At 66.9% G+C, this 111,614-nt stretch carries 121 protein-coding genes and 1 pseudogene (2 of these 122 only partly in view); 51 read left to right on the top strand and 71 right to left on the bottom strand.

The genetic code is table 11. The annotated features are described in order from the left end of the window. Positions 1-1,856: the 5' portion of an ATP-dependent helicase gene (locus K0O64_RS07790; RefSeq protein WP_220046263.1), read on the bottom strand. Its footprint begins 1,267 nt before the window's first position; only the first 1,856 of its 3,123 coding nucleotides appear in the window; the start codon lies at positions 1,854-1,856; the stop codon falls past the left edge of the window. A 55-nt stretch (positions 1,857-1,911) separates the two neighbouring features. On the opposite strand from K0O64_RS07790, the gene K0O64_RS07785 reads away from it, so the two are divergent. Continuing rightward, positions 1,912-2,697, top strand: a complete 786-nt coding sequence (locus K0O64_RS07785; protein WP_220046262.1) for an alpha/beta fold hydrolase — start codon at positions 1,912-1,914, stop codon at positions 2,695-2,697. Between the two features lie 2 nt (positions 2,698-2,699). Further along, complete coding sequence (locus K0O64_RS07780) at positions 2,700-2,996, top strand: MGMT family protein (RefSeq protein WP_071947008.1); 297 nt, start codon at positions 2,700-2,702, stop codon at positions 2,994-2,996. On the opposite strand, the gene K0O64_RS07775 is transcribed toward K0O64_RS07780, so the two are convergent. Genes K0O64_RS07775 through K0O64_RS07765 form a run of 3 tightly spaced genes read right to left on the bottom strand, consistent with a single transcriptional unit; the run spans position 2,993 to position 6,211 of the window. Further along, on the bottom strand, positions 2,993-3,859 hold the full coding sequence (locus K0O64_RS07775; RefSeq protein WP_220046261.1) for a TIGR02569 family protein: 867 nt from the start codon (positions 3,857-3,859) through the stop codon (positions 2,993-2,995). The genes K0O64_RS07780 and K0O64_RS07775 overlap by 4 nt on opposite strands. A 36-nt stretch (positions 3,860-3,895) precedes the next feature. Further along, positions 3,896-5,119 carry an adenylyltransferase/sulfurtransferase MoeZ gene (moeZ, locus tag K0O64_RS07770; RefSeq protein WP_220046260.1) on the bottom strand — a complete coding sequence of 408 codons (1,224 nt, stop codon included), beginning with the start codon at positions 5,117-5,119 and terminating at the stop codon, positions 3,896-3,898. 54 nt (positions 5,120-5,173) lie between these two features. Next, positions 5,174-6,211 (bottom strand): DUF3152 domain-containing protein, encoded by a 1,038-nt coding sequence (locus K0O64_RS07765; RefSeq protein ID WP_071947011.1) that lies wholly within the window; start codon positions 6,209-6,211, stop codon positions 5,174-5,176. Between the two features lie 160 nt (positions 6,212-6,371). Here K0O64_RS07765 and fasR point away from each other — a divergent pair, with 160 nt between their 5' ends. Further along, complete coding sequence (gene fasR / locus K0O64_RS07760) at positions 6,372-7,049, top strand: HTH-type transcriptional activator FasR (RefSeq protein WP_071947012.1); 678 nt, start codon at positions 6,372-6,374, stop codon at positions 7,047-7,049. A gap of 3 nt (positions 7,050-7,052) precedes the next feature. Here the strand turns inward: fasR and K0O64_RS07755 are convergent, their stop codons facing one another. Continuing rightward, entirely contained in the window at positions 7,053-7,304 is a 252-nt protein-coding gene (locus tag K0O64_RS07755) for a DUF3107 domain-containing protein (RefSeq protein ID WP_071947013.1), read from the bottom strand. Between the two features lie 176 nt (positions 7,305-7,480). Between K0O64_RS07755 and K0O64_RS07750 the strand changes: the two genes are divergently transcribed. Further along, positions 7,481-8,047 carry an MmpS family transport accessory protein gene (locus tag K0O64_RS07750; RefSeq protein ID WP_220046259.1) on the top strand — a complete coding sequence of 189 codons (567 nt, stop codon included), beginning with the start codon at positions 7,481-7,483 and terminating at the stop codon, positions 8,045-8,047. Here K0O64_RS07750 and K0O64_RS07745 read toward each other — a convergent pair. Then, a complete protein-coding gene (locus K0O64_RS07745; RefSeq protein WP_071947015.1) occupies positions 8,044-8,727 on the bottom strand; it encodes a ferritin-like fold-containing protein in 684 nt (227 codons plus the stop codon). The two genes, K0O64_RS07750 and K0O64_RS07745, sit on opposite strands and share 4 nt — an antisense overlap. Before the next feature lie 251 nt (positions 8,728-8,978). Here K0O64_RS07745 and K0O64_RS07740 point away from each other — a divergent pair, with 251 nt between their 5' ends. Next, positions 8,979-10,490, top strand: a complete 1,512-nt coding sequence (locus tag K0O64_RS07740) for a DEAD/DEAH box helicase (protein WP_220046258.1) — start codon at positions 8,979-8,981, stop codon at positions 10,488-10,490. A 20-nt stretch (positions 10,491-10,510) separates the two neighbouring features. Further along, on the top strand, positions 10,511-11,740 hold the full coding sequence (locus K0O64_RS07735; protein WP_220046257.1) for an Rv3212 family protein: 1,230 nt from the start codon (positions 10,511-10,513) through the stop codon (positions 11,738-11,740). Here the strand turns inward: K0O64_RS07735 and K0O64_RS07730 are convergent. Next, on the bottom strand, positions 11,737-12,537 hold the full coding sequence (locus K0O64_RS07730) for a ParA family protein (protein ID WP_071947018.1): 801 nt from the start codon (positions 12,535-12,537) through the stop codon (positions 11,737-11,739). The two genes, K0O64_RS07735 and K0O64_RS07730, sit on opposite strands and share 4 nt — an antisense overlap. A gap of 70 nt (positions 12,538-12,607) precedes the next feature. Between K0O64_RS07730 and K0O64_RS07725 the strand changes: the two genes are divergently transcribed. Genes K0O64_RS07725 through K0O64_RS07715 form a run of 3 tightly spaced genes read left to right on the top strand, consistent with a single transcriptional unit; the run spans position 12,608 to position 14,786 of the window. Further along, positions 12,608-13,219, top strand: coding sequence for an acid phosphatase (locus K0O64_RS07725; RefSeq protein ID WP_220046256.1), 612 nt, complete (start codon positions 12,608-12,610; stop codon positions 13,217-13,219). Further along, entirely contained in the window at positions 13,219-14,313 is a 1,095-nt protein-coding gene (locus tag K0O64_RS07720) for an isochorismate synthase (protein ID WP_425574760.1), read from the top strand. Before K0O64_RS07725 ends, K0O64_RS07720 begins: the two co-directional genes overlap by 1 nt. Beyond that, a complete protein-coding gene (locus tag K0O64_RS07715) occupies positions 14,310-14,786 on the top strand; it encodes a GNAT family N-acetyltransferase (RefSeq protein WP_220046254.1) in 477 nt (158 codons plus the stop codon). Before K0O64_RS07720 ends, K0O64_RS07715 begins: the two co-directional genes overlap by 4 nt. Here K0O64_RS07715 and K0O64_RS07710 read toward each other — a convergent pair. Next, the gene (locus K0O64_RS07710) at positions 14,783-15,172 is read right to left on the bottom strand and encodes a hypothetical protein (RefSeq protein ID WP_071947022.1); all 390 of its coding nucleotides are present in this window, start codon (positions 15,170-15,172) and stop codon (positions 14,783-14,785) included. The genes K0O64_RS07715 and K0O64_RS07710 overlap by 4 nt on opposite strands. Positions 15,173-15,192: 20 nt before the next feature. After that, positions 15,193-16,050: a lysophospholipid acyltransferase family protein gene (locus K0O64_RS07705; protein WP_220046253.1), complete on the bottom strand. Its 858-nt coding sequence runs from the start codon at positions 16,048-16,050 to the stop codon at positions 15,193-15,195. A 49-nt stretch (positions 16,051-16,099) separates the two neighbouring features. On the opposite strand from K0O64_RS07705, the gene K0O64_RS07700 reads away from it, so the two are divergent. After that, a complete protein-coding gene (locus K0O64_RS07700) occupies positions 16,100-16,678 on the top strand; it encodes a TetR/AcrR family transcriptional regulator (RefSeq protein ID WP_096310609.1) in 579 nt (192 codons plus the stop codon). A 16-nt stretch (positions 16,679-16,694) separates the two neighbouring features. On the opposite strand, the gene K0O64_RS07695 is transcribed toward K0O64_RS07700, so the two are convergent. Continuing rightward, on the bottom strand, positions 16,695-17,168 hold the full coding sequence (locus tag K0O64_RS07695) for a GtrA family protein (RefSeq protein WP_096310607.1): 474 nt from the start codon (positions 17,166-17,168) through the stop codon (positions 16,695-16,697). 91 nt (positions 17,169-17,259) lie between these two features. Between K0O64_RS07695 and K0O64_RS07690 the strand changes: the two genes are divergently transcribed. Continuing rightward, entirely contained in the window at positions 17,260-18,234 is a 975-nt protein-coding gene (locus tag K0O64_RS07690) for a diacylglycerol/lipid kinase family protein (protein ID WP_096310605.1), read from the top strand. A 246-nt stretch (positions 18,235-18,480) separates the two neighbouring features. Next, entirely contained in the window at positions 18,481-18,735 is a 255-nt protein-coding gene (locus K0O64_RS07685) for a WhiB family transcriptional regulator (protein WP_047329519.1), read from the top strand. An 88-nt stretch (positions 18,736-18,823) separates the two neighbouring features. Here K0O64_RS07685 and K0O64_RS07680 read toward each other — a convergent pair whose 3' ends face one another. Together K0O64_RS07680 and K0O64_RS07675 are read right to left on the bottom strand one after the other, a co-directional pair. After that, complete coding sequence (locus tag K0O64_RS07680; RefSeq protein ID WP_096310603.1) at positions 18,824-20,320, bottom strand: two-component system sensor histidine kinase PdtaS; 1,497 nt, start codon at positions 20,318-20,320, stop codon at positions 18,824-18,826. Between the two features lie 5 nt (positions 20,321-20,325). Further along, entirely contained in the window at positions 20,326-20,541 is a 216-nt protein-coding gene (locus K0O64_RS07675) for a biotin/lipoyl-binding carrier protein (RefSeq protein WP_047333209.1), read from the bottom strand. 139 nt (positions 20,542-20,680) lie between these two features. Here K0O64_RS07675 and K0O64_RS30360 point away from each other — a divergent pair, with 139 nt between their 5' ends. Continuing rightward, a complete protein-coding gene (locus K0O64_RS30360) occupies positions 20,681-20,755 on the top strand; it encodes a 50S ribosomal protein bL37 (RefSeq protein WP_085976515.1) in 75 nt (24 codons plus the stop codon). Between the two features lie 45 nt (positions 20,756-20,800). Here K0O64_RS30360 and rsrA read toward each other — a convergent pair whose 3' ends face one another. Then, positions 20,801-21,115, bottom strand: a complete 315-nt coding sequence (gene rsrA / locus K0O64_RS07670) for a mycothiol system anti-sigma-R factor (RefSeq protein WP_096310601.1) — start codon at positions 21,113-21,115, stop codon at positions 20,801-20,803. Next, positions 21,112-21,747 carry a sigma-70 family RNA polymerase sigma factor gene (locus K0O64_RS07665; protein WP_164520187.1) on the bottom strand — a complete coding sequence of 212 codons (636 nt, stop codon included), beginning with the start codon at positions 21,745-21,747 and terminating at the stop codon, positions 21,112-21,114. The genes rsrA and K0O64_RS07665 overlap by 4 nt, the downstream gene beginning before the upstream one ends. A 257-nt stretch (positions 21,748-22,004) precedes the next feature. Here K0O64_RS07665 and K0O64_RS07660 point away from each other — a divergent pair, with 257 nt between their 5' ends. Further along, positions 22,005-22,493 carry a YbaK/EbsC family protein gene (locus K0O64_RS07660; protein ID WP_096310599.1) on the top strand — a complete coding sequence of 163 codons (489 nt, stop codon included), beginning with the start codon at positions 22,005-22,007 and terminating at the stop codon, positions 22,491-22,493. A 9-nt stretch (positions 22,494-22,502) separates the two neighbouring features. Beyond that, positions 22,503-23,351, top strand: coding sequence for an SDR family oxidoreductase (locus K0O64_RS07655; protein ID WP_096310597.1), 849 nt, complete (start codon positions 22,503-22,505; stop codon positions 23,349-23,351). On the opposite strand, the gene K0O64_RS07650 is transcribed toward K0O64_RS07655, so the two are convergent. The 4 genes from K0O64_RS07650 to K0O64_RS07635 all read right to left on the bottom strand — a co-directional run bounded on the left by K0O64_RS07650 (position 23,348) and on the right by K0O64_RS07635 (position 29,175). Continuing rightward, positions 23,348-25,831 (bottom strand): cadherin-like domain-containing protein, encoded by a 2,484-nt coding sequence (locus K0O64_RS07650; RefSeq protein ID WP_225933652.1) that lies wholly within the window; start codon positions 25,829-25,831, stop codon positions 23,348-23,350. The genes K0O64_RS07655 and K0O64_RS07650 overlap by 4 nt on opposite strands. Before the next feature lie 295 nt (positions 25,832-26,126). Further along, on the bottom strand, positions 26,127-26,759 hold the full coding sequence (locus tag K0O64_RS07645) for a TetR/AcrR family transcriptional regulator (RefSeq protein WP_071947031.1): 633 nt from the start codon (positions 26,757-26,759) through the stop codon (positions 26,127-26,129). 56 nt (positions 26,760-26,815) lie between these two features. Next, positions 26,816-28,354, bottom strand: a complete 1,539-nt coding sequence (locus tag K0O64_RS07640) for an aldehyde dehydrogenase family protein (RefSeq protein ID WP_096310595.1) — start codon at positions 28,352-28,354, stop codon at positions 26,816-26,818. Positions 28,355-28,410: 56 nt separating this feature from the next. After that, on the bottom strand, positions 28,411-29,175 hold the full coding sequence (locus tag K0O64_RS07635) for an SOS response-associated peptidase (protein WP_096310594.1): 765 nt from the start codon (positions 29,173-29,175) through the stop codon (positions 28,411-28,413). Between the two features lie 44 nt (positions 29,176-29,219). Between K0O64_RS07635 and aroA the strand changes: the two genes are divergently transcribed. From aroA to K0O64_RS07620, 3 genes are read left to right on the top strand one after another with little or no spacing between them, the layout of a single operon-like run. Then, positions 29,220-30,506, top strand: coding sequence for a 3-phosphoshikimate 1-carboxyvinyltransferase (aroA, locus tag K0O64_RS07630; protein WP_225933651.1), 1,287 nt, complete (start codon positions 29,220-29,222; stop codon positions 30,504-30,506). Continuing rightward, positions 30,503-31,492 carry a ribosome small subunit-dependent GTPase A gene (gene rsgA, locus K0O64_RS07625; RefSeq protein WP_096312745.1) on the top strand — a complete coding sequence of 330 codons (990 nt, stop codon included), beginning with the start codon at positions 30,503-30,505 and terminating at the stop codon, positions 31,490-31,492. The genes aroA and rsgA overlap by 4 nt, the downstream gene beginning before the upstream one ends. 40 nt (positions 31,493-31,532) lie before the next feature. After that, entirely contained in the window at positions 31,533-32,381 is an 849-nt protein-coding gene (locus K0O64_RS07620; protein WP_071947036.1) for an aldo/keto reductase, read from the top strand. A gap of 4 nt (positions 32,382-32,385) precedes the next feature. Here the strand turns inward: K0O64_RS07620 and K0O64_RS29845 are convergent. The 6 genes and pseudogenes from K0O64_RS29845 to K0O64_RS07585 all read right to left on the bottom strand — a co-directional run bounded on the left by K0O64_RS29845 (position 32,386) and on the right by K0O64_RS07585 (position 38,268). Continuing rightward, positions 32,386-32,801, bottom strand: a pseudogene (locus K0O64_RS29845) (GNAT family N-acetyltransferase). 129 nt (positions 32,802-32,930) lie between these two features. Beyond that, positions 32,931-34,193, bottom strand: a complete 1,263-nt coding sequence (locus tag K0O64_RS07605) for a fatty acid desaturase family protein (RefSeq protein WP_096310588.1) — start codon at positions 34,191-34,193, stop codon at positions 32,931-32,933. 70 nt (positions 34,194-34,263) lie between these two features. Beyond that, positions 34,264-35,412 carry a ferredoxin reductase gene (locus tag K0O64_RS07600; protein WP_096310586.1) on the bottom strand — a complete coding sequence of 383 codons (1,149 nt, stop codon included), beginning with the start codon at positions 35,410-35,412 and terminating at the stop codon, positions 34,264-34,266. A gap of 60 nt (positions 35,413-35,472) precedes the next feature. Beyond that, on the bottom strand, positions 35,473-35,976 hold the full coding sequence (locus K0O64_RS07595; protein WP_071947040.1) for a DUF6912 family protein: 504 nt from the start codon (positions 35,974-35,976) through the stop codon (positions 35,473-35,475). Between the two features lie 9 nt (positions 35,977-35,985). After that, the gene (gene ppk2, locus K0O64_RS07590; protein WP_071947061.1) at positions 35,986-36,843 is read right to left on the bottom strand and encodes a polyphosphate kinase 2; all 858 of its coding nucleotides are present in this window, start codon (positions 36,841-36,843) and stop codon (positions 35,986-35,988) included. Positions 36,844-36,858: 15 nt separating this feature from the next. Then, positions 36,859-38,268: a WS/DGAT/MGAT family O-acyltransferase gene (locus tag K0O64_RS07585; RefSeq protein WP_071947062.1), complete on the bottom strand. Its 1,410-nt coding sequence runs from the start codon at positions 38,266-38,268 to the stop codon at positions 36,859-36,861. 174 nt (positions 38,269-38,442) lie between these two features. On the opposite strand from K0O64_RS07585, the gene K0O64_RS07580 reads away from it, so the two are divergent. After that, a complete protein-coding gene (locus K0O64_RS07580; protein ID WP_071947063.1) occupies positions 38,443-38,904 on the top strand; it encodes an Rv3235 family protein in 462 nt (153 codons plus the stop codon). Between the two features lie 18 nt (positions 38,905-38,922). Here the strand turns inward: K0O64_RS07580 and secA are convergent, their stop codons facing one another. From secA to K0O64_RS07565, 3 genes are all read right to left on the bottom strand, one after another. Further along, positions 38,923-41,700: a preprotein translocase subunit SecA gene (secA, locus tag K0O64_RS07575; RefSeq protein ID WP_071947064.1), complete on the bottom strand. Its 2,778-nt coding sequence runs from the start codon at positions 41,698-41,700 to the stop codon at positions 38,923-38,925. Positions 41,701-41,800: 100 nt separating this feature from the next. After that, positions 41,801-42,478 (bottom strand): ribosome hibernation-promoting factor, HPF/YfiA family, encoded by a 678-nt coding sequence (hpf, locus tag K0O64_RS07570; RefSeq protein ID WP_220046249.1) that lies wholly within the window; start codon positions 42,476-42,478, stop codon positions 41,801-41,803. A gap of 295 nt (positions 42,479-42,773) precedes the next feature. Beyond that, on the bottom strand, positions 42,774-43,403 hold the full coding sequence (locus K0O64_RS07565) for a ComF family protein (protein ID WP_071947065.1): 630 nt from the start codon (positions 43,401-43,403) through the stop codon (positions 42,774-42,776). A gap of 50 nt (positions 43,404-43,453) precedes the next feature. Here K0O64_RS07565 and K0O64_RS07560 point away from each other — a divergent pair, with 50 nt between their 5' ends. After that, a complete protein-coding gene (locus K0O64_RS07560; protein ID WP_071947066.1) occupies positions 43,454-44,275 on the top strand; it encodes an alpha/beta fold hydrolase in 822 nt (273 codons plus the stop codon). Positions 44,276-44,314: 39 nt separating this feature from the next. After that, positions 44,315-45,544 carry an HNH endonuclease signature motif containing protein gene (locus K0O64_RS07555; RefSeq protein WP_071947067.1) on the top strand — a complete coding sequence of 410 codons (1,230 nt, stop codon included), beginning with the start codon at positions 44,315-44,317 and terminating at the stop codon, positions 45,542-45,544. 305 nt (positions 45,545-45,849) lie between these two features. Here K0O64_RS07555 and K0O64_RS07550 read toward each other — a convergent pair whose 3' ends face one another. The 17 genes from K0O64_RS07550 to K0O64_RS07470 all read right to left on the bottom strand — a co-directional run bounded on the left by K0O64_RS07550 (position 45,850) and on the right by K0O64_RS07470 (position 61,454). After that, positions 45,850-46,122 (bottom strand): hypothetical protein, encoded by a 273-nt coding sequence (locus K0O64_RS07550; RefSeq protein ID WP_071950024.1) that lies wholly within the window; start codon positions 46,120-46,122, stop codon positions 45,850-45,852. 15 nt (positions 46,123-46,137) lie between these two features. Continuing rightward, positions 46,138-46,677 carry an Imm61 family immunity protein gene (locus K0O64_RS07545; protein ID WP_071947068.1) on the bottom strand — a complete coding sequence of 180 codons (540 nt, stop codon included), beginning with the start codon at positions 46,675-46,677 and terminating at the stop codon, positions 46,138-46,140. Positions 46,678-46,789: 112 nt separating this feature from the next. Further along, entirely contained in the window at positions 46,790-47,305 is a 516-nt protein-coding gene (locus K0O64_RS07540; protein WP_071947069.1) for an Imm61 family immunity protein, read from the bottom strand. After that, a complete protein-coding gene (locus tag K0O64_RS07535) occupies positions 47,302-50,004 on the bottom strand; it encodes a glycohydrolase toxin TNT-related protein (protein ID WP_125477404.1) in 2,703 nt (900 codons plus the stop codon). The genes K0O64_RS07540 and K0O64_RS07535 overlap by 4 nt, the downstream gene beginning before the upstream one ends. Before the next feature lie 24 nt (positions 50,005-50,028). Further along, a complete protein-coding gene (locus K0O64_RS07530; protein ID WP_071947071.1) occupies positions 50,029-50,319 on the bottom strand; it encodes a WXG100 family type VII secretion target in 291 nt (96 codons plus the stop codon). Continuing rightward, positions 50,312-50,617: a WXG100 family type VII secretion target gene (locus K0O64_RS07525; protein ID WP_071947072.1), complete on the bottom strand. Its 306-nt coding sequence runs from the start codon at positions 50,615-50,617 to the stop codon at positions 50,312-50,314. Before K0O64_RS07525 ends, K0O64_RS07530 begins: the two co-directional genes overlap by 8 nt. A gap of 81 nt (positions 50,618-50,698) precedes the next feature. Next, positions 50,699-51,229: a VOC family protein gene (locus tag K0O64_RS07520; protein ID WP_083542698.1), complete on the bottom strand. Its 531-nt coding sequence runs from the start codon at positions 51,227-51,229 to the stop codon at positions 50,699-50,701. Positions 51,230-51,240: 11 nt separating this feature from the next. Then, entirely contained in the window at positions 51,241-52,980 is a 1,740-nt protein-coding gene (lpqB, locus tag K0O64_RS07515) for an MtrAB system accessory lipoprotein LpqB (protein WP_125477520.1), read from the bottom strand. Positions 52,981-53,003: 23 nt separating this feature from the next. After that, positions 53,004-54,674, bottom strand: coding sequence for an MtrAB system histidine kinase MtrB (gene mtrB / locus K0O64_RS07510; protein WP_071947074.1), 1,671 nt, complete (start codon positions 54,672-54,674; stop codon positions 53,004-53,006). Between the two features lie 22 nt (positions 54,675-54,696). After that, positions 54,697-55,383, bottom strand: a complete 687-nt coding sequence (mtrA, locus tag K0O64_RS07505) for a two-component system response regulator MtrA (protein WP_071947075.1) — start codon at positions 55,381-55,383, stop codon at positions 54,697-54,699. A 72-nt stretch (positions 55,384-55,455) separates the two neighbouring features. Next, complete coding sequence (locus K0O64_RS07500) at positions 55,456-56,085, bottom strand: dTMP kinase (protein WP_071947076.1); 630 nt, start codon at positions 56,083-56,085, stop codon at positions 55,456-55,458. Positions 56,086-56,101: 16 nt separating this feature from the next. Next, positions 56,102-57,562: an adenosylhomocysteinase gene (gene ahcY, locus K0O64_RS07495; RefSeq protein ID WP_220046248.1), complete on the bottom strand. Its 1,461-nt coding sequence runs from the start codon at positions 57,560-57,562 to the stop codon at positions 56,102-56,104. A gap of 109 nt (positions 57,563-57,671) precedes the next feature. Continuing rightward, a complete protein-coding gene (locus tag K0O64_RS07490; protein WP_321189732.1) occupies positions 57,672-58,214 on the bottom strand; it encodes a TetR family transcriptional regulator in 543 nt (180 codons plus the stop codon). Positions 58,215-58,300: 86 nt separating this feature from the next. Then, on the bottom strand, positions 58,301-58,483 hold the full coding sequence (locus K0O64_RS07485) for a rubredoxin (protein WP_071947078.1): 183 nt from the start codon (positions 58,481-58,483) through the stop codon (positions 58,301-58,303). After that, entirely contained in the window at positions 58,480-58,653 is a 174-nt protein-coding gene (locus tag K0O64_RS07480; RefSeq protein WP_071947079.1) for a rubredoxin, read from the bottom strand. Before K0O64_RS07480 ends, K0O64_RS07485 begins: the two co-directional genes overlap by 4 nt. Beyond that, complete coding sequence (locus K0O64_RS07475) at positions 58,650-59,885, bottom strand: alkane 1-monooxygenase (protein ID WP_220046247.1); 1,236 nt, start codon at positions 59,883-59,885, stop codon at positions 58,650-58,652. Before K0O64_RS07475 ends, K0O64_RS07480 begins: the two co-directional genes overlap by 4 nt. Before the next feature lie 87 nt (positions 59,886-59,972). Continuing rightward, positions 59,973-61,454 carry an amino acid permease gene (locus K0O64_RS07470; RefSeq protein WP_220046246.1) on the bottom strand — a complete coding sequence of 494 codons (1,482 nt, stop codon included), beginning with the start codon at positions 61,452-61,454 and terminating at the stop codon, positions 59,973-59,975. 58 nt (positions 61,455-61,512) lie between these two features. Between K0O64_RS07470 and K0O64_RS07465 the strand changes: the two genes are divergently transcribed. Next, positions 61,513-62,904 (top strand): FAD-dependent oxidoreductase, encoded by a 1,392-nt coding sequence (locus tag K0O64_RS07465; RefSeq protein ID WP_220046245.1) that lies wholly within the window; start codon positions 61,513-61,515, stop codon positions 62,902-62,904. Here the strand turns inward: K0O64_RS07465 and K0O64_RS07460 are convergent. From K0O64_RS07460 to K0O64_RS07440, 5 genes are all read right to left on the bottom strand, one after another. Beyond that, positions 62,861-63,781 (bottom strand): cation diffusion facilitator family transporter, encoded by a 921-nt coding sequence (locus K0O64_RS07460; protein ID WP_071947083.1) that lies wholly within the window; start codon positions 63,779-63,781, stop codon positions 62,861-62,863. The two genes, K0O64_RS07465 and K0O64_RS07460, sit on opposite strands and share 44 nt — an antisense overlap. Before the next feature lie 28 nt (positions 63,782-63,809). Beyond that, positions 63,810-65,036, bottom strand: a complete 1,227-nt coding sequence (gene manA / locus K0O64_RS07455) for a mannose-6-phosphate isomerase, class I (RefSeq protein ID WP_220046244.1) — start codon at positions 65,034-65,036, stop codon at positions 63,810-63,812. A 7-nt stretch (positions 65,037-65,043) separates the two neighbouring features. Beyond that, positions 65,044-66,120: a TobH protein gene (locus tag K0O64_RS07450; RefSeq protein WP_220046243.1), complete on the bottom strand. Its 1,077-nt coding sequence runs from the start codon at positions 66,118-66,120 to the stop codon at positions 65,044-65,046. Continuing rightward, positions 66,117-67,508 carry a phosphomannomutase/phosphoglucomutase gene (locus K0O64_RS07445; protein WP_071947086.1) on the bottom strand — a complete coding sequence of 464 codons (1,392 nt, stop codon included), beginning with the start codon at positions 67,506-67,508 and terminating at the stop codon, positions 66,117-66,119. Before K0O64_RS07445 ends, K0O64_RS07450 begins: the two co-directional genes overlap by 4 nt. A 77-nt stretch (positions 67,509-67,585) precedes the next feature. Continuing rightward, the gene (locus tag K0O64_RS07440) at positions 67,586-68,011 is read right to left on the bottom strand and encodes a DUF3499 domain-containing protein (protein ID WP_198044398.1); all 426 of its coding nucleotides are present in this window, start codon (positions 68,009-68,011) and stop codon (positions 67,586-67,588) included. Between the two features lie 162 nt (positions 68,012-68,173). Here K0O64_RS07440 and K0O64_RS07435 point away from each other — a divergent pair, with 162 nt between their 5' ends. After that, on the top strand, positions 68,174-68,596 hold the full coding sequence (locus K0O64_RS07435; protein WP_071947088.1) for a metallopeptidase family protein: 423 nt from the start codon (positions 68,174-68,176) through the stop codon (positions 68,594-68,596). A gap of 44 nt (positions 68,597-68,640) precedes the next feature. Here the strand turns inward: K0O64_RS07435 and K0O64_RS07430 are convergent, their stop codons facing one another. Then, positions 68,641-69,000, bottom strand: coding sequence for a WhiB family transcriptional regulator (locus K0O64_RS07430; protein WP_071947089.1), 360 nt, complete (start codon positions 68,998-69,000; stop codon positions 68,641-68,643). Positions 69,001-69,299: 299 nt separating this feature from the next. Between K0O64_RS07430 and cofD the strand changes: the two genes are divergently transcribed. Genes cofD through K0O64_RS07415 form a run of 3 tightly spaced genes read left to right on the top strand, consistent with a single transcriptional unit; the run spans position 69,300 to position 72,225 of the window. Further along, positions 69,300-70,301 (top strand): 2-phospho-L-lactate transferase, encoded by a 1,002-nt coding sequence (gene cofD / locus K0O64_RS07425; protein WP_071950027.1) that lies wholly within the window; start codon positions 69,300-69,302, stop codon positions 70,299-70,301. 2 nt (positions 70,302-70,303) lie between these two features. Beyond that, the gene (locus K0O64_RS07420; RefSeq protein WP_071950028.1) at positions 70,304-71,671 is read left to right on the top strand and encodes a coenzyme F420-0:L-glutamate ligase; all 1,368 of its coding nucleotides are present in this window, start codon (positions 70,304-70,306) and stop codon (positions 71,669-71,671) included. Further along, positions 71,668-72,225 carry an NUDIX hydrolase gene (locus tag K0O64_RS07415; protein WP_071947090.1) on the top strand — a complete coding sequence of 186 codons (558 nt, stop codon included), beginning with the start codon at positions 71,668-71,670 and terminating at the stop codon, positions 72,223-72,225. Before K0O64_RS07420 ends, K0O64_RS07415 begins: the two co-directional genes overlap by 4 nt. Here the strand turns inward: K0O64_RS07415 and K0O64_RS07410 are convergent. The 4 genes from K0O64_RS07410 to rfbD all read right to left on the bottom strand — a co-directional run bounded on the left by K0O64_RS07410 (position 72,220) and on the right by rfbD (position 76,079). Next, positions 72,220-73,128 (bottom strand): DUF559 domain-containing protein, encoded by a 909-nt coding sequence (locus K0O64_RS07410; RefSeq protein ID WP_096310580.1) that lies wholly within the window; start codon positions 73,126-73,128, stop codon positions 72,220-72,222. The two genes, K0O64_RS07415 and K0O64_RS07410, sit on opposite strands and share 6 nt — an antisense overlap. Positions 73,129-73,233: 105 nt before the next feature. Next, the gene (gene manB, locus K0O64_RS07405) at positions 73,234-74,310 is read right to left on the bottom strand and encodes a mannose-1-phosphate guanylyltransferase ManB (RefSeq protein ID WP_071950029.1); all 1,077 of its coding nucleotides are present in this window, start codon (positions 74,308-74,310) and stop codon (positions 73,234-73,236) included. 18 nt (positions 74,311-74,328) lie between these two features. Continuing rightward, positions 74,329-75,204: a glycosyltransferase family 2 protein gene (locus K0O64_RS07400; protein WP_225933650.1), complete on the bottom strand. Its 876-nt coding sequence runs from the start codon at positions 75,202-75,204 to the stop codon at positions 74,329-74,331. After that, a complete protein-coding gene (gene rfbD / locus K0O64_RS07395) occupies positions 75,201-76,079 on the bottom strand; it encodes a dTDP-4-dehydrorhamnose reductase (protein ID WP_071947093.1) in 879 nt (292 codons plus the stop codon). Before rfbD ends, K0O64_RS07400 begins: the two co-directional genes overlap by 4 nt. 67 nt (positions 76,080-76,146) lie before the next feature. Here rfbD and K0O64_RS07390 point away from each other — a divergent pair, with 67 nt between their 5' ends. From K0O64_RS07390 to K0O64_RS07380, 3 genes are read left to right on the top strand one after another with little or no spacing between them, the layout of a single operon-like run. Next, positions 76,147-77,643 (top strand): LCP family protein, encoded by a 1,497-nt coding sequence (locus K0O64_RS07390; RefSeq protein WP_071947094.1) that lies wholly within the window; start codon positions 76,147-76,149, stop codon positions 77,641-77,643. Then, entirely contained in the window at positions 77,643-78,353 is a 711-nt protein-coding gene (locus K0O64_RS07385; protein WP_071947095.1) for a TIGR03089 family protein, read from the top strand. Before K0O64_RS07390 ends, K0O64_RS07385 begins: the two co-directional genes overlap by 1 nt. A 14-nt stretch (positions 78,354-78,367) precedes the next feature. Then, positions 78,368-79,153: a biotin--[acetyl-CoA-carboxylase] ligase gene (locus K0O64_RS07380; protein WP_083542699.1), complete on the top strand. Its 786-nt coding sequence runs from the start codon at positions 78,368-78,370 to the stop codon at positions 79,151-79,153. Here K0O64_RS07380 and K0O64_RS07375 read toward each other — a convergent pair. Genes K0O64_RS07375 through K0O64_RS07365 form a run of 3 tightly spaced genes read right to left on the bottom strand, consistent with a single transcriptional unit; the run spans position 79,150 to position 82,065 of the window. Further along, on the bottom strand, positions 79,150-80,307 hold the full coding sequence (locus tag K0O64_RS07375) for an acyl-CoA dehydrogenase (RefSeq protein WP_071947096.1): 1,158 nt from the start codon (positions 80,305-80,307) through the stop codon (positions 79,150-79,152). The genes K0O64_RS07380 and K0O64_RS07375 overlap by 4 nt on opposite strands. A gap of 41 nt (positions 80,308-80,348) precedes the next feature. Further along, a complete protein-coding gene (purE, locus tag K0O64_RS07370; protein ID WP_071947097.1) occupies positions 80,349-80,855 on the bottom strand; it encodes a 5-(carboxyamino)imidazole ribonucleotide mutase in 507 nt (168 codons plus the stop codon). Next, positions 80,848-82,065 (bottom strand): 5-(carboxyamino)imidazole ribonucleotide synthase, encoded by a 1,218-nt coding sequence (locus K0O64_RS07365; protein ID WP_071947098.1) that lies wholly within the window; start codon positions 82,063-82,065, stop codon positions 80,848-80,850. Before K0O64_RS07365 ends, purE begins: the two co-directional genes overlap by 8 nt. A 57-nt stretch (positions 82,066-82,122) precedes the next feature. On the opposite strand from K0O64_RS07365, the gene K0O64_RS07360 reads away from it, so the two are divergent. Beyond that, positions 82,123-82,773: a GtrA family protein gene (locus K0O64_RS07360; RefSeq protein WP_071947099.1), complete on the top strand. Its 651-nt coding sequence runs from the start codon at positions 82,123-82,125 to the stop codon at positions 82,771-82,773. On the opposite strand, the gene K0O64_RS07355 is transcribed toward K0O64_RS07360, so the two are convergent. After that, positions 82,728-83,246 carry a PH domain-containing protein gene (locus tag K0O64_RS07355; RefSeq protein ID WP_071950032.1) on the bottom strand — a complete coding sequence of 173 codons (519 nt, stop codon included), beginning with the start codon at positions 83,244-83,246 and terminating at the stop codon, positions 82,728-82,730. The genes K0O64_RS07360 and K0O64_RS07355 overlap by 46 nt on opposite strands. Positions 83,247-83,334: 88 nt before the next feature. Here K0O64_RS07355 and K0O64_RS07350 point away from each other — a divergent pair, with 88 nt between their 5' ends. The 8 genes from K0O64_RS07350 (at position 83,335) to K0O64_RS07315 (ending at position 90,103) form a co-directional block, all read left to right on the top strand. After that, the gene (locus K0O64_RS07350; RefSeq protein WP_071947100.1) at positions 83,335-84,963 is read left to right on the top strand and encodes an acyl-CoA carboxylase subunit beta; all 1,629 of its coding nucleotides are present in this window, start codon (positions 83,335-83,337) and stop codon (positions 84,961-84,963) included. Next, positions 84,960-85,238: an acyl-CoA carboxylase epsilon subunit gene (locus K0O64_RS07345; RefSeq protein ID WP_071947101.1), complete on the top strand. Its 279-nt coding sequence runs from the start codon at positions 84,960-84,962 to the stop codon at positions 85,236-85,238. Before K0O64_RS07350 ends, K0O64_RS07345 begins: the two co-directional genes overlap by 4 nt. Continuing rightward, positions 85,235-85,879, top strand: a complete 645-nt coding sequence (locus tag K0O64_RS07340) for a Maf family protein (protein ID WP_071947102.1) — start codon at positions 85,235-85,237, stop codon at positions 85,877-85,879. Before K0O64_RS07345 ends, K0O64_RS07340 begins: the two co-directional genes overlap by 4 nt. Positions 85,880-85,899: 20 nt before the next feature. After that, positions 85,900-86,796 (top strand): sulfurtransferase, encoded by an 897-nt coding sequence (locus K0O64_RS07335; protein WP_071947103.1) that lies wholly within the window; start codon positions 85,900-85,902, stop codon positions 86,794-86,796. A gap of 2 nt (positions 86,797-86,798) precedes the next feature. Beyond that, positions 86,799-87,218, top strand: a complete 420-nt coding sequence (locus tag K0O64_RS07330; protein ID WP_071947104.1) for a SufE family protein — start codon at positions 86,799-86,801, stop codon at positions 87,216-87,218. Positions 87,219-87,253: 35 nt separating this feature from the next. Next, positions 87,254-87,688: a hypothetical protein gene (locus K0O64_RS07325; RefSeq protein ID WP_096310568.1), complete on the top strand. Its 435-nt coding sequence runs from the start codon at positions 87,254-87,256 to the stop codon at positions 87,686-87,688. A 36-nt stretch (positions 87,689-87,724) separates the two neighbouring features. Further along, the gene (locus K0O64_RS07320; protein ID WP_096310567.1) at positions 87,725-88,201 is read left to right on the top strand and encodes a hypothetical protein; all 477 of its coding nucleotides are present in this window, start codon (positions 87,725-87,727) and stop codon (positions 88,199-88,201) included. Between the two features lie 114 nt (positions 88,202-88,315). Continuing rightward, positions 88,316-90,103, top strand: coding sequence for an acetyl/propionyl/methylcrotonyl-CoA carboxylase subunit alpha (locus K0O64_RS07315; protein WP_071947106.1), 1,788 nt, complete (start codon positions 88,316-88,318; stop codon positions 90,101-90,103). A 9-nt stretch (positions 90,104-90,112) separates the two neighbouring features. Here K0O64_RS07315 and K0O64_RS07310 read toward each other — a convergent pair whose 3' ends face one another. Next, positions 90,113-90,913 (bottom strand): phosphatase PAP2 family protein, encoded by an 801-nt coding sequence (locus K0O64_RS07310; protein ID WP_096310566.1) that lies wholly within the window; start codon positions 90,911-90,913, stop codon positions 90,113-90,115. A gap of 22 nt (positions 90,914-90,935) precedes the next feature. Beyond that, complete coding sequence (locus tag K0O64_RS07305; protein WP_164520034.1) at positions 90,936-91,664, bottom strand: SDR family oxidoreductase; 729 nt, start codon at positions 91,662-91,664, stop codon at positions 90,936-90,938. Between the two features lie 13 nt (positions 91,665-91,677). Here K0O64_RS07305 and K0O64_RS07300 point away from each other — a divergent pair, with 13 nt between their 5' ends. Both K0O64_RS07300 and K0O64_RS07295 read left to right on the top strand, forming a co-directional pair. Then, positions 91,678-92,037, top strand: a complete 360-nt coding sequence (locus K0O64_RS07300; RefSeq protein ID WP_225933649.1) for a DUF1707 SHOCT-like domain-containing protein — start codon at positions 91,678-91,680, stop codon at positions 92,035-92,037. A 1-nt stretch (position 92,038) separates the two neighbouring features. Beyond that, positions 92,039-92,365, top strand: coding sequence for a hypothetical protein (locus K0O64_RS07295; protein ID WP_071947108.1), 327 nt, complete (start codon positions 92,039-92,041; stop codon positions 92,363-92,365). On the opposite strand, the gene K0O64_RS07290 is transcribed toward K0O64_RS07295, so the two are convergent. Then, complete coding sequence (locus K0O64_RS07290; RefSeq protein ID WP_096310562.1) at positions 92,349-92,906, bottom strand: nucleotidyltransferase family protein; 558 nt, start codon at positions 92,904-92,906, stop codon at positions 92,349-92,351. The genes K0O64_RS07295 and K0O64_RS07290 overlap by 17 nt on opposite strands. Before the next feature lie 406 nt (positions 92,907-93,312). Between K0O64_RS07290 and K0O64_RS07285 the strand changes: the two genes are divergently transcribed. Then, positions 93,313-93,714, top strand: a complete 402-nt coding sequence (locus tag K0O64_RS07285) for an STAS domain-containing protein (protein ID WP_225933648.1) — start codon at positions 93,313-93,315, stop codon at positions 93,712-93,714. Here the strand turns inward: K0O64_RS07285 and K0O64_RS07280 are convergent. Together K0O64_RS07280 and K0O64_RS07275 are read right to left on the bottom strand one after the other, a co-directional pair. Further along, the gene (locus K0O64_RS07280) at positions 93,685-94,410 is read right to left on the bottom strand and encodes an RNA polymerase sigma factor SigF (RefSeq protein ID WP_230986029.1); all 726 of its coding nucleotides are present in this window, start codon (positions 94,408-94,410) and stop codon (positions 93,685-93,687) included. The genes K0O64_RS07285 and K0O64_RS07280 overlap by 30 nt on opposite strands. 62 nt (positions 94,411-94,472) lie before the next feature. After that, entirely contained in the window at positions 94,473-94,910 is a 438-nt protein-coding gene (locus K0O64_RS07275; RefSeq protein WP_071947112.1) for an ATP-binding protein, read from the bottom strand. Between the two features lie 212 nt (positions 94,911-95,122). Between K0O64_RS07275 and K0O64_RS07270 the strand changes: the two genes are divergently transcribed. Beyond that, the gene (locus K0O64_RS07270; RefSeq protein ID WP_071947113.1) at positions 95,123-96,142 is read left to right on the top strand and encodes a DNA topoisomerase IB; all 1,020 of its coding nucleotides are present in this window, start codon (positions 95,123-95,125) and stop codon (positions 96,140-96,142) included. 1 nt (position 96,143) lies between these two features. Here K0O64_RS07270 and K0O64_RS07265 read toward each other — a convergent pair whose 3' ends face one another. Together K0O64_RS07265 and K0O64_RS07260 are read right to left on the bottom strand one after the other, a co-directional pair. Further along, positions 96,144-97,385 carry a glycosyltransferase gene (locus tag K0O64_RS07265; RefSeq protein ID WP_071947114.1) on the bottom strand — a complete coding sequence of 414 codons (1,242 nt, stop codon included), beginning with the start codon at positions 97,383-97,385 and terminating at the stop codon, positions 96,144-96,146. A 390-nt stretch (positions 97,386-97,775) separates the two neighbouring features. Then, positions 97,776-99,281, bottom strand: a complete 1,506-nt coding sequence (locus K0O64_RS07260) for an FAD-dependent oxidoreductase (protein ID WP_071947116.1) — start codon at positions 99,279-99,281, stop codon at positions 97,776-97,778. Positions 99,282-99,347: 66 nt separating this feature from the next. On the opposite strand from K0O64_RS07260, the gene K0O64_RS07255 reads away from it, so the two are divergent. Both K0O64_RS07255 and mbp1 read left to right on the top strand, forming a co-directional pair. Then, positions 99,348-99,560, top strand: coding sequence for a hypothetical protein (locus K0O64_RS07255; protein ID WP_071947117.1), 213 nt, complete (start codon positions 99,348-99,350; stop codon positions 99,558-99,560). Positions 99,561-99,840: 280 nt separating this feature from the next. After that, on the top strand, positions 99,841-100,080 hold the full coding sequence (mbp1, locus tag K0O64_RS07250; protein WP_071947118.1) for a microaggregate-binding protein 1: 240 nt from the start codon (positions 99,841-99,843) through the stop codon (positions 100,078-100,080). Positions 100,081-100,135: 55 nt separating this feature from the next. Here mbp1 and K0O64_RS07245 read toward each other — a convergent pair whose 3' ends face one another. The 4 genes from K0O64_RS07245 to K0O64_RS07230 all read right to left on the bottom strand — a co-directional run bounded on the left by K0O64_RS07245 (position 100,136) and on the right by K0O64_RS07230 (position 103,071). Continuing rightward, the gene (locus K0O64_RS07245) at positions 100,136-100,381 is read right to left on the bottom strand and encodes a LapA family protein (protein ID WP_125477403.1); all 246 of its coding nucleotides are present in this window, start codon (positions 100,379-100,381) and stop codon (positions 100,136-100,138) included. Positions 100,382-100,528: 147 nt separating this feature from the next. Next, positions 100,529-101,203: a sensor domain-containing protein gene (locus K0O64_RS07240; RefSeq protein ID WP_071947120.1), complete on the bottom strand. Its 675-nt coding sequence runs from the start codon at positions 101,201-101,203 to the stop codon at positions 100,529-100,531. 11 nt (positions 101,204-101,214) lie between these two features. Continuing rightward, positions 101,215-102,549: an L-lysine 6-transaminase gene (lat, locus tag K0O64_RS07235; protein ID WP_071947121.1), complete on the bottom strand. Its 1,335-nt coding sequence runs from the start codon at positions 102,547-102,549 to the stop codon at positions 101,215-101,217. A gap of 51 nt (positions 102,550-102,600) precedes the next feature. Beyond that, positions 102,601-103,071: an Lrp/AsnC family transcriptional regulator gene (locus K0O64_RS07230; protein ID WP_071947122.1), complete on the bottom strand. Its 471-nt coding sequence runs from the start codon at positions 103,069-103,071 to the stop codon at positions 102,601-102,603. 30 nt (positions 103,072-103,101) lie between these two features. On the opposite strand from K0O64_RS07230, the gene hglS reads away from it, so the two are divergent. Together hglS and amaB are read left to right on the top strand one after the other, a co-directional pair. Continuing rightward, entirely contained in the window at positions 103,102-104,340 is a 1,239-nt protein-coding gene (gene hglS, locus K0O64_RS07225; protein ID WP_096310558.1) for a 2-oxoadipate dioxygenase/decarboxylase, read from the top strand. Next, positions 104,337-105,893 carry an L-piperidine-6-carboxylate dehydrogenase gene (gene amaB, locus K0O64_RS07220; RefSeq protein WP_096310556.1) on the top strand — a complete coding sequence of 519 codons (1,557 nt, stop codon included), beginning with the start codon at positions 104,337-104,339 and terminating at the stop codon, positions 105,891-105,893. Before hglS ends, amaB begins: the two co-directional genes overlap by 4 nt. Here amaB and K0O64_RS07215 read toward each other — a convergent pair. Next, the gene (locus K0O64_RS07215) at positions 105,890-106,336 is read right to left on the bottom strand and encodes an ester cyclase (protein WP_096310554.1); all 447 of its coding nucleotides are present in this window, start codon (positions 106,334-106,336) and stop codon (positions 105,890-105,892) included. The genes amaB and K0O64_RS07215 overlap by 4 nt on opposite strands. A 54-nt stretch (positions 106,337-106,390) precedes the next feature. On the opposite strand from K0O64_RS07215, the gene K0O64_RS07210 reads away from it, so the two are divergent. After that, positions 106,391-107,041 (top strand): TetR/AcrR family transcriptional regulator, encoded by a 651-nt coding sequence (locus K0O64_RS07210; protein ID WP_071947126.1) that lies wholly within the window; start codon positions 106,391-106,393, stop codon positions 107,039-107,041. Here K0O64_RS07210 and K0O64_RS07205 read toward each other — a convergent pair. Next, positions 107,038-108,129: an epoxide hydrolase family protein gene (locus K0O64_RS07205; protein ID WP_096310552.1), complete on the bottom strand. Its 1,092-nt coding sequence runs from the start codon at positions 108,127-108,129 to the stop codon at positions 107,038-107,040. The two genes, K0O64_RS07210 and K0O64_RS07205, sit on opposite strands and share 4 nt — an antisense overlap. Positions 108,130-108,209: 80 nt before the next feature. Between K0O64_RS07205 and K0O64_RS07200 the strand changes: the two genes are divergently transcribed. The 4 genes from K0O64_RS07200 to K0O64_RS07185 form a co-directional block, all read left to right on the top strand. After that, positions 108,210-108,425 carry a ferredoxin gene (locus K0O64_RS07200; RefSeq protein WP_071950036.1) on the top strand — a complete coding sequence of 72 codons (216 nt, stop codon included), beginning with the start codon at positions 108,210-108,212 and terminating at the stop codon, positions 108,423-108,425. Further along, positions 108,422-109,822 carry an NAD(P)/FAD-dependent oxidoreductase gene (locus tag K0O64_RS07195; protein ID WP_096310550.1) on the top strand — a complete coding sequence of 467 codons (1,401 nt, stop codon included), beginning with the start codon at positions 108,422-108,424 and terminating at the stop codon, positions 109,820-109,822. The genes K0O64_RS07200 and K0O64_RS07195 overlap by 4 nt, the downstream gene beginning before the upstream one ends. Before the next feature lie 9 nt (positions 109,823-109,831). Beyond that, positions 109,832-111,103: a cytochrome P450 gene (locus K0O64_RS07190; protein WP_096310548.1), complete on the top strand. Its 1,272-nt coding sequence runs from the start codon at positions 109,832-109,834 to the stop codon at positions 111,101-111,103. Between the two features lie 160 nt (positions 111,104-111,263). Further along, positions 111,264-111,614, top strand: partial view of an ATP-dependent helicase gene (locus K0O64_RS07185; RefSeq protein ID WP_220046492.1) — the 5' end (the start) only. Its footprint extends 4,161 nt past the window's final position; 351 of the gene's 4,512 nt are visible here — the first part of the coding sequence; the start codon lies at positions 111,264-111,266; its stop codon lies beyond the right edge, outside the window.

The raw sequence follows: 111,614 nt of genomic DNA, 5'->3' as shown, positions 1-111,614 counted from the left end.
CCGGCGATCACGACCAGATCCCAATCCCGGTCCAGTGCCGCGTGCGGGCTCAGCACGGCGACGGTCTCCGATGCCGGGCCGTCGGCGCTGACCGGCGGAAGTTGCAGGCCCGCAACATGATCCAGCAGTCCACGCAACGACGCACCGGTGGTGCGTGTGACGTAGTCGTCGGCGATGTCGAACAATGCGGTGACGGCTTGAAGGTCACGATCGGCCAGAGCACCCTCGGTCCCACCGCGCTCGGCCGCGTTCAGCCACCGCTTCTGCAGTCCGGTGCGCTCCCACGCCTGCCACAGGGCGTAGCGGGGGTCGCGATTCCGCGAGTGACCGCGGGCCGCCGCGGTCAGCACCGCGCGCACCCGATTCACCGGGCGGGCGAGCGTCGCCGGCAGGTCGACCGGACCAGTGGTGAGTGCGGCGACAAGCTGTTCCCCGAAGTCGCCGGAACCGCTCCGGCGCAGTGCCCGGCGCAGCTGGCGCAGGGTCACCGGATCCACCCGGCCGATCGGCCCGGTCAGCAGCGACACCGCCTGCTCGCTGTCGAGGCCGTCGACGGTGGCGGCCAGCACGCTCAACAAGGCTTGTGCCGCAGGCTGTTCGGCGACAGGACCGGCGAGGTGAGCCGCGTCGACCGGGACACCGGCGCCGGCCAGCGCACGTGGCAGCGCGGCAGCCGCCGACGGCGACCGGACGATAACGGCCAATTGCGACCACGGCACCCCATCGACGAGGTGCGCGCGGCGCAGCGTGTCGGCGATCAGCGCCGCCTCGGCGTGCGCCGAACCGGCCACCCGCACGGTCACCGAACCGTCCTCACCGTCGTTGCCGCCCAAGGCCCGCCACGCGGTGCTGCCCGGCAGACCCGCGGCGATCCCACTGATCGCGTGCGCCACCGCGGGCGCGCAGCGATAGGAGCGGCTCAGCTCGACCACCGGGGTGTCGGCGGTGGTCAGGATGGCCGGATCTGCGCCGCGGAAACCGAAGACCGCCTGATTGGGATCACCGGCCAGCAGGGTCAGCTCAGCGCCGGCGGCCAACACCCGAACCAGCCGCGCGGCCTGCGGATCGAGATGCTGGGCATCGTCGACGAGCAGCAGCCGGATCCGGGAGCGCTCGGCCGCCAGCAGCTCGGCATCGGAGGCCAGCGCCTCCAGTGCGGCACCGACCAGTTCGGCCGCGCCGAGTGCCGGCACGGTGGCCTGCGGCGCGGCTGTGCCGACGGCCGCGCGCAGCAGCATCACCTGCTCGTACTGCTGAGCGAATCGGCCGGCGGCCGCCCACTCGGGCCGCCCGGACAGCCGGCCGATGCGCTGCAGCTGCAGCGGGTCCACGCCGCGCTCGGCGCAGCGGGCCAGCAGGTCTCGCAGTTCGGTGGCGAATCCGCCGGTGGTCAGGGCCGGACGAAGGAGCTGCGGCCAGCGTGACGACGACGCGTCGCCGTCCTCGAGGTCACCGGCGAGCAGTTCGCGGATGATGCCGTCCTGCTCGGCGCCGGTGACCAGGCGCGGTGGTGGGTCACCGGCGCGGGCGGCGGCCTGCCGCAGCACCGCGAACGCGTAGCTGTGCAGAGAGCGGACCAGCGGTTCGCGCACCACCGCGCGGCACGGTTCGGCCGAGCGCGCCGCCAGCAGTTCGGCGGTGAGCTTGCTGCGGGTGGATGCGGCCAGCCGACCCGAACCCGTCAGCAGCAGAACCGATTCCGGGTCGGTGCCTGCGGTGATGTGTGCCGCGGCTGCCGCGACCAGCAGGCTGGTCTTACCGGTGCCCGGGCCGCCGACGATACGCACCGTGCCGCGCAGCTCCGGGCGGAGCACATCGGTAGGCTCGGCCGCCGGGGCCAGCAGTGCGGTGGTCATGCCGGTATGTCACCACGCCCCACCGACAGAAACGCGAACTGGCAGCATGAGAACCGTGACCCACGATCTTCACGTCCACCGCTTCGGCCCCGCCGGGCCGATCCAGGTGCTGGCCATCCACGGCCTGACCGGACACGGCCGCCGCTGGCGGGCACTCTCCGAGCAGCATCTGCCCGAATTCGCAGTGGCCGCACCCGATCTGATCGGGCACGGCAGATCGTCGTGGTCGGCACCGTGGACGATGGACGCCAACGTCGCCGCGCTGGCCACCCTGGTGGAGAACGACGCCGACGGGCCGGTGGTGGTGGTCGGCCATTCGTTCGGCGGCGCGATCGCACTGCATCTGGCGGCGACGTGCCCGGATCTGGTGTCGGGCGTGGCACTGCTGGATCCCGCGATCGGCCTCGACGGGCAGTGGATGCGCGAGATCGCCGACTCCATGCTGGCCTCCCCCGACTACCCCGACCGCGACGAGGCGCGCGCCGAAAAGTTCGGCGGCTCGTGGGCCGACGTGGACCCGGCCGAACTCGATGAGGATCTCGACGAACATCTCATCGCACTACCCAACGGCCGTTACGGCTGGCGGATCTGCGTACCGGCGATGATGTCGTATTGGAGTGAACTGGCCCGCGATATCGTGCTGCCGCACAACGGAACTCCGACGACGCTGGTGCGCGCGCTGTGGACCGATCCCCCGTATGTCAGCGCTGAGTTGATCGACGCCCTGTCCGGCCGGCTCGGCGCCGACTTCACCCTGGTCGACGTCGAATGCCAGCACATGGTGCCGCACGCCAAACCTGCGGAGACCGCGAAGGTCATCCGGGATCTGCTGGAGCGCTAGCGATGGCCCCGATCACCGACGAGCAGGTCGAGCGGGTGCGCGCATTGGTGGCGTCCATCCCGGCAGGCCGGGTGGCCACCTACGGTGACATCGCCTCGGCGGCAGAGCTTTCCAGCCCGCGCATCGTCGGCTGGATCATGCGCACCGACTCCTCGGACCTGCCGTGGCATCGGGTGATCACGGCGTCGGGTCGCCCGGCCGCTCACCTGGTCACCCGCCAGCTCGAGTTGCTGCGCGCCGAGGGTGTGTTGGCCGACGACGGCCGGGTGGATTTGGCGCACGCGCGCCACGAGTTCTAGAGCACCAACCGAATCAGCGCGGCGGTACGTGCCAGCCCGGGGAACGCGGCCGCCGTGGAACGCGGATGTAGCGCATGCACGGCGAGCCGGAAGATCAAGGCGCGCAACAACATCTGCGGCCACTCCGGCAGTGCGTCCCACCGCTCGATGAGACCGTCGTCGGCCTCGCCCCACGCCAGGGCGTCGACGACGACCACCCCGGCCGCCCACGACGCCGGCCGCCAGTACGGCGTGATGTCGGTGATGCCCGGCGCGGCCGTCCCGGCGAACAACACCGTGCCGTACAGGTCGCCGTGCACCAGCTGGTTCGGACTCTTGGTGGGTTTGCGCAGGCCGGCCAGCTGATTGATCAGCTCCACCGACCGCTCGCCGTCTGCCGAACCCGGCGCCACCAGCGCGCCGGGCGGCAGCGAGTGCAGCGGGCGTTCCTCCCACGCGGCGCGGTCGGCGGCGATGAACACGTCGACATCGCTCCACGGCGCGACCGGTGCCTGCGTCAGGAACCGGGGGCGCTCCAGTTTGGCGGTCGCCTCGTGCAGCCGTACCCCGGCCGAAACGACCTCGTCGTGGCGGGGTTCGGGGCTACCGGCGACGAATGTGTCTGCCCGCCAACCCGACACCACATAGCGTCCGTCGGTGGACCGGACCGGCCGCGCCAGCCGCACCCCGTCGACGAACAACGTTTCGCGAGCCTTTGCCGACCAGGCGGCCCTGGCGTGGTCGGCAATCACCGACAACACGACCTCGCCGCACTTGAAGCCGCCTTCCCAACCCGCGCCGAGCGGTTCAGGGTCGTGGCCCTTGAGACCAAACGCTGCCAGAACATGCTCAGGCGGGCGCTCGTCATTAACCCCGTCAGCCACCCCGACAGCCTAAATTGTCGCGACGCAAAGTAGCCGTCAGTAGACGACCATGTCGGGATCGATTTGCTTCGCCCAGGCCACGATGCCGCCCTGCAGATGCAGCGCATCGGTGAAACCAGCGTTCTTGACCACGGCCAACGCCTCCGCGGAGCGCACCCCGGTCTTGCAGTACAGCACCGGCGTGCGGTCGTGCGGCAACCTCGACAAGCCCTCGCCGGACTCGATCATCGACTTCGGGATCAGCTCGGCGCCGGTGATGTGGTTGATCTCCCACTCGACCGGCTCGCGGACGTCGATCAGCGCCAGCTTCCGGCCCGAATCGAGCAGCTCGCGCAGTTCACGCGGCGTGACCGTGGAATCCTGCGCGGCTTCGGCAGCGACGTCGGACACCACACCGCAGAACGACTCATAGTCGATGAGCTCGGTGATCTTCGGGGTCTGCGGATCCTTGCGGATCGTGATCGTGCGATACGACATCTCCAGCGCGTCGTACATCATCAGCCGGCCCAGCAGCGTCTCACCGATCCCGGTGATCAGCTTGATGGCCTCGGTGCCCATGATCGAGGCGATCGACGCGCACAGGATGCCCAGCACACCGCCCTCGGCGCACGACGGCACCATGCCGGGCGGCGGCGGCTCGGGATAGAGGTCGCGGTAGTTCAAGCCCAGACCGTCCGGCGCGTCCTCCCAGAACACCGAGGCCTGGCCTTCGAAGCGGTAGATCGAACCCCACACGTAGGGTTTGTGCGCCAACACCGCGGCGTCGTTGACCAGGTAGCGGGTGGCGAAGTTGTCGGTGCCGTCGAGGATCAGGTCGTACTGCTCGAACAGCTGCACCGCGTTGTCCGGTTCCAGCCGCTGCTCGTGCAGGCGCACCGTCACCAGCGGGTTGACCTCGAGGATGGAATCGCGGGCACTTTCGGCCTTCGAGCGGCCGATATCGGACTGGCCGTGGATGATCTGGCGCTGCAGGTTGGACTCGTCGACGACATCGAATTCGACGATCCCGATGGCGCCGACGCCGGCGGCCGCCAGATACAGCAGGGTGGGCGAACCCAGTCCGCCGGCTCCGATCACCAGCACCTTGGCGTTCTTCAACCGCTTCTGCCCATCGACACCCAGGTCCGGGATGATCAGGTGGCGGCTGTACCGCGCGACCTCCTCGCGGGTGAGTTCGGCGGCTGGCTCGACCAGCGGCGGCAGCGAGGGCACCGGCACTCCTTGGATCAGTTCGGCACTAGCCCGATGAACGTTCACCATCCATCTCAGCAGCTGGCCAGAGCAACGGCAAACAGCTGCGAGTGCTTCCCGGACCTACGCGATCGGATACGGCCAGGGGTTGAACCGGCAGGTCTTTCCGTCGGCCTTCACGTACTCCGGGTCGAAGCGCGACGCGTCGTTGTCGTCGGTGGAGAACGTCTGCTGCATCATGATCGGCGCCAGTCCGCCGCTGTCGGCGCACGGCTCGTGGTGCTGGTAGCCGATCGCGTGGCCAACCTCGTGGTTGACCAGGTACTGGCGATACGAACCGATGTCGCCCTGGAACGGCACCGCGCCTCGCACCCAGCGCGACTCGTTGATGAAGACCCGCGGTTGCGCGTCGGGCCCGTAGGCCGGGTTGTAGCAGGACGACTCGAGCGGGATCTCGTAGCCGCAGCCCTCGCGCACGGTCATCGGCGAGGTCAGCGACACCCGGAAGTCGGGCTTGACGTCGGCGGCATCGACCCGCTGAAAGGCGAACTGTGGATTGTGAATCCAGCTCTTGGGGTTGCCGAGGGTCTCGGTGACCATCCGGGCGAAACCCTCGTCGCCGCCGAACGACGCGGTGTCGACGCCGTCCTCGACCTCCACGGTGTAGGTGAACGTCTTCGCGGTGCCCTCACCGACCTTCGGCGTCGTGCCCGGCACGATGTGCCACGTCTTGGCGCCTGCCTCGGTGAACGCGCCACCCTCGGGCAGGATCCCGGTCGGCAGGTTGGCGTCGAACTCGGTGAGCCCGCGCGGCGGCGCGCCGATGATGGCTGTGCCGCTCGACCCGATCGTCGGGGGCCCCTGCACTGCGCGCTGGGCGGTGGGTTCAACAGCCGGAGCGGCGGTTCCGGTGATCGTTTGGTACAGGACGATTCCGGTGACGACCACCAGGACCGGCAGCGCGTAGGCGCGCCAGCCGTAGGTGGAGATGAACCGGCCCAACCAGCTCTGTTTACGCCATTGACGACGCTGCTCCCGGTTGGATCTGGCCCGGCCCGACTCCTCCGCCAACGGGTCGCGCAGCGCGCGCAGCGGCTCCCGCCACTCGTCTCGCAGCACCGGCACACGACCGCCGCCGCGGTGCCCCGGGTCGTAGGTCACCGCCCCAGGATGGCACAACAGCCGAACGCCGCACTTCCGGCGCGCCCGTGCGCCGGATGCTGCTACGGGCGAGTAACACCACCCGGGTAGTAACCTCGATCCGACGGGGCAGGGCGCGCGGGGGCATGGCGCCCGGCCACACCACCAGATTGAGGACTCGATGAGCGAACTCGCCGACACGGCCGAGCGGAAGTCCGCCCGAACGGCCAATGGCGACCGTCCCGCCGCCACCACCCCGCGGCGCGGGAGCCGCCTGCCGCGAGATGAGCGACGCGGTCAGCTGCTGATTGCGGCCAGTGAGGTCTTCGTCGACCGCGGCTATCACGCCGCCGGGATGGACGAGATCGCCGACCGGGCCGGCGTGAGCAAACCCGTTCTGTACCAACATTTTTCGAGCAAGCTCGAGCTTTATCTGGCCGTGCTGAACCGGCACGTCGAGAACCTGGTGTCCGGGGTCAGGCAGGCCCTGCGCACCACCACCGACAACCGGCAGCGGCTGCGTGCGGCGGTGCAGGCCTTCTTCGATTTCATCGAGCACGACAGCCAGGGTTACCGGCTGATCTTCGAGAACGACTACGTCACCGAACCGCAGGTCGCTTCGCAGGTGAAAGTGGCGACCGAATCCTGCACAGATGCGGTGTTCGACCTGATCAGCCGCGATTCAGGGCTGGATCCGCACCGCGCTCGCATGATCGCCGTCGGCCTGGTGGCCATCAGCGTCGACTGCGCGCGGTACTGGCTGGACGCCGACCGCCCGGTCTCCAAGGAGGTCGCGGTCGACGGGACGGTGCAATTCGCCTGGGGCGGACTGTCACACGTCCCGCTGACCCGCTCCTAGCGGCTACGCGCCGGCAGGTCCGCCGGCGGCGATCCCGAACCCGACCCGGCGCACGTCGGCGACACCGATCTCGACGTACGTGATCTTGCTGGTCTGGACCAGAAAACGGCGTCCCTTGTCGTCGGTCAGGCTCAGCACATCCGGGCCGTTGCCCGAGAACGCCGAGGTCACCAACTCTTCGACCTCAGCGGGCGTCTGGGAGCTGCTGAACACGAGCTCACGCGGACTGTCCGTGACACCGATCTTGACCTCCACGCTGGCCCCTTCTCTCTCGACTGCGACTACTCACCAGAAGGCTAGTGGACGCCGGTGCGCGCGGTCGCGGCCAGTCGTTCGCGGTTAGCGAATAGGGCGTCAAGCTGCGATAACAGCATGGCAACAGACAGGCGCGGCGCGCCGCACCGACGCACGAGCGTCCATAACCTTGCCGTGTGAGCGACAAGAAGCGCCGACAGCGGCTGGTCCAGTGGCCTCGCGTGGCGCTGACCACCGGCGGTGTCGTGCTCGCCGCCGCGGCGACGACGTTCGTCGTGCGCACCGGCGACGCCGCGAGCATCACCGCGGACTCCGGCGCCACCCCGACCCGGACGGTCGTGGCCATTCCCGGCCCGCGGACATCGACGCCACCGCCGGCGCCGGTCACCGTCACGGTCCCGGGTCTGCCGGTGGAGACCCCGGTCCGGGTCACCCCGCCCGGCGCGGCCGCCGCACCCTTGGCGCAGGTGCAGGTCAACTCCGCCGAGATCGTCTACACCGTCGCGGGCAACCAGCGCCCCGACGATCCGGTGACGATCACCTACGCCGACGAGGCCGGCGCCCTGCGCACCGTCGAGAACGTCTCACTGCCCTGGCGATTGACCGTCATCCCGACCGTTCCGGTGAACTACGTGACGGCCAGCAGCAACGGAAGTCAGCTGAACTGCTGGATCACCGATGCGCACGGCGCGACCGTGGCCGCCTCGACCGACAACACGATCTCAGCGACCTGCAACCGTTAAGCGAGCCCCAGCTCGCCCATCCGCTCGGCGTGTGTGCGCTGCAGACGGTCGAAGAAGTCGGCGACCTGCCCGAGTCCACCCGGACCGGCCAGCACCAGGTCGACCAGTTCATCGCGCTCGGCCAGCACGTACTGAGCCTGAGTGATCGCCTCGCCGAGCAACCGGCGCGACCACAGCGCCAATCGGCTGCGCTGCCGTCCACTGCTGGTCACGGCCTTGCGGACTTCGGCGACCACGAACTGCGAGTGACCGGTCTCCGACAGCACGCCGCGCACCACGCCGGCCACCTCGTCGGGCAACACGTCGGCGATTTCCAGGTAGAAGTCGGCCGCCAAAGCATCACCGACATAGGTCTTGACCAACGCCTCCAGCCAGGTGCTCGGCGTCGTCAGGCGGTGGTAGTTCTCCAGCGCCGAGGCGTAGCGCGTCATCGCCGGGACGACGTCCACACCGCGCGCCTCCAGCGCCTCGCGCAGCAGCTCATAGTGCGCCATTTCGGCAGCGGCCATGCTGGCCATATTGATCCGGCCCCGCAGGTCGGGAGCCATCCGCGCCTCGTCGGTCAGCCGGTAGAAGGCCGCCACCTCGCCGTAGGCCAGCAGCGCGAACAACTCGTTGACACCGGGATGGTCGGCGGTGATCCGCGCCGGTGAGTCCGCGGCGGGCTGAGGGGCGGTCATGGCCGTCACTGTAGTCCCGGCTGGAGCGCCGATCCGTCTCGGAGAGCGCGACCAGCTATGATGGGGGCTGACGAACGCCGTGAGGCGTGGTCAAGGAACTGTGCGTGCACGCAGTGGGCCCGCCTCCCTCAGTGCAGGGCCCGGCGATTCGGGGCATCGATAATTTGAGCCCGAGTCCATTCCGAAGTCAGAACTCGTGCGCGCGTGACAACGCATTCGAGGACCGACTACGGAAGGCACAACGCCACCACATGACACCATTGACAACTCACCCCCAGCTTTCATTCGCCCAGCTCGGAGTGCGTGACGAGATCGTCCGCGCGCTCGCTGAAGAAGGCAAGGAATACGCCTTCGCCATCCAGGAACAGACCCTGCCGATGGCCCTGGCCGGCGATGACCTCATCGGCCAGGCCCGCACCGGTATGGGCAAGACCCTCGCGTTCGGTGTGCCGCTGCTGCACCGCATCACCACCGACACCACGCGACCGCTGACCGGTACTCCGCGCGCGCTCGTCGTGGTCCCGACCCGCGAGCTCTGCCTGCAGGTCCACGGCGACCTCGTCGCCGCATCGAAGTACCTGCAGGCCGACGAGTCTCGCAAGCTGACCGTCACCGCCATCTACGGCGGCCGCCCGTACGAGCCGCAGATCGAGGCGCTGCAGAAGGGCGTCGACGTGGTTGTCGGCACCCCGGGCCGCCTCCTCGACCTCGCCCAGCAGGGCCATCTGCAGCTCGGCGGCCTTTCGGTGCTGGTGCTCGACGAGGCCGACGAAATGCTCGACCTGGGCTTCCTGCCCGACATCGAGCGGATCCTCAAGCAGATCCCGAGCGAGCGGCAGGCCATGCTGTTCTCGGCGACCATGCCGGATCCGATCATCACGCTGGCCCGCACCTTCATGAACCAGCCCACCCACATCCGCGCCGAAGGCGTGCAAGGGTCGGCCACCCACGACACCACCGAGCAGTTCGTCTACCGCGCGCACGCACTCGACAAGGTCGAGATGGTCAGCCGCATCCTGCAGGCCGAAGGCCGCGGCGCGACGATGATCTTCACCCGCACCAAGCGGACCGCGCAGAAGGTGTCCGACGAGCTGGCCGAGCGCGGCTTCAAGGTCGGCGCCGTGCACGGCGACCTTGGCCAGATCGCCCGTGAGAAAGCCCTCAAGGCGTTCCGCAACGGCGATATCGATGTGCTCGTGGCTACGGACGTGGCAGCTCGAGGCATTGATATCGACGACATCACGCACGTCATCAACTACCAGATTCCCGAGGACGAGCAGGCCTACGTGCACCGCATCGGGCGCACCGGCCGCGCCGGCAAGACCGGTATCGCGATCACCCTGGTCGACTGGGACGAGTTGGAGCGCTGGTCGATGATCGACAAGGCCCTCAAGCTCGAGTGCCCCGACCCGGCGGAGACCTACTCCAGCTCCCCGCACCTGTACACCGAACTGAACATCCCGACCGAGGCCGGCGGCTCGATCGGCGCCGCGCGCAAATCGCAGGGCGCCAAGTCGCCCAGCAAGACGCAGGACGGCACCCGGATCAGCTCCACCGACTCCAACCGCGATCGGCCCGCGCGCAATCGTTCGCGTCGGCGCACCCGCGGCGGCCAGGGCGCCACCGGGCACGTCGAGACGACGGACGCCCCGGCCGACGGTGCCACCGTCAAGACCGAGGGCGGCGACGACAGCCCGGCGCGCAAGCGGCGTCGCCGGCGTCGTCCGCGCAACACCGCCGAGGCCCCCGCAACCGCAGGCTGACGACCGCTATCGTCGCCTAGATGGTCAGACCCGAGCGCCGCACCACAGGCGATCTCGTCGCCGCTGCGACGATCGCGCTTGTCGTGGCCGTCATCGCCGCACTGTTCTGGTGGAACAGTTCCGCGCGGGCCACGATCAGCCGGCCCGCCACCTCGCCGACGCCCAATCCGGTCCCGGCGCGGGTGGTTCCCGACACGCTGGATCAGCTGTGGACCGCGACGAGCCCGCGCACGCTGAGTCCGATCGTGGTGGGCGGCACGGTGGTAACCGGCGACAGGCGGACCGTCGACGGCCATGATCCGCAGACCGGCCAGATCCGGTGGACGTATGCCCGCGACACCAATCTGTGCGGGGTGTCCTACGTCTACGACCTCGCCGTCGCGGTGTACCCCGACGCGCGCGGCTGCGGACAGGTCAGCAGCATCAGCGGAGGCACCGGTCGGCGCGGCCCGACCCGCACCGCCTACGCCGACAAGCACGTGGTGCTCAGCTCCAACGGCAGCGCCGTGCTGTCGGCCGGGCCGACCCGGTTGGAGTTGTGGCGCTCAGATCTGGTGCGGATGCTGTCCTACGGCGAGATCGACGCCCGGGTCAAGCCGGTCAACCAGGGCATCGGGGCCGGTTGCACGCTGATGTCGGCGGCGGCCAGCGACGAAGCGGTGTCGGTGATGGAAGCCTGCCGCGACCAGAAGGACCTGCGCCTGACGCTGCTCAAGCCGGCGAAGGAAGAAGACGAACCCGACACCAAGAACGTCCCGCTACCGGGTGTCGCCGCCGATTCCGAGGCGCGCGTGCTGGCGGTGGAGGGCACCACCACCGCGGTGTACCTGCCGTCGCCGCAACCGCAGATCGCCGTCTACGACGAGACCGGCAGCAAGATCGCCAGCACGCTGCTGAAAAAGCCTCCGGTGCTTGCCAATTCGGCTCAGGCCGTCACCCACGCGGGCGATCTCTACACCTGGTGGACCGGCGACAGCGTGGAGGTTTTCGACGCCCGGCTGTCCTACCGCTACACGATCGAGGCGTCCGCGGCGGTGGCTCCGCTGGGTCCCGGGGCAATGATGGCCGGCCGGCTGCTCATCCCGCTCACCAACGGCATCGGGGTCTACGAGCCGACCAGCGGCACCAGCGAACGCATCATTCCCGTCACCCACCCCGCCGGATCCGGTCCGGTGGTCCCGACCGTCACCGGCTCGATGGTGATCGAGCAGCACGGTGACGCGGTCGCGGCGTTCGGCCCGAAGACTTAGATCTCCGGCGTGAAGGTCGGCAGCGCCTTGCCGGACTTCCAATGCTTCAGCAGTGCGGCCGCCAGATCGCGATAAGCCATGCCGCCCTTGCTCTTTCGGCCCGCCAGCACCGACGACCCGGACGCGCTGGCCTCCGCGAAGCGCACCGTGCGCGGGATCGGCGGCGCCAGCACCGGCAGGTTGTAGCGGTCGGCGACGTCGAGCAGGACGTCGCGGCTGTGCGTGGTGCGCGAGTCGTACAGCGTCGGCAGCGCGCCCAGCAGCTTCAGGTTCGGGTTGGTGATCTGCTGCACGTCGTCGACCGTGCGCAGGAACTGCCCCACCCCGCGGTGCGCCAGCGTCTCGCACTGCAGCGGCACGATCACTTCGTCGGCAGCGGTCAGACCGTTGAGCGTGAGCACACCCAGCGACGGGGGACAGTCGATGATCACCACGTCGAACTGGTCGAGCTTGTCCAGCGCGCGTTTGAGCGCGTACTCGCGGCCGGCCCGCATCAGCAGCATGGCTTCCGCGCCGGCCAGGTCGATGTTGGCCGGCAGCAGCGTCATGCCCTCGGCCGTGTCGACCAAGGCCGCGTTCGGTTCGACGTCGCCGAGCAGCACCTCGTGCACCGACACCGGCAGCTTGTCCGGGTCGGTGCCCAGCGAGAACGTCAGACAGCCCTGTGGGTCCAGGTCGACGAGCAACACACGCTTGCCCGCGTCCGCGAAAGCCGCCCCCAAGGACGCGACCGTGGTTGTCTTGGCCACCCCACCCTTTTGGTTGGCCACCGCCAATACTCGGGTCACGCAGACCATCCTTGCAGGTTCTGCCGCGAACCGTCCCGGCTGCCACGGCGCGCCTGGTCATCGGGCAGAATCAGTGGGCGTGAGCGTCGGTACGCATCGGCTGGTCCTGCTTCGGCACGGCGAGACCGAATGGTCCAAGAGCGGTCAGCACACCAGCACCACCGACCTCGAACTCACTCAGCACGGGCGCGAGCAGGCCAAACTGGCCGCCCAGACCATCGACCACCTCGGTCTGGACAACCCACTGGTGATCACCAGCCCGCGCAAGCGCGCCCTGGTCACCGCCGAGCTGGCCGGCTTGACCGTCGACGTGGTGTCCCCGCTGCTGTCCGAGTGGAACTACGGCGACTACGAGGGCCTGACCACCCACCAGATCCGCACCGACACCCCCGGCTGGCTGCTGTGGACCTACGGCTGCCCGGGCGGCGAGAGCGTCGACCAGGTGAGCATGCGCGCCGACCAGGCGGTGTCGTACGCGCTGGAGCACATGGTCGACCGCGACGTGGTGTTCGTCGGCCACGGGCACTTCTCCCGCTCGGTGGTGACCCGCTGGATGGAGCAGCCGTTGCGGGAAGGCGCGCGATACGGCTTCGCCGCGGCCGCGGTCGCGGTGTGCGGTTTCGAATACGGGCTGCGACAGCTCTCGGCGCTGGGTTTGACCAGCCACCGCGAGCCGGTCACGGGGACGTGATCGCGGTTCCCTCGTTTGTGCTCAGCGGCCCCGCCGGGACAGTCGTCGCCGAAGGGGTCCAGACCGGATACGACGACGTCGCGGCCGCCTCGTCGGCGTTGGCCGACGGTTCGGCCGATGTGGTGGTCGGTGCGCTGCCGTTCGACATCCGCAGCAAGGCGGCGCTGCTGACGCCGACGACCGTGACGTTCGGCGACACCCTCCCGCAGTGGTCGACGACGGCGTTGCCCGCGGTGCGGATCGACGCGATGCTGCCGGCACCCGAGGAGCATCGCGCCCGCATCCGCGCCGCGCTGGACCGCCTCACCGCACGCGAAAGCGCTTTGCAGAAGGTCGTTTTGGCGCGCGCGTTGCGTCTGGTGGCCGACGGCCGGCTCGACGAGCGGACGATCCTGCACCGGCTGCTCGCCGCCGATGCCGAAGCTACCTCGTACCTGGCCGACCTCTCGGTCGCCGGCGGCGACTACACCGGCTGTGCGCTGGTGGGCGCCAGCCCCGAGCTGCTGGTCGCCCGCGCCGGTGACGTGGTGACCTGCCAGCCGTTCGCCGGCTCCGCGCCGCGGTCGCCCGATCCGCAGATCGACGCCGCCAACGGCGCCGCACTGGCCGAGTCGGCCAAGAACCGGCACGAACACCAGCTGGTCGTCGACACCATGCGCGCCGCACTGGAACCGCTGTGCGCCGACCTCGACGTCGCGGCGCAACCCCAGCTGAGCCGCACCGCCGCACTCTGGCATCTGTCCACGCCGATCCGCGGTCGGCTGCGCGATATCTCAACCACCGCAATCGATTTGGCGCTGGCACTGCATCCCACCCCGGCGGTGGGCGGCGTGCCCACTCGGGCGGCGGTCGATCTGATCGCACAGCTGGAAGGCGACCGCGGTTTCTACGCCGGCGCGGTGGGCTGGTGCGACGCCCGCGGCGACGGGCGCTGGGTGGTGGCGATCCGCGGGGCGCAACTGTCCGCCGACCGGCATACGGCGCTGGCTCAAGCCGGTGGCGGTATTGTTGCCGAATCCGATCCCGATGACGAAGTCGCCGAGACCACAACGAAATTCAAAACCATTCTGTCGGCCCTGGGGGTACCGCAATGATTATCCGGCTGGCCCGTCCCGGCGACGAGGCAGAGATCGTCGCGATGATTCGCGAGCTCGCCGAATTCGAGCATGCCGCCGATCAGTGCACGGTGACCGAAAGTCAGATCACCGCAGCTCTTTTCGGCGACAACCCGCCTGCGTCGTGCCACCTGGTCGAGATCGACGGCGAGGCCGCCGCGGTCGCGCTGTGGTTCCGCACCTTCTCCACCTGGGACGGCGTGGCCGGTATCTACCTCGAAGACCTGTTCGTGCGCGACAAGTTCCGTCGGCGCGGCCTGGCCCGCATACTGCTGGCAACACTGGCCAAAGAGTGCATCGACAACGGCTACACGCGGTTGGCGTGGGAAGTGTTGGACTGGAACGTCAATGCGATCGCGCTCTATGACGCCGTCGGCGGCAAGCAGATGTCGGAGTGGATCAACTACCGCGTCAGCGGCCCCGAGCTTCAAGCGCTCGCGGCCGAGGCTTAGTCGCCTGACCGCGACGCCCACCGCAGTGCCGGCGGGCTGAACAGCAGCGCCAGCACGGCGATCGCGACTCCACCCATCGCGACCGCGTAGACCGGTTGGTGAGCGGCCACGATGTACCAAGCCACCGGCAGCAACAGCAGGTTGGCGAAGATCGCAATACCCCGGCCCCAGCGTCGTCCGGTGATCAGGGCCCAGCCGGCGGCCAGCACCGCAGCGCCCATCACGGCGAACCAGCCCGCGGTACCGTACCCGTTGACGATGTGCTGGTCGGCGCCGGCCAGTCCGCGCACCACCAGCACCACGGCCACGATGATCGCCACTGCACCTTCGGCGGCCGCGACGAAACCGGCGTAGCGGACCACGGGTGGGAGAACGGTTTCGGTCACCTCCGTAAGGTACCGAGCGCTCAGGGACGCGCGGCCCGCGACCAGGCCAGCGGGCTGAGCCCCCGGTAGGGGTCGGTCTCCCGCAGGCTCAGCAGGTCGTCGAGGATCTGCTCGAGCGCGGTCTGCGTGCGCCGCTTCACCTCCTCGACCCAGTCCGTCGTGTCGATGCCCAGCGGTGTCGACGTGTCGATCGGAGTGCCGAACCGCAGATACATCCGTTCCGGCCTGGGGATCAGCGTCGGCCCGATGCCCCGCATCAGCGGAATCGCCATATCGTCGCGGCCGCCGAACCGGCTGCTCAGCGCCTGGCTGAACCGGCCCCACGCGCTGTCGCGCGGGGTGAGGCTGCGGTAGACGTCGTCCCCGCCGACCAGCCCGACCGGGATGATCGGATAGCCGGTTTCCACGGCGATCCGGGCGAAGCCGGACCGGCCCTGCCAGCGCAGCGTGTACTCCTCGCCCTTGAATTTCGGAATCTCGCGGCCACCGCCGGGAAACACCAGGACGGTCTCGTCATGGCGCATCAGCTCGCGCGCGGTCTCCGGCGCCCCGACCACTCCGCCGAATGCCGCCAGCAGGTCACCGGGCAGGCCACGCATCTGCCCGAACTGACGATCGGCCAGTGGCCGCACGCGGACCCCGATCTCGCGACGGACGGCATATGGGATCAGCAGGGCTTCGGCACCGCCCTGAGTGTGGTTGCCCACCAACAGGAATCGACCATCCGGCGGCAGGTTGTCCAGCCCGTCGAGATAGGGCCGCCACAGGTCGACCACCGGATCGATGTCGTCGTCGACGGCACCGAGCACGCGCTGCAGCGCCCGTACCCGGGGCGGGTGGTCCATGACGGCGACCAGGTCGACTTTTCGGCTACTCATGCCCCACTCCTTACCAAACGAACTAGTTCGTTCTTTATACTCCTTGTTGATGAGAAGCACCTCAGAGCTGCGGGACCACATCCTGACCGCCGCCCGTACCGAGTTCGCCCGGTACGGGTTCGCGGGGGCCCGGATCGACCGCATCGCGTCCGCAGCCAGCGCCAGCAAGGAACGGCTGTACGCCCACTTCGGCGACAAGGAGGCACTGTTCCGCGAGGTGCTCGCCGCCGACGTCGCCGAGTTCTTCCAGGCGGTCCAGCTGCGGCCCGATGCGGTACCCGAGTTCGTCGGCGGCCTGTTCGACCTCCAGGTGCGCCGGCCCGAGCACCATCGGATGGTGGCGTGGGCTCATCTCGAGGGGCTGACCCTCGAGGAGCCCACCGCCGATGGGCAGCCGCTGCCGGAATTGGCTGTCGCCGGGATCGTGGAGGCTCAGGAGAAGGGATACGTCGACCCGTCCTGGGATCCGCGCGATCTGCTCGTGCTCCTCTTCGGGATCGCGTTGGCCTGGGCGCACTGGCCCGATCCCGCCGCCCTCACCACCTCCTCGGCGGTCCTGGCGCACCGGCGGGCCGCCGCGGTGGAGGCGGCCGCCCGTGTCGTCTCCCCCGCGCGTCCCCAGACCTGAACGCCTGCAGCGGGATTCAGCGCCGGAACACCACCCAGCGCATCGCGCAATACATGTAGATGCCCTCGCAGGCTCCCGCTGCGATCCGGGCCAAGTGGTACTCGACGCCGAGAGCGCGCAACGCGCTGGAGACGCCGAGGATGAACGCCAGATAGTTGATCACCACCACGACGACGTAGACCGCCACCTGCGGCCCGACCGCGCCGTGCGACTGGAAGTTCACCACCCGGTTGAGCACATAACTGGCCGCGAAGGCGCAGACATAGGCCGCCGTCACCGCGACTCCGAACGGCACATGAAGCACGCCGTGCAGCACCGTGAGCACCAGCAAGTCCAGCGCGAACGTTCCGGAGTTGATCACCACGAAGCCCAGGAAGGTCGGTGGCACAAGCGAATTCAGCCCGAACGGCAAACGCGCGACCACCGCCTCGCACGCGCGATGGAACCAACCGACGGCGCTGGCCGCACCCGGCTCGGACCCCACGACCACGTCGCGAGCATGCCACCGGCAGCTGTCCCCTTCGTGATGAGCAGGCAAACACTTCGAACTGCGGCACCGCACCCGTCTAGGCTCATGGCTCGTGCGTGCCGTCCTGATCGTCAACCCGAACGCCACATCCACCACCGCAGCCGGCCGCGACCTGCTCGCTCACGCGCTGGAGAGCCGCGTGGACCTGTCCGTCGTCCACACCGACCACCGCGGCCACGCCATCGAGATCGCCGAAGCCGCCAAGCACGACGGCACCGACGTGATCATCGTCCACGGCGGCGACGGGACCGTGAACGAGGTGGTCAACGGCCTGCTGGGGCGGCCAGGCCGGCCCTTGCCCGAGACGTTGCCTGCGGTGGCGGTGGTGCCGGGCGGCTCGGCAAACGTCTTCGCCCGGGCGCTCGGCATCAGCCCGGACCCGATCGTGGCCACCAATCAACTGGTCGACCTGCTCAGCGCGCGCCGCAACGGCGCCCCGTGGCGCAAGATCGCGCTGATGGACTGCGGCGAACGCTGGGCGGTGTTCACCGCCGGGATGGGCGTGGACGGCGACGTGGTGGCCGCCGTCGAGGCGCAGCGGGCCAAGGGCCGGAAAGTCACCGCGGGCCGCTACATCCGGGTTGCGGTGCGCGAGATGCTGGCCAGCGCGCGCAACGAGCCGCTGCTGACACTCGAACTGCCCGGCCAGCCGCCCCGAACCGGCGTCTACTTCGCGTTCATCTCCAACTCCAGCCCGTGGACCTACGCCAACGCCAGGCCGGTGTGGACGAACCCGGACACCACGTTCGAGACCGGCCTCGGGGTCTTCGCGATCACCAGCATGAACGTCTGGAAAAACCTGATGCTGGTGCGCCGGATGGTGTCGAAGAAACCGGTGATCAAGGCCAAGCACCTGATCCGCGACGACGACGTGGCCTGGGTGCGGGTCATGGCGGACGAGCCGGTCGCCAGCCAGATCGACGGAGATTTTCTGGGGCTGCGCGCGGAAATGACGTTCCGGGCGGTTCCGGGGGCTCTCTGCGTCGTCGCACCGCCTGCAGAGCAGCGCTCTGACCAGGAAAAATGAGGGTGCGCCGAACGATTCAGGGCGCAGATGGGTTGAGTGTAGTACAAACGGGTAGAGGGATCGGTAACCCACCCCCAGCCAGAGCTTGTAGTGAGGTTGCCCACTTGTTAACTGAGTTCTATTGACATCCGTCGAGGCTGTGAAACGATCGGATGCAACAACACAGAAACATTTGTGTGCACTGCATTAACAGCCGAAGTAAAAGCGAGTGCGCTTCGCTGCGCACATAGTAAGGAGTAGCGACAAATGGATTGGCGCCACAAGGCGGTCTGCCGTGACGAGGATCCGGAACTGTTCTTCCCCGTGGGGAACAGCGGCCCGGCGCTCGCCCAGATCGCTGACGCGAAGCTCGTCTGTAACCGCTGCCCGGTGACGACTGAGTGTCTGACCTGGGCTTTGGATTCCGGCCAGGACGCCGGCGTCTGGGGTGGCATGAGCGAGGACGAGCGGCGTGCGCTCAAGCGCCGCAACGCTCGCACCCGCGCGCGCAGCAGCGTCTAGCCCGCCCTTTCGACAATTTAGACATCGCGGCCCCGGCAAATGCCAGGGCCGCGATTTTCATTTACAAATGTCGTGTCGGTCACATTTGCTACTGGGGAAGACGGGCGCTTGAACGCCGCCGGAGTGGGACCCGCAACACAACATCGGTCCCCCCGCCCGGAACGTCGTGCATTCCCAGCGAGCCGTCGAGCTCCGCGGTGACCAACGTCCGCACGATCTGAAGACCCAGCCGGTCCGACTTCTCCAGCGAGAATCCTTCGGGCAGCCCGCGTCCGTCGTCGTGCACCACGACGTCCAGCCACCGCGCCGAGCGCTCGGCCCGGATGGTCACACAGCCGCCTTTGGCCGTCGACTCGAAGGCGTGCTCGATGGCGTTCTGGACCAGCTCGGTCACCACCATCACCAAGGCGGTGGCCCGGTCGGCGTCGAGCACCCCCAAAGCGCCCTCGCGGTTGATTCGAATGGGCGAGTCGACCCGGGCGACGTCGTTCATGATCGGCAGGATCCGGTCGATCACCTCGTCGAGGTTGACCTCCTCGTCCACCGACATCGACAGCGCCTCGTGCACTTGGGCGATCGAGGCCACCCGGCGTACCGACTCCATCAGCGCCTCGCGCGCCTCCTCATTGCTGGTCCGGCGGGACTGAAGGCGCAGCAGCGCGGCGACCGTCTGCAGGTTGTTCTTCACCCGATGGTGTATCTCGCGGATCGTGGCGTCCTTGGACAGCAGAGCGCGGTCGCGGCGCTTCACCTCGGTGACGTCCCGGATGAGCACGGCCGCGCCCGCAGCGGCGCCGTGAACCACCAGCGGCAGTGTGCGCAACAGCACGGCCGCGCCGCCGGCGTCGACCTCGAGGCGCATGCTCGACCCGCCGGCCAGCGAGTCGCGCACGTGCTCGGCCAGTTCCTGGGCTTCGAACGGGTCGGAGATCAGCGGCCGGGTGATGGCCACCAAGTTGTGGCCTTCCAGCTCCGCGGCCAACCCCATGCGGTGGTAGGCCGACAGCGCGTTGGGGCTGGCGTAGGCGACGACGCCGTCGACGTCGAGGCGGATGAAACCGTCACCGACGCGTGGGCTCGACCGGGACAGCGCGAGATCGCCCACGTTGGGGAAGGTGCCCTCGGACAGCATGTGCAGCAGATTGCCCGCACAGTCCGTGTAGGCGCGTTCCAGGGGCGACGACGTGCGCCGCTCGGCGAGCGCGGTCTGATGGGTCAGCACGGCCACGACCTGGTTGTTGTAGCGGACCGGGACCGCTTCGACGTTCATTCCTGGTTCGCGCAGTTCGAGGTCGCTGCCGCCGCGCCCGATGGCACCCGAGGTGAACGCCGAGGTCACCAGCGGCAGGTCACCGTCGGCGACGACGGAGCCGACGGCGTCCCGGATCAGGACCGTCGGGGCGGTGTTGGGCCGGCATTGGGCCACACAGACCAGCGCGCCGTCATCGCGGCGCACCCACATCAGATAGTCGGCGAACGAAAGGTCCGCCAGCAGCTGCCATTCGCCGACCACCGCGTGCAGGTGGTCCACGGCGCCGCCCGGCAGCACCGTGTGCTCGGCGAGCAGGTCACCGAGGGTGGACACGAGAGCTAGTCGATCACGGCAATGAGGTCGCCCGCCTGGATGACGTCACCCACGGAGACGCTGACCTCGGTGACGGTGCCGCCGACTTCGGCCAGCACCGGAATCTCCATCTTCATCGACTCCAGAAGCACCAGGGTGTCGCCCGCACCGATCTGGTCACCCTTGCTGACCACTACCTCGAGCACACTGGCCACGATCTCGGCGCGCACATCCTCGGCCATCTTCACCTCACTCTTGGTACTGCTCGTCTCTTAGTGCGGCTCTATCGAACCACAACCCCGTGTGGTCAGACGTTCGACTGCGCCGTGAGACAATTTATTCAGGGCTTAACCAAGCAGCGCACAACAACGGAGGTACATCATGGCCAAGCGTGGCCGTAAGAAGCGTGACCGCAAGCACAGCAAAGCCAACCACGGCAAGCGGCCCAACAGCTGATACACAAAGTGCCCGGCGATCCGCCGGGCACTTTTGTTTGTGGCGCTAGCCGCGCCGGATGATCGTGGTCTGGCTGATCTGCAGCCGGACCTTCTCCAGCAGGTGTTTGGGCGCCTTGTCCCCGCTGCATCGCGAGGCGACCAGCTTCTTGATCCGCTCTTCCACCCCGTAGTACTGCAGGCATGTCGGGCACTCTTCGAGATGGTGGCGCAGACGGTCGCGGGTCTCGGTGGTGCATTCACCGTCGAGCAGCGTCCACACCTCGGCGATCACCGCAGCGCATTCGGGATGGTCGGGGTCGACCGGACCGATGGGCGGGCGCCACTCCCCTTCGCCGCCGGATACCTGATCGTCGGTCATGACGACACCTCCTCTGGCGCATCCTCGGCTTGGCCGCGGGCGAAACCACGCTCCTTGGCGACGTCGGCCAGCAGGCCGCGCAGCTGGCGCCTACCTCGGTGCAGTCGGGACATCACCGTCCCGATCGGGGTATCCATGATCTCGGCGATCTCCTTGTACGGGAAGCCCTCGACGTCTGCGTAGTACACCGCCATCCGAAACTCTTCCGGCAACGCCTGAAGAGCTTCCTTGATCTCGGTGTCGGGCAGCAGTTCGAGTGCCTCGACCTCGGCCGAACGCAGCCCCGTGGAGGTGTGCTCGGCGTTGGCCGCCAACTGCCAGTCGGTGATCTCCTCGGTCGGATACTCCGCCGGCTGGCGCTGCTTCTTGCGGTAACTGTTGATGTAGGTGTTGGTCAGAATCCGGTACAGCCAGGCTTTGAGGTTGGTGCCCTCGCGGAACGACCGGAAGCCGGCGTAGGCCTTGACCATGGTTTCCTGCAACAGGTCTTCAGCGTCGGCGGGATTGCGCGTCATGCGCAGCGCACCGCCGTACAGCTGGTCCAGCAGCGGAATCGCGTCACGCTCGAAGCGTGCCGTCAACTCCGCATCGGACTCTTCGCGCTGGGGAGCCTCGATGTCGATGTCGGTCATCGTGGGTGACACAGTCCCTTCTGCCGCGGCGCCCGTGAGAAGCTCCGGCAGCGGTATCGGACGGATGAGAAATGCGGGTGCCTGCTCATCGGCCATCATGCAGACTGCGGCTGACACCGGACTTCTCTCCTTCCAATCCTAAGGCTGTTACCAACACTTTTTTTCGTTGACTCCGTCGATCGCGGACTCGCTTGCTGCGACCACTGTCCACAACAGGATTTCTCACCGCGCTATTTCCCGTGGTTAGGCTGTGCCCCGTGAGTCGTGCCGCCACCCCGGCGATCGCTGCGCTGATCGCCGCCAAAGCCCCCCACGAGGTGCTGCGATACGACCACGACCCACGTTCGGAGTCCTACGGCGAGGAGGCGGTCGCCGCCCTGGCCGGTGATTCGCTGAAGCCCGAGCAGATCTTCAAGACGCTGGTGATCGCGTCGGGTTCGGTGTTGGCGGTGGCGGTTTTGCCGGTGCCCTGGAAGCTGTCGCTGAAGGCCGCCGCGGCGGCGCTGGGACTATCCAAGGTGGCGCTGGCCGATCGGGCGGCCGCCGAACGCGCCACCGGTTACGTGCTGGGCGGGATTTCGCCGCTGGGCCAGCGCAAGAGGTTGCCGACGGTGGTCGACACGTCGGCCTTGAGTTTCGACCGGGTGCTGTGCAGTGCGGGTAAGCGAGGCTGGGATGTGGCGGTGGAACCGCAGGATCTCGTTCGGCTGACCAACGCCGTCACCGCCGACATCCGCGCGGTCTAGGGTGACGAAATGTCCTTCTCCGGCAAGACCATGTTCATCTCGGGCGCCAGCCGCGGCATCGGCTTGGCCATCGCCAAGCGCGTCGCGGCAGACGGCGCCAACATCGCGCTGGTGGCCAAGACCACCGAGCCGCATCCCAAGCTGCCCGGCACCATCTACACCGCCGCCAAGGAGATCGAAGAGGTCGGCGGCCAGGCGCTGCCGATCGTCGGTGACGTCCGCGACGGCGACTCGGTGGCCTCCGCCGTCGCCAAGGCCGTCGAACAGTTCGGCGGCATCGATATCTGCGTCAACAACGCTTCGGCGATCAACCTCGGCTCCATCGAGGAGGTGCCGCTCAAGCGCTTCGACCTGATGAACGGCATCCAGGTACGCGGCACATATGCCGTCTCGCAGGCCTGCATCCCGCACATGAAGGGCCGCGAGAACCCGCACATCCTCACGCTGTCCCCGCCGATCCGGCTCGAGTCGGAGTGGCTCAAGCCCACCCCGTACATGATGGCGAAGTTCGGAATGACGTTGTGCGCGTTGGGCATTGCCGAGGAGATGCGCGAGGCGGGGATCGCGTCCAACACACTGTGGCCCCGCACCATGGTCGCCACGGCGGCGGTGCAGAATCTGCTGGGCGGTGACGAGGCGATGGCCCGCAGTCGCAAGCCGGAGGTCTACTCCGACGCCGCCTACGCGGTGCTGAGCAAGCCGGCCCGTGAGTACACGGGCCACACTCTGCTGTGCGAGGACGTGCTGGTGGAATCCGGCGTCAGCGACCTGTCGGTCTACGACTGCGTGCCGGGTTCCGAGTTGGGAGTGGACCTGTGGGTCGACACCCCCAATCCGCCCGGCTATCGCAATCCCTAGGCGCTCTGCTGCGCGTCGGTGGCCCTGGCCGGATCCGGCAGACCCTCGATGTCGCCGTCGACGTTGGACACGATGTAGCCCGTCAGCGTCTGCTGGAAGGCATTGATCGTCGCGTCGGCGTGCAGGTAGCCGGTGTGCGCACCGGTCACCGTGATGTTGGCCAGGTAGTGAACGGACGACTGGTTCGGCAGGTAGTCGGCAGACTCGGTGCCGTTGAGGATCATCCCGTCCTCATTCACGTAATTCGTATAGGTGACCGTGCGAATCGTCTTGGCCGCGTTGGTCGGATCCGGGACTTCGGTGACCACCGCGGTGCCGCCGTTCTTGCCGTTGTAGGTTCCGACCGGGTCCAGCGGTGTGGTGCTGGGATGGTAGGTGCTCAGCGCCGGCGCCCACGATGACGAGTCCGGGGTGGTCACATCGGCCGCGCGTTGGCCAACGCTGGTGGTGTACTTCAGGTTCGCGATCACCAGCCGGGACTGCGTCGGGTCGGTGACGCTGGACTCCCAGAACGTGACCGCCGTTCCGTCGGTGTTCCAGCTGGGCATGCTGCGAGCGGCCCATCCGTCGCCGGTGTCAAAGAGCGGAATTCCGTTCTCCCGGTTGAGTTCATCGCCGACCTGGACCGCCCACTCCTGATTGGAGACGTTGACCGGGGTTGCGTAATAGCCGTATACCGGCGCCGCCACATAGACCGGCAACAGGCTCTGCCGCACGATTCGAGTCATCGGCGTCAGCGCGTTCAGGCCGCGCGTACTGCCGATCGCAATCCACTGCTGGTTCGGTGAGTAGTCCATGTCCTCGTCGTAATCGAGGTTGGCGGTCACGCGCGTGACGTTGCCGGTCGCCAGATCGACCACGATGTCATCGGCGTTGCCCTGCTCATACGACCCGCCGAGGATGACCACGCCCTTACCGTCCGGCGTCCACTGCTTGCCTTCGCCGGTCGGGAACACCACCCGCGCGTCGGTGACGTCGTAGGTGTTGGTGGTGGCGTTGTAGCTCAGGCCGCCGACGACCGGAACGATCTGCAGCACACCCGTGGCGCCGTTGAGCATGATCCGGCTGAACAGCACGTGCTGACCGTCCGGCGAGATCCGCATCTCCCGTTGGGCATTGATCGAGATGACGCCCGGCGCTGACGCCGGTGTGACGATCGGAATCAGCTCGGCTCCGTTGTCACCCTGTTGCAGAACGGAATACGTCGGTCCCGACTGGGCGCCACTGTCGACGAGCACCACAACCCGGCCGGAGCCGTCGGTGAACGGCACCGGCTTGCCCAGATTCGCGGTCACGCTCGGCGAAACGCCACAGGTGAGGCAGGTGGCGTTCGTGCCGTCGATGTTGATCTGGTAGATCTCCTGCCGGGTCGCACCGGCCGGGATAGCTGCGAAGTAGATGGACTGCCCATCTTCGGAGTAGCGCGGGTTGACGGGTTTGGTCACGCCGGCGGGCATCGCCAGAATGGCCCGCTGCACAGTGGGATTGAGCACCGTGACACCCTCAGCGGCCTGGGCGCTGTGCAAGCTCAGCGGGGTCAGGATGTTGAACTTGCCGTCGGATACCGTCACGGTGAACGAATCCGTCTGCGCAGCAGTGTAATTGATGTCGTCAGGAGTGTAGGTGTAGTTACCGGTGGCCTGATCGATCGTCAGGGTGCCGTACTTCGGGCCCTGGGTGACGGTGTACTTCAACGCGTCACCTTCGATATCGGTGGCGTTGATGTTGCCGGTCACGGTCTGCCCGGTCTGCACCGTCGTGGTCGGATCCCCGATCGTCGGCGCCTGGTTGAACAGGTCACGCTGCACCGCGCCCAACACCGCCCATACCAGCGGCACCACCGGTCCCGGGGTGTGCGGCGGCGGGGTCAGAAACGGGTTGAGCAGTGAGGTGATGACATTGTTGAGAACGTCGATCGGCCCGGCGGGCGCCGCGGCGCCCGTTGTCACTGCCGAGTGGACGGCGGTGATCGTCGGACGACTGGCGATCGCCGCGTGTGCGGTGCCGGTCGTGGGCTCCGCCGCGCCGGTCGAGCCGGTGTCGGCGACTGCCGCGACCGGCTGGGCAGCGGCCTTCGGCTCGGTGACGGCCGCGAGGATCGCCGCCGGTGATTTCGGGGCTGCGGTCCGCGCCGCCGTCGGCGAGGTGGACTTCGACGCGTTGCTGTTGGTCACCTGACCAGTGGACGATTTCCCGGCTTTGGCGCGGGGCTTCGCGGTGCCCGTGGAAGTGCGTCCTGAATGTGCCGAAGCCGAGGCCGACGACGAGGTCGCGCCAGCGGAATCGGATCCGGTGTCGGCCGCCGCGACGCCGTAACCGCCGGCTACCGCGCCGAACATCCAGATGGCGACTGCCATCCCGCCGTATCCGCCGAACTTCACGGCAGCTCGCGCGTGGCCGCGCATTTGTCCGGGATCGCGCGGCTCCCCCGACGGGACCGAAACGAACAACGGGTTGACGCGGTTACCGGCGTCCGACATGGTGTGCCTCCGAGACGAAAGAATGCTGATCGACCGATCAAATTAAGATGTGATCGAATTCATAGCAGGGCGCGCGAGGGCGTGTCAAGGAAATCGGCGCAATCGCGTAATCCGACGCACTCCGATTCCTACGGCGTTGCGAAGACCGCTAGAACACGTTGCAGTAGAGGGCTTTACGGATCGGTCTGGTCACGTCACCGGCCACAACTAGCCCTACTGTTTATCGTGCGCTCGCGGAAGTCGTCCGCACGCGACGCGCGATGGGCAGCGTTGACCGACTAGTTCTGTCGATCGATCAGGACTGTTTTCCGGAGAGCATCGCGAAGTGGGCCTGGACGAATTTCTCGAGCTCGTCGTGCCCACGCGTCAAACCCACGGCATTCTCGTTGCCGACACTTCGGGCGATCTGCGCAACCAGCATCGAAATCACTACTGGCGGATAGGCTTCGAGGTCGACGCCATAGGACCGCAGCGACATGGTCACCGCCGCCGTCTCGATATCGCGCACCCGTTCGGCGAAGTTCCGCAGTTCGGCACCGATCACCTTGCGATGGTTCGCCAATGCCATGAGTTCGGTGCTCATCACGGTCTGCCGCGGATCACTGTTGATCCGCCACAGCGCACGCAACGGATCTTCCTCGGTGAGAACCTTGCGCAACTGCTCCAATGCGACCTCGGCACCCGACCGCAACACGGCCAGGAAGAGATCGTCCATGGTCGGGAAGTAGTAATAGACCAACGCCTGTTTCACGCCGGCCTTCGTCGCGACGCGCCGCGATGTGGCCGCGGCATACCCTTCGTCGTGCATGATCTGGGCCGTCGCCTCGACGAGCCGCTGCCGGGTCCCGCCGTCATCGACTTTCGGGCTTGCGGTGGCGCGCCGAGGACCCGGCTTGGTCTGCCGGTCTTTGCGCGCCGCGGTAGTCATACAGCACACTAGCATCCTGATCGATTGACCAGGACCGATGGCGACGGCCGAGGCGGCTACTTCTTGGGGCGAATGCCGAAGCGGCGCACGCCGTTACCGGCCATCGCACGCATCGCCGCCATCGCGAGCTGGCCCTGTCGCTTCGACGACGAGTACCACATCAACTCGGACTTCTGCGTCGGCACCTTCGGCGCGGTGATGGCCTGCTGGCGGCAGAACTTGATCAGACCGCTGGCACCGCCGGAGCGATAACCGACGCCCGAGTTCTTCCACCCGCCCATCGGCAGCGACGGGCAGAACACGTTGGCCAGCGCGTCGTTGATGTTGACCGCACCGCACTCCAGTCGTCGGGCCACCTGCTCGCCCCGCTCGACATCGCCGGTCCACACCGTCGCCGACAGCCCGTACTGCGAATCGTTGGCCAACCGGATGGCTTCCTCCTCGTCGGCGACCTTCACCACCGGAAGCGTCGGACCAAAGGTCTCCTCGGCGATGCAGGTCATGGTCGGGGTGACGTCCGCGAGCACCGTCGGCTCGAAGAATGTGCCGACACCCGTCGGCTTGCCACCGGTCAGCACCCGTGCGCCCGCGTCGACGGCCTCCTTGACGTGGCGTTCGACGATGTCGCGCTGCGCGGCCGTGGCCATGGCGCCGGTGTCGTACTTGAAGCCCGACTCTTCCTGTCCCTGCTTGATGTTCCGCACATTCGCAGTCAGCTTGGCGACGAATTCGTCGTAGACCGGCGCCTCGACGTAGACCCGCTCCACCGAGATGCACACCTGGCCGGAGTTGAACATGCCACCCCAGGCGATACCGTTGGCCGCGCGGTCGATGTCGGCGTCGGCCAGCACGATCGCCGGGTCCTTGCCGCCGAGTTCGAGACTGAACGGCTTGAGTTGCTCGGCACAGGCCACCGCGACCTTGCGGCCGGTGGCCGTCGATCCGGTGAAGTGGACGTAGTCGGCGTTGTTGATCACCGCTGCACCGGTCTCGCCGTATCCGGTGGCGAGTTTGAGTACCGGCGGAGCCCCGACCTCGTTCCAGCCGCGGGCGAACTCGACAGCCGAAAGTGGCGTCACCTCAGACGGTTTCAGCAACACCGCGGCGCCGGAGGCCAACGCGGGCACCACGTCGAGGGCCAGCATCGCCAACGGGAAGTTCCACGGTTCGATGATCCCCACCAACGGGTACGGCCGGTAGACCGTCGTCAGCTTCTTCACCTTGAACAGAAGGTTGTGCGCCTTGGGGTGCCGGTCGGCGAGGAACTCCTCGGCGTTGCCCGCCCAGTACTTGATCGAGTCCGCCAGGGCCACTGGCTCGAGCTTGGCGTCGCCGTGCGACTTTCCGGTCTCCGACATCAGCACCTCGGTGAGGTGGTCGGCGTTGTCGAGGATCCAGTCCTGCCACTTGTACATCCAGACCTTGCGTCCGCGCGGGCCGATTTCCTCCCACTCGGTCTGGAACAGCCGCAGCTCGTTCGCCTTGGCGGCGACGACCTCTGCACTGTCGACCGGCACGGTGCCGGCGACGCGGCCGTCGGCGGGGTTGTGCACCGTGATGGTGGCCTGATCGGCCTTGGGCTCGACCGCAGTCATGGCCGCTCCTCTCGCTGGTCGGGATCTTGGCTGTGAGCCTAACCGGCGCCGAGTCGCTAGAACAGGCCAACCGGTTGGTTGTGTGGATCGGCGGGCTCGATGAGCTCCGGACCGTTGTTGCGCACGCTGTTGACCAGGGTGGACACCTCGCGAAGGTCGATACCGGCGATGTCGGGCGGCGCGGCCAGCAGGTCGGCGTCGGCCGGCTGATCGGGATCGAGCCAGCGGTCCCAGTGCTCCTCGTCGACCACCAGCGGCATCCGGTCGTGGATCTCGGCGAGCTCCCCGACGGCATCGGTGGTGATGATCGTGCAGGTCAACAACGGCGATGCTTCATCGTTCGCCCTCCAGACCGACCAGAGTCCCGCCATGAACAGCGGCTCACCGTCGGCGCGGTGCATGAAGTACGGCGTCTTGCGGGCCTTCTTGCCGGCCGGGGTGTCCGGGTTGGGCTTCCATTCGTAGTAGCCGTCCATCGGGACCAGACAGCGCTTGCTCTTGGCTGACGCGCGGAAGGCCGGTGAGCTGGTCACCTTTTCCGCACGAGCGTTGATCAGCAGCGGACCCTTGCTCTCCGGGGTGCCGTCGGCGGTGGCCTTCACCCACGGCGGCACCAACCCCCAGCGCATCAACCGCACGCGCCGGGTCGGGGTGTCGTCAGGGTCGTCGTGCCGACTGACCACCGTGGCGATGGTGGCGGTCGGGGCGACGTTGTAATTTGGCCCGCGCGCTTCCTTGGCCGCCTCGGTGGCCTCATCGATGGCGTGGATCTTCTCGGCCAGCAGGGCCGGGTCGGTGGTCACCGCGAATCGTCCGCACATGACTCCATGGTGGCGCACGATCCCGACAGGGCAGGATGTATGCCGTGAGCACCGAGTTGTGGAACGCGCCGTCGACCTCTGGGCCGGTGCACGCGCGCGTCACAGTGCCGGGCTCGAAATCGCAGACCAATCGCACGCTGGTGCTCGCAGCGTTGGCCGCAGCACAAGGCCAGGGCGACTCGACAATCAGAGGCGCACTACGCAGCCGCGACACCGATCTGATGATCGGCGCCATTCAGGCGCTCGGCATCGACGTCGCCGGCTCCGGCTCCGAGCTGGTGGTGAGCGGGGCGTTGAATCCGGGCCCGCAGGCCCGCATCGACTGTGGCCTGGCCGGAACGGTGTTGCGGTTCGTGCCTCCGCTGGCGGCGCTGAGCACCGCGATCGTCGTATTCGACGGCGATGAGCAGGCCCGCACCCGGCCCATCGCTCCCCTGCTCGACGCAATGCGCGGACTCGGTGTCGACATCGACGGCACGGGACTGCCGTTTCAGGTCCACGGCCGCGGCGCGGTCGCAGGGGGCACGGTCCGCATCGACGCGTCGAGCTCCTCGCAGTTCGTCTCAGGTCTGCTGCTGTCGGGCGCCGCGTTCACCGAGGGGCTGACCGTCGTACACACCGGCACGTCGGTGCCGTCGGCGCCGCACATCGCGATGACCGTGTCGATGCTGCGCGAAGCCGGCGTCGACGTCGACGACACGGAAGCCAACCAGTGGCGGGTCGCGCCGGGGCCGATCGCCGCCCGGCACTGGGACGTCGAGCCGGACCTGTCCAACTCGGTGCCGTTCCTGGCCGCGGCGGTGGTGACCGGCGGCACGGTGGGCATCACCGGCTGGCCGTCGGCCAGCGTCCAGCCCGCCGATGTGATCCTGGGCATCCTGAAACTTCTGGGATCGGCTGTGCACCAAGGTTATTCACACTTGGAGGTGCGGGGCCCGCAGTCCTATGACGGTTTCGAGATCGACCTGCACGACGTCGGCGAACTGGCTCCGGCGGTGGCTGCCCTGGCCGCGCTGGCCGCACCGGGCTCGGTGTCCCGGCTGACCGGGATCGCGCATCTGCGCGGCCACGAAACCGACCGGCTGGCAGCGCTACGTGCCGAGATCTCCGAGCTCGGCGGCCAGTGCACCGAGACCGACGACGGCTTGGTGATCACCGCGACCCCGTTGCATGCCGGCACCTGGCACTCCTATGCCGATCACCGAATGGCGATGGCCGGAGCCATCATCGGGCTGCGCGTGCCCGGTGTCGCCGTCGAGGACATCGGGACCACCGCCAAGACGCTGCCGAACTTCGCGGCGTTGTGGACCGAGATGGTGGGGGTCGGTTGAGCCCACGCGAGTACGACGAGTCCGACGTCAAGATCCGGTCGGGCCGTGGCTCGCGTCCGCGCACCAAGACCCGTCCCGATCATGCGGACGCGGCCTCGGCGATGGTTGTCACCGTCGACCGCGGCCGGTGGGGCTGCGTCCTCGACGACGATCCGCACCGGCACGTCACCGCGATGCGTGCCCGTGAACTCGGCCGCACCCCCATCGTCGTCGGCGACCAGGTCGACGTCGTCGGCGATCTCACCGGGCGCCCCGACACGCTGGCGCGGATCGTGCGCCGAGGTGAACGGCGAACAGTATTGCGCCGCACCGCCGATGACACCGATCCGACCGAGCGGGTGGTGGTCGCCAACGCCGACCAGCTGCTGATGGTGGTGGCGCTGGCCGATCCCCCGCCCCGCACCGGGCTGGTGGACCGCGCGCTGATCGCGGCCTACGCCGGCGGTCTGCGACCGATCCTGTGCCTGACCAAAACCGATCTGGTGCCCCCCGAGGAGTTCGCCGGGCACTTCACCGATCTGGACCTCACGGTGCTCACCGCGGGGCGCGGCGATCCGATCGATGAAGTCGAGGACGTGCTGGCCGGGAAGGTCACCGTGCTGCTCGGACATTCCGGGGTTGGTAAGTCGACGTTGGTGAATCGGCTTGTGCCGCAGGCGGACCGGGCCACCGGCGAGGTGTCTGGGGTGGGCAAGGGCAAGCACACCTCGACGCAGTCGGTCGCACTGCCGCTACCTGGGGGCGGCTGGGTGGTCGACACCCCGGGCATCAGGTCGTTCGGCTTGGCGCACATCGAGCCCGATGACGTGTTGAAGGCGTTTTCGGATCTGGCTGATGCCATTGAGGACTGCCCGCGTGGGTGCGGCCACATGGGGCCACCGGCCGACCCGGAATGCGCGCTGGACGCGCTGACCGGAGCCCCGGCGCGTCGCGTCGCAGCGGCCCGGCGACTGCTCTCCGCGTTGTCAGAAGGCGCGGCGTACTGATAATTGTTTGCAACACCTATCGAGAGGGCACGCCGCACAAATGAGCACTGTTCCCAGCTTGACACTCAACGACGGCACCAAGATTCCCCAGCTTGGGTTCGGCGTCTTCCAGATCGCGCCCGACGAGACCGCGTCCGCGGTGCGCACCGCCCTGGAAATCGGCTACCGCCACATCGACACCGCTGAGATGTACCAGAACGAAAAGGGCGTCGGACAAGGCATCCGAGACTTCGGCATCGACCGCGGCGAGGTGTACGTCACCAGCAAGCTCAACAACGGCTTTCACAAACCCGATGACGCTCGCCGCGCCTTCGACAAGACCATCGAGGCGCTCGGCTCCGACTACGTCGACCTGTTCCTGATCCACTGGCCGCTGCCGACGCTGTACGACGGCGACTTCGTCTCCACGTGGAAGACGCTGGAGGAGTTCAAGAACGACGGTCGCGCCCGCAGCATCGGCGTGTCCAACTTCCAGATCCACCATCTCGAACAACTGGCCCGCGACAGCGAGACGGTGCCCGCCGTCAACCAGATCGAGGTGCACCCGTACTTCGCCAACGACGAGCTGCGCACCTACGGCACCGACCACACCATCCTCACCGAGGCGTGGTCGCCGATCGCGCAGGGCGCGGTGCTCGACGACCCGGTGATCGGCAAGGTCGCCGAGCGCCTCGGCAAGAGCCCGGCCCAGGTGGTGTTGCGCTGGCATATCGAACGTGGCGACATCGTCTTCCCGAAATCCGTTACCCCCGAACGGATCAAGGAGAACTTGGAGATCTTCGACTTCGAGCTGAGTGACGACGACATCGATGCCATCACCGCGCTCGACAAGGGTGAGGCAGGCCGTCGCGGCCCGAACCCGGACACCTTCGACTACATCCCCAAGTAGGCGCTCAGTCCCGGCCGGTGAACTTCGACAGGTACAGCCAGGTCGGCCGGTAACCGAGGCGCTCGTAGAGACGCAGGGCGTCTCGGTTGCCGGAGAGCACACCGAGAACCAGATCGTCGACGCCGGCCGCGCGCAGGTGCTCCTCGAGCTTCGTCAGCATTCGGTGCCCAGGCCCGATCCACGGAATTCCGGTAGCACCGAAAGGGATTCGATTTCGCCGACCCGCCGGCCGGTGGCCCAAGTATCGGCCACCCAGGTGTCCTCGGTTTCGAGCACATGCGCCAGCCCATAGCCGATCGGACGGTCGTCGACGCTCGCAACCAACAACACGGTGTCGGGTTTCGCGAAAAGTTCCACGTAGAGCGCGCGGCGCACCCGCCACGACTCAGCGTCGCTGACGTAGGGCTGCAGTTCCGGCATCGACTCGGCATGCCGGTGATGCACGGCCACCCACAACGGCTCGAGGATGTCGAGGTCGTCGGCACTTCCGGTCCGCAGCTGCCACGGCGCGCTCACGGGCTCATCATGCCCCGCGAGCGCGCCGACTGGCTAGGCGGCTTTGGCCGCGCGCTTGACCCGCCGCTTCTGGCGAGCCGTGGCGATCGCGGTCTTGAGTCCGCGCTTGCGGCCCGTCTTCGGGTCGACACCGGCATAACCGGATTCGAGCTCGGCGAACATCCGCTCGCTGCGGGTCTCCGGTGCATCGTCGACGGTGTCGCGCAGGTACTTGTCCGGCAGCGACAGCTTGGCGATCGTGCGCCAGGTCTTGGCGTACTGCACCAGGAACGGCCCGGTCGTGTAGGGCAGGTCGTACTTGTCGCAGACCTGGCGCACCCGCACCGAGATTTCGGCCAGCCGATTGCTCGGCAGGTCGGGGTACAGGTGGTGCTCGATCTGATACGACAGGTTGCCGGTCATGAAGTCCATGGCGCGGCTGCCCTCGATGTTGGCACTGCCCAGCATCTGGCGCAGGTACCACTGGCCCTGGCTTTCGCCCACCATGTCGGTCTTGGTGAATTTCTCTGCGCCATCAGGGAAGTGGCCGCAGAAGATCACCGCGTTGGCCCACACGTTGCGGATCACGTTGGCGATCGCATTCGCGGTGGCCGTCGACCGGTAGGTGGCGTACGGCGACAGCGACGTGATCGCCGGGTAAGCGACGTAGTCCTTGAACAGCTGCCGGCCGGCCTTCTCACCGAACTCGCCCATGCGGACCAGGGTGGCCTTGCGGTCGTCGCGGCCCTTGAAGATCTTGCCGAGCTCCAGGTGCTGCAGACCCACGCCCCACTCGAAGCCGATCGCCAGCAGGGTGTTGAACAGCAGGTTGCCGTAGAGGTTGAACGGCTTCCACTTCGTGTCGCGGGTGACCCGGATGACGCCGTAGCCGACGTCGTCGTCCATGCCGAGGATGTTGGTGTACTTGTGGTGCATGAAGTTGTGGGTGAACCGCCAGTGCTTGGACGCCCCGCTCATATCCCACTCCCACGACGAGGAGTGAATCTCGGGATCGTTCATCCAGTCCCACTGGCCGTGCATGACGTTGTGGCCGATCTCCATGTTCTCGATGATCTTGGCCACGCCCAGGGTCACGGTGCCCGCCCACCAGGCCGAACGTTTGGAGCTGGCTGCCAGCATCAGCCGCCCGGCGACCTCGAGACCGCGCTGGGCGGCGATGGTGCGGCGGATATAGCGCGCGTCCCGCGCGCCGAGGGAATCTTCGATGTCCTGGCGGATGGCGTCGAGCTCAACCGCCAGACTTTCGATGTCTGCGTCGGTCAGGTGCGAAAACGCGTCAACATCGGTAATAGCCATAAGTCACGCCTCCCTTCTTGTCCCTACGCTACCGTAACCTACGTACCCGTAGGTTACTAGCCAGTAAACCTTAGACATCGACCACACAGTCGCCCGAAGCGGCCGAAACGCACGTCTGTATCCGGGTACCCGGATCGTGCTCGGTACCCGTGCGCAGATCGCGAACGTGGCCGTCGACCAAGGCCACCACACAGGACTGGCAGATGCCCATCCGGCAGCCGAAGGGCATCCGCAATCCGGCCTGCTCACCGGCCTCCATCAACGACGTGGCCGCGTCGACGCTCACGGACTTGCCGCTGCGCCCGAACGTGACCGTGCCGCCCTGTCCGTGGGCGGCGGCCCGGGACGCGGCGAACCGCTCCAGGTGCAGCCGGTCGTCGATGCCGGCGGCGCGCCACACCTTCTCAGCCTCGGTAAGCATTCCCTCCGGACCGCAGGCCCAGGTCTGGCGCTCACGCCAGTCCGGGACGACGGTGTCAAGTTGCGCGAGATCCAGCCGCCCCTGCGTGCGGGTGGTGCGGACGGTCAGCCGGTAGCTGTCATGCTCGCGAGCCAGCTGCGCGAGCTCGCTGGCGAACATCACGTCGGATTCCGTTGGGGCGGAATGGATGTGGACAATGTCGCCGATCTGGTCGCGGCGCTCCAGGGTCCGCAGCATCGACATCACCGGGGTGATGCCGGACCCGCCGGTCAGGAACAACACCGACGCGGGCGCGGGATCGGGCATCACGAAGTTGCCCTGCGGAGCAGCCAACCGGACGATCGTGCCGGGCTTGACCCCGCCGACCAGATGGCTGGATAAGAATCCCTCGGGCATGGCCTTGACGGTGATCGTGATGGTCCGCGACCGACCCGTGCCGTCGGAGTGCGGGCTCGACGTCAGCGAGTAGGAACGCCACCGCCACCGGCCGTCGACCAGCAGGCCGATACCGATGTACTGGCCGGGCTGGTAGTCGAACGTGAAGCCCCAGCCGGGCTTGATCACCAGCGTCGCCGAGTCCTCGGTCTCCCGGCGGACGTCGAGCACCCGCCCGCGCAGCTCGCGCGCCGACCACAACGGGTTGGCCAGCTGCAGGTAGTCGTCCGGCAACAGCGGTGTGGTGATCCGCCCGAACAGGGCACGCACCGCGTCGATCGCGGGATTGCGACCCTCTCCGGCCACCTTCGGTCGCACGGTGTCGACCACGTTCGCACTGATCTTGACCTGGTTCTTCGCCATTGCGCACCTCCTTCGCCGTCAAACCTACGGTACCGTAACCTACGGTCCCGTATCCAGGCGTCAGAGCAAATCAAGCAGGAACGGCAGTTCCTGGGTGGCGTACCAGGCCAGCGCGTGGTCCTGAGCGTCACCGACGATGAATTCGGCGTCTTCATCGCCCAGATCGGCGTCATCGACGACGGCGATCGCCGCCTTCACCGCGGGCTCGGCGTCCGAGTTGTCGACATACGCGGCAACCACCTGATCCAGGTTCACCCGCCCGCTGACCCGCACGACCGCGTCGTCGAGGTCGGGCCGCGGCGTCGCATCCGCGTCAGCGATCAGGACGGCCCGGCGCAGCGGCAACTCCCCGTCGGACCGCTCCGATTCGGCGGCTAGCAGCCGCAGCGACGCCAGCGCCGCCTCACCGATCGCGACCTCGGCCAGCTCCTCGTCGTCGCCCTCGGCGTAGGACTCCCGCAAACTCGGCGTCACGGCGAACGCCGTCCCGCTCAGCGGCTGGAGCGAGCCGTCGGCGACCAGCTGTTGCAGCATGGCCAGAGTGGCCGGGATGTAGACCCGCATGAGGGCAGATTAGCTGTCCTTCTTGTCGTCCCCGAGCAGGGTGGAGACGTGATCGTCGACATACGTCGACAGCTCCCGCTCCGGTCGCTGGTAATTACCGATCACCGGACGCTCGGGCAATTCCACACTCGGCAGATCGACCTGCTGATAGTCGATGCTCGCCAGCAGGTGCGCCATCATGTTGAGCCGCGCGTGCTTCTTGTCGTCGGACTCGACCACGAACCAGGGACTGTTCGGGGTGTCGGTGTGCACCATCATCTGGTCCTTGGCGCGCGAGTAGTCCTCCCAGCGATAGATGGACTCGAGGTCCATCGTGCTGAGCTTCCAGCGCCGCAGCGGATCGTTGCGCCGCGAGCGGAACCTGCGCAGCTGCTCGTCGTCGGAGACCGAGAACCAGTACTTGCGCAGAATGATTCCGTCGTCGATGAGCATCTGCTCGAAGATCGGACACTGGCGCAGAAACAGGGTGTGCTCCTGCGGTGTGCAGAACCCCATCACCCGCTCGACGCCGGCGCGGTTGTACCAGGACCGGTCGAACAGAACGATTTCGCCGCGGGCCGGCAGGTGCTCGACGTAACGCTGGAAGTACCACTGGCCGCGCTCGCGTTCGGTGGGTGCGGGCAGCGCGGCGATGCGTGCGACCCGGGGGCTGAGGTACTCGGCGATCCGCTTGATCGTGCCGCCCTTACCGGCGGCATCCCGACCCTCGAAGACGACGACGACGCGTTCGCCGGTCGCTTTGACCCACTCCTGCAGTTTCACCAATTCGGCTTGCAGCCGAAACAATTCAGCTGCATAGATGTCTTTGGGAATCTTGCGGTTGCGCTTCTTGGTGGAAGCTTCACCGTTGGAGTTGGCCTTGCCCATCGACGAATCCTACGTCTACTGAGCAGCTTCGAGCAGTTCCTCAAGAGATTCGGCCAGCAACGTCGGCAACACATCGACATCACTCATCGCGTCACGGTCGGCGTTGATGCCGAAATACAGCATGCCGCAATACGATGTGACGCCAATGGCCAGCACCTGGTTGTGCAGCAGCGGGGGCACGGCGAAGATTTCCAGCAGCTTGGCCCCGGCCACGTACATCTGCGACTGCGGCCCCGGCACGTTGGTGATCAACAGGTTGAACTGGCGGGCCGAGAACTGCGTAGCGACCCGGGTGCCCATCGCATGCAGCGTCGGCGGCGCGAAGCCCGACAGCGTGACGATGGTGCGGGCATCCACCAGACTGGCTGCAGCCGAATGCGATTCGGTGGTGTGCGCGATCTGGGACAGTCGGACCACCGCGTTGCCCTCGCCCACCGGCAGGTCGACGAGGAAGGGCGCCACTTCGCTGATGGCCTGTCCGGGACCGGACGATTCCAGAACCGCCTCGGGGTACACCGACGTCGGCGCCATGGCCCGCACCGTCGAGCTCGTGGTGACCGGCTCGCCGCGGGAGAGCAGCCAGTTGCGCAGGGCGCCGGCGATCACGGCCAGCACGACGTCGTTGACGTCGCAGTCGTAGCGTGAGCGCACGGCCCGGTAGTCCGCCAGCGAACCGACAGCCACGGTGAATCGGCGGTTGCGCGAGACCTTGGTGTTCAGCGGGCTGCTCGGCGCGGTGCCGCGGGCCACGGTGCGGGCGACGTCGGTCAGCCGCCGTGCCAGGTCGACCACTTCGCCGCTGTTGCGGGCGAGCTCACCGATGGCCGAGCTGACCGCCTGCATCTGCATGCGGGGCCGGGCCAGCCACTCCCCGACCGCGCCGAGCAACAGCTGACCGTTGGTGGGTTCGCGGCTCGGGATCCAGATGTCCTCGCCGAACGTCGGCGGCTTCTGGCTGCGGTCGGCGACCACGTGGCCGATCTCCAGCGCCGTCATCCCGTTCACCAGCGCCTGATGCGACTTCGTGTAGATGGCGAGCCGGTTCTTTGCCAGGCCCTCGATGAGGTACATCTCCCACAGCGGGCGGGATCGGTCCAACGGGCGTGAACCCAGCCTGGCGATCAGTTCGTGGAGTTGGGCGTCGCTTCCCGGCGACGGCAGCGCCGAGCGCCGCACGTGATAGGTGATGTCGAAGTCGGGGTCGTCGACCCACACCGGGCGCGCCAAACCGAGGGTGACCTCGCGGATCTTCTGGCGATACCGCGGAATCTGCGGCAGGCGGCGTTCGACGGTTTCGAGCAGGGTTTCGTAGCTCAGGCCGGCGCGGGGCTTGCGCACGATCGCCAGCGAGCCGACGTACATCGGGGTGGAGGTGTCCTCGAGGTGGAAGAACGAGGCGTCCGATGCTGACAGTCGAGTCACCATCGTTGCGACATTCCCCTCATCGACATCCCCGCCCGTCCCGACACGGTAACCGCATACCCGGGGGTGCCGCATCGCGGGTGCACACACGACCGCCGCGGCTGTGCCATCATGTCGCCAACGGTTCGCCCCTCTCCGGCAGCCGGTCCCTGCATTGACCGATCCCGGAGAGTGCCCATGTCCTGCGTCGTTCCCGTCGTCGACTACGAGCCGCCGGTGCTGCACACCGCACCCGAGCGGATGCACCTGCTGCGTCCCCGCGCCCTCGAATCCGCGCCCCGTCCCGTGCCGCCCGCGGCCCCGTCCGCGCCGCTGCGTGCCGCAGGCGGATTCGCCGACGCGGCCCTGCGCCGTGTGCTCGAGGTGATCGACCGGCGGCGCTCGCTGGCGCAGCTGCGCCCCTTGCTCGCCTCCGGCCTGGTGGAGTCGCTGCTGCCTGCGGTCGCCCGCCACGAGGGCAACGGCGCCGCACGACTGCGCCGGCTACGAGTGCAGCCGGTCGGGACCGACGGATCAGCCGCCGAAGTGGCCGCGACCTACACCCGCGACGAGCGCATCCACGCCATCGCCTGTCGCGTCGAGCAGGTCATGACGCCGACCGGTCTGCGTTGGCAGGTGGTGGCGTTGCACATCGGCTAGCCGGGTGAATTACCGCGGTTAACCCCGGCGCAGCCTGCTGCTGCTCTTCGACTGCTTGCGCGCCGCCTCGCGGCGCTCCTTGCGGGTGGTGCCCGCCGTCGCGGCGTGCTTGCCGCCGCCGTTGCGCTGCACCTCGGCCGAGCCGTCTTCGGCGGGGCCGCTGTAGGTCAGCTGCCGGGAGTCGTCGTCGTCGATTCCCTTGGCGCGCAAGGCCGGTGCCGGCTCCTGCTGCTGGTTGCCCAGATCGGCCAACCCGGCCGGGGTGTCGACCGGCGCGACCGCGGGTGCCGGAGTGGCCTCCACCTGCACGTTGAACAGGAAGCCGACCGACTCCTCCTTGAGGCCGTCGAGCATGCCGACGAACATGTCGTAGCCCTCGCGCTGGTACTCGACCAGCGGATCGCGCTGCGCCATGGCCCGCAGGCCGATGCCCTCCTTGAGATAGTCCATCTCGTAGAGGTGCTCGCGCCACTTGCGGTCGATCACGTTGAGCAGCACGTTGCGTTCCAGCTGGCGCATGGCGCCTTCACCGGCAAGGGCCTCGATCTCGGCTTCGCGTGTGGCATAAGCCTTTTCGGCGTCCTCGACGAGAGCGTCGAGCAGCTCTTCACGGGTCAGCTCGCCGGGCTCACCGATGGCGTCGTTGTCGAGCAGGTCGTGATGGTCGATGCCCACCGGGTAGAGCTGCTTCAGCGCGGTCCACAGCTGCTCGAGGTCCCAGTCTTCGGCGTAGCCCTCGGCGGTGGCGCCGTTGACGTAGGCGGTAATGACGTCGACGAGCATGTCGTGCGCCTGCTGCTGCAGGTTCTCGCCTTCCAGGATCCGGCGGCGCTCCTCGTAGATGACCTTGCGCTGCTGGTTCATCACCTCGTCGTACTTGAGGACGTTCTTGCGGATCTCGAAGTTCTGCTGCTCGACCTGGGTCTGCGCGCTCTTGATCGCGCGGGTCACCATCTTGGCCTCGATCGGCACGTCGTCGGGCAGGTTGAGGCGGGTCAGCAGGCTTTCCAGCGTGGCGCCGTTGAAGCGCCGCATGAGTTCGTCACCCAGCGACAGGTAGAAGCGGGACTCGCCCGGATCGCCCTGGCGACCGGAACGACCACGCAGCTGGTTGTCGATACGACGGGACTCGTGGCGCTCGGTGCCCAGCACGTAGAGGCCACCGACCTCGATGACGTGCTCGGCTTCTTTGGCCGCCTGCTCCTTGACCTTCGGCAGTTCTTCCTGCCAGGCGGCCTCGTACTCGTCGGGGGTCTCGACGGGATCCAGGCCCCGCTCCCGCAGGCGCTGGTCGACCAGGAAGTCGACGTTGCCGCCGAGCACGACGTCGGTACCACGGCCGGCCATGTTGGTGGCCACCGTGATCGCACCGCGCCGGCCGGCCTCGGCGATGATGCCGGCCTCCTGCTCGTGGAACTTGGCGTTGAGCACGTTGTGCGGGACGCGCCGCTTCTGGAACTGCCGGGACAGGTACTCCGACCGCTCGACGCTGGTGGTGCCGATCAGGACCGGCTGGCCCTTCTCGTAGCGCTCGACGACGTCGTCGACGACGGCGATGTACTTGGCTTCCTCGGTCTTGTAGATCAGGTCGGTCTGGTCTTTACGGATCATCGGACGGTTCGTCGGGATCGGGACCACACCGAGCTTGTAGATCTCGTGTAGCTCGGCGGCCTCGGTCTCGGCGGTACCGGTCATGCCGGCGAGCTTGTCGTAGAGCCGGAAGTAGTTCTGCAGGGTGATCGTGGCCAGCGTCTGGTTTTCGGCCTTGATCTCGACGTTTTCCTTGGCCTCGATGGCCTGGTGCATGCCCTCGTTGTAGCGGCGGCCGATCAGCACGCGGCCGGTGAACTCGTCGACGATCAGAACCTCGCCGTTGCGGACGATGTATTCCTTGTCGCGCTCGAAGAGCTCCTTGGCCTTCAGCGCGTTGTTGAGGTAGCTGACCAGTGGCGAGTTGGCGGCCTCGTACAGGTTGTCGATGCCGAGTTGGTCCTCGACGAACTCGACACCCAGCTCGTGCACACCGACGGTGCGCTTCTTGATATCGACCTCGTAGTGGGTGTCCTTCTTCATCAGCGGGGCCAGCCGGGCGAACTCGGTGTACCAGTGCGAGGCGCCGTCGGCCGGGCCGGAGATGATCAGCGGGGTACGGGCCTCGTCGATGAGGATCGAGTCGACCTCGTCGACGATCGCGTAGTTGTGGCCGCGCTGCACCATCTCCTCGACCGAGTGGGCCATGTTGTCGCGCAGGTAGTCGAAGCCGAACTCGTTGTTGGTGCCGTAGGTGATGTCGGCGGCGTAGGCGGCGCGGCGCTCGTCCGGGGTCAGTCCGGACAGGATGACGCCGACGTCGAGGCCCAGGAAGCGGTGCACACGGCCCATCCACTCGCTGTCGCGTTTGGCCAGGTAGTCGTTCACGGTGACGACATGGACGCCGTCGCCGGACAGCGCGTTGAGGTAGGCGGGAAGCACACAGGTCAGGGTCTTGCCCTCACCGGTCTTCATCTCCGCGACGTTGCCGAAGTGCAGTGCGGCGCCGCCCATCACCTGGACGTCGAAGTGGCGCTGCTGCAACACCCGCCAGGCCGCCTCGCGGGCGACGGCGAAAGCCTCGGGGAGCAGGTCATCGAGGCTTTCGCCGTCAGCAACGCGCTTCTTGAACTCGTCGGTCTTGGCCCGCAGCTCGCCGTCCGACAACTTCTCTACGTCGTCGGACAAGGTGTTGACGTAGTCAGCCACCCCCTTGAGGCGCTTGACCATGCGACCTTCACCAAGGCGCAGCAACTTCGACAGCACGTTTTCCCCTGAACATATGTAGGAGGGGCCTCCCTGTGGATTGGAGGCTTAAGCGCCCCCCATCCTAGGTGACGCGCTGGTCGAGCCCGGGCAGCGGCGATCAGCCCAGCCGGATCAACCCATAGTCATAGGCGTGGCGGCGGTAGACCACCGACGGCCGATCGCTCTCCTTGTCATGGAACAGGAAGAAGTCGTGGCCGACGAGCTCCATCTCGTAGAGCGCGTCGTCGACGGTCATCGGCTTCGCGGGGTGCTCCTTGGTGCGCACGATGCGGCCCGGTTCGTGGTCGTCGACCGCCGGCTCCTGGACGGCGGGCTGCTCGGGCGTGAACGCCGCGGCCGCGTCGATGAGCGGAGTCACCGCGGTGGCCTCGTGAAGCGATACCGGTGTCTTGTCGCCGTAATGAACCTTGCGCCGATCCTTCGTGCGCCGCAGCCGGTTCTCGAGTTTGTGGACGGCAGCCTCGAAGGCGCCGTAGAAACTGTCCGCACAGGCCTCCCCACGGACCACCGGCCCGCGACCGCGCGCGGTGATCTCGACGTGCTGACAGTTCTTACGTTGGCGGCGGTTGCGTTCATGCTCGAGCTCGACATCGAAGCGGTAGATCGAGCGGTCGAACCGTTCGAGGCGAGCGAGCTTCTGCGCGACATAGACGCGGTAGTGATCGGGGATTTCGACGTTGCGCCCGCACACCTGCACTTCGGCATTGGCGTCGGGTTCGGCAAGGTCGTCATCGTCGGCGAGTAATTGACCGGTGTTCACGGAATCGATTGACATGCTTGACAACTCGTTTCTGTTACGGGTTGCACGCACCTTGGCGTGCCGGCCTGTCTTGGGAGTCTGCGCCGACAGGATTGGCACGAAATTCATCCGCCGGCGCCAGGGGTCGAGAAACCTCACCTCCTACCGTTGCTCGGCGAAGCGGCGGGCCTGTGACTAGACCGCCCCCGTGATTTATTCACGGTGTGTTGGCCCCGACGGTAGTCGTTATTCACACCGGTGTGCCACCTTTTCGGCGCACCTGTTTCCAGTTCTTTCAACCCCTGTTACAGGGACTGAAGTCCTCCCCTGGTCAGGCGTGCGCGAGGGTCAACACCGCCGTTACATTCACGCCGGTTTTGGTGAACGTCCGCACCGCTTCGCGGGCGGTGGCGCCGGTGGTGACAATGTCGTCGACGAGCAGGACGTCGCCTTCGACTTGTTTGGTGATCTTGATGCGGCCGGACAGGTTGCGCTCGCGGTCGGCGATCGTCAGGCCGACGGAGTCGCGGACCATCGCTCGCGTTTTCAGGGCCTGGGTGACTCGCGTCTGCGGGTGTTGCCGAGTGGCCCGGATGGCGATGCGGGTGACGGGGTCGCCGCCGCGGCGGCGGGCAGCCGAGGCACGGGTGGGCGCCGGGACGATGGTGAACGGGGTGTCGAGGATGCCCCAGGTTTCGAGTTGATGGATGCCGAGGGCCAGGGCGCGGGCCAGCGGGGCGACGAGGTCGCGACGGCCGTGCTCTTTGAGCGCGACGATGGCCTGCCGGCGGGGGCCGGCATAGCGGCCGAGAGCGAAGACGGGCACGCCGGGGTCTATGCGCGGGGTGACGAGGTGCGGTTCGTCGGTGTGGACCTTCAGCGACGCGGCGCAGGCGTCGCACCACCTGGTCGACGGCGCACCGCACCCTCCGCACTCGAGCGGGAGGATGAGGTCGAGCATGGCTCAGTGTGGCCGGTTCCGGCGATGTGGCGGGAGTACTGTCCACAGGAGTGGCTGAGACGACGGGATTCGTCGAGGCGAACGGACTGACGTTCGCCTACATCGAGGAGGGCGCAGGACCTCTGGTGCTGATGCTCCACGGGTTCCCGGATACCGCGCACACGTGGGATCACCTTCGTCCCCTGATTGCTGCACGCGGCTATCGGGCCGTCAGCCCGTTCATGCGGGGCTATCACCCGACTGCGGTGCCTGCCGCAGATCCCGGTCAGGAGACGCTGGCGCGTGACGTGCTGGCGTTGATATCTGCGCTGGGAGCTTCCGAGGCCGTGCTCATCGGCCACGACTGGGGTGCCTCGGCAGTCTACGGTGCGGCGGCGCTGAGGCCGGATTTGGTGTCCAAGCTGATCACTGTGGCGATTCCACATCCCGCGACGTTGAAGCCTTCACTTCGGAAGGTCTGGGGTGTCAGGCATTTCGCCGCGTACAAGCTGCCCGGGGCGGCGAAGCGGTTCGCACGCAACAATTTCGAGGCGTTACCCGCCATCTATCGGCGATGGTCGCCGACGTGGACTCCGCCCGCCGCGGAGTTCGATGCCGTCCGCGAGTGCTTCTCAAGCCCCGGAAGCCTCGACGCCGCGTTCGGTTACTACCGGAAACTGTCACCGCTGCCGTCGGCGTCATTGAAGAAGAAGATCACCGTGCCGACGGTCGTCATCGCCGGAACTGACGACCCCGTGGCCGAGCCATCGGATTACCGTCGCTCCGCCCGGATGTTCAAGGGCGAGTACATCGTTGAGGAAGTCCCCGGCGGACACTTCATGCATCGGGAACATCCGGCGCTGTTCGCGGCGCGGGTGCTGGGCCACCTCTAGGCGTTCCTTTTTGTCGGTGGGTGCTGCCATGATGTAGTCATGTCGTCGGCCGCCGTGCTCACCCCGAAGGAGCGCCTCGAGGTGGTGTTCGAGGAGTTGGCGGAGCTGGCCGGGCAGCGCAACGCGATCGACGGGCGCATCGTGGAACTCGTCGCCGAACTCGACCACGGCAACCTGTGCGGCATGACCGGGGCACGCTCCGTCGCCGCGGTGGTGGCCTGGAAACTGGGCACCTCGACAGCCAACGCCAACACCATTTCCACAGTCGCACAACGACTACCGGAATTCCCGCGATGTGTGGCGGCATTGCGCGAGGGCCAGCTCTCAGTCGATCAAGTCGGCGTCATCGCCGAACGCGCCGCCGACGGATCCGACGAGCACTACGCACAACTGGCCACCGTTGCCACCGTCAGCCAACTACGCAAAGCCATCAAACTCCAACCCCGACCACCCAAACCCGGCCCCCAACCCGACCCGCCACGCTCGCTCCGCAAAACCGTCGGCGACGAGGCGACCACCTGGAATATCACTCTTCCCAACATCGAAGCAGCCACCTTCGACGCCGCCCTGCAATCCCACCACGATGCGCTGATCGCCGACTGGAAACGCGACCACGACACCGACTCCACCAACAACGCACCACCCCTGCCCAACACCACCGACGCGTTCATGAGCCTCATCGAGGCCGGCTGGGACACCGACGTCGCCCGCCGCCCCCACGGACAACACACCACCGTCGTCGTGCACCTCGACGTCGACAAGCGCATCGGGGAACTCCATCTGGGTCCCCTGCTCACCCAGGCCGACCGCCAATACCTCACCTGCGACACCACCTGCGAAGTCTGGTTCGAACGCAACGGCCAACCCCTCGGCGCCGGGCGCAGCACCCGCACGATCAACCGGCGACTACGCCGCGCCCTCGAACACCGCGACACCACCTGCGCCGTCCCCGGCTGCGGCGCCACCCGCGGACTACACGCCCACCACATCCAGCACTGGGAAAACGGCGGCCCCACCGAACTCCACAACCTCGTCCTGCTCTGCCCCTACCACCACCGCGCACACCACCGCGGCGACATCACCATCACCGGACCCGCACACCACCTCACCGTCGTCGACAGCGACGGCGACCCCCTCACCCCACGATCACTAGCCCGCCCACCCAACCAACCGCCACCCGACGTCCCACCATGCCGCGGACCCATCGGCGAACGCGCCCAATGGAAGTGGTACCAACCATTCGAGCCAAAGGCTCCGCCGGAGAATTAGGTTGGTTTACTGCTGGGCCGGTTATCGGACCAGATGGTGTGGTAGTTGTCGAGCGCGCCAAGCGCTTCGGGTGCAAGGCTCGGGTGACGCTCGACCATGATTGCCTCGATGGCGGTCCACCGTCGGTGAGTGTCGGACCGCTCCACTCCAGATCGATTTCGACGGTCTCTGCGAGATTTCGTGGACGCGCACTAGGAGTTGTTCGGCTCGGTCGCCGAAAACTTCGTTGAACTGCTGGACATTTCGTCCTGGATAGTTCTTGAGGTAGACGCAGATGGCCGCATTGAATTCCGGTTGGCCGGTAGTCATGACGGCGTGCCGCGGTTCCAACCGGGCTTGTAGATGAGCAGATCGTCATGCTCACGGCGGCGGCACGACTCGATGAACTCAAGTGCAGCGTCGTGGTTTTCGCTGAAGTGCTTGTACTGCTCGGGAGTTAAACGGTAGTACTCGATGTAATCCACTACTTGGGCTGCCACCGGGAAAGACGCGTAGTGGCCGCCCTCCTTCAGATCAACACCCAGCCAGAATCGGTCCTCCCGAGAGAAGTAGGTATTGTCAAATCGCCTGACCGCCATCGTCACTCCTGTGTCCTAGTCATCCCGAACAGAGAACACTGGCTTGCCCTCCGGATCCAAGAACGACTGCTCGATCGCTTCCACAGTGTTTGACGCAAGCACTGACAGGTAAGCAACTTTCATCGTGCCGACCAACTCACCGCCGCCCACAACAGCCACCACTCGATTCTCGGGGTCGACAAGGGTGCACCGGTTTTTGCCCCAATAATGTTGCCTGCCGATCGAGTAGCCGGCAGCCACATCCTCGGCAGTGCGTGGGTGCGCGAGACGTCGGAGGGCGTTCAGGGATCTGATTGGTCGGGCGAAATCCGTTATGAACTTGCGCTCAACCAACGAGGGCAGGGTGGAGGCGAGCTCAAACTGCTCTTTTCCCATACGTTCTGAGCACGTGGCGACGATCCAGCCGTCCGCGTCAACGCCGAAGAAGTAGCGAATCTCTCCTCCGCCGTCCCACACGATCGCTCGCCCGTCCGTCGAGGACGACTCGGTAATTTGGAAACCTGCTCTGTGTGCCCAGCGTTCAAATGCTGAAGTCAAACCGATCTCAGGCCTCATTATCGCCCGAAGTCTTCCTCAACTGCGCCGGCAGTGAATCTGGCATCTCGTCCACGAGCAGGCCGTCTAACTCGTCATTTGACACTGTCATCGTCGTTCGAAACCATGCGGCCTAGTGCGCGAAGACCGGTCGGCCGTCAGCTGACTCATAGCTCTGTTTGATGTCACTGGAGCTCTGACCAATGAGGTGCGACAGGAGAACCAAGTCCATCATCCCGACATCGCCATCACGTACTTGAACGAGCCGCTCGCCTTTGGCATCGATTAGATAGGCGAACCCGTCATTACCTCGATCTATAGTGAACCCTCCCGCGAGCTGAGCCTCAGTCGTCGGTACCTCCAGCCATGGCAATCTGCGTTTTGAGCGGATGTCGGATCCGAAGAAGTCCCAAAGATAGTCCTCGATAATCTCGATCCGGGGGGAGGAGAGGACGAATACCTCATCTTCGCCGCGGTCGGCTGACGTGAGTGTGGCCATACCGGCCGAGCCACGAACGAAGAGTCGAGTCTCCCCGCCGGGATCGGTCCAAAACAACGCCGCACCTAACTGATCTGAATGCCCAAACGCGTAACCAGCTTGCCGGGCCCAGTCAACCAGGTCTGGATTGATTTGCGGCGAATTGGTCATCGAATGACCCCCATTCTCTTCAGTCGTTCTACTCGAACCTCAACATTCGCTTGGTCGAAGATACGCACCTGGAGTGACCCTCCCTCGCGTCCAAACGCTGGCGCGACTTCTGACACTTCGATGTGCCAACCCTCCGGCATGCGGCCGGTTAACGAATACGAGAAGTATGGGTCCAGAAGGGTCGATATAGGCAGGCCACGGGACTCAAATGACTCCGCAATCCCATCACGCATCACCGCGAGGTACTTCCCAGACTCAAGTCCAATGCGGTCTACTTCCCTGCCGTAGTCGCGGATGTAAGCATCAATGGAGTCGTACACAACTTTCGAGTGCGGAACGGCACCATCATTCGGCGGATAATTCTGGAATTCCCTACCCTCAGGACCAATTTCGTTGTAGCGGGCCTCGTAGTCCTCTTTGCTCATCGGCACGCCGCGGGCGTCGCGCCCATACGGTGCATCGTGATCGGTAATCAGGGATCGCACCTCGGGATCGATCTCATCGGGATGCGGATAGTGATCGCTAGACCAGTGTTCGTCGAGCGGTTCACCGTACGTCGGTTTGTCATTCGGCTTGTCGTCCACGCGCTCCCAGCCATCACCCTTTTCCTCGGGATAGGAATGCACAGGATCGTGTGATGGACCACTGGCAGTGGGCGTGTCTCCATGATGGTGCTGCGGATCGGGGCCATCAGACGAATTGCCGCGTGGATCCGGGTTGATGTCGTCGGGTCGCCCGCCACCTCCATGATCACCAGACCCGCCGTGCGAACCACCTCCGCCGTCGCCTGAACCCGGGTGAGGGCCATGCCCCGCCCCGTCTGCGGCTGCCTCCGCGCCGTGCGCTCCGACTGCCGCGGGTACTCGGTCGCCCGCGCCGCCTGCGGCAGAGGACATCACGTCGGCGGCGTGACCACTGCCGCTGCCCAGCGCTCCGGCGGAAGGAGCACTCGGCAAGGCCGATCCCGCGCCACCTGATCCAGCCGAAGGCGCGCTCGCCGGTGCTTCTGCAAGCTGGTTCGCCAGGGCCTGCCGCTCAGCCGCAGTAGCGGGCACGTCCACAACCGAAGGCCGAGGCTCCCCAGGCACTTTCGGCACTTCGGCGCGTCCAGACCCCGCATGCTCAGGCGCTGCTCCCGCAGGTGCCCGCTCCGTCGGCCCCCCGGCACCGTGACCTTCAACGGGCGCCGACCGCGGCTCAGCTGGCGCTGAAGGAGTCGGCTTCGGCGGCACAGCCTCGGGCGTCGCCGGCTTTGGCGCCGCATCAGGCAGCGGACGTGGCGCACCGCCCGCTGGCACTTCCGGCGGGCGAACAGGCGGCGGCACCGCGGCTTCGGCACCCTTCGCGACATCGCGCGCTACCTGCGGAGCCGCATCAGCGACGTGCGGTGCCGCCTTGGCCGCGGCTTCGGCCGCATCTGCTGCACCGTGGGTCACCTTGCCTGCCGCACCGAGCCCGCCGCCGGGAACGAGAAATGTGAGCGCGTCGAACAGGTTGGCGCCCAACCCTTCTGCCGGATCCTTCGACCAGAGATCCGAGTGCACGAAGCCCTTCCCCGCGTCCTTCCAGGACTCGCCGACGCCCGGCGCCCCGTCACCACCGAGGCCGACCAGCGGCGCCATCCCGGTGACGGTCTCCTTCCAGTCGTTGAACCACCGGTCGGGCTGTGTCATCGCCCGCAGCGGTCCGTACTTCCAGTTGTCCTTCACTAGATTCTCGGCCTGTCCGAAGAACCCCTTGGTGAGTCGTAGATCGCGGTCGATCAATCGCCCGACCTCGGTTCCATGCAGGAACTGGTTCCACTCCTTATCGGCATACTTGGTCATCGAGGACGCGATGTTCTCGGCCGCCGACATCGCCACCGTCATCTCTGATGCCAGCGCCGACGTTTCGGACTTGAAGTTGTCGATCACCGTTTTGATGTCATCGGCGATCTTCTTGATCTCGTCTTCGTCCTCTCCAGTGAGAACGTCCCAGACTTCTTTGAAGCCGGTCATCGGATCGCAGATCCTGCTCAGCAGGTCGATGATCGCCGCATGAACCGCATCGATCTTGGCCGCATACGCGTTCAACTGTGCCGCTATCGTGGTGGACTGATTCATGATCTGCACGGCACCGTTGATTGATTCGGTGAAGGCTTTACCGATCGCCTCGGCTTCCGGAATCTGCTGGGCGCCTACGATTCCCAGCGGTCCCGCTGCGGAGGTCTCGGTCACCAACAGTTGAGTGCCGGCCGCTGTCCAGGCGGCCGCGGCAGCACGCAATTGAGCAGAGTCTCCGTTGGGCCAGATCATCCCGATGTACTTGGCCACCCAACCGAACCCTGCCGGCGCCGCGTCGCCTGCGCCCACCGATGATGGCGGCGTCGAGGCCGTTATCTTTCCCGACGCCGGCGGGACCGGTAGCGGCTGGGTCCTGCCCGAGACGTCGGACTGGGCATCGGCCATCGAGTAGTTGTGGGCCGAAACCCGCACACCGTCACCAAGATTCACCAGACCGTTGCGGGCTGCAGCGATCGCTTGCAAGACGGCAGCAGCGGTCGAATCGTACTTCTGCCCCATCGCCGCACCGACCGGATCATTGCCGCACATGCTGCCGCAACCCGACAGCGCACCCTCGAGCGTCGACATCGTCCAACCGATGTCCTTGCCGACATCGACCAGTGCCGAACCCGCACCGTCAAGTGCGGTGGGGTCCACGGAGAGCGGTGGCATATGACCCCGCTAAGACCACATGTTCTGGTTGTTCGTCATCACCGACGTGTAGTTGCTGTGTGCGGTGTCTCCGGCCGCATGCAACCGGTTCAGCGCTTCCTGCATGAGCGCGGCACCGTGTTTCCATGACCGGTGCGCTTCGGCGTGCGCGGCGGTGGCTTCCCCGGCCCACGTGATGTGCAGAGCGGATATCGTCGAGTCGATCTCGGCGAGGAGGCTCTCGGCGGTCCGCTGAAACTCCGACATCTCGGCCACGGCATCCGCGAGCGACTCAGGATTCACCGAAAATGCCTCAGCCACCGTAGACACCTCGCACCTCCGCGGCATTGGCTTGCTCCTGCGACGCGAACGTCTTGCCCGCCTCTCCGAGCAAGTCGGCCATGATCGCCAGGGCTTTCTCCACCTCGTCGGCGCCTGTGTGCCACATCTTCCAGGCGTCCCCGTATGAGCCGCCAGAAGTGCCCTGCCAGTTCGCCAGCATCGAGGTGACGTTTCCATCCAGAGACTTCAATCGTTCGAGCAAGTGCTGAGCAGCCCCAGACAGCGACTGACACGTGGCCGACAGCACGGCCGGATCGGTCCGAAACTCTCCACTCACAGAGCAAACGCTACTGGCTTGACACCGCCTCCACAATTCACCTCTGAGCAGCGGGTCAAGCCCGGAAACGCGCAGCCGCCGCTACCCGAACAGTGTCCGGATCGGGTCGCTGCCGTCCCAGCCGACGGAGGCCGACCGCACCAGTTCACCCATCCCGATCGTCGCCGGGGTGAGCTCCATCAGCTCGATGATCGTCGCGGCCGTGCCCGACGGCGGTTCGAAGTAGGCATAGCGGGCCGTGCTCGCATCGCCACCCGACCACACCACCGGCCACCCCGCGGCGTGGCCGGCCGCCAAGGCGGCGTCGTAGTCCTCGGCCCAGTAGGCCCACTGGTGAAAACCATCCCCGCCCGCCGAGGTGAACTCCGAGTAGATCGACGGCGCATCGTTGTCCTGGTGGATGATCTCGATCTGCATATCGCCGCTGTTGGCCAACCCCAGTGTCAGCTTCACCGTGCAGTCCTGGCCGCGGTAGATCCCGGTCTGCTCGATCCCGCGCAGCACGTAGAACGGACCGACACCCAGCGCGAGAAACTCGTCTAGCGCCTTGTCGAAATCCTGCACGATGTAGCCGATTTGACGGATCACACCGGGCAGCACGGGTCCAGACACCAGATCTCCTCTCAGCCGGGAAGCACCGGCACCGCGCCGGGCGTCAGGAAAGGCCGGACGTCCGACCAGGATTGACTGTTCTCGGCGCTGTTGCCCGACAGCTGCAACACTCCGCGACTGTCGGACACATAGACCGCTGCCGGGTTGGCCGCGACCGCCGTCACCGGCATCGCGATGTTGCCGCTCGGCCCGTCGGAGTTGACTCCGTCGATGTTCACGTACGACACCGGATGCGCCGCATCGGTTCGGGTGACGACGATGTCGTCGCCGGTGCGCCACGACAGCGATACCACCGACGATCCGAGGCCGAAACCGAGCCGTCGCGGATACGTCAGCGCGAACTCTCCGGCCGGCGTCTGCTCCACATTCGCCAGGATCACCTGGCCGTTGACCACCATGGCCGCCCTGGTGCTGTCGCGGGACAGCTGTAGATCCACTATGGCCCCGGGGAATTGGGACACCACGGCCGCGGAATCCACCGGGATGCGCGCCGGCTGCCCCGAGGCCTGCTCCTGAATGACCCGCACCACACTGTTGCCGTCGACCACCACCCACACCGCGTCGTCCAGCGCCCACGAGGGTCGCGTCAACGAACGCGCGTCAGTAGCCTTGGCCGCCGCGCCCCCGTTCGGGCCGATCCACACCGAAGACATCATGTCCGGCGCACCGGGCCGCTGCACCGTGACCGAGGCGATGGCCTGACCGGTCCGCGACAGCGCCGCCGACACCTGATCGTTCATCTGTCCGAACGAACCGGGCACCGGGGTGGCGCGCTGCCCGTCCAGCGACACCATCGATCCGCGGATCAACGCGTGCACACCGGCGGAGGCGCCGTCGACGGCACCCGGATCGGTGGCCGCCACATCGGTGGTGTCCCAGCCGTCGGCGAACCGGTCGTCGAGAGCGGCCCCGTCGGCATTGATCACGTACGGGCCCTTGATGTCGGCCCGCGCCAACGTCCAAATGATCTGTGCGGCAAGTAGTTGCCGGCTATGCGGATCGGTGGTGGTCAAGTTCTCCAGGTCGAGCTTCGCGCCGCCGTAACCGCGACCGATGCCGGTTTTACCGCCGTCGGCTCGGGTCACGGGACCGATCAGCTTCAGCGGCCCGAGGAGGTTTCGTACGGTGCGGGCCATCTCCGGGCGTGGCCCGGCGATCAGCTTGGTGACGAGTTCGGTGGCCAGTTGGTCGGCATCGGACACCGCGACATAACGCGGATCGGGAACGACGGTCTTGCCGGTCGGGTCGACGAAATACAGGGTGTTGCGCTTGTAGGTCGCCTGGAACTGTTGCCAATCCAAGAACACACCGTTGGGCACCTTGTTGATTCGCCAACCGTCCGGAGTTTGCACCAATTCGATCGGCCCAGGGTCGGGCAGCTGCCCCTCAGCGGTTTCGAATACACCCACATCGGACAGCGACCCAAGCATATCCGCCTTCATCGTGACCGAAACCCGATCGGGAGTGCGGGTTTCGACGAACACGACATTGTCGATCAACAGCGCACTGCCCTGGTCGTCCCACGCGCTGGAGGCCGCGGCGGTGAGGAATTGCCGCGCCGCCAGATGCCGGTTCGCCGGATCGGCAGTGGCCTTGAGGAATTCCCGCAGCAGCTGGTCGGGATCCATTCCCGGCGTCGGCTTGGGCAGGCTCTTGGGCTGGGGACGCTCGACCGTGCCGATCGCCTGTGGCGCCGAAGAATTCGGCACACCGGCACATCCACCAGCCAACAACGCAACCAGCCCGGCCATCAACAGCGCCAGCAGCCGGCGTCTCACACGCTCTCCCCCGCCGGCTCCCGCTGCCGAACCTGCCGAGAATCCTTGCCACTGTCACGCTCTGCGGCAACAGGTTTCAGTGGCAGCGGGCTGGTCGTGACCTTGTGTCCACGCACCAACGGCAACGTCAGCCGGAAACATGCACCGTTGCCGGGCTCGCCCCACGCCTCCAACCGACCCTGGTGCAGCCGGGCGTCCTCGATACTGATCGCCAAACCCAGTCCTGTCCCGCCGGAACGGCGCACCCGCGAGGGATCCGAGCGCCAGAACCGGCTGAACACCAGCTTCTCCTCACCCGGTCGAAGGCCGACACCGTAGTCCCGGACGGTGACCGCGACGGTGTCCTCGTCGGCGGCCATCCGGATCCGGACCGGCTTGTGCTCGGCGTGGTCGATGGCATTGGCAATCAGGTTGCGCAGGATGCGCTCGACGCGGCGGGCGTCGACCTCGGCGATCACCTCGTGGTCGGGAAGATTCACCATCAACTCGATACCGGCCTCGTCGGCGAGGTGGCCGACATTGCCCAGCGCGCTGTTCACCGTCGACCGCAAATCGACCGCTTCGACCGAAAGTTCGGCGACACCGGCGTCGTGACGCGAGATCTCCAGCAGATCGTTGAGCAGGGTCTCGAACCGGTCGAGCTCGTTGACCATCAGTTCAGTGGAGCGTCGCAGCGCCGGGTCGAGTTCCTCGGCATGATCGTGAATGAGGTCGGCCGCCATCCGCACAGTGGTCAGCGGGGTGCGCAGCTCGTGGCTGACGTCGGAGGTGAACCGACGCTGCAGATTGCCGAACTCTTCGAGGTTGGTGATCTGGCGTTGCAGGCTTTCAGCCATATCGTTGAACGACACCGCAAGCCGCGCCATATCGTCCTCGCCGCGCACCGGCATCCGTTCGGACAGATGACCTTCGGCGAAACGTTCGGCGATGCGCGAGGCCGAGCGCACCGGCAGCACCACCTGTCGCGAGACCAGCAGTGCGATCCCGGCCAGCAGCACCAGCAGGACAAGACCACCGGTGGCCATCGTCCCGCGCACCAAAGTGATCGTGTTCTCCTCGCTGTTGAGCGGGAAGATCAGGTACAGCTCGAGATTCGGCACGTGCGACGGCGCAGGCGTTCCGATCAGCAGGGCCGGCCCGCTGAAGCTCTCGGTATGCACCGCCGAGTACTGGTAGCTGACCTGGCCGGCTTTGACGAAGTCGCGCAACGACTTCGGGATCTGATCCACCGGCCCGGCAGCAGTGGCCGCGCGCGGACCGTCACCCGGGACCATGAGGACCGCGTCGAACGTTCCCGCCAGCGCGGCCCCGGAGGACTGACCGGTCTTGGAAATCAGCGTGTTGCGGGCCAGCTGCAGGCTGGAGTCCAGCGAGCGCGCCTCTTCACCGCTGACCGTTCCGCTGACGGTGTTGCGCGCCCGGTCCAATTCCTCAGTGGCCGCATGTACCTTGACGTCGAGCACACGGTTGGTGATCTGACTGGTGAGCACGAATCCGAGCGCCAAGATGACGGCCGCCGACAGACCCAACGTCAGCACGACCACCCGCAACTGCAGCGAGCGGCGCCAGATCAACCCCAGTGCTCGACTCAGCGCACTCGTACCCCGAACCAGGGGACCCGATCGTCCCCACGGACCGCGGATGCGCCGCCTCGAGCCGAACATCACCTGCGGCGCTCCTCCGCGCGGATCATGGGGGTCCGGCCTTGTAACCCACTCCTCGAACGGTCAGCACCACCTGCGGGTTCTCGGGGTCCTTCTCGACCTTCGCCCGCAACCGCTGGACATGCACGTTCACCAAACGGGTGTCCGCGGGGTGGCGATATCCCCACACCTGTTCGAGCAGCACATCTCGAGTAAACACCTGGCGTGGTTTGCGTGCCAGCGCCACCAACAGGTCGAACTCCAGCGGCGTCAGCGAAATCTGCTCGCCCTCCCGAGTGACTTTGTGCGCGGGCACGTCGATGTCGATGTCGGCGATCGACAGCATCTCGGCCGGCTCGTCCTCGTTGCGCCGCAACCGGGCCCGGACTCGGGCCACCAGTTCTTTGGGCTTGAACGGCTTCATCACATAGTCGTCGGCGCCCGATTCCAAGCCCAGCACCACGTCGACCGTGTCGGTCTTGGCGGTGAGCATGACGATCGGCACGCCGGAGTCCGCCCGCAGCACCCGGCACACATCGATGCCGTTCATGCCGGGCAACATGAGGTCCAGCAACACCAGATCGGGGCGGAGCTCACGCACAGCCGTCAGCGCCTGCGAGCCGTCGCCGATGACCGCGGTGTCGAAACCCTCGCCACGCAACACGATGGTGAGCATCTCGGCCAGCGATGGGTCGTCGTCGACTACGAGAATCCTTTGCCTCATGGTGTCCATGGTGTCACCGAATTGGGACAAACCCCGGCTACCACACGGGCGAGTTGCGACATTTCCGCTGCGTGGCGTCCCCTAATCCAGTAAAGAGGCCACCAAAGCCGTCGGATCGACGTCCGGAGCGACAATCGACCAGGGTCCACCCCAGTTAGCGGCACCCAGTTCGGCATACACCGCACCGGTTCGGCGCTGTAGTCCGTCGTCGCGCTCGTAGGCATCGCGCGCCCGGTCGATCTCCTGCTCGGCCCGCTGCTTGGCCCGTTCGGCCGCCAGCTCGACCGAGGCGTCGAGCAGGATCTGGCGATCGGGGCGGGGCAGACCGAACCGGCCGTACTCGAGTGCACCCACCCACGACACCGCCTCACCCGAGGCGTCCTGATGCAGCCGAGCGGCGCTGTAGGCGGCATTCGACGCGACGTAGCGATCCAGGATCACCACGTCGTGCTCGCGGCCAAGCGCAGCGATCTGGTCGATCGCCTCGGCCCGGTCGAGTGCGAACAAGGTCGCCATCGCGTAGACCGAGTCAGCCAGATCGCCGTGCTGACCGTGCAGCGCCTCGCTGGCGAGGTCGGCATGGATCGACTGCCCGTACCGCGGAAACGCCAACGTCGTGACCGACTTGCCGTCGGCTTCCAACGCGCGCTGAAGTCCGGCGGTCAGCGTCCGCTTGCCGGCCCCGTCGAGTCCCTCGATGACGATGAGCACGCCGGGAGCCTAACCGTCAGTAGCGGTAGTGCTCCGGCTTGTACGGACCCTCGACGTCGACGCCGATGTACTCGGCCTGGTCCTTGGTGAGCTTGGTCAGCGTGCCACCGAGGGCCTCGACGTGGATGCGGGCCACCTTCTCGTCCAGGTGCTTGGCCAGCCGGTAGACCTCGTTGTCGTACTCGTCGTTCTTGGTCCACAGCTCGATCTGCGCGATCACCTGGTTGGAGAAGCTGTTGCTCATCACGAACGACGGGTGACCCGTCGCGTTGCCCAGGTTCAGCAGCCGGCCCTCGGACAGCACGATGATCGACTTGCCGTCTTCGCCGAAGATCCACTCGTCGACCTGCGGCTTGATATTGATCCGCTTGGCGCCGGACCGCTCCAGCGCAGCCATGTCGATCTCGTTGTCGAAGTGGCCGATGTTGCCGAGGATGGCCTTGTCCTTCATCGCCTTCATGTGATCGAGGGTGATGATGTCCTTGTTGCCGGTCGAGGTGACGACGATGTCGGCGTCTCCGATCGCCTGCTCGACCGTGACCACGTCGAAGCCGTCCATCAGCGCCTGCAACGCGTTGATCGGGTCGATCTCGGTGACCTGCACGCGCGCACCCTGGCCGGCCAGCGACTCCGCGCACCCCTTGCCGACGTCGCCGTACCCACAGATCAGCACCTTCTTGCCACCGATCAGCACGTCGGTGCCGCGGTTGATGCCGTCGATCAGCGAGTGGCGGGTGCCGTACTTGTTGTCGAACTTGCTCTTGGTGACCGAGTCGTTGACGTTGATGGCCGGGAACGCGAGCTCACCCGCGGCGGCGAACTGGTACAGGCGCAGCACACCGGTGGTGGTCTCCTCGGTGACGCCCTTGACCGACTCGGCGATCTTCGTCCACTTGGTGTAGTCCTTCTCAAAGCTTTTGCGGCACAGCTCGAGGAAGACCTTCCACTCGGCCGAGTCATCCTCTTCGGCGGGGGGAACCACGCCGGCCTTCTCGTACTGCGCACCGCGCAGAACCAGCATCGTGGCGTCGCCGCCGTCGTCGAGGATCATGTTCGCCGGCTCGCCCTCCCAGGTGAGCATCTGCTCGGCGGCCCACCAGTACTCCTCCAGCGTCTCGCCCTTCCAGGCGAAGACCGGGGTGCCCTGCGGCTCGTCGGGGGTGCCGTGCGGGCCGACGACGACGGCCGCGGCGGCGTGGTCCTGGGTGGAGAAGATGTTGCAGCTCGCCCAGCGCACCTCGGCGCCGAGCGCCACCAACGTCTCGATCAGCACCGCGGTCTGCACGGTCATGTGCAGCGAACCCGAGATCCGCGCACCCTTGAGCGGCTGGACATCGTGGTATTCGCGGCGCAGCGCCATCAGGCCGGGCATCTCGTGCTCGGCGAGGCGGATCTCCTTGCGGCCGAAGTCGGCCAGCGAAAGGTCGGCGACCTTGAAGTCGATGCCGTTCTTCACATCGACGGTCAGTTCAGACATGTAGAGCCCCTTTTCGTTCGTCATTTGCCGATGAGCGCGCGACACGCGCGCTGGCGACACCCTCAGCCTGCGGGCTCGCGGGACAGGCGCGCGTGGCGCGCTCTGACAGCTAAGGAATATCGACTACACCGTAGCGTTCGGCGAACGGCGTCATCAATCGGGCCAGGTCTAAGGCCACATCGTGGTCGGCTTCGGGCGGCATCGAAACGTAACTCATCGCCAGCCGGACGATCGCGCGGGCCAGCACCCCCGAGTCCTCCTCGCTCGCGCTGACCCAGCTGTTCATGAAGGCCTCGGTGAGCTTGGCCGATGCGCGGGTGATGATCGGCGCGCTGTCGGTGGTGATCATCTGCAGCAAGTCGGGTTTGGCGACGCCGGTCAGGAGCGAGATGACCAGCGGGTCGGCGGCCGACTCGGTGAAGAACACCCGGAAGCCTTCGGTGAAGGCGGCCAGGACGTCACCGACGTTGGAGCTGATCGCCGCGCCGATGGCATCGACCAAGCGGTCGGCCAGCCGCAGCGCGTAACCCTGTGCCAATCCCTGGCGGGAGCCGAACTCGTTGTAGATGGTCTGCCGGCTGACCCCGGCGGTGCGCGCGACATCGGACAGCGTGATCGCCGACCAGTCCTTGGTCAGCAGTTCTTCGCGCATCGCGTCGAGCACCGAGTCCCGCAGCAGCGCACGAGAGGCCTCGGGATAGGGCACCCGAGGACTCTTCACATGCGCGAGACTAATCGTCACGGTCTCGCCACTTCCACCATCTCGAAGTCCGACTTGGCGGCGCCGCAGTCCGGGCAACTCCAGTCGTCGGGGATGTCGTCCCAGCGGGTGCCCGGCGCGATGCCGTCCTCCGGCCAGCCCTTGGCCTCGTCGTACTCGAATCCGCATTGCACGCAGATGAACAGCTTGTAGTCACTCATGTCGTAGCCTCCAGAGTTTCGAAGTCGATTTTCTCTCGCACCCCGCAGTCGGGGCAGGTCCAGTCGTCGGGCACGTCGGCCCAGGCGGTGCCGGGCGGGAAACCTTCCCGCGCAGCACCTTTCGCCTCGTCGTACACGTAGTCGCAGATTGGGCACTGGTAGGCGCTCATGCCGACACTCCGTAACGGGCCAGGATCTTCTCCCGCCGGCGCGGATCGACGTTCACCTTGGTGATGTCACCGTTGTAGTGCTCGAGTACGCGGTGATCCATCATCCGGCGCCACACCCACGGGAAGTACGTCACGCCGATCAAAGTGGCGTAGCCGCTGGGCAATTCGGGTGCCTCGGACATGCTGCGCAGCGTCTGGTAGCGCCGGGTCGGGTTGGCGTGGTGATCGCTGTGCCGCTGCAGGTGATACAGGAACAGGTTGGTCACCAGGTGATCGGAGTTCCAGCTGTGCTTCGGGGCGCACCGCTCGTAGCGGCCGTTCGCGTTCTTCTGGCGCAGCAGCCCGTAATGCTCGAGGTAGTTCACCGCTTCCAGCATCGAGAACCCGAATACCGCCTGGATGATCAGGAACGGAATCACCGCCGGGCCGAACACCGCAATGATCGCGGCGAACAACACCACCGACATCACCCAGGCGTTGAGCACGTCGTTGCCGGGCCAGGTCCGCGGATCCCACGGGCTGCGGCCGAGCCGGCGAATGCGCGCCGCTTCAAGCTTAACCGCTGAGCGAGCACTGCCAAACACGCTGCGCGGCAAGAACTCCCAGAAGGTTTCACCGAAGCGTGCCGACGCCGGATCTTCGGGGGTGGCGACCCGGACGTGGTGGCCACGGTTGTGCTCGATGTAGAAGTGGCCGTAGCAGGTCTGGGCCAGCGTGATTTTCGACAGCCAGCGCTCCAGCGAGTCCTTCTTGTGCCCGAGTTCGTGCGCGGTGTTGATGCCGGTTCCGCCGAGTACACCCACCGACAGCGCCAGGCCGATCTTGGCGAACCAGCCGAGCGAACCGTCATAGCCCAGCCAGCTCAGGTCCGACGCGGTGAACATGTACGCGCCGAAAATCAGGCTGATGAACTGGAACGGGATGAACGCATACGTGCAGTACCGGTAGTACTTGTCGTTCTCCAGGTACTCCATCAGCTCCTCGGGCGGGTTCTGCCCGTCCCGGCCGAACCGCAGATCCAGCGCGGGCAGGAGCACGTAGATCAGGATCGGCCCAACCCAGAAGAACACCTGCGAGGCCGCGGTCCAGCCGAGCTGGTTGAGACCCCAGATGACCGGCAGCACCACGAAGAGTGCCGTCGGCGCGATGAGGCCCATCAGCCACAGGTAGCGCTTCTTGTCCCGCCACTGCGCGGCCGGCGCAGGGACGGCGTTGTCCAACTGAGACGTCACGACGGTTACCTCCTAAGTCAGGTTCGATTGACTTGACTATAGAGGCAGATTTGTCGGGTGTCTAGACAAACAGTGCTGATTTGTAAATCAGCTGACGGTGGCGGCCTCCCGTCTGGCCAACACCGAATGGGATCGTCCGTAGAGCAGGTAGAACCCGACGCCGATGACCATCCACACCGCGAACCGGATCCAGGTCAGGCCGGTCAAGTTGAGCATCAGCCAGCCGCAGGCGGCGATGGCGAGAATGGGCAGCACGGGCACCAGCGGCGCCCGGAATCCGCGCTCGAGGTCGGGGCGGGTGCGCCGCAAGATCATCACACCGGCGGAGACCAGGATGAACGCGAACAGCGTCCCCACGTTGACCATCTCTTCGAGCTTGTCGATCGGGAAGACGGTGGCGGCCACCGCGGTGAGCACGCCGACGAGCACCGTGATCCGCACCGGCGTGCCGCGGTTGCCGGTCTTGGCCAGCTGGCGGGGCAGCAGTCCGTCGCGGGCCATCGCGAACAGCACGCGCGACAACCCGAGAATCAGCACCATCACCACGGTGGTCAAACCGGCCAGTGCCCCGATCGAAATCACTTTGGCCGCCCAGTCCACCCCGTTGAGCGAGAACGCGGTCGCGAGGTTGGCGTGGCCGCCCTCGGCCTTGTCACGTAGGTCGCTGAAGCGGACCATGCCCGACAGCACGATCGACACCGACACGTAGAGCACGGTGACGATGGCCAGGGACGCGAGGATCCCCCGGGCGACGTCGCGCTGTGGGTTCTTGGTTTCCTCGGCCGTCGTGGCGACCACGTCGAACCCGATGAACGCAAAGAAGACGATCGAGGCGCCGGCGAGCACGCCGTACCAGCCGTAATGACTGCTCTCGGCGCCGGTCAACAGGGAGAAGACGGACTGGTTGACGCCGGTTCCCGACGCCCCCTTGCCGGTTTCCGATGCCGGCACGAACGGCGAGAAGTTGGCCGCCTTGATGTAGAACGCCCCGACGATGACCACGAGCGCGACGACGGCGACCTTGATGGCCGTGATCACCGCGGACACGTTCGCCGACAGTTTGGTACCCAGCGCCAGCAGGGTGGTGACGATCGCGACGATGATCAACGCACCCCAGTCGAAGTTCAACGGACCGATCTCCGCAACCCCACCGGAGAAACCGAAGACGGTGCCCAGGTAACTCGACCACCCCTTGGCCACCACGGCGGCGCCGACCGCGAATTCCAGGATCAGATCCCAGCCGATGATCCACGCGACGAACTCGCCGAACGTCGCGTAGGAGAAGGTGTACGCGCTGCCGGCGACGGGGAGCATCGACGCGAACTCGGCGTAGCACAGGGCCGCCAAACCGCAGGTCACGGCGGCGATGACGAATGACACCGAGATGGCCGGGCCGGTGATGTTGCCGAACGTGGACGCGGTGACGGTGAAGATGCCCGCGCCGACGACGACGGAGACGCCGAAGACCGTGAGGTCCCACCACGTGAGGTTTTTGCGGAGCCGGGTCCCCGGCTCGTCGGTGTCGAGGATGGACTGCTCCACCGACTTGGTCCGCCACTTCGAGGTCATTTGCATAAATCCTCTTGTACCCCGGTTAGACGCTGTTTGAGCGGGTAACTAAGCGGTCGTGGGCCAACCCCCGAAGTATCAGCATGCCATCGTCATCGGGGCCAGCATCGCAGGACTTTGCGCTGCCCGCGTCCTCTCCGACCACTACGACCGGGTGACGGTCTATGAACGTGACACCCTGCCCGCCGAACCGGCCCACCGCGGCGCGGTACCCCAGGACCGCCACGTGCACATCCTGATGGCGCGGGGCGCCCACGAGTTCGAGACGCTGTATCCCGGCCTTCTCGATGACATGGTCGCCGCCGGGGTCGCGAAGCTGGAGAGCCGGCCGGACTGCATCCACTTCGGCGCCGCCGGCCACGTGCTGGGCACCGGGCACACCCTGGACCGCGAGTTCACTGCCTATGTACCCAGCCGCAAGCAACTTGAATGGCAGATCCGCCGTCGCACCGCGGCGCTCGCAGGCGTCGAGATCCTGCAACGCGATGTCAACGCCCCGCGCTTCGACGGCGAACACCAGACCGTCACCGGCGTGGTGCTGTCCGCACCCGGCACGAACGAGTTCGTGCCCGCCGACCTCGTCGTGGACGCCTCGGGCCGCGGAACCCGGCTACCCGCATGGCTTGACGAGTGGGGGTTCGCCCGGCCCCACGAACAGACCGTCGATGTCGGAATCGGCTATTCCACACAACAATTGCGCATTCCCGATGGCCTGATCGCGGAGAAGGTCGTGGTGGCCGGGGCATCGCGGACCCAGCAAGCCGGGCTCGGCATGCTGTTCTACGAGGACGGCACCTGGGGCCTGACCACGTTCACCGTCAACCACGTTGCGCCGCCGCAGACCCTCGACGAGATCTACGAGGTCGCCGACGCGGTACTGCCCGAACCACTGGCAGCCGCGATCCGCCAGGGAGAGCCGGTGGGCGACATCGCTTTTCACCGCTACCCGGTCAGCAGATGGCGCCGGTACGACAAGCTGCAGCGCTTCCCCGGCGGGATCGTGCCGATCGGCGACGCCGTCGCGAGCTTCAACCCAACCTACGGCCAGGGCATGACGATGACCGCGCTGCAAGCCGGACATCTGCGGCGGCTGCTGGCCGCAGGCACCCGCCATCTGGCCTACGACTTGGCCCGCGCCACAGCGAAATCCACGTATCCGGTCTGGACGATGAACGCGATCGGCGACCTGACTCTGCACGGCACCGAGGGCCCGGCGCCCTGGTGGTATCGACCGGTCGGCGCCCTGTTCGACCAGTTCCTCGGTGCCGCCGAGAATGACCGCGTCCTGGCGGAATGGTTCTTGCGCCGGTTCAGCCTGCTGGACAGCTTGTACATGGTTCCGCCCGCCTCGATCGTGGGCCGCGCGATTCGACACAACATGTCGTTGTGGTGGGCGCAGAAACGAGCTAGCGCGCCAGTGCCCGGTCCAGATCCGGTTCTAGGTAGATGACCGCGGCCGCAGGCACCTTCGCACGCACGGCCGCCTCGGCGGCGTCGATGGTGGCGGCCACCGTGGCCAGGTCGGTGTCCGGGGCCAGCGCAATCTTGGCGCCGACCAGCATCTCTTCGGGGCCCAGGTACTGCGTGCGCAGGTGAATCACCCGGTCCACGTGGGCGGTCTGCTCCAACGCCGCCTGGATTGCCCGGCATTCGTCCGGGGTGGCGCCTTCGCCGATCAGCAGGCTGTGCATCTCGACCATCAGGATCACCGCGATGACACCGAGCAGCAGGCCGATCAGTACCGTGCCGACGCCGTCCCACATCGGGTCGTCGGTCAGGATCGTCAAACCCACGCCGGCGAGCGCGAACACCAGGCCCACCAGCGCGCCGGTGTCCTCGAGCAGGACCACCGGGAGCTCGGGGTTGCGGGAGCGGCGGATGAACTGCCACCACGAGCTTCTGCCCTTCAACGGGCGTGACTCCACCATCGCGGTGCGAAAGCTGTAGGACTCCAAGGCAATTGCCACGCCCAGAATCGCCACCGCCACGAGCGGCGACGTGAGCGGCTCGGGGTGGCTGATCTTGTGATAACCCTCGTACAGGGCGAAGATCGAGCCCAGCGTGAACAGCACCAGCGCCACCACAAACGAGTAGAAGTACCGGCTCCGGCCGTAGCCGAACTGGTGCAGGCTGTCGGCCTGTTTGCGGGCCTGGCGTTGCCCGAACAACAGCAACCCCTGGTTCGACGTATCGGCCACCGAGTGCACGGACTCGGCGAGCATCGATGAGCTGCCGGTGATCAGGAAGCCGACGAACTTCGCGACCGCGATGCCCGCATTGGCGGCAAGTGCCGCGAGGATCGCCTTGGTGCTGCCCTCGGTCGACATTCGGTGTGTCCTCCTCAGGCTCGATTACTCAAAGGCCAACCGTAGCCCGGAACAGCTTAGAGGGTTCGCTCGCCTCCAAACGGATCGGCCCGTCGTCGGCGGCCACCCAGGCTGCATACCCGCGATCCAGCTTCACCACATCCGACTTCGCGCGAACGACGACGGAACCCTCGGTGCAGACCAGGATTTGCGGACCATCATGACGGGACGGGGCGTCGATCTCGTGACCGAGGTTGTCACCGTCGAGCATGAGGACGCACGTGGCGAACTCGACGGCGGGGGTCTCGTAGACCAGTTCGATGCCCTCCCGGTGGGTAGGCGCGCGCAGCGTCGCCTCGTCGGCCGGACGGAAGTCCAGCACCCGCAGCAGCTCGGGCACGTCGACGTGCTTGGGGGTCAGCCCGCCGCGAAGCACGTTGTCGGAGTTGGCCATCACCTCCATGCCCACGCCGTGGATGTAGCTGTGAAGGTTGCCTGCTGGCATGAAGATCGCCTCACCGGGCGCGAGCGTGATCCGGTTGAGCAGCATGGCCGCGAGCACACCGGCGTCACCGGGATAGCGCTCCCCCAGCTCCAGCAGCGTCTTAGCTTCGTCGGCGAATTCCGTTGCCCCGGAGCGCACGTAGTCGACCGCACCGTCGAGAACGGCCGGGATCAGCACGTCCAGGTCCGGCTGCGGTGCGGTGATCCAGGTGGTGAACAGGGCGCGCAGGCCGTCCGCGTCGGGCTGGCCGGTCAGCAGTGCGATGAACGGGTCGAGGTCCGAGACCGCCAGTGCGCGCATCAGCTCAACCGTGCGCGCAACCGGCCGAAACCCCCCGAGCGCATCGAATTCACTGAGTGCGACCAATATTTCGGGCTTGTGGTTGCGGTCGCGATAGTTGCGAATCGGCGAGTTGAGCGGCACGCCGACGCGGTCCTCCCGCAGGTACCCCTCGACGGCCTGCTCGGCGCTCGGATGTGCTTGAAGCGAAAGCGGTTCCTCGGCGGCCAGCACCTTCACCAGGAACGGCAAGACGTCGCCGTAGCGCCCGCGCACCGCGGACCCCAGCTGGCCGTCGGGATCCGATTGCACGGCTGCGAGCAATGAGGTCTCACCGTCCGGGGTCTCCAGGAAGGCCGGATCTTGCGGATGGGCGCCGAGCCACAGCTCGGCTTCCGGATGTGCTGTCGGCGAAGGCCTTCCGGTGAATTCCGCGATGGCCGTGCGAGACCCCCATGCATAGGTGCGTATCGCACCACGTAGCAATTCCACTGCGACGTTATCCCCCCACCAATCTGAGGTAAACCGCGGCCATCTGCAATCGAACGGCCAGCGTCGCGAGCTGTTGTTCCGCCCGCCCGATCGGGGCCGAAACCGACCCCCCCTCCCCGATGTCTTCGGCGCCGACAAGGTCGACGTCATCCAATCCGCTCACTCGCGCGGCGAGCATCGGACGCTCGTCATCGAGCGCCAACGCCAGCACCCGCGGGCCTTTCGCCAGCGGGCCGTCGAGCTCGTCGTCGTGGAACAACGCGTCCGCCGGATCGCCGAATTGGTTTGCGATACCGCTGCGTAATGCGACCAGCACGTCGGAGAGCCCGGCGGCGGCGACCGCCTGCCCGGCCAGCCGCAGCAGCACCGCCGCGGCGTGCCGGGCCAGACCCAGGGTGGCCGGATTGTCACCGGCGAGCACCACCTGCCGCCCAGACATCCGCTCCGCCAACGCTTTCGCCGGATTGGTGAACACTTCGCGGCCGGCGCTGTTGCGCAACGCCTCGGCATCGAGCTCGTCAGCCAGGGTGGCCAGATCGGTCTGCAGCGCCGGGTCGACGGCCTGCAACGTCGCCAACCCGGCGGCGAGGTACCGGCTCAGCCCGAATTCGTCGGGCGCCCACACCCGAGGCTCCAGTACCGCGGTGCGGCCGGCCGTGGCGTCGCGCAGCGGCCCCTCGTACGGCGCCGCGACCACCACGCGGGCACCGCGCCGCACGGCCGTCGCGGCGGCGGACACCAGCGCCGGATCCCCGGCGTCGTCTCCGGCGACGACGAGAACGTCGAGCGGGCCTATCCACGGCGGAGATTCGGCAGCCACCACAATCGGCTCGCCGGCGACGCCGCCCAACGTGGCGGCCAGCATCGTGCCCGCGCTCTCGGCCGCGCCGCGGCCGGCCACCCAGATCACGGTGCGCGGGCGGTAATCCGCGGACAGCAGCGCCAGCTCACCCTCGTCGACAGCGGCTGCGGTGGCGCGAACCTGAGCACCTGCCATCGCCGCGGCCCGCAACAATCCGTCGCGGTCGGCCTCCAACAAGCCCTCGGTGTCGTCGAGATCGACGGTGGCGTGCGCGGCGCTCATGGCGCCGCCCCGTTCGACTGCGCCGCGATCTCGTCGGAGACCCGGCGGACGATCTCGTCGATCTCCTCGGCGCTGCGCGCCTCGACGTTGAGCCGCAGCAGCGGCTCGGTGTTGGAGGTACGCAGGTTGAACCAGGCCCCATCGCCGAGGTCCACCGTCACCCCATCCAGATGGTCCAGCGAAACAGTCTGGCGGCCAAAGGTATTCAGAACCGATTCGACGCACGCCGGCGCGTCGGCCACCCGGAAGTTGATCTCGCCGGAGGCTTCGTAGCGCTGGTAGTTCGCCATCAGTTCCGACAGCGGCCGGTCCTGTTCGCCCAATGCGGCCAGCACGTGCAGGGCGGCCAGCATGCCGGAGTCGGCGCCCCAGAAGTCGCGGAAGTAATAGTGCGCCGAATGCTCGCCGCCGAAGATGGCACCGGTGTCGGCCATCAGCGCCTTGATATAGGAGTGCCCGACCCGCGAACGCACCGGCGTTCCGCCTCGTTCGACGACCAGCTCGGGCACCGCGCGGGAGGTGATCAGGTTGTGGATGACCGTCGCGCCGATCTCCCGGGTGAGCTCGCGACCGGCGACCAGCGCCGTGACCGCCGACGGCGAAACGGGGGCGCCCCGTTCGTCGACGACGAAACAACGATCGGCGTCGCCGTCGAACGCCAGCCCGATATCGGCACCGGTCTCCACCACGAACTTCTGCAGATCGACCAGATTGGCCGGCTCCAGCGGATTGGCCTCGTGGTTGGGGAAGGAACCGTCGAGTTCGAAGTACAACGGCAGCACGGTCAGCGACTCGATGGGGCCGAGTACCGCGGGCGTGGTGTGCCCGGCCATGCCGTTGCCGGCGTCGACCGCCACGCGCAACGGGCGCAGCTCGGCCATGTCGACCAGCGAACGCAGGAACTGGCCGTAGTCGGCCAGCACATCCTGATCGCGCAGCTGCCCTCGCGGGCCGTCGTAGCCGGGAACTCCGGCGATCACCTCATCGCGGATGATTGCCAGCCCGGTGTCCTCACCGACCGGTTTCGCACCGGCGCGGCACAACTTGATGCCGTTGTAGGCGGCCGGATTATGGCTCGCTGTGAACATGGCGCCGGCGCAGCCGAGGAAGCCCGAAGCAAAGTAGAGCTGGTCGGTGGACGCCAGCCCGATGCGCACGACGTCGAGTCCCTGCGCGGTGACGCCATCGGCGAACGCGTCGGCCAGCGCGGGTGAGCTTTTGCGCATGTCGTAACCGATCGCGATGCGGTCGCCGCCCTCCCCGCGGATCAGGCGGGCGAACGCGGCGGCGACGTCGGAGACGAACGCGTCGTCGATCTCCTGTCCGACCAACCCGCGCACGTCATAGGCCTTGATCACTCCGCGAACCGCGTCGGCGGGCCTCGACATGACAGAACTCCTGACCGAGAGGGACTCTTGGCCGCCAGCCTATCTGTTCCGGGCTCCCTGCAAGGGCGGCTATCGCGTCAGTCGGCTGGGTCCGGAAGTACCCGCAGGTGCCCACGACGGCGACCGGCGGTGGTGGGCCGATGCGCGGCCGACGGCATGATCGGAGTTCCGGTCGCAGGCGCGTGGGCGGCGCCGCTGGGATCGGAGAAACCCGCGATCGGTGCCCGCGCCGATATTTCGCGGCCTTCCCGCACAGCGTCGGCGAGCGCGACGAGGTCGTCCTCGTCGGGGAACTCCGGCAACGGGCCGGCGTGGCGAACCAGCTCCCACCCGCGCGGGGCGGTGATCCGGTTGGCATGACCGATGCACAGATCCCACGAGTGAGGTTCGCGGGAGGTTGCCAGCGGGCCGACGACGGCTGTGGAATCGGAGTAGACGAACGTCAGCGTCGCCACCGCATAGTGGGGGCATCCAGGCCGGCAGCAGCGACGAGGAACATTCACGCCCGTGAGGTTATCGCGGTTCATTCACAGGTTGCTCGGCAACACGCGCAGCCGCCGGGCGGCCGATTCCCAACCGTTACGATCACATCCGTGGCCGATTCCCGCAGCTCCCGGCGAGGTGGCCGGTCCGGCGGCAGCCCCGGGTCACGCCGCGGGCGTGAGATGCGGGGGCCACTGCTGCCGCCGACCGTCCCGGGCTGGCGCAGCCGCGCGGAACGGTTCGACATGGCGGTGCTCGAAGCCTACGAGCCGATCGAGCGGCAGTGGCAACAACGGCTCACCGGTCTGGACGTCGCCGTCGACGAGATCCCGCGCATTGCGCCGAAGGACCCGGACAGTGTGCAGTGGCCCGCCGAAGTGGTGGCCGATGGGCCGATCGCATTGGCCCGGTTGATTCCGGCCGGGGTGGACGTCCGCGGTAACTCCACGCGGGCTCGAATAGTGCTGTTCCGCAAGCCGATCGAGCGACGGGCCAAGGACTCGATCGATCTGACCGATCTTCTGCACGACATTCTGGTGGCTCAGGTGGCCACCTATCTCGGAGTCGAACCGTCGGTCATCGATCCGACCCTCGAAGACGACTAAAGCGGGCCTCGAGGACCCGCTCCAGTCGAACTAGCCGTGTGTTACTAGATGATGCCGCGCTTGAGGCGACGACGCTCCCGCTCGGAGAGTCCGCCCCAGATGCCGAAGCGCTCGTCGTTCGCCAAGGCGTACTCGAGGCATGCATCTTTGACTTCGCAGCCCAAGCAGATGCGCTTGGCCTCGCGGGTGGAACCACCCTTTTCGGGGAAGAACGCCTCAGGATCGGTCTGCGCGCACAGCGCACGTTCCTGCCACTGGTCTTCCTCTTCGATTGACTCCGGGGTCGCATCGATGATCGGGTCTGGCACCAAACTCAGGTGAGCGCGTGCCATAACCCCCATCGTCTGCGAACCGGGAATGGACTGCGGCAACCCCATCGCGCCGATTACGTGCTCATAGGACATGTCCGCCTCCTCACCTGGTTTCGTAGATCATTTGCATGTCGCCCACTATTGAAGTGTGCCCAACTCGTTCGAACACCTGGTCGAATCACGGTCTGAGACACCGAAACCGGCTGGGCCGACCGGGAAATGACACTGATGTGATTAGACACTTCTGAGATGGTTCGCGCAAGCGAATGAACCGAAATTAATACCATTTTCCTTGGATAATTCGGCGAGTCGATGCCCCGGCGTGTCTTCGGAGTGACCTGATCGTGACCGCGTGCGTCACCGAAAGTGCCGACCGCCTAGTGTCGGTCGGTGTGAAGATCACCGTTCTGGTCGGCGGCGTCGGGGGCGCCCGCTTCCTGCTGGGGGTGCAGCGACTGCTCGGATTGGGTCAGTTCGCCGGCCAGATATCCGGAGCCACAGGCGATCTTGATCACGCGCTGACCGCCGTGGTCAACATCGGCGACGACGCGTGGATGCACGGCGTGCGCATCTGTCCCGACCTCGACACCTGTATGTACACCTTAGGTGGAGGTATCGATCCCGAGCGGGGCTGGGGACATCGCAACGAGACGTGGCATGCGAAAGAGGAATTGGCGGCCTACGGTGTGCAACCGGATTGGTTCGGGTTGGGCGACCGAGATCTGGCCACCCACTTGGTGCGAAGCCAAATGCTGCGGGCCGGGTACCCGCTGTCGCAGGTGACCGAGGCGCTCTGCCATCGATGGACGCCGGGGGCCACGCTGCTGCCCGCCAGTGACGACCGGTGCGAAACCCACGTGGTGATCGACGATCCGGACACCGGCGACCGCAAGGCCGTTCATTTCCAGGAGTGGTGGGTGCGCTACCGAGCACAGGTGACTACGCACAGTTTCGCGTTCGTCGGCTCCGAAAACGCCACTGCCGGACCCGGTGTCGTCGACGCGATCGCCGACGCCGATGTCGTCATGCTGGCGCCGTCCAACCCGGTGGTGAGCATCGGTGCAATCCTGGCGATTCCGGGCGTGCGTGCGGCGCTGCGCTCCACGCCGGCCCCGGTCGTCGGCTACTCCCCCATCATCGGCGGAAAGCCGTTGCGCGGCATGGCCGACGAATGCCTGTCGGTGATCGGCGTCGAAACCTCGTCACAAGCCGTCGCCCGTCACTACGGCGCTCGGTCGGCGACCGGTATTCTCGACTACTGGTTGATCTCCGAGGGCGACCACGCCGAAATCCCCGGGCTGACCGTGAAATCGATCCCTCTGCTGATGTCCGATCCGTCGGCCACCGCCGAAATGGTGCGTGCCGGGCTCGAACTCGCGGGAGTAGAGCGGTGACGATCGGCTCAAGTCCAACGGCGCCGCCGAGCGGCGACCATGGTTCCGCGGCTCCCGTCGAAATCCTGCCGGTGCCCGGACTTCCGGAGTTTCGCCCCGGCGACGACCTGGCCGCCGCGCTGGTCGCGGCGGCCCCGTGGCTGCGCGACGGCGACATCGTCGTCGTCACCAGCAAGGTGATGTCCAAATGCGAGGGCCGCATCGTCGCGGCAGCCGAGGATCCCGAGGAACGGGATGCCCTGCGCCGCACACTCATCGACACCGAAGCGGTGCGAGTCCTGGCCCGCAAGGGTAAGACGCTGATCACCGAAAACCGCAACGGCATCGTGCAGGCGGCCGCGGGCGTCGACGGCTCCAACGTCGGGTCCACCGAATTAGCCCTGTTACCGGTCGATCCCGACGGCAGCGCCGCAGCACTGCGCACCGCACTGCGCGAACGGCTGGGCGTCGACGTCGCGGTACTCGTCACCGACACGATGGGCCGCGCCTGGCGCAACGGGCAGACCGACGCTGCGATCGGCTCGGCCGGACTGCCGGTTCTCTACGGTTACGCCGGCGCCGTCGATCGGCATGGCAACGAACTGGTGGTCACCGAGGTCGCCGTCGCCGACGAAATCGCCGCCGCCGCCGACCTGGTGAAGGGCAAGCTGACCGCGGTGCCGGTTGCGGTGGTCCGCGGCCTCGATCTCGAGGACGACGGCTCCACCGCCGCACGACTGTTGCGCGGCGGCGAGGACGACTTGTTCTGGCTGGGCACCGCCGAGTCCCTGGAACTCGGCCGCCGCCAGGCCCAGCTGCTGCGCCGCTCGGTGCGCCAGTTCGCCCCGGAGTCGGTGGATCCCACGCTCATCGAAGCCGCGGTCGCCGAGGCGCTCACCGCGCCGGCCCCGCACCACACCCGGCCGGTGCGGTTCGTCTGGTTGCAGGACCGGACGCGTCGCACCGCACTATTGGACCGGATGAAAGATGCCTGGCGTGCCGACCTGACCGGTGACGGCAAGCCCGCCGATGCCGTCGAGCGGCGCGTTGCGCGCGGCCAGATCCTCTACGACGCACCGGAGGTCGTGATCCCGTTCCTGGTGCCCGAGGGTGCTCACGACTATCCCGACCCGGCTCGCACCGAGGCCGAGCACACCATGTTCACCGTCGCGGTCGGCGCGGCGGTGCAGGCCCTCCTGGTGGCGCTGGCCGTGCGTGGAGTGGGCAGCTGCTGGATCGGCTCGACCATCTTCGCGGCTGAGCTGGTCCGGGAAACCCTTGACCTGCCTGCGGATTGGGAGCCGTTGGGCGCGGTCGCGATCGGCTATCCGGTCGAGCCGCCCGAGCCTCGCGACCCGGCGCCGGTCGGTGATCTGCTGGTGCGCAAGTGAGCGTGCGCGAGTCGGCGATCGAACTGCTGACGGACTGGGATGCGCCCGACGCCGGCCAGGATGCGCTGCGCCAAGCCGTGCTGGCGTTCCTGCTGGCACGCACCGACGCCTGTGAGCGAGCCTGCGTCCCAGGCCATATCACCGCTTCGGCGTTGGTGGTCAACCACTCCGGTGACCAAGTCCTGCTGACCCTGCATCCACGGCTGGGGCGGTGGGTTCAGCTCGGAGGGCACTGCGAGGACTCCGACGCCGACATCGTGGCCGCCGCGATGCGCGAGGCCACCGAGGAGTCCGGCATCGACGGCCTGGGCATCGATGCGTCATTGGGCGCGATCCATGTGCACGCACTGACCTGCTCGCTGGGGGTGCCCACACGACACCTCGATCTGCAGTTCATCGCCCGCGCACCCGAAGACGCGCACATCGCGATCAGCGACGAATCACTGGACTTGCGGTGGTGGCCAGTCGACGCGCTGCCCGACGGCATCGATGCGGCGGTCGAACACCTGGTGTCCGTGGGGAGAGCCAGATCTTCGTCGAACGGCCACTTATGACACGTATTTGAGCGAAAAGCGTGTCTCAAGTGGCCACTCGATGGGACAACCAGCAGCCCTGAGCGCCGTGACGACGCGTTCGACGACCAGTCCGGGAGCAGTGCGCAGCAACTGGCTGTTGACCCGGATGATCCGCCAACCGCACTCTTCCAACTCCGCGAACCGATTGATGTCTCGGGTGCGTTGAACCGGGTCGAGCCAATGCTGAGCCCCGTCGAACTCCACCGCGACGCGCCACTGCGGCCAGCCCATATCGAGGCGCGCTATCAGATGGCCGAATTCATCGACGACCTTGATCTGCGTTGTGGGAACCGGCAACCCGGAGCGGACGAGGAGCAATCGCGTGCGGCTCTCCTGGGGCGACTCTGCGCCAGGGTCCATCAAATCGAGCGCTTGGCGCAATTGCACGATCCCTCGCGCACCCCGGTGGCGGTCCACGACCGTGCGAACGTCAGCGTCGCTCAGGTCGGTCGCGTTGCCCAGTGCGTCGAGCAGGATGGCAGCCTTCGAAAGGTCTCCTCGTCGGCCGAGATCGAAGGCAGTGCGCGCCGCCGTCGTTACCGCAACACCGCCGACGTCACAGATTTCGTCGGAGTCGAGCTCGTCCCGATGGATGAGGATCCCCTTCGCCGGCTTGCCGTTGCGGCGCATCAATTCCGCGGGATGACGATCATCGATCCAACGACACCCGAGCAGGGCCGCCGCCGACAGGCCCGCAACCGTCGCGGTCTCATCGGACCACACCCAAGCGGCTTTGGCCTTCACCGAGGGTGTCAGTTCCTGGTCGCGTGGAACGTAGACGTCGCGATAGACAGCACGGAAGTTGCGGTGGAGACTTCGACGACTGACGAGACCCGCAGCGATCGCCGCTGATCCACGGAACGGCGCATGCAGGTCAGCCATGGCGAAACCCTGGCAGAGACAACTGACAAGTTTCAGCGAGTGGCCACTTCTGACAGGCAGATGAGCGAAAAGCGTGCCCTAACTGGCCACTCGGAGAAAACAGACCTAGATATCGGACGAGTAGCGAACTCCGCAGTCCGGGATGACAACTCCCGGCCACACCCGCGCACCGCGCAGGAGCTCACAGCGCGCGCCGATGTTCGCGCCGTCGCCGATGATCGCGTCGCGCAGCAGTGCGCGCGGTCCGATCCGGGCGCCGGCCCCGATGATCGACCGCTCGACTACCGAACCCGCCTCGATGCGCGCCCCGTCGAAAACGACCGCGCCGTCCAACCGCACACCGGGGCCGATCTCCGCGCCGCGACCGACCACGGTCCCGCCGACCATCACCGCGCCGGGCGACACCGAAGCGCCGTCGTGCACCAGGAATTCTCCACGCTGTCCGCCGAGCGCCGGCGACGGCGCAAGGCCGCGGACCAGATCGGCCGAGCCGCGAACGAAGTCCTCCGGCGTGCCCATGTCGCGCCAGTAACTGGAGTCGACGTACCCGCAGACTTTGACCCCGTCGGCCAGCAGCGCCGGGAAGACCTCGCGCTCCACCGAGACCTCACGCCCGCGCGGGATGCGATCGAGGATCTCGCGCTTGAAGATGTAGGTCCCTGCGTTGATCTGATCCGACGGCGGATCTTCAGTCTTCTCCAGGAACGCCTCCACGCGGCCGTCGGCGTCGGTGGGCACGCAGCCGAACGCCCGCGGATCGCTGACGCGCACCAGATGCAGGGTCAGATCCGCCTGCGACTCCTGGTGGCTGGACAGCATCTGGCGCAGATCCATGCCGGACAGCACGTCACCGTTGAACACCATCACCGTGTCGTTGCGCAGCTTCGGAATCACGTTGGCGATACCGCCGCCGGTGCCCATCGGCTGGTCTTCGACGACGTACTCGATCTGCAGGCCGAGCTTGGACCCGTCCCCGAACTCGTTCTCGAACGTCGCGGCCTTGAACGACGTGCCGAGGATGACGTGCTCGATCCCGGCCGCAGCGATGCGCGACAGCAGATGCGTCAAGAACGGCAGCCCCGCGGTCGGCAGCATCGGTTTGGCCGCCGACACGGTCAGTGGCCGCAGGCGGGTGCCCTTCCCGCCGACCAGCACGACCGCGTCGACTCCTGCAGGATCGATTTCACTCACCAAGGCCCCCTACCTTTTCGCCAGTTCCCGCCGGGACTTACGTACCGCCGCGCGTGACCTAACCTTCAGCGCGCTCTTCATCGTCCATCGAAGCGGCGCACGCCACCAGCCAAAATGGCGATCGGACAGATAAATGTAGGTGCTTTCGTGATGCGCGCGCAGGTTGCTGGCCGGGTCGCGGCCGGTCGAGTGACCCTTGGCGTGCAGGATCTCCGCCGACGGCACGTACACGTTCAGCCATCCTGCTTTGCCCAACCGGTCGCCGAGGTCGACGTCTTCCATATACATGAAGTAGCGCTCGTCGAACCCACCGACCTGGTCGAATGCCGCGCGCCGGATCAGCAGGCACGATCCCGACAGCCAGCCCACCGGCCGCTCGGTCGGCTCGAGGTATTCCTGCCGGTAGGCCTTGGTCCACGGGTTGGTCTTCCAGACGAAGCCCACCACCGCGTGCATGCCGCCGCGCACCAGGCTGGGCAGGTGGCGCGCCGACGGGTAGACCGAGCCGTCGGGGTCGCGGATCAGCGGTCCCAGCGCCGCGGCGCGGGGCCAGCGCTCGGCGGCCTCCAGCAGCTCGTCGATGCTGTTCGGTCCCCACACCACGTCGGGGTTGGCGATGATCATGAACTCGTCGTCGGCGGGAACGGTCGCCACACCACGATTGGCGGCGCTGCCGTAGCCGAGGTTGCCGCCCGTGCGAACCAGTCGCGTACCGGGATAGCGCTCCACCGCCTCCTCCGGGGTCCCGTCGGTGGAGCCGTTGTCGGCCAACACCACTGTCACCGGCCGGTCGGTGGCCACCGTCAACGACGAGAGGAAGCGATCCAGGTGTGAACCCGGCGAGTACGTCACCGTCACCACGGTCAGGGGGCGGCTCGACGTCACGGCGTAGAGGGTAACTGTCCGCCGGGGATGGGTTGAGCAAGCGCCTCGGCCAACGCCTCCCGCCACGGCCGCGGCGGCGTGAGCCCGGCGCGCACCGACGTCGCCATCGACAGCGCCGAATACACCGGCCGCGGCGCCGGACGCCCGGCCTGCGCGGTGCTGATCGGCCGGATCCGCCGCGGGTCGGCGCCCAGCTCGTCGAAGACCGCCTGGGCCAGCTCGAAGCGGGTGCACGCGCCCTCGTTGGCGACGTGCAGGATCGGCTCCCGAATGTGCCCCTCACCGATCACGAACACCGCGTCGGCGAGGTCTTTGACGTACGTGGGTGACCCGACCTGGTCGTCGACCGCTTCGGCGGTGCCGTCGGTGGCGGCCAGCCGGCGCAGACCGGCCACGAAATCGTTGCCGTCGCCGCCGGTGTACACCCACGAGGTGCGCACGACGTGCGCGTCGGGCATGGCAGCCAGCACGGCGACTTCACCGGCGAGCTTGGCGCGCCCGTACACGCCGACCGGCCCGGTGGCGTCGCCGACGTCGTACGGGCGGCGTTGATCACCACCGAAGACATAATCCGTGGAGATGTGGACGAGCGACGCGCCGACTCGGGCACAGGCGTGCGCGACGTTCTCGGCACCGGTGGCGTTGACGGCGTAGGCGGCGTCAGGGTCGGCCTCGGCGACGTCGACGTTGGCGATTGCTGCGCAGTTGACCACCAGATCCGATTCGGCGACGAACCGCTCAGCGGCTCGTGGATCGGTGATGTCCCATTCCGCGTGCGTCAATGCGCTGACTTCGAGGCCCCGTCTGGCGCCCTCACCTGCAAGAAACCGTCCCACCTGGCCGCCGGCACCCGAAATCACGATCCTCGCCACCACAATTACGAGTCTGGCACGCCGGTTTCGGCTACCCGGGATGCGCCCACCTCACCAGTAGCCTGGGCTGATGCCTGCTGACACCGAAGCACGGGCGGGCGCCCAGCGGGTGGTCCGGACCGTGCTCGCGCTGATCGCTGTGACCGTGATGGTCAGCACCGGTGTCGCCTGGGGCAAGATCCGGTCGTTCGAGGACGGCATCTTCCACATGAGCACCGCCGCGCTCGGTGGCGGTGGCCAGGACGGCGCGATCGACATCCTGCTGGTCGGCATGGACAGTCGCACCGACGCGCACGGCAACCCGCTGTCCGAGGACGAGCTCGCCGCCCTGCACGCCGGTGATGACGTGTCGACGAACACCGACACGATCATCCTGGTCCGCATACCCAACAACGGGAAGTCGGCGACCGCGATCTCGATCCCCCGAGACTCCTACGTCAAGGCGCCCGGCCTGGACAAGACGAAGATCAACGGCGTCTACGGCCAAGTCAAGCTGCAGAAGATGAAGCAGCTGGTCGAGCAGCAGGGCATGGATCCCGCCGAAGCCGAGCCCAAAGCCACCGAGGCGGGCCGCGAGGCACTGATCAAGACCGTCGCCGATCTGACCGGTGTCACCGTCGACCACTACGCCGAGATCGGGCTGCTCGGCTTCGCTTTGATCACCGACGCCCTCGGCGGTGTCGATGTCTGCCTCAAAGACGCTGTCTACGAACCGCTTTCCGGTGCCGACTTCCCGGCCGGCTGGCAGAAGCTCAATGGCCCGCAGGCGCTCAGCTTCGTCCGACAGCGCCACGACCTGCCGCGCGGCGATCTGGACCGGGTGGTCCGCCAGCAGGTCGTGATGGCTTCCCTTGCCCACCAGGTGCTTTCCGGGAAGACGCTGACCAGCCCGTCGACGCTGAACAAGCTGCAGGACGCGATCCAGCGCTCGGTGGTCATCTCCTCCGGCTGGGACATCATGGATTTCGTCAAGCAGCTCGAGCACCTCGCGGGCGGCAACGTGGCGTTCGCGACGATCCCGGTGCTCGACGAGGCCGGCTGGAGCGACGACGGCATGCAATCGGTGGTCCGGGTCGATCCCAGCCAGGTGCAGGAATGGGTCGCCAGCCTGCTGCACGATCAGGCCGAAGGCAAGACCGAGAAGATCGCCTACTCCCCCGAGCAGACCAAGGCCGACGTGGTCAACGACACCGATATCAACGGGCTCGCCGGCGCGGTGTCGGATGTGCTGTCGGCCAAGGGCTTTGGCGCAGGCAACATCGGCAACAACGACAAAGACCACGTCACGCGCAGCCAGGTGCAGGCCGCCAAGGAGGATGACCTGGGCGCGCAGGCCGTCGCCAAGGAACTCGGCGGATTGCCGGTCGTGGCCGACGCTTCGATCCCGGCCGGAAGCGTGCGAGTGGTGCTGGCCAGTGACTACACCGGTCCGGGTTCGGGCCTGGAGGGTTCACTGCCGACATCGGCCGCCGTCAGCCAGGCAGCGGGTCAGGCCGGCGACGGGACGGCTCCCCCGCCGTCGCCCATCATCACCGCGGGGTCCGACGACCCCAAGTGCGTCAACTGATGACCAATCTGACTGCGGCCGTGCTGGATCCGCTGTTGAAGGCCGACCCCATGGGCCCGCGGGTCACGTACTACGACGACGCGACCGGCGAGCGCATCGAGTGCTCGACGGTGACGCTCGCCAACTGGGCGGCCAAGACCGCCAACCTGTTACGCGACGAACTCGGCGCGGGGCCGGGCACCCGGGTTGCGGTGCTCTTGCCCGCGCATTGGCAGACGGCGGCGGTTCTGCTGGGCGTGTGGTGGATCGGCGCCGAGGTGGTGCTGTCGGGGCCCGCGGATATCGCGTTGTGCACATCAGAGCGACTGGACGAGGCCGACGAGGCCGTGGCCGGCGGTGAGGTCGCCGTGCTGTCACTCGACCCGTTCGGCAAGCCGGCGCCCGACCTGCCGATCGGCGTCACCGATTACGCGACCGCGGTGCGGGTGCATGGCGACCAGTACGCCGCCGAGCCGCGGCCCGGTGCGGCACTGGATGGCCGATCGGTCGACGATGTGCTGGGTGCCGCGTCCGATTCCGCTGCCGCGTCCGGCCTGACGGCCGCTGACCGGGTGATGTCGTCGCTGCCATGGTCCACACCGGACGAGATCGTCACCAATCTGCTGGCGGTGTTCGTCGCGGGCGCTTCGTTGGTCCAGGTGACCAATCCCGATGCGGGCGTTATGGAACGGCGCCGCGAGACCGAGAAGGTGACGCGGGACCTGGCCTGACTAGGCTCGCAGTCGTGAGCCGCGCACCCCTTAATCTCGCGTCCCTGTCCGGTCTTCCCGTGCAACGGATCGACATCGTGGAGACAACCGGCTCGACCAACGCCGACCTGCTGGCTCGGCACGCCGCCGGGGAGGACATTCGGGGCGCCGTTTTACTCGCCGAGCACCAGAGCGCAGGCCGCGGCCGCAACGGCCGCAGCTGGTCGGCGCCGCCGCGCTCCCAGATCGCCTTGTCGATCGGCGTCGGCACCGACGGCGTCCCGCCGGAGGGGTGGGGCTGGCTGCCGCTGCTCACCGGCGTCGCCCTCGTCGATGCCGTCAAGGCCACCACGGGAATCGAAGCCGGCGTGAAGTGGCCCAACGACGTCCTGGTCGGAACCGGCAAGCTCGCTGGCATCCTCGCCGAGGTGGCCGCACCCGATCCGGTCATCGTGGTCGGCTTGGGACTCAATGTCACCCTGACCGCCGAGGAGGCCCCTGATCCCCGGGCCATCTCACTACAGATGCTGGGCGCCTCGCAGCTCGACCGCGACGTGTTGACGGCGGCCATCCTGCGCGAACTGACCACCCGCATCGAAAAGTGGCGCAGCGCAGCGGGACCCGACCCGGCGCTCATCGACGATTACCGGCAACGAAGCGCCACGCTGGGCAGCCGCGTCCGGGCAGTGATGCCCGGCGACCACGAAATCACCGGCACCGCAACCGATATCGACTCACTGGGCCGGCTTCGTATCGACACCGGCGCCGAGGTCGTCACGGTATCGGCGGGCGACATCACCCACCTGCAACCAGCCGACTAGCGCAGCAGCGCCCGGGACATCACGACCCGCTGGATCTGGTTCGTGCCCTCGTAGATCTGAGTGATCTTGGCATCGCGCATCATTCGCTCCACCGGGAAGTCCACGGTGTAACCGGCACCGCCGAACAGCTGCACCGCATCGGTGGTGACCTCCATGGCCACATCGGAGGCGAAGCACTTCGACGCCGCCGAGATGAACCCGAGGTTGGGCTCACCGCGCTCGGCACGAGCAGCCGCCGAATACACCATCAGCCGCGCCGCCTCGACCTTCATCGCCATGTCGGCGAGCATGAACTGCACACCCTGGAAATCCGAGATCGCGGAACCAAACTGCTTGCGGTCCTTGGTGTATTCGATCGCCGCGTCCAATGCACCCTGCGCGATACCGACAGCTTGGGCACCGATGGTCGGGCGGGTGTGGTCCAGGGTTGCCAGCGCGGTCTTGAAACCGGTGCCGGGCTCGCCGATCATCCGGTCACCCGGGATGCGGCAGTTCTCGAAGTACAACTCGGTGGTCGGCGAACCCTTGATGCCGAGCTTGCGCTCCTTGGGACCGATCGAGAAACCCTCGTCGTCGATGTGGACCATGAACGACGAGATGCCGTTGGCGCCCTTGTCCGGGTCGGTCACGGCCATCACGGTGTACCAGCTCGACTTGCCGCCGTTGGTGATCCAGGCCTTGGCGCCGTTGAGAATCCAGTCGTCGCCGTCGGCCTTGGCGCGGGTCTTCATCGACGCCGCGTCGCTACCGGCCTCGCGCTCGCTCAGGCCGTACGACGCCATCTCACCCTCGGCGATCGACGGCAGCACCTTCTTCTTCAGCTCGTCGGACCCGCGCAGGATCAGACCCATCGTGCCGAGCTTGTTGACCGCGGGAATCAGCGACGCCGACGCGTCGACCCGCGCGACCTCCTCGATGACGATGCACGCCGCCACCGAGTCCGCACCCTGACCGCCGTACTCCTCCGGCACATGGACGGCGTTGAAACCCGAGGCGTTCAGCGCGTCCAGGGCCTCTTGGGGAAAGCGCGAGTTCTCGTCGACGTCCGCGGCGTGGGGAGCGATCTCCTTCTCCGCCAGCGCGCGGATCGCAGCCCGCAGCTCGTCGTGCTCCTCGGGCAACTTGAATACGTCGAAATCCGGATTTCCAGCCATCACAGCCTCCTTGCTACTCACCGGTAACTTTACCCGGCCCGTCACTCACCGAGTAATCGCTCCCGCAGCGCACGATCCTTCGCCATCACCTGCGCTTCCAGGTCGTCCTGGAAGGCCTCCATCCGCTTGCGCAGCGCCACATCCGAGGTCGCCAGAATGCGCACCGCCAGGAGCCCGGCGTTGCGGGCGCCGCCGATCGACACCGTGGCCACCGGCACTCCCGCCGGCATCTGGACGATCGACAACAGCGAATCGAGCCCGTCGAGCTTGGCCAACGGGACCGGCACCCCGATCACCGGCAGCGGCGTGGCCGAGGCCACCATGCCGGGCAGATGGGCCGCCCCGCCGGCGCCGGCGATGATCACCTGGATATGGCGGCCGGCCGCCGCGCGCGCGTAGTCCAGCATCCGTCCCGGCGTCCGGTGTGCGGAGACGACGCCGACCTCGAACGGCACCTCGAACTCGGCCAGCGCCTCGGCGGCCGCTTCCATGACGGGCCAGTCACTGTCAGACCCCATGATCAGGCCCACCACCGGTTTGTCAGTCATTGGCGCTGTGCCCGTCCCATCCGTCAGTCCATTCCGCGTGAGATAACCAGTGTGCCGCTCGCTCGGCCCGTTCACGTACCTGATCCACGTCACAATCCGGCGCACCGACGATGTTGACGTGACCCACCTTGCGGCCCGGCCGTTCGGCCTTTCCGTACAGGTGGACCTTGGCCTCCGGAATACGGCCGAACAGGTGGTGCAGCCGCTCGTCGACGCTCATCTGCGGCGCCTGCGCCGCGCCGAGCACGTTGGCCATCACGGTCACCGGCGCGATCGGCCGGGTATCGCCGAGCGGATAGTCCAGAACGGCCCGGACGTGCTGCTCGAACTGACCGGTCACCGCACCGTCCATCGTCCAGTGCCCGGAGTTGTGCGGCCGCATCGCCAGCTCGTTGACCAGCAGCGTCCCCTCGGTGGTCTCGAACAGCTCGACGGCCAACACCCCGACCACGCCAAGCTCACCGGCCAGCCGCAGCCCCAGCTGCTCGGCCTCGGCGGCCAGCTCGTCAGAGAGCCCCACCGCAGGTGCCACGACGGTGACGCAGATGCCGGCACGCTGCACGGTCTCCACGATCGGCCACGCCGCGCCCTGACCGAACGGTGAGCGGGCCACCAGTGCGGACAGCTCGCGCCGCATCGCCACCCGCTCCTCGAGCAGCACCGCGACGTTGTCGGCGAGATAGCCGGCGACCACCTCGCGAGCGTGGGCAAGATCACGGGCGAGCACCACGCCGCGTCCGTCGTATCCGCCACGCACGGTCTTGATCACCACGGGGCCGCCGGCCTCAGCCGAGAACGCGTCGACATCGTCGACGCTCGACACCGCCGTATACCGCGGGATCGGCGCGCCGAGCTTCTCCAGCTTGCGGCGCATCACCAGCTTGTCCTGGGCGTGCACCAGCGCTTCCGGCGGCGGGAAGACCTTCACGCCTTCGGCGACCAGCGTGTCGAGCAGCTCGGTGGGCACATGCTCGTGGTCGAACGTCAACGCGGCGGCGCCCGCGGCCGCTTGGCGCAGCGCATCGAGGTCGGTGTGCGCGCCGATGACGACGTCGGGACTCACCTGAGCGGCCGGGTCGTCGGGGCTCACGGCCAGCACCCGCAGGCTCTGGCCGAGGGCGATAGCGGCCTGGTGGGTCATCCGGGCCAGCTGCCCGCCGCCGACCATGGCGACGATAGGAGGTCTGGGGCTGTTCGACACGGCCATCATGGTGTCAGACCTGCGCGAGTACGCACACCTGCGGTGACTTCCGTAGACTTGCTCCTTGTGTCTTTCGCTGATGCCACCATCGCTCGGCTCCCCCGACCGATCCGGCCCTTCGCCGAGCGGCATCACGAGCTCATCAAGTTCGCGATCGTCGGTGCGACGACGTTCATCATCGACTCCGCGATCTTCTACACGTTGAAGCTGACGATCCTCGAGCCCAAGCCGGTCACCGCCAAGGTGATCGCGGGCATCGTCGCCGTGATCGCCTCCTACGTGCTGAACCGGGAATGGAGTTTCCGGAACCGGGGCGGGCGCGAGCGTCACCACGAGGCACTGTTGTTCTTCGTGGTCAGCGGCGTCGGTGTGCTGCTGAGCATGGCGCCGCTGTGGTTCTCCAGCTACGTGCTGGAGCTACGCGTCCCGCACGTCTCCCTGACTGTCGAGAACATCGCCGACTTCCTGTCCGCCTACCTCATCGGCAATCTGCTGCAGATGGCGTTCCGGTTCTGGGCGTTCCGGCGCTGGGTCTTCCCCGACGAGTTCGGCCCGGCCCACGACAAGGGGCTCGAATCCGCGCTCACCGGCGGTGGAATCGCCGAGGCGCTGGAGGACGAGTACGAGGCGGGCGGCACCGTCACGCCGTTGCGGCGCCGTCGGACCGCACGTCAGCTGGGCGACTCTTCGGAGCCCAGGGTGTCGAAGACTTCGTGATAGAGCAGTGAGTGCACCCGCTCCACGCGGGGAATGTCGTGGAATTCAAGAGGATCCTGGCTCGCCGATTCGATGATCAGCGTGCCGGTGCGCATCATGCGATCGAGCAGTCCGTGCCGGAATTCCACACTGTTGATGCGCGCCAACGGGATATCGATACCTGAGCGGGTCAGCAGTCCGTGCCGGAACATCACCCGGCGGTCGGTGATCACGAAATGCGTTGTGAGCCAATTCAAGAACTTCCACAACGTGAGCCAGCCGACCAGGATCAGCCAGATCGCCGCGATCACGCCGAAGAGCACCTTCTTGGCGGTCGGGTCCCAGCTGGTGTTGTTGACCAGTGCGGCCACGAAGGCGGCCAGAATCGTCGCGATCAGCAGCACCAGGATCGGACCGACCAGTCGTTTCCAGTGCGGGTGGCGGTGCAGCACCACCTGCTCGCCCCCGGCCAGCACGTTCTCGGGATATCCCATGGTCATCTCCTACGGCACCGGACACGCGAAGGCAAGAGCGTGGGACCTCCTTAGCGCCTCCTTAAGGTTGCCGATACCATCGTCACCCATGACGAGCGTCAAGGAACCGGCCGCCGGGCACACGATCGACATCCACACCACCGCAGGCAAGCTGGCCGATCTGCGTCAGCGCGCCGAGGAGTCGCTGCACCCGGTCGGCGAAACGGCTGTGGAGAAGGTCCACGCCAAGGGCAAGCTCACCGCTCGGGAACGCATCCTGGCGCTGCTCGACGAGGGCTCGTTCGTCGAGCTCGACGCGCTGGCCCGGCACCGCAGCACGAACTTCGGGCTGCAGGAGAACCGTCCGGTCGGCGACGGTGTGGTGACCGGCTACGGCCTCATCGACGGCCGCGAGGTCTGCATCTTCAGCCAGGACGCCACGGTGTTCGGCGGCAGCCTCGGCGAGGTCTACGGCGAAAAGATCGTCAAGGTCCAGGAGCTGGCCATCAAGACCGGCCGCCCGCTGATCGGCATCAATGACGGCGCAGGGGCCCGCATCCAGGAGGGTGTGGTCTCCCTCGGCCTCTACAGCCGGATCTTCCACAACAACATCAAGGCCTCCGGCGTGATCCCGCAGATCTCGCTGATCATGGGCGCCGCGGCCGGCGGCCACGTCTACTCCCCGGCGCTGACCGACTTCGTCATCATGGTCGACCAGACCAGCCAGATGTTCATCACCGGCCCCGACGTCATCAAGACCGTCACCGGCGAGGACGTGACCATGGAGGAGCTGGGCGGCGCCCACACCCACATGGCCAAGTCCGGCACCGTGCACTACGTCGCCTCAGGTGAGCAGGATGCCCTGGATTACGTCCGTGACCTGCTGAGCTACCTGCCGCCCAACAACTACGCCGAGCCGCCGCGTTACCCGGCGCCGCCGCACCCGGGCGCCATCGAGGACAACCTCACCGACGAAGACCTCGAACTCGACACGCTGATCCCGGATTCGCCGAACCAGCCCTACGACATGCACGAGGTCATCACCCGCATCCTCGACGACGACGAATTCCTGGAGATCCAAGCGGGTTACGCCCAGAACATCGTCGTCGGCTTCGGCCGCGTCGACGGGCGCCCGGTCGGCATCGTGGCCAACCAGCCCACCCAGTTCGCCGGCTGCCTGGACATCAACGCCTCCGAGAAGGCCGCCCGGTTCGTCCGCACCTGCGACTGCTTCAACATCCCGATCGTGATGCTGGTCGACGTGCCGGGCTTCCTGCCGGGCACCGAGCAGGAATACAACGGCATCATCCGGCGCGGCGCCAAGCTGCTCTACGCCTACGGCGAGGCCACCGTCGCCAAGATCACCGTCATCACCCGCAAGGCCTACGGCGGCGCCTACTGCGTCATGGGCTCCAAGGACATGGGCTGCGACGTCAACGTCGCGTGGCCGACCGCCCAGATCGCGGTCATGGGCGCCTCGGGCGCGGTCGGCTTCGTCTACCGCAAGGACCTCAAGGAAGCCGCCGCCGAGGGCAAGGACGTCGACGCCCTGCGGCTGGAGTTGCAGCAGACCTACGAGGACACCCTGGTGAACCCGTACATCGCCGCCGAGCGTGGCTACGTCGACGCGGTGATCCCGCCGTCGCACACCCGCGGGTACATCTCGACCGCCCTGCGGCTGCTGGAGCGCAAGATCGCTCAGGTGCCGCCGAAGAAGCACGGGAACATTCCACTGTGACCAAGCACGAAGACATCACCGAACTCAGCGATCCGCGGGACATCACGCTCGACAACCCGGAACCGCTGCAGCCCGAAATTCGCATTGAGAAGGGCAATCCGAGCGACGAGGACATCGCCGCTCTGGTCACCGTGCTGGCCGCGGCCAGCGGCGGCAATGCCGGTCCCGGTCCGCAGGAGCTCAACCTGTGGGGCCACCCGGTCGACAAGCTGCGCTACTCGATCCACAGCTGGCATCGCGTAACCCTTTTGGAGCGGACCCACATGCGCCGATGACCACACGAGTGGTCTTGGGTTCGGCCTCGTCCGGCCGACTGCGCGTCCTGCGCCACGCCGGCATCGATCCGGTGGTCGTCGTCTCGGGTGTCGACGAGGACGCCATCGTCGCTAACCTCGGCTCAGATGCCGAACCTGGTGTCGTGGTCACCGCCCTGGCTCATGCCAAGGCCGAGGCCGTCCGTCAAATCCTGGAACCTGACCTGGCCGCGGATTGCGTTGTGATCGGCTGTGATTCGATGCTCTACCTCGACGGCGAGCTCCGCGGCAAGCCCGGAACCGCTGAACAGGCTGCGCTGCAATGGGATTCGATGGCGGGGCGGGTCGGGGCGCTCTACACCGGGCACTGCGTGATCCGGGTGCTGCACAGCGCGGCCGTCCACACTGCGACGCAGGCGGTGGTCACCCGGGTGCGGTTCGCCTCCCCCACGCCCAGCGACTTGGCGGCCTACGTGGCGAGTGGTGAGCCGCTGCAGGTTGCCGGTGCGTTCACCCTCGACGGGCTGGGCGGCTGGTTCATCGACGGCATCGACGGCGACCCGTCCAACGTGGTGGGCCTGGGCCTGTCGGTGACGCGTCGCTTGCTCGCCGACGTCGGCCTGGCGATCGGCGACCTGTGGGCGGCTAATCCGGTCCGCTGATCAGCGGTAGGCTCGTCGTCGTGCCGCTTCCCGCAGATCCCAGCCCCACCCTGAAGGACTACGCCCATCCGGAGCGCTTGGTCACCGCCGACTGGCTGTCGGCGCACCTCGGCACGCCCGGGCTGGCCATCGTGGAGTCCGACGAAGACGTGTTGCTCTACGACATCGGCCACATCCCTGGTGCGGTCAAGATCGATTGGCACACCGACCTCAACGACCAGCAGGTGCGCGACTACGTCAGCGGTGCGCAGTTCGCCGAGTTGATGAACCGCAAAGGCATCTCCCGCGACGACACCGTCGTCATCTACGGCGACAAGAGCAATTGGTGGGCCGCCTACGCGCTGTGGGTGTTCACCCTTTTCGGCCACCAGGACGTCCGGCTGCTCAACGGCGGGCGCGACCTGTGGATCTCCGACGGCCGCGACACCACCCTCGACGTGCCGACCAAGTCGGGTTCCGGCTACCCGGTGGTCGAGCGCAACGACGCCGCGATCCGGGCCTACAAGGACGATGTGCTTGCCTCCCTAGGGCATTCGACGCTGATCGACGTGCGCTCGCCGCAGGAGTACACCGGCGAACGCACCCATATGCCGGACTATCCGGAGGAGGGTGCGCTGCGCGGCGGCCACATCCCCACCGCGGTGTCGGTGCCGTGGGCCAAGGCCGCCGACGACAGCGGCCGGTTCCGCAGCCGACCCGAACTCGAAGAGGTCTACTCCTTCGTCGAGCCCGGCGACGACATCATCGCCTACTGCCGCATCGGGGAGCGCTCCAGCCACACCTGGTTCGTTCTCACCTACCTGTTGGGCATCCCTGGCGTCCGGAACTACGACGGGTCGTGGACCGAGTGGGGCAACACCGTTCGGGTGCCGATCGTGGCCGGCGACAAACCAGGATCCGTACCGGAATCCGCATGAGCATGAGCATGCCCAGTGCGCTCGCCGAGGTCGTGTCCGACTTCGCCGACGTGCAGGGCCAGGACAAGCTCAAGCTGCTGCTGGAGTTCGCCGACGACCTCCCAGAGCTGCCCGCCGACCTCGAGGAGGCGGCGATGGAACCGGTGCCCGAATGCCAGTCGCCGCTGTTCCTGCATGTCGACGCCTCCGATGCCGAGCACGTGCGGCTGTTCTTCAGCGCACCCGCCGAGGCGCCGACCACCCGGGGTTTCGCCTCGATCCTGGCGGCCGGACTCGACGGCCAGCCGAAGGCGGACATCCTGGCGGTGCCCGACGACTTCTACTCGGAGCTGGGTCTGGCAGCGCTGATCAGTCCGCTGCGGCTGCGCGGCATGTCGGCGATGCTGGCCAGGATCAAGCGACGTCTGCGGGACGCGGCCTAGCGGAGGTCAACCAGTGCTTCGGCGCAGCAACTCTCATGGCCTCGATCGGTTCATGGCGGGCACCCGGTACGTGGGCTGCCTCGAGGGCGTCGTCGTTCCGCCGCGCGAGCTGGTGGACGGGAAGCGCCGACTCGTCGCCGACGGTATACGAGCTGCCCGCCGATGTCGCCGCCCGTGGATCCCGTGGGGTCCTGGAGTACATCAACCAGCGCACCGCCCCGCGCGGACCGGTGGACGTCTATCTCTCTGACCGGCACATGGCCTTCGAGTCGATCACGGGCTCGGCGACGCCCACTTCTATTCGATTGCATCGCAACGATTTCGACGTGATCCAGCGAAGCGGTTCGAGCTGGTTGCATGACCTGGACCCGCCAAACCCGGTGCTGCGGGCCCTGTTTCACACGTTCGTCGCCAGCCCACGCCGAATTCGCAGCGCGGTCACCAAGGCTCGGCACCGGGCGGTCACCTGACTCCCCATCGTCCACACCGCGCTGCGCAACGCCGGGGTGCCGCTGTCCGACACCGCGCGGGTGATCGTCGACGGCCGCCGCTACCTACGCCCGGACGACCGGGTCAACGAGAACTTCATCTCCGGGCTGCGCGTCCACGTGCCGGCGGGCCGGGATGTCCGCGCGATCGATGCCGACGTCCGAGCCGACCTCGAGGCGGGCCTGCCGTTGCTGGCACTGACCGCCGCGGCGGCGTCCAGTGTCACCGCGGCACTGCGGCCGGCCGGTCAGAACTCAGGCCTCGGCCGGCTTGTCCCGTTTGAGAAACTGCCGTGGTCGACGGAGCGCCCGCCGTCGCTGCACGCCGGACTGCAGCCGTGGGATCCGTCGGATATTTCGGCCTTCAGTTCCACCGTCGGCCGCGAACGCGCGGTCACGCTGTCGTATCACGACACCGTGCACGACCCCCGTTTACTGCGGGAAGCCGCGGAGGCCATCCGTACAGACCCGATTCGGCTGCTCGCCGGAACCTGAACTTACTCATTAGTAGGGGTACCAGCTGATTCCTGTCTAAGCAGCGGCGCTTACACTGCCGTGCGAACCTATTTTTAAAGAACGTTCTTAGAGTCACGCAAAGCAGGAGGCGCGGTGCCCAGTCAGACCATCTCCAAAGTCCTCGTCGCCAACCGCGGTGAAATCGCGGTCCGGGTGATCCGGGCGGCCCGGGATGCAGGACTGGCCAGCGTGGCGGTCTACGCCGAACCCGACGCCGACGCACCGCACGTCCGGCTCGCTGACGAGGCGTTCGCCCTCGGCGGGCAGACCTCGGCGGAGTCGTACCTCGTGTTCGAGAAGCTGCTCGACGCTGCGGCCAAGTCCGGCGCCAACGCCATCCATCCCGGCTACGGCTTCCTGAGTGAGAACGCCGACTTCGCCCAGGCCGTCCTGGACGCCGGATTGATCTGGATCGGGCCCAGCCCGCAGTCCATCCGCGACCTCGGTGACAAGGTCACCGCCCGCCACATCGCCGCGCGCGCCCAGGCGCCGCTGGTGCCCGGCACCCCCGACCCGGTCAAAGACGCCGACGAGGTGGTGGCCTTCGCCAAGGAGTACGGCGTGCCGGTGGCGATCAAGGCCGCGTTCGGTGGCGGCGGCCGCGGCATGAAGGTCGCCCGCACGATCGAAGAGATCCCCGAGCTGTTCGAGTCGGCCACCCGTGAGGCGATCGCGGCGTTCGGCCGCGGTGAGTGCTTCGTCGAGCGCTACCTGGACAAGCCGCGCCACGTCGAGGCTCAGGTCATCGCCGACACCCACGGCAACGTGGTGGTCGCCGGCACCCGCGACTGCTCGCTGCAGCGCCGCTTCCAGAAGCTGGTGGAAGAAGCGCCCGCGCCCTTCCTGACCGACGCACAGCGCAAGGAGATCCACGAGTCGGCCAAGCGCATCTGCAAGGAGGCCGGCTACTACGGCGCGGGAACCGTCGAGTACCTGGTCGGCCAGGACGGGCTGATCTCCTTCCTCGAGGTCAACACCCGCCTGCAGGTGGAACACCCGGTCACCGAGGAGACCGCCGGCATCGACCTGGTGCTGCAGCAGTTCAAGATCGCCAACGGCGAGAAGCTCGACATCACCGAGGACCCGACTCCCCGCGGTCACGCGATCGAGTTCCGGATCAACGGCGAGGATGCCGGCCGTGGCTTCCTGCCCGCGCCGGGCCCGGTCACCCGCTACGACATCCCCACCGGCCCCGGTGTCCGGCTGGACTCCGGCGTGGAGGCCGGCTCGGTGATCGGCGGTCAGTTCGACTCGATGCTGTCCAAGCTGATCGTGTACGGCGCCACCCGTGAGGAGGCGCTGGCCCGCTCCCGCCGCGCGCTCGACGAGTTCCACGTCGAAGGCCTGGCGACGGTCATCCCGTTCCACCGCGCCGTGGTCAGCGACCCGGCCTTCATCGGTGACGGTGACAGCTTCTCGGTGCACACCCGCTGGATCGAGACCGAGTGGGACAACACCATCGAGCCGTTCACCGGCGGTGGTCAGGTCGACGAAGAAGAGCCCCAGCAGCGCCAGAAGGTGGTCGTGGAGGTCGGCGGCCGTCGGGTCGAGGTCTCGCTGCCCGGAGACCTGGCGTTGGGCAATGGCGGCGGTCACGCCGAGTCCGGTGCGATCCGCAAGAAGCCGAAGGCACGCAAGCGTGGCTCGCAGGCCGGTGCTGCCGCCTCGGGTGACGCGGTGACCGCGCCGATGCAGGGCACCGTGGTGAAGGTCGCCGTCGAAGAAGGTCAGACCGTGGCCGCAGGCGATCTGGTCGTGGTGCTCGAGGCGATGAAGATGGAGAACCCGGTGACCGCGCACAAGGACGGTGTCATCACCGGCCTGGCCGTCGAGCCGGGTGCCGCGATCACCCAGGGCACCGTGCTGGCGGAGATCAAATAAGCCGAGGTCCTACGTGTGCAGACGTCGGCTCTGATCCACGGACTGTTGTCGGGGGATCAGCCCCTCATGGGTTCGAAGCCGAGTCCGAGCGGTGCCGCTGAGCACGGCGGCACCTAGGGCAACCACGACGCCGGCGAGCAATGCTCCCCCGATCACGTCGGTGAGCCAGTGCGCGTCGAGAACAAGCCGGCTGAGCGCGACGACGCTCGCCCCCGCGAGGGCACAGCCGGCGAGAAAAGCGCGCACGGCCAGACCGCTTCGAGCACCGATGCCGAACGCGACGATGCCAAGCAACGCGGCTGTGCCCGCGACGTGTCCGGAGGGAAATGGATGCGGCGCTCCACTGAGCCCCGGCGCTGCGAGGGCAATCTCGGCTTGGCTCACCGGCCGCTCGACCACGACCTTCATGACGTCCTTGGCGAACACGGCGGTGCCGACGCTCCCCACCACGACCACGCCCGGAACCAGGGACCGGTAGCGCGCCGACAATAACCCCGCGCTGACCAGTCCTGCGAGTGCGACGGCCGCCGGGTTACCGAGATGAGCAACCGCAGTCGCTGCGGCGAACAGCCTGGGTGATTGCCGCGCGTGGTAGTCGATCCACGACGCTGTCCGGCCATCCAAAGCAGTCACCCAGCCGTGGGTGTGCACCCCGATCGAAAGCCCCACGAGCGCCATTCCGAGCCCGAGGGCGATCAGTGGCAGACGCCACCGACTGCCGTCGAAGAGCGCACCCACAGCCGACAACAGCCCGAAGCCGATGAGTGCGCAGATGAGGAGATCGATAGACCTATTGTGCCATCGCAGCACTGTGCTCGCCTCGGCCAGTCGATCACGAGTTGGTGAACCGGATCGTCCCCAGTACGGCACCCGCACCGGTGACCAGACTGGTGTCGTCGACCCGGGCGCCGAAGTAGGTCGCGTCCGGATCGACGACGACGGTGCGCTGTTCACCGCGACGGGCCAGCACGATCTCGGCCAGCTCGGCGAAACTGATCGTGTCGGGGCCGCCGAGTTCGACGATGCCGACCGGTGAGCCCACGGCGGCGCGAGCCACGTGGGCGGCGACCTCGCTGGCTGCGATCGGCTGGATACGTGCGTCGGGCACCCGCACTACGTCACCGTCGGTCAGGCTGGCCACGATCATGTCGGCGAACTCGATGAACTGGGTGGCCCGCACGATCGTGTACGGCAGCCCGGACGCCTCGATCAACGTCTCCTGCGCCACCTTGGCCCGCATATAGCCGCTCGTGGGTAGCCGGGTAACCCCGACGATCGACAGCGCGACGTAATGCCCGACGCCGGCGGTGCGGGCGGCCGACACGAGGGTGCGGGTGGCGGTGCCGAAGAACTCGAGCACCGGCTCGTCCTCGTAGGACGGCGAGTTGAGCACGTCGACGAGGACGTGGGCGTCGCGCACCGCGTCGGCGACACCGTCTGAAGTCAACACGTCGACGCCGGACTGGCGCGATGCCGCCACCACGTCGTGCCCCTCCCCGGTGAGTAACTCGACGACCTGTCGGCCGATCTGCCCGGTGGCGCCAAACACGGTGATTCGCACGCCATCCAGCATGATGGATCGTGTGAGTGAAGACGAGGGGGTCCGGATCGGCACCGCCGAACGGGAAGAGGCGCACGCATTGCTCAGTCGGCAGTTCTCCGAGGGCCGGCTGAACCCGGATGAGTTCTCCGAACGCAGCGCCGCGGTCGCCGCCGCGGTGACCCGCGCCGACCTCGCGCCGATCTTCGCCGACCTGCCTGCCAAGCCCGGCGGGGACCGCACGCCGGACCTCGTTCGTGCCCGCGACTGGCGTGCGATCGTGATGGCGCTCATCCCACTGGTCGCGCTCGGGTTCACCATCCTGGTGCCGCACGGCTGGCTGGCCTGGTTGGCGCTGCCGGTGCTCGGCATGCTGCTCTACGGACGTCGCTGATATGGATCCCGTCGAAATCAATGCCGGCACTTGGTATTTGCGCGCTCTGCGCGCCGACGAGCGGATCGATGACCGGCCCGCGCTGGCCGACCTCGGCGAAACGGACCCGGAGTATGTGACCAAGCGACTCGAGCAGTGGGCCGCCGAAACCGGCTACTCGTGGGCGGTGTGCGAACCGACGACCGGTGAGCTGCTGGCCGAGGTCACCGTCGATCCGCGCACGGCGACCCTGTCGACACGAGCAAGACCCGGTCAGGACGAGGCGGCCTCGGTGGCCGCGACCGCGGTGCGCCGCTTCGCCGCGGCCGCGCTCAATCTGACGGTGTAGCGGTATCGACGTCGCGGCCGGTGGCCAGATCCGCGCAGTCGACGGCCACCACGTCGGTACGGGCCGCCAGGAACCGCCGCGCCCCCTCGTCGCCGTGAAGGGACTCATCGAGGGCAGGCCAGTGGGCGCGGGCGATCACGACCGGATGGCCGGGCCGCCCGTCGTAGGTGGCGCGAGCGATTCCGGACTGCGACGAGCGCGCCGCCGCGAGCACCCGAGCGACGACGTCGGCGCCGATGTCGGGGGTGTCGACGGTGAGGATCACCGCGTAGTCAGCATGCGAAATAGCCGCCAGTCCGGTGTGCAGGGAAATTCCCATGCCCTGCCGCCAGTCATCGGCGATCACCGCGCGCGCCGGTGCCGGGACGTCGACGATTGCAGCGCCCAGCACCACCACCACGTCGGCACAACCCCCGCCGGCCAGGGCCGCCACCGCGGATCGCAGCCAAGCACCCTGGGCGGCAAGAATTTTCGGCATGCCGTAGCGAGTGCCCGCCCCGGCGGCCAACAGCACGCCGGCCGGCACAGAGGACTTCGACATGCACACAGTGTGTACCGATGGAACTCGCGACCCTGAGCCACCCCCGAGCGGCCACCCGGTGATCGAGTTTCAGCAAACGCGCATCCGCCGGGCACGCCTGCGAGATCTCAACGCAATCAACACTTTTCGCGACAAATTTGACACGTCCATGACCAGGCCGCGTCCCTGCACTCTGAGGTTTATGAGAACCCGCCGCCATTGCTGTCCACGGGTCGGATAATTGGCGTACAGTTCAAGCCAGGTTGAGTTAACAGCCGCCCGGAAATACGTCAAAGACGTGCGAGGCGCGCGAGCTCCCTGCACCATACGGGCCTACCCACTCTGACGTGATCCACAGTACGAATACTCGTTCACTGATGGAGTCACTATGTCTGTCACCAGTACAGATCAGCCAGAGCGTTCGGCTGTGTCGCATTCTGTCGATTGCCACACCGCTCGCTTCACTACTATTTGGCCCGACGACACCGTCGGGATCATCACGGTCCAGGGCGAGCTCGACGCGTCCAACGCCGTCGCGTTCGCCGATCATGTCGACGAGTGCGCCGGCACCGGCAGCCATCTGGTCCTGGACCTCAGCCCGCTCGCGTTCTTCGGAACCGCCGGATTCTCGGCGCTGCACACCATCAACGTCCGCTGCGCCAATGCGTCGGCACGATGGGTGATGGTGACCGGCGACGCGGTGGCGCGGCTGCTGCGGGTCTGCGATCCGGACCACACCCTGCCGGTCGCCGACTCGGTCCGGGAAGCCATCGAGATGCTCGACGGCGAACCCCGCCGGCTACTGCAGCTGGTCCCGGAGCCGAGTTAGCGACTTCGCGAGCAGCCGCGACACGTGCATCTGTGAGATGCCGACGCGCTCGGCGATCTGAGTCTGGGTGAGCGACTCGAAGAACCGCAGCAGTAGGACGGTGCGTTCCCGCTCTGGCAGTGCGGCCAGCAGCGGGCGCAACGCCTCGCGGTTCTCGATCTGATCCAGGCTCAAGTCGACATCACCCAGGGTGTCCATGATCGCCGGCGCGTCTTCGTCGCTGCCGCTGCCACCACTGTCGATCGACAGGGTGTTGTACGAACTGCCCGCGACCAGACCCTCGATGACCTCTTCGCGCTCCATGCCGAGCTCGACGGCGAGTTCGGAGGCGGTCGGCGCGCGTCCCAGCCGCTGTGACAGCTCCGAGGTCGCTGCACCAAGGCGCAGGTGCAATTCCTTGAGCCGACGCGGGACCTTGACCGACCAGCTGTTGTCGCGGAAGTGTCGCCGGACCTCACCCATGATCGTCGGCACCGCGAACGAGACGAAGTCCGAACCGGTCTCGACGTCGTAGCGGATGACCGCGTTGACCAATCCGACGCGGGCCACCTGCACCAGATCGTCGCGCGGTTCGCCGCGACCGTCGAAACGGCGAGCGATGTGATCGGCCAGCGGCAGGCACCGTTCGACGATGCGGTCGCGCTGTCGCTGGAACTGCGGCGAGTCGGCATCCAGTTTCGCCAGCTCCCGGAACATATCCGGGACGTCGGCGTACTCCGAGTTCGTCCGTTTGGGCGAACTATCCGTAGCTCGGGAATTCACTGCCCGGAGCCCGCCCGCCTCGTGGTCAGAGTGATGCCGAATACCTGCCCGTCGCTACTGGACTCGTGACCGTTGTGGAATGTCTGCACATCGTCGGTCAGCGAGCTCAGCACGTGCCAGCTGAAACTGCCGGGGGTGACCACGTCGTAGGTGTCGCACGTCGTCGACGCCTCGACCACGACCACGTCGTCGTGCGCATCGACGACGACGACCAGCGTCGCTTCCGGCGACGCCGAGCGGATCAGGCGGGTGCAGGCCTCGTCGACCGCCAGCCGCAAGTCCGCGACGGCGTCGAAATCCAAGTCTTCGAACGTGCCGACCGCGCCGACCACGGTGCGCAGTACGGCCAGGTTCTCCAACCTGGCAGCAACCCTCAGTTCGACGGCGCTGTCCCCTCGTTGGTGCGCGCCGCCTTGGCTTTCGCCATCCGTCATCTGGCCTCCTGGCAATGTCGACCCGACACTACTCCAGTCCACAGGTGTGCTAACCACGGTCGTGTGGTGACCGGGTTGGCCGGGTAACCGGTGCGCATGAGGCCGGAAGCGTGCGCAGCACAACCCAGGAAGTCGTCGTCATGGTGGCACCCTCGTACCCGCCCGACCCATGAGTTCAAACCTGCTTCGCGCAAATTCTTGTTCGGTGATCGATGAGACTTCGGCGCAGCTCGGTGAACGGACCGGGCCTTCGTCGTGTCCGCCGGGGCAAGGGCTTCTCTTACTACACCGCTGACGGTGAATTACTCACCGACGAGAAGACGGTGCAGCGGATCAAGGACCTTGTGATCCCGCCGGCCTGGCGCAAGGTGTGGATCTCACCACACCCGAACGGACACATCCAGGCCGTCGGCACCGATGCGGCCGGCCGGCGCCAATACCTCTATCACCAGAAGTGGCAGGACGAGCGCAGCGAGGAGAAGTTCGACCGGGTGCTGCAGATGTCGTCGGGCCTGCCCGAGTGGCGCTCCCGGATCGCCGAGGATCTCAACGGCCACGGCCTCACCAGGGACCGGGTATTGGCGCTGGCGCTACATCTGCTTGATAGGGGCTACTTCCGCGCCGGCGGTGAGGCCTACGCCGAGGAGAACAACTCCTACGGGATCGCGACACTGCTCTGCGACCACGTGACGGTCTCCAACGGCGCGGTGGTGTTCGACTATCCGGCCAAGAGTGGGGTGCAGCGGAACTGGACGATCTCCGATCCCGACGTGGTGGCCGTCGTCCGCGAATTGCGCCGGTGCAGCCCGAGCGGGCGGTTGCTGGTATGTCAGACCGACTCCGGATGGGTCGACATCCACTCCGACGATCTCAACGCCAAATTCAAGGAACTGCTGGGCGAGGACTACAGCGTCAAGGATCTGCGCACCTGGCACGGGACGGTGCTCGCCGCGGCGGCCTTCGTCGACGCCGACCCGCCGGTCAACAAGACGGTGCGCAAGCGCGTGGAGGCGGCCGTGATGAAGGAGGTGTCCGAGGAGCTCGGCAACACCCCCGCCGTGGCCCGCAGCTCCTACGTCGATCCGCGGGTGCTCACCGCCTACGAGAACGGGACGACGATCGCCGCCGCCGCGAAGCGGGCCCGCAAGGAGAAGAACTCCGATCGCGCGCAGGCGATCCTCGAGAAGGCCACCGCGACGATGATCCGCCGGGTTGCCAAGAGCCGCTCTTGAGCTATCCGGAATGCACGGTCGCCTGACCCAGGTCGGCTGGTATCGGCGCGCGCATCGCGTACGCCGATACCAGCCGGTCGTAGATTCGAAGTGTGTCTGCGGCAACGCGGTCCCACGAGTAGCGGGCGCAAGCACGATCTCTGCCCGCCAGTCCAAGGCTGCGGCGCAGGAACGAATCCCGGAGAACACGCGACACCGCCTCAGCACATTCGCGGGGCTTACGAGGTCGTACAAGCCGCCCGGTGACGTCGTGTACGACGGTGTCCAGCATGCTGCCCACCGCGGAAGCCACCACCGGTACACCGCAGGCCATTGCCTCGAGCGGCACGATTCCGACGGGCTCGTACCACGGCGTGCAGGTCACCACGTCCGCCGAACGCAGCATCGCAGGCATGTCGTCACGTGGCAACGGGCCGGCGAACGTGACTCGGTCGGCCACTCCGAGATTCGTTGCCAATGCCCGCAACCGGCGCAGCTCGGGGTCGGACTTCAACCGGCCGTGTCCCGGGCCGCCGACGATCACGTACTCGGCGTCGGGAATGGCCGGCAGAGCCTCGATCATCGTGTCGAATCCCTTGTGCGGCAACAGCCTTCCCACCGCAACGATGCGGTGGATCGCACCACGTTCGGCGACCGGACCCTCGGTGGAGAACGCGTCCAGGTCCACCCCGCACGGCACCACCGATATCTTCGTGCGCGAGCGACCCATCTGCACCAATTCGAAGAGCTCGTCGGTACACGTCGCGGCGACCCAGGTGGCGTGCGTGGCGACGAGCCTTTCCAGCTGAAGTCGCGCAGCCGGATTGGTGTCCTGGGCTCCCATGTAGCGACGCTCGATCTGCTGCAGCGCGTGGAACGTCTGGACTGTGGGTACCGACTGCGCGCGGGCGGCCAGTTGGGTGGCAACGCCGGACATCCAGAAGTGTGCGTGCGCCACGTCTGGGCGCTCCCCTTCCCATTGCGTATCGAGGTATTGCGCGAAATCGCTCATGTGCTCAAATAATTCGCCCCTGGGAAGCCGCTTCGCCGGGCCGGCGGGAACGTGCACCACGGTATAGCCGCGCTCGGTCTGCACTCGCTCAGGAATATCCGGGTCATCGCGGCGGGTGTAGACGGTGACGTCGTGACCTCGGCGCGCCATGGCGGCCGCCAACTCGGCAACGTGGACGTTCTGCCCGCCTGCATCCACCCCGCGTAGGTCTGCCAGCGGGCTTGCATGTTCAGAGACAAGCGCGATCTTCATCGTCGTCCCTCCTTAAAGAACCTCAGGCACAGACTGATTGGGTGACACCATCCCTTTGGGGGAGGAATCGATCCAAGCCGAGGTGGGCCAGCGCGAAGGACCGCAGCGGTCCGAGACCGGCGCTGCCGCGGTCGATAATAGTTGATGAAGCGCAACCATTGCGCCATATGGACCGATTGAACGTGGCAATGTGGAAGACCGAGATGTCGGTCCGGATGAACGCCGGCCCGCAATCACGGCTCAGTGGCAGCAAATACCGATGATGGCCCGAGACGAACGACTCCATCCAGGATCCGTGAACGTGCCAGGCCAGCACCGAGCGAGTGCGTGAGGCCGCCATGTCGCGGAAGTACCCGGGTGCGACCCCATCAAACGCGTGTGCGCACGCAATCAGCGCGACAGGTCACGGGTGGCCGGCCCCTCCAATACGGTGCCGTGCGGTCCGAATCGCGAACCGTGCAACGGGCAGTCCCACGACTTCTCGGCGTCATTCCAGGACAACACACCACCGAGGTGGGTGCACACCGGTGAAACGCATCGTTCGACCCCGTCGACCATGCTGCGGGCCACCATGTGCCAGGGCGGTCCACTAACCGAACCGGCACCCTCGCGCAGCTGGCCGTTGCGGTGGGCGACCGGTGTTACCCACCCTGCGGCCAAGTGCCAGCCGACCTCCATGTTGATCTTCAGCGCGGTCGTCAGGCCGGTGAGTTCGTGCGGGCTCCAGCTGGCAAACGCCGACGCCCAGCGGGCCTGTTCACCGCCGAGGAGGTGCTTCGCCAGCAACAGTGCGGCGGCCACGCCGTTGGTCATTCCCCACTTCGCGAAGCCGGTGGCCACGAGGAAGTGGTCGGAGCCGGGAAGCAGCGGCCCGACATAGGGCAGCTCGTCGACGGGGACGTAATCCTGGGCCGACCAATAGTGGGTGGGTTGCGCACCGGGAAAATGCCGCTTCGTCCAGCCGACCAGTTCGTCGTAGGAGGTGCGCGCGCTGTCCTTGCGCCCGACGGTGTGACCGCCACCTCCGACAATCAACCGCTCGCCGGCACTGGTCGGGGCGTAGCGCACCGAGCGGGTGGGCTGATCGACCGAGAGCATCATCGGCCGCGGCAGCGGCCCGGGCACCTCGAAGGCCACGCAATAGGACCGGCTCGGGTGCAGCCGGGCGAAGAACCCGCCACGGTCCAGGATGGGCGTCCCGGTTGCCAGGATGCAGTGATCGGCCGCAGCGACCTGCTCGCGGCCCTCCTCATCGCGCAGCTTGAGGCTGACCCGGCCGCCCGCCGTCGATGCAGCATGGACCCGCTGCCCGGTCATCAGTCGCCCTCCGCGCTCCTGCAATTCGGCGATCAGCGCCGCCAGGAAAGGCATCGGGTCGAACTGGATCTGTTCGGCAAGTCGCACGCCACCGCGGAACTCGAACGGCACGTCCACCTGGTCGACCCAGTTGACGCCGAGGCCGGCGGCCTGGGCCGCTTCGAACTCGGCACGGGCAGTCGGCAGGCCGCGATCGAATTGTGCATAGCTGTAGGCATCTTCGTACTGCAGATCGATCTCGCGGTCCTTGCAGTACTGCTCCAGCCAGGCTTGACCCTCCCGATTACCTTCAACGTACTGGCGAACCAGGTCGAGCGAGTGGCGCTTGGAGATTGTCGACAGTCGGCTCCCTTGCAGCAGACTGACTTTCGCGGTCGTGTTACCGGTGGTCACGGCACCGGGCGTGCGAGCCTCCACGACTAGCACCCGCTTGCCCGCGCGAGCAAGCAGAACGGCCGAGACCAGTCCGGTGATACCGGCGCCGACGACGATGACCTCCGCGTGGGGAGCGTCTTTTGTTGCGCTGCCGTCAATTTGGGATTCGCGCACGTGAGCGCCCTCGAGCCACAACGAAGTCATGGCAGAGCCGATACCCGCACTCGGCTAGCCGAAACAGCAGTCGTTCGGAGGGGTAAATTGATGCGAATGATCGAGCGCGATTCCATCCCCGACGATGTGCCCGTTCCGGACGCCGTCGAGCAAAACCGCTCGGTGGCGGAGTCTGCCGATCTGGAAAGTGTGGATCCTGCCGAGCGGGTGCCGATCGACGACGGCTCGGCGCCGCTGGAGAGCAACGAATTGGATTGGCAGGAACAACGGCAGGTCGTCGAGGATCCCGACCCGGACGAGTTCCGCTAGTCAGGCGAATGTTTGACCCAGCGGGGGCTCTGGGTACAGGTTTCACCGGGGAAACAGCAACCTCAGCAAAGGGGGTAGGAGATGTCGAGTGCCTCTGCGGCGAGATCGGATGTCGACGACATCCGATTTTTTCGGCCAAGCCGGTCCTGCGCCTACGAAGGCTGGACCGTTGCTGAGCTCAAGAAGAGGGCCAAGCAACTTGGGATCTCAGGCTATTCGGGCCTGAGCAAGGAAAAGTTGATCTCACTGATCCGTAGTTATTGACACCGAAGGGAATTCCATGTCGGACGACCACAACAGCGGACCGGAAGAGGCCATCAAGGGCGTCGTCGAGGACGTCAAGGGTAAGGCCAAGGAAGCCGTCGGCACCGTGACCGGACGCAACGATCTGGTCAACGAGGGCAAGGCTCAGCAGGACAAGGCTGATGCGCAGCGCGATGCCGCGCAGAAGGAAGCCGAGGCGGAAGCCGCTCGCGCGGGCGCCAAGGCGGCCGAGGAACGCCAGAAGGCCAACCAGTAGTACCAGTGATTCGACGAGGGCCCAGCCAATCGGCTGGGCCTTTGTCGTTGTGGCCCTACGCCGTTGGTGGTTCCACCCTGGCCTCGGGATGTTCGGCGGCATAGGCCGCCGCGGCGCGCCCGATCCGACGGTGCTGGCCGAGCATCCACGCGACAGCGACGACGGCAGCGATCCCGGCCACCACTTCGGCCACCACGCCGGCGGCGATGTGACTCGCGGCGAACATGAACAAACCTATGACGAACGCCACAATCGCCACCGCGCCGAGCACCAGACCCGGCATCGTCCTGGTGTTCTTCATCGTTTCGCCGGCCCGCTGTCGGGTGGTGCGGGAATGGTCGATGGGGTCGCGCCCGGTGTTACCGATGGATCACCGTCACTCTTGCTCCATGTTCGCTGGTTGCCCGGTGAAAGCGCGGGTAAACCCTGGGCGACAAACCCTTTGAACTCAGTGGCCGGACAGTTCCCAGACGCTCGCCGACATTCGGTCGGTCATCGTCGTCACGGTGACCTGGCCGCCGTCGTCGCCCTGGCAGGCCATCGCCTGCACGATCGCGTTGTTGCGCAGTCGCGCTTCGGCGTAACACGTCCAGTCGAACGGGATGCCGATCTGTTGCTTGCTCCATCGCACCCTGTCGGCATTGATCTCGGGCACGGTGAATTTCCATGCGGCGTCTCCGCCGGTGCTCAGCGCGCGCTGACCGTCACAGGCCTTGGCGTTCTTGGTGCCGGTGGCGAATTGCGCCGCCGCCGCGGCCGCGTCCGGATAGATCGCGACGGCCTCGGCCACCACGTGGTCGTGTTTGTCGCCGTCGGTGAAGAGCATGATGTGCATGCCCAGCGATTTGTCGCCGAGGAACGCGGCCATCCCGGCGGCGTCGAGCGCCGAACACGCCGGAACCGCCGAGGAGCCGGGAATCGGCCGGGTCTGGTCGGCGTCGGTCTGCAGTTTGACCCCGACGATGTCGTGCAGCTGTCCGGGGCCGATTAACACCTGTTCGGTGTCGTCGGCGCGCAACGGGCTGATTCCCTGGGTGGGGTTGGACACCGCGCTGCCCGCGACGGTGTGCGCGCACCCGGCGAGCACCACCGCCGCCGCGCCGAGAGTCGCAGGCAGCCGCATTCTTGAGAATGCTAGACCGCCGCGAGCAATACCTCTCTCACGGCGGCCAGCGCGCGATCGATCTCCGCGCGCGACACCGTCAGCGCGGGCCGGAACCGCACACTGTCGACACCGCTGCCGAGCATGATCACTCCCCGCTCCCACAGCGCACCGAGCACCGCGTCGCGGGCTTGGCCACTCGGCAGGCTGAACGCGCACATCAGCCCCCGGCCCCGCACGTGTCCGATGACACCAGGCAGCTCAGCCGCCAGATCGGCAAGCCCGGCACGCAGGTAGGCGCCCATCTCGGTGGCACGCGCAAACAAGTCGTCTTCCTCGATGACCTCGAGGATGCGCCGCGAACGGACCATGTCGACGAGATTGCCGCCCCACGTCGAGTTGATCCGCGAGCTGACGGCGAAGACGTTGTCGGCGACCTCGTCGACGCGCCGGCCGGCCATGATCCCGCACACCTGAGTCTTCTTGCCGAAGGCGACGACGTCCGGGGTGAAGCCGAGCTGTTGGTAGGCCCACGCGGTGCCGGTGATGCCACACCCGGTCTGCACTTCGTCGGCGATCATCAGCGCGTCGTATTCGTCGCACAGTTGGCGCATCGCGGCGAAGAACTGCGGCCGGAAATGGCGGTCGCCGCCCTCGCCCTGGATGGGTTCTGCGATGAAGCAGGCGATGTCGTGCGGGTGCGCGTCGAACGCCGCGCGGGCCTGGCGCAGGGACTCGGCTTCCAGCGCATCCATATCGGCTCCCGGCCGAAGGTAGGGCGCGTCGATCCGCGGCCAGTCAAACTTCGGGAACCGCGCCACCTTGATCGGATCGGTGTTCGTCAGTGACAGCGTGTAGCCACTGCGCCCGTGGAACGCCCCGCGCAGATGCAGCACCCGCGTGCCGAGCGCAGGATCGATTCCCCGGGCCTCGTTGTGCCGGCTCTTCCAGTCGAAGGCCACTTTCAGCGCGTTCTCCACGGCCAGGGCGCCACCGTCGACGAAGAACAGGTGCGGCAGTGCGGGATCGCCCAGCACCCGGCGGAAGGTGTCGACGAAGCGCGCCATCGGGACGGTGTAGACGTCGGAGTTCGACGGCTTGTTGACCGCGGCCTGGGCCAGTTCGGCGCGGAACGCCGCATCGTCGACCAGTCCCGGGTGGTTCATGCCCAGCGCCGAGGACGCGAAGAACGTGAACATGTCGAGGTACTGCGTGCCGTCGCGGGCATCGACGAGCCGCGAGCCTGATGACCGGTCCAGGTCGAGGACGAGGTCCAGACCGTCGGCCAGGATGCTGCGCGCCAGAACCGAGCGGACATTCCCGGGTTCGACGATAGCGACGTCGTCGCGCGACAAGAGTTCCGTCATGCGCCGATCATACCGCAATATTTACGGAACTGCGCGTTCTGACCGGAAAATCTACGGCAGATGCACTCGATCGCTGTAAAATGTGTTTAGAATGATGGTGCTTCGCGTACGCACGTTTGCGGTGGTGCGGATCTGTTGCAGCAGTCCCTCCAGCGCCCGCGGCGACTCGACGCGCACGAACAGCACGTAGCTTTCGTCGCCGGCCACCGAATAGCACGCCTCGATTTCGGCGATGTGTTCCAGCCGCGCGGGAGCATCATCAGGTTGGGACGGATCGAGAGGGGTGATCGCCACGAACGCCGACAGCATGTGTCCGAACGCCTCGGGGTTCACCCGGGCGCTGTACCCGGTCACCACCTCACGGGCCTCCAGCCGGCGCACCCGCGACTGCACCGCCGACACCGACAGTCCGGTTGCGGTGGCCAGTTCGGCCAGCGTGGCCCGCCCATCGGCGACGAGTTCGCGCACCAGCGTGCGATCGACCTCGTCGAGACCGTGCGTCGCGTCCGCGCTCTCCGCCATGGGCGCACACTATCTCAGCGGTGGTGTTTCGTGAGCGATGTCGAAATCTGGCAGCTGCGAAGGCGCTTCGCCGCCAATCTGTCGGCGATGTACGGTGCCGAGGTTCCCGCCTACACCACCCTCGTGGAGGTCAGCGAGGCCGTGAACCGCGACCACGTCGCTCGGCATCCGCAGGCCGAGCGGCTCGGATCGATCGAGCGGGTCACCGCGGAGCGCCACGGTGCCATCCGGGTCGGGACTCCCGCCGAACTGGCAGATGTGGCAGACCTTTTCGCAGCCTTCGGGATGTATCCGGTGGGCTTCTACGATCTGCGCGAGGCCGCCTCCCCCGTTCCGGTGGTGTCCACGGCGTTTCGCCCGGTCGATGCTGTCGAGCTGGCGCACAACCCGTTTCGGGTGTTCACCTCCATGCTGGCGACCCGCGACGGCAGGTTCTTCAGCACCGACCTGCGCCGGCGAGTCGACGAATTCCTGGACAGGCGCACACTGTTCGATCCGCAGCTGATCGTCGACGCCCGCCACATCGCGGCCGCGGGCGGCTGCGCTGCCGATGCCGCGGATGAGTTCGTGGCCCGGGCGGTGGCCGCGTTCGCGCTGTCTCGGGAGCCGGTCGACCGGTCGTGGTATGCCGAACTGACCGCCGTCTCGGCTGTCGCCGCCGACATCGCCGGGGTGCCCACCACGCACATCAACCACCTGACGCCGCGGGTGCTCGACATCGACGAGCTGTACCGGCGGATGAGCGAGCGCGGCATCGCGATGATCGACGCCATCCAGGGACCGCCACACTGGCACGGACCCGCTGTGCTGTTGCGCCAGACCTCATTTCGCGCACTCGCCGAGCCGCGCCGCTTCCGCGAACCGGACGGCACCCTCACCGACGGCACGCTGCGCGTGCGCTTCGGCGAGGTCGAAGCCCGCGGCGTCGCGCTGACCCGCAAGGGCCGCGAACGCTATGACGCCGCGATGGCGCACGCGGACCCGGCAGCGGTGTGGGCCGACCACTTTCCCGATTCCGACGACGAGATGGCCTCGCAGGGCCTGGCGTACTACCACCGCGGCGACCCGACGGCCCCCGTGGTCTACGAGGACTTCCTCCCGGCGTCGGCCGCCGGAATCTTCCGCTCCAATCTCGATACCGACACCGAAGCCGCCGCCGTGGCAGACGAATCCGGTTACGACGTCAACTGGATGGCCGGCGCCATCGACAGGCCCATCCACGACCCCTACGACCTCTACGACGCGACCGCCCAGGAGGCCCCCGCATGAGCACCACGACCACCACCACTTCGTTGCCCACCGCCGCGGACCTGCGCGCGGCCGTGCGTGCGGCCTTCGCCGCCATCGGTGCGCCCACCGATCTCGCCGAGCCCGGCGGGCAGGGATTGCCCGCCAGCACACCAGTGACCGGCGACATCCTGTTCACCGTCTCAGAAGCCACACCGGAACAGACGCAGGCCGCGATTGCCGAAGCGGCGCAGGCATTTTCGTCCTGGCGAACCACCCCCGCCCCGGTCCGTGGCCAGCTGGTGGCCCGGCTCGGCGAGTTGCTGCGCGAACACAAGGCCGACCTGGCCACCCTGGTCACAATCGAGGCCGGCAAGATCACCTCCGAGGCCCTCGGGGAGGTCCAGGAGATGATCGACATCTGCGATTTCGCCGTCGGGCTCTCCCGCCAGCTCTACGGACGCACCATCGCCTCCGAGCGCCCGGGACACCGGCTGATGGAGACCTGGCATCCCCTGGGTGTGGTCGGCGTCGTCACCGCGTTCAACTTCCCGGTCGCGGTGTGGGCGTGGAATACCGCGGTCGCGCTGGTGTGCGGGGACACCGTGGTGTGGAAGCCCTCGGAACTCACCCCGCTGACGGCGATCGCCTGTCAGGCGCTCATCGAGCGGGCCGCCGCCGACGTCGGTGCACCGGCCACGGTGAGCCGGCTGGTGGTGGGCGGCCGCGAGGTGGGCGAGGCACTCGTTGACGATGCCCGGGTGGCGTTGGTGTCGGCGACCGGCTCGGTGCGGATGGGCCGACAGGTCGGTCCGCGGGTGGCCGAGCGCTTCGGGCGGGTACTGCTGGAACTCGGCGGCAACAACGCCGCCGTCGTAACCCCTTCTGCTGATCTGGATTTGGCGGTGCGGGGCATCGTCTTCTCGGCGGCGGGCACCGCGGGTCAGCGCTGCACCACGTTGCGCCGGTTGATCGCGCACACCTCGGTGGCCGACACCCTCGTCGAGCGGATCACCGCCGCCTACCGCAGCCTCCCGATCGGTGATCCGGCAGCCGAGGGAACGCTCGTCGGTCCGCTGATCCACGAGACCGCGTATCGCGATATGGTCGGCGCCCTGGAACAGGCCCGCGCCGACGGCGGCGAGGTGATCGGCGGCGAGCGCGGGCACGTCGGCGGTGAGGATGCGACGGAGGCCTTCTACGTCACGCCGGCGGTGGTGCGGATGCCCGCCCAGACCGAGGTCGTCCACCACGAGACGTTCGCCCCCATCCTCTACGTGCTGACCTACGACACGCTCGACGAGGCGATCGAGCTGAACAATGCTGTCCCGCAGGGACTCTCGTCGGCGATCTTCACCACCGACGTTCGGGAGGCCGAACGCTTCCTGGCCGCCGACGGGTCGGACTGCGGTATCGCCAACGTGAACATCGGCACCTCTGGCGCCGAGATCGGCGGGGCGTTCGGTGGCGAGAAGCAGACCGGTGGTGGTCGCGAGTCGGGGTCGGATTCATGGAAGGCCTACATGCGGCGGGCCACCAACACCGTCAACTACTCCTCGGAGCTACCTCTGGCCCAGGGCGTGCACTTCGGTTAACCGCCGAGCAGGCTGAGCAGCTCGCTACGGCCGATCTGGTTGACCAGGGTGGCGGCGTCAAAGTAGATGCGCTCGTTGGTGATTCGATCACCCTCGAAGGAAAACACCGCGATGACGGGCACCCGGAACGCCTTGCCCGTCGGCGGCAGCCCGTAGAACTCGCCGAGATTGGTGCCCAGCAGGTCGAACTCGACGATCACCGCGTCATCGGTGACGTGGAAGCGGGCGTTCTCATGGCGCTGGTCGGGGAACGCGGTGCGCGTGGTGAGGTAATACGTCATGACTTCGTCGTCACCGTCGAAGACCTGTTTGGTCGGGACGATCTCGTAGCGCGGGTGGCCGTTGAAGGTCGCCAGGGTCCGGTCGAACTCCTTGGTCACCTCGGTGTCCATGTGTTCCTTGATCACGTCGAGCCGACGCTGACGCATGTCGTCGCTGATCATCGAACTCCTTCATTCGCCAGAACCTGTTGTACATGTGCCAACTAGTATGTCCGCATGCCGGACTCCCCCGCCCGCCGACGCCTGTCGCCCGAAGACCGGCGCAGCGAGCTCCTCGCGCTGGGCGCCGAGGTGTTCGGGCAGCGTCCGTACGACGAGGTCCGCATCGACGAAATCGCGGAACGCGCGGGCGTCTCGCGGGCACTGATGTATCACTACTTCCCGGACAAGCGGGCGTTCTTCGCCGCCGTGGTGCGCGCCGAGACCGAGCGGCTGTTCGAGGCCACCAACACCCCGGCGTCGGCAGGTCAGACCCTCTTCGACCGGCTGCGCTCCGGAGTGGTGGCCTATATCCGCTACGACGAGCGGCATCCGCACGGCGCGTGGGCGGCCTACATCGGCATGGGGCGCACCGACCCCGTCCTGCGCGGCATCGACGACACCGACAACGAACGCCAGATGCAGCGGATCATGGCCGCGATCACCGACGTGGTGCAGGGCGATCTGGACTCCAAGGTCGAGCGTGACCTGCGGGCCATCGTCTACGCCTGGCTGGCCTTCACCTTCGAATTGTGCCGCCAGCGCGTTCTCGACCCGTCGATCGACGCCGATCACCTCGCCGATTCGGGCGCCCACGCCCTGCTCGACGCGATCGTGCGGGTGCCGGGCATCCCGGCGGTGCTGGCCGAGGCGGCCGGCCGCCGCTAGGTCACTCCTGCGAAGAACGCCCGGACGTCGTCGACGAACAACTCAGGCTGCTCGAACGCACCGAAGTGACCGCCGCGCGGCATGTCCGTCCAGCGAGTGACGTTGTAGCTGATCTCGCACCAGCTGCGCGGCGGACGCATGATCTCCTTCGGGAACCGCGCGATTCCGGTGGGCACCTCGACCCTGCCCTGCGCGCCGAAGAACCGGAAGCTCTCCCAGTAGAGACGGGCTGAGGACGCCGCCGCGTTGTTGACCCAGTACAACATCACGTTGTCGAGAAGCTCGTCGCGGGTCAGCGCATTCTCGGGGTGCCCGTCGCAGTCGGTCCAGGCCCAGAATTTCTCGACGATCCAGGCCAGTTGCCCGACCGGGGAGTCGGCCAACCCGTAGCCGAGCGTCTGCGGGCGGGTGGACTGTTGCTTGGAGTAGCCGGAATCCCATTTCGCGTAGAACTCCCCCGCGGCAAGCGCGTCCTTCTCCTCCGGCGTGGGGTTGTCCAGCGGGCCGCTGGGAAAGGCCACCGGCATGTTCGTGTGGATGGCGATGCACCGGCCACCGTTGCGGCCGATCTGCGTGGTCACCGCCGCACCCCAGTCACCGCCCTGCGCGCCGTAGCGCTCATAGCCCAGCCTGGCCATCAGCGTGTCCCACGCCTGCGCGATCTTCTCGATCCCCCAGCCCGTCGTCGTCGGTTTGGCCGAGAACCCGTAGCCGGGCAGCGACGGGCACACGACGTGGAAGTCGTCGGTCAGCGGTTCGATCACTTTGGTGAATTCGACCACCGAGCCGGGCCAGCCGTGCGTGATGATCAGCGGCAGCGCGTCGGGATTCGAGGACCGCTGATGGATGAAATGGATGTCCAGCCCGTCGATCTCGGTGACGTATTGGTCGAAGCGGTTCAGCGCCGCCTCACGTGCGCGCCAGTCGTATTCGTCGGCCCAGTGCGCCGCCAGCTCCCGGGTGTAGGCCAGCGGGATGCCCTGGCTCCAGTCGTCGACGCACTCCTGCTCGGGCCATCGTGTGCGCGTGAGCCGGTCTCGCAGATCGGCCAGGGCGTCGTCGGATACCGCGATCCGAAAGGGCCGCACTTCACTCACGGAGCAGTCCTCCTAGTCAGTTGACCGAATATTAACCAGCCAAGGCATGCGCAGGTCTAGTGTCTGCGCTCATGCGGCTGGTGGTCGATCTCAACAAGTGCCAGGGCTATGCACAGTGTGTGCCACTGGCGCCGGAGGTTCTCCAGCTGGTCGGTGAAGAGGCCTTGGCGTACAACCCCAACCCGGACGATTCGCAACGCCAGCAGGTGCTGCGGGCGGCGGCGTCGTGCCCGGTTCAGGCGATCATCCTCGAGGTCGATCCACCCGCGGATCGCGAGACGCCATGATCGGTACCTACAACCTGGATGAGGTGGTCGCGAAGTTCCGGGCCGAGGGTCGCATCGCCATCGTGGGCGCCTCACTGGCGGGCCTGCGTGCGGCGGAGGCGTTGCGGGAGAGAGGGTTCAACGGCTCGCTGACCATCATCGGTGACGAACCGCACGAGCCCTATGACCGCCCGCCGCTGTCGAAACAGGTACTCAAGGGCTGGGTGCCCGCCGATCACACCAAGCTGCCACGGCTGCGGCGGGTCGACGCCGACTGGAAGTTGGGGGTCGCGGCCGTCGGTCTGGACCGGCCCAACCACGTGCTCAAGCTCGCCAACGGCGAGGACGTCGGATACGACCGGTTGCTGATCGCGACCGGGACCCGGGCCCGCCCATGGCCCAACCCCGCCGAGGGCGCGCTCCAGGGTGTCTTCACGGTGCGCACGGTCGAAGACGCCGCAGGCCTGGCCGCCGCCTTGAAGAGTCGCCCCAAACGGGTTCTGGTTGTCGGCTCGGGCTTCGTCGGATCCGAGATCGCCTCTGTCTGCCGGGATCTCGACCTGCCCGTCACGGTCGCGGAACGGGGCAAGGGTCCACTGCGGGGCGCGCTGGGCGGGGTGATCAGCGATATCGCCGCCGGCATGATGCGCGACGCGGGCGTCGATCTGCGCACCGGCGTCGCGGTGGAAGGCCTCGAAGGAGACGACACCGGGAAGGTCCGCCTCGCCCATCTGTCTGATGGCACCGCCCTCGACGTCGACGTGGTGGTGGCCTCGCTCGGTTCGATCCGCAACGTGGAGTGGCTCGACGGCGCGGGTCTGGCGGCCGGTCAGTGGGGCGTGGCGTGCGACGCCGGCTGTCGGGCCTTCGACATCAACGGTGTGGTGACCGATCACATCTTCGTCGCCGGTGACGTCGCACGCGCACCGCACGTGCTCTACGGCTACGAGTTCCTATCCCAAGAGCATTGGGACAATGCGGTTTTCGGCGCCGAGGTGGCGGCCAACAACATGATTCACCTGGAGGTCGGCCGTCGGCCGCACCTGCCGTTGCCGTCCTTCTGGTCGGGACAGTTCGGGGTCAACATCAAGAGCGTCGGGGTGTGCTCGTTCGGCGACGAGATCGTCTTCACACAGGGTTCGCCGGCGGACCGTCGCTTTGCCGCCGCATACGGCAAGCGCGGTCGCATCGTCGGTGCGGTCACGTTCAACCATGGCAAGTGGCTGCCCTACTACGCCTCGCTGATCGAGAAGTCCGCGCCGTTCCCACCGCCGCCGCCGGGCTACGACCGGCCTGCGGACGCCGAACCGATGCCCGCTCGCTTCCCGGATCCCCGTGAGCCCGCAGGCAATCCGGATGTGGTACTCACCGGCCATGACCCCACCGACCGCAGCGCCCAGTTCCGTCCGCGCGCCTAAGAGACCGTCATGGATGCCGCCACCGCCTGGGCCGAGGCGATGAAGTTCGAGAACCGCGCGAACCCCTACCCGTACTTCGACGAACTGCGCGCCACGCCGGTGGCCAAGGTGTCGGAGAAAACCTACGTGGTGACGGGATACGCCGAAGCTGTTGCGCTGGCGCATGATCCGCGGATCAGCTCGGATATCGGCCGTAGTCCGTCGGGCCTGTTCGGGGAGAAGCAGGCGCAGCTCCAGCCCGAGGAAGCCGCACAGACCCGCGACTCGAGCATGTTGGTCTCCGACCCGCCCGACCACGACAGGATGCGTCGGCAGTTCATGCGCCATTTCGGCCCGCCGCACACCCCCGACCTGATTCCGGGCATGGAGGCGATGATCGCCGACCTGGCCAACGAACTGCTCGACAAGGTCGCCGCACGCGGTGGCACCCGCATGGACGTCGTCGACGACTTCTCGTACCCGATCCCGGTGTCGGTGATCTTCCGGGTGCTGGGCGTGCCGATGGCCGACGAGCCCACGTTCCACGGTTGGGTCACCGACTTCATGCAGGGCGCCGATGTGGGGCCCGAGCGCGACACCGACGAAGGCCGGGCCGCGACGGCGAAAGCCGCCTCGAGCATGGTCGAGTTGAACTCTTACGTCCACGATCTGGTCGAGCGGCTCAGTCGTGAACCCGCGCCGGGATTGCTGTCGGCGGCGTTGCACGACGACGGACCGGACGGCCCGGTGTCCAAAGCCGAGGCCGAATCCAACGCACAGCTGCTCCTGGTCGCGGGCCACGACTCCACGGTCAACACCATCAGCAACTGCGTGATGACATTGCTGCGCAACCAAGGTTCCTGGGAGCTGGTGCGCAACAATCCCGAACTGATCCCGGGCACCGTCGAGGAGGTGCAACGCCTGCAAGGCGCCGTGCAGTTCTTTCCGAGCCGCTGGGCCACCGCGGACATCGAAATCGGTGGAACCCGCATCCCGGCCGGGTCGGCGGTGTTCCTGGTCTGGGCAGCAGCCAACCGTGACCCGCGCCGCTTCGCTCACCCCGATCGGTTTGATCCGACGCGAAAGGACAACGAGCACCTCGGCTTTGGCAGCGGCATCCACACCTGTTTCGGCGGACCGCTGGCGCGCCTGGAGATCAACGTTGCCCTCGAGATCTTCCTCAAGCGGGTGCGGTCTCCTCGACTCGTCGTCGACCCTCCGCCCTATCGGCACAACCAGGTGTTCCGCGGGCCGCGACATCTTTGGGTGGATTTCGCGGCGATTGACGATTACCGCCATTAGGCCTTTGACGTGCGCTTAGCGTGGCCCCCGTAGCAGCCTCAAGGCCTACGGGTAGTCGAATCGCCCTTAGTTTCTACTGTCGCGTGAATAAATCGATTCCTGAGGCGTCGCTCTTGTCGGTACCCCCTGGCACCCTGGAGTCGTGAGTCCCGCCGATCCGATGGCCCGGTTCAGTCCGCTGACCCGGCGATGGTTCACGGGCACCTTCGCCGAGCCGACGGCGGCCCAAGCGCGCGCCTGGTCGGCCATTGCCGACGGCGACAACACTCTGGTCATCGCCCCAACCGGCTCGGGTAAGACGCTGGCGGCATTTCTGTGGGCCATCGACCAGCTGGCCCAGGAGCCGGAGAAGCGCGGGACTCGGGTCCTGTACGTCTCCCCGCTCAAGGCCCTGGCCGTCGACGTCGAACGCAACCTGCGCACCCCGCTGACCGGCATCACCCGCATCGCCGAACGCGACGGCGTGCCGGCGCCGCAGATCAGCGTGGGCGTGCGCTCAGGCGACACCCCG

It is taken from the genome of Mycolicibacterium pallens, assembly GCF_019456675.1.
Lineage (GTDB): Bacteria > Actinomycetota > Actinomycetes > Mycobacteriales > Mycobacteriaceae > Mycobacterium > Mycobacterium crocinum.
Note: the sequence above shows the minus strand (reverse complement) of the source record. Positions and strands in the feature narration are given on the sequence as shown.

What these genes read in the sequence shown, in the direction of transcription:
- K0O64_RS07780 (WP_071947008.1), top strand. Translation starts at nt 2,700, where the DNA reads ATGGCCCCGATCACCGACGAGCAGGTCGAGCGGGTGCGCGCATTGGTG.
- moeZ (WP_220046260.1), bottom strand. Translation starts at nt 5,119, where the DNA reads ATGGTGAACGTTCATCGGGCTAGTGCCGAACTGATCCAAGGAGTGCCG.
- fasR (WP_071947012.1), top strand. Translation starts at nt 6,372, where the DNA reads ATGAGCGAACTCGCCGACACGGCCGAGCGGAAGTCCGCCCGAACGGCC.
- K0O64_RS07745 (WP_071947015.1), bottom strand. Translation starts at nt 8,727, where the DNA reads ATGACCGCCCCTCAGCCCGCCGCGGACTCACCGGCGCGGATCACCGCC.
- K0O64_RS07740 (WP_220046258.1), top strand. Translation starts at nt 8,979, where the DNA reads ATGACACCATTGACAACTCACCCCCAGCTTTCATTCGCCCAGCTCGGA.
- K0O64_RS07735 (WP_220046257.1), top strand. Translation starts at nt 10,511, where the DNA reads ATGGTCAGACCCGAGCGCCGCACCACAGGCGATCTCGTCGCCGCTGCG.
- K0O64_RS07730 (WP_071947018.1), bottom strand. Translation starts at nt 12,537, where the DNA reads ATGGTCTGCGTGACCCGAGTATTGGCGGTGGCCAACCAAAAGGGTGGG.
- K0O64_RS07715 (WP_220046254.1), top strand. Translation starts at nt 14,310, where the DNA reads ATGATTATCCGGCTGGCCCGTCCCGGCGACGAGGCAGAGATCGTCGCG.
- K0O64_RS07705 (WP_220046253.1), bottom strand. Translation starts at nt 16,050, where the DNA reads ATGAGTAGCCGAAAAGTCGACCTGGTCGCCGTCATGGACCACCCGCCC.
- K0O64_RS07700 (WP_096310609.1), top strand. Translation starts at nt 16,100, where the DNA reads ATGAGAAGCACCTCAGAGCTGCGGGACCACATCCTGACCGCCGCCCGT.
- K0O64_RS07685 (WP_047329519.1), top strand. Translation starts at nt 18,481, where the DNA reads ATGGATTGGCGCCACAAGGCGGTCTGCCGTGACGAGGATCCGGAACTG.
- K0O64_RS07675 (WP_047333209.1), bottom strand. Translation starts at nt 20,541, where the DNA reads ATGGCCGAGGATGTGCGCGCCGAGATCGTGGCCAGTGTGCTCGAGGTA.
- rsrA (WP_096310601.1), bottom strand. Translation starts at nt 21,115, where the DNA reads ATGACCGACGATCAGGTATCCGGCGGCGAAGGGGAGTGGCGCCCGCCC.
- K0O64_RS07665 (WP_164520187.1), bottom strand. Translation starts at nt 21,747, where the DNA reads ATGACCGACATCGACATCGAGGCTCCCCAGCGCGAAGAGTCCGATGCG.
- K0O64_RS07655 (WP_096310597.1), top strand. Translation starts at nt 22,503, where the DNA reads ATGTCCTTCTCCGGCAAGACCATGTTCATCTCGGGCGCCAGCCGCGGC.
- K0O64_RS07650 (WP_225933652.1), bottom strand. Translation starts at nt 25,831, where the DNA reads ATGTCGGACGCCGGTAACCGCGTCAACCCGTTGTTCGTTTCGGTCCCG.
- K0O64_RS07645 (WP_071947031.1), bottom strand. Translation starts at nt 26,759, where the DNA reads ATGACTACCGCGGCGCGCAAAGACCGGCAGACCAAGCCGGGTCCTCGG.
- K0O64_RS07640 (WP_096310595.1), bottom strand. Translation starts at nt 28,354, where the DNA reads ATGACTGCGGTCGAGCCCAAGGCCGATCAGGCCACCATCACGGTGCAC.
- K0O64_RS07635 (WP_096310594.1), bottom strand. Translation starts at nt 29,175, where the DNA reads ATGTGCGGACGATTCGCGGTGACCACCGACCCGGCCCTGCTGGCCGAG.
- K0O64_RS07620 (WP_071947036.1), top strand. Translation starts at nt 31,533, where the DNA reads ATGAGCACTGTTCCCAGCTTGACACTCAACGACGGCACCAAGATTCCC.
- K0O64_RS07605 (WP_096310588.1), bottom strand. Translation starts at nt 34,193, where the DNA reads ATGGCTATTACCGATGTTGACGCGTTTTCGCACCTGACCGACGCAGAC.
- K0O64_RS07600 (WP_096310586.1), bottom strand. Translation starts at nt 35,412, where the DNA reads ATGGCGAAGAACCAGGTCAAGATCAGTGCGAACGTGGTCGACACCGTG.
- K0O64_RS07595 (WP_071947040.1), bottom strand. Translation starts at nt 35,976, where the DNA reads ATGCGGGTCTACATCCCGGCCACTCTGGCCATGCTGCAACAGCTGGTC.
- ppk2 (WP_071947061.1), bottom strand. Translation starts at nt 36,843, where the DNA reads ATGGGCAAGGCCAACTCCAACGGTGAAGCTTCCACCAAGAAGCGCAAC.
- K0O64_RS07585 (WP_071947062.1), bottom strand. Translation starts at nt 38,268, where the DNA reads ATGGTGACTCGACTGTCAGCATCGGACGCCTCGTTCTTCCACCTCGAG.
- K0O64_RS07580 (WP_071947063.1), top strand. Translation starts at nt 38,443, where the DNA reads ATGTCCTGCGTCGTTCCCGTCGTCGACTACGAGCCGCCGGTGCTGCAC.
- hpf (WP_220046249.1), bottom strand. Translation starts at nt 42,478, where the DNA reads ATGTCAATCGATTCCGTGAACACCGGTCAATTACTCGCCGACGATGAC.
- K0O64_RS07565 (WP_071947065.1), bottom strand. Translation starts at nt 43,403, where the DNA reads ATGCTCGACCTCATCCTCCCGCTCGAGTGCGGAGGGTGCGGTGCGCCG.
- K0O64_RS07555 (WP_071947067.1), top strand. Translation starts at nt 44,315, where the DNA reads ATGTCGTCGGCCGCCGTGCTCACCCCGAAGGAGCGCCTCGAGGTGGTG.
- K0O64_RS07550 (WP_071950024.1), bottom strand. Translation starts at nt 46,122, where the DNA reads ATGGCGGTCAGGCGATTTGACAATACCTACTTCTCTCGGGAGGACCGA.
- K0O64_RS07545 (WP_071947068.1), bottom strand. Translation starts at nt 46,677, where the DNA reads ATGAGGCCTGAGATCGGTTTGACTTCAGCATTTGAACGCTGGGCACAC.
- K0O64_RS07540 (WP_071947069.1), bottom strand. Translation starts at nt 47,305, where the DNA reads ATGACCAATTCGCCGCAAATCAATCCAGACCTGGTTGACTGGGCCCGG.
- lpqB (WP_125477520.1), bottom strand. Translation starts at nt 52,980, where the DNA reads ATGGCCGGGCTGGTTGCGTTGTTGGCTGGTGGATGTGCCGGTGTGCCG.
- mtrA (WP_071947075.1), bottom strand. Translation starts at nt 55,383, where the DNA reads ATGGACACCATGAGGCAAAGGATTCTCGTAGTCGACGACGACCCATCG.
- ahcY (WP_220046248.1), bottom strand. Translation starts at nt 57,562, where the DNA reads ATGTCTGAACTGACCGTCGATGTGAAGAACGGCATCGACTTCAAGGTC.
- K0O64_RS07490 (WP_321189732.1), bottom strand. Translation starts at nt 58,214, where the DNA reads ATGCGCGAAGAACTGCTGACCAAGGACTGGTCGGCGATCACGCTGTCC.
- K0O64_RS07485 (WP_071947078.1), bottom strand. Translation starts at nt 58,483, where the DNA reads ATGAGTGACTACAAGCTGTTCATCTGCGTGCAATGCGGATTCGAGTAC.
- K0O64_RS07480 (WP_071947079.1), bottom strand. Translation starts at nt 58,653, where the DNA reads ATGAGCGCCTACCAGTGCCCAATCTGCGACTACGTGTACGACGAGGCG.
- K0O64_RS07470 (WP_220046246.1), bottom strand. Translation starts at nt 61,454, where the DNA reads ATGACCTCGAAGTGGCGGACCAAGTCGGTGGAGCAGTCCATCCTCGAC.
- K0O64_RS07460 (WP_071947083.1), bottom strand. Translation starts at nt 63,781, where the DNA reads ATGTCGACCGAGGGCAGCACCAAGGCGATCCTCGCGGCACTTGCCGCC.
- K0O64_RS07450 (WP_220046243.1), bottom strand. Translation starts at nt 66,120, where the DNA reads ATGAGCGCCGCGCACGCCACCGTCGATCTCGACGACACCGAGGGCTTG.
- K0O64_RS07445 (WP_071947086.1), bottom strand. Translation starts at nt 67,508, where the DNA reads ATGTCGAGGCCCGCCGACGCGGTTCGCGGAGTGATCAAGGCCTATGAC.
- K0O64_RS07435 (WP_071947088.1), top strand. Translation starts at nt 68,174, where the DNA reads ATGCGGGGGCCACTGCTGCCGCCGACCGTCCCGGGCTGGCGCAGCCGC.
- K0O64_RS07430 (WP_071947089.1), bottom strand. Translation starts at nt 69,000, where the DNA reads ATGTCCTATGAGCACGTAATCGGCGCGATGGGGTTGCCGCAGTCCATT.
- K0O64_RS07410 (WP_096310580.1), bottom strand. Translation starts at nt 73,128, where the DNA reads ATGGCTGACCTGCATGCGCCGTTCCGTGGATCAGCGGCGATCGCTGCG.
- K0O64_RS07390 (WP_071947094.1), top strand. Translation starts at nt 76,147, where the DNA reads ATGCCTGCTGACACCGAAGCACGGGCGGGCGCCCAGCGGGTGGTCCGG.
- K0O64_RS07385 (WP_071947095.1), top strand. Translation starts at nt 77,643, where the DNA reads ATGACCAATCTGACTGCGGCCGTGCTGGATCCGCTGTTGAAGGCCGAC.
- K0O64_RS07375 (WP_071947096.1), bottom strand. Translation starts at nt 80,307, where the DNA reads ATGGCTGGAAATCCGGATTTCGACGTATTCAAGTTGCCCGAGGAGCAC.
- purE (WP_071947097.1), bottom strand. Translation starts at nt 80,855, where the DNA reads ATGACTGACAAACCGGTGGTGGGCCTGATCATGGGGTCTGACAGTGAC.
- K0O64_RS07365 (WP_071947098.1), bottom strand. Translation starts at nt 82,065, where the DNA reads ATGATGGCCGTGTCGAACAGCCCCAGACCTCCTATCGTCGCCATGGTC.
- K0O64_RS07355 (WP_071950032.1), bottom strand. Translation starts at nt 83,246, where the DNA reads ATGGGATATCCCGAGAACGTGCTGGCCGGGGGCGAGCAGGTGGTGCTG.
- K0O64_RS07350 (WP_071947100.1), top strand. Translation starts at nt 83,335, where the DNA reads ATGACGAGCGTCAAGGAACCGGCCGCCGGGCACACGATCGACATCCAC.
- K0O64_RS07340 (WP_071947102.1), top strand. Translation starts at nt 85,235, where the DNA reads ATGACCACACGAGTGGTCTTGGGTTCGGCCTCGTCCGGCCGACTGCGC.
- K0O64_RS07330 (WP_071947104.1), top strand. Translation starts at nt 86,799, where the DNA reads ATGAGCATGCCCAGTGCGCTCGCCGAGGTCGTGTCCGACTTCGCCGAC.
- K0O64_RS07325 (WP_096310568.1), top strand. Translation starts at nt 87,254, where the DNA reads ATGGCCTCGATCGGTTCATGGCGGGCACCCGGTACGTGGGCTGCCTCG.
- K0O64_RS07300 (WP_225933649.1), top strand. Translation starts at nt 91,678, where the DNA reads ATGGATCGTGTGAGTGAAGACGAGGGGGTCCGGATCGGCACCGCCGAA.
- K0O64_RS07295 (WP_071947108.1), top strand. Translation starts at nt 92,039, where the DNA reads ATGGATCCCGTCGAAATCAATGCCGGCACTTGGTATTTGCGCGCTCTG.
- K0O64_RS07290 (WP_096310562.1), bottom strand. Translation starts at nt 92,906, where the DNA reads ATGTCGAAGTCCTCTGTGCCGGCCGGCGTGCTGTTGGCCGCCGGGGCG.
- K0O64_RS07280 (WP_230986029.1), bottom strand. Translation starts at nt 94,410, where the DNA reads ATGTTCCGGGAGCTGGCGAAACTGGATGCCGACTCGCCGCAGTTCCAG.
- K0O64_RS07275 (WP_071947112.1), bottom strand. Translation starts at nt 94,910, where the DNA reads ATGACGGATGGCGAAAGCCAAGGCGGCGCGCACCAACGAGGGGACAGC.
- K0O64_RS07270 (WP_071947113.1), top strand. Translation starts at nt 95,123, where the DNA reads ATGAGACTTCGGCGCAGCTCGGTGAACGGACCGGGCCTTCGTCGTGTC.
- K0O64_RS07265 (WP_071947114.1), bottom strand. Translation starts at nt 97,385, where the DNA reads ATGAAGATCGCGCTTGTCTCTGAACATGCAAGCCCGCTGGCAGACCTA.
- K0O64_RS07260 (WP_071947116.1), bottom strand. Translation starts at nt 99,281, where the DNA reads ATGACTTCGTTGTGGCTCGAGGGCGCTCACGTGCGCGAATCCCAAATT.
- K0O64_RS07255 (WP_071947117.1), top strand. Translation starts at nt 99,348, where the DNA reads ATGATCGAGCGCGATTCCATCCCCGACGATGTGCCCGTTCCGGACGCC.
- mbp1 (WP_071947118.1), top strand. Translation starts at nt 99,841, where the DNA reads ATGTCGGACGACCACAACAGCGGACCGGAAGAGGCCATCAAGGGCGTC.
- K0O64_RS07245 (WP_125477403.1), bottom strand. Translation starts at nt 100,381, where the DNA reads ATGAAGAACACCAGGACGATGCCGGGTCTGGTGCTCGGCGCGGTGGCG.
- K0O64_RS07240 (WP_071947120.1), bottom strand. Translation starts at nt 101,203, where the DNA reads ATGCGGCTGCCTGCGACTCTCGGCGCGGCGGCGGTGGTGCTCGCCGGG.
- lat (WP_071947121.1), bottom strand. Translation starts at nt 102,549, where the DNA reads ATGACGGAACTCTTGTCGCGCGACGACGTCGCTATCGTCGAACCCGGG.
- K0O64_RS07230 (WP_071947122.1), bottom strand. Translation starts at nt 103,071, where the DNA reads ATGGCGGAGAGCGCGGACGCGACGCACGGTCTCGACGAGGTCGATCGC.
- amaB (WP_096310556.1), top strand. Translation starts at nt 104,337, where the DNA reads ATGAGCACCACGACCACCACCACTTCGTTGCCCACCGCCGCGGACCTG.
- K0O64_RS07215 (WP_096310554.1), bottom strand. Translation starts at nt 106,336, where the DNA reads ATGATCAGCGACGACATGCGTCAGCGTCGGCTCGACGTGATCAAGGAA.
- K0O64_RS07210 (WP_071947126.1), top strand. Translation starts at nt 106,391, where the DNA reads ATGCCGGACTCCCCCGCCCGCCGACGCCTGTCGCCCGAAGACCGGCGC.
- K0O64_RS07200 (WP_071950036.1), top strand. Translation starts at nt 108,210, where the DNA reads ATGCGGCTGGTGGTCGATCTCAACAAGTGCCAGGGCTATGCACAGTGT.
- K0O64_RS07195 (WP_096310550.1), top strand. Translation starts at nt 108,422, where the DNA reads ATGATCGGTACCTACAACCTGGATGAGGTGGTCGCGAAGTTCCGGGCC.
- K0O64_RS07190 (WP_096310548.1), top strand. Translation starts at nt 109,832, where the DNA reads ATGGATGCCGCCACCGCCTGGGCCGAGGCGATGAAGTTCGAGAACCGC.